A 115,343-nucleotide genomic window follows, 5' to 3' on the forward strand; every position below is an offset into this window, starting at 1 on the left:
ACGCCGCACCCACCCCTCCAGCGCGGCGCGTTCCTCATCCGACAGCGTCAACTCGGCCTTCGGCCGCCCAGTACGTGCCACAAGCCAAGCCTACATATCTAAACAGAACTCCTGACTCAGAAGACTAGGTCGTGTCCGACAAATAGCGCCGTCCGCCCGCAGGGCGGGGCGCGCGGCGTCCGGTGCGTGCAAGCGCAAGGCGGTGGGGGCACCTCCCAGGCGCAGCTCTGGGGGAGATCATCCGCGTACTGGACGTACTTGGATGACTCCGACAACGCAGCGAGTGGGCGTGCCGGGCGTCGCGCGCCAGGCGGGATGTGTCAGACACGGCCCAGGGCCGTCGCACGGTGCCCCCCGTCACCCTGCGGCGGCCCTTCGTCGTCCCAGGCCGGCGCGCTCCGCGTATAGGAGCGCCATAGCGGCCCTGGCTTGGATGAGTTCCCGTACCGCCGCCCCAGCCGGACAAGCAGGTCAGCCACGGTGACCGGCGAGGACACTATGAGGTGAACGTGAGTAGTCGGGCCTCCGGCTTCGAGAGCTTCGTCAGCACGCTGCGCCAGCGGGCCGCACAGTCGCCCGCGCGCTGCGCAGTCCGCTTCTGCACCGACCGGGCAGAGGAGGAGATGTCGTACGCCGAGCTGGACCGTGCGGCGCGTGCCGCCGCCCATCGGCTCGCCGCCCGTACCGCGCCAGGCGACCGGGTACTGCTGTCCTGCGGACCCGGCACAGGCTTCCTCCGCGCCTTTCTGGCCTGTCTGTACGCGGGTGCGGTACCGGTTCCGGTGCCGGCGCCCGGCGGCTTCGGCCGGCAGGAGTCCAGGACCACCGCGATCGCCCGTGACACCGGCGCCCGGCTGGTCCTCACCGATGAGGCAACGGACGCCGTCGTCACCGGCTGGCTGGAGCAGGAGGGCGACGCGCTGCCCGGACTGGCCGCGGTGACCGTCGAGTCCGCCGAGCGCGAGGGCGACCCGGACGCCTGGACCGAACCCGCCGCGGACCCCGGGATGCTCTGCTTCCTGCAGTACACCTCCGGGTCGACCAGCGACCCGAAGGGCGTGATGGTCCCGCACGGCGCACTCGTCCACAACCTGCGCCTGATGCGCGACTGCCACGGCTGGCACGAGGGCATGACCTGGTGCAGCTGGCTGCCCGCCTACCACGACATGGGCCTCATCGCGATGATGCTCGCACCGCTCCACCTGGGCGGGACGGCGGTGCTGATGTCGTCCACCGACTTCCTGAAGCGGCCCGTGTCCTGGCTGCGGCTGATCGAACGGCACGGCGCCGAGATCAGTTGCGCACCGAACTTCGCCTACGACCTCTGCGCGCGCCGCCTCGGCGAGGAGCAGACCGCAGGGCTGGATCTCTCACGCTGGCGCTACGCCTGCAACGGCGCGGAACCCGTGGACCCCGCCACCCTGGCCCGTTTCGCGGAGCGGTTCGCCGGCTGCGGCTTCGAACCGAAGGCGCTGCTTCCCGGCTACGGCCTCGCCGAAGCCACCCTCTTCGTCTCCGGTACCCGCGCCGACCAGCCGCCCACCGTGCTGCGCGCCGACCCCGCGGCGCTGGCCCGCGGGGAGGTCACCGAGGCAAAACAGGCAGGTCCCGTACAGGAGTTGGCGAGCAGCGGAATCGTACGCGGCCTGGACGTACGGATCGTCGATCCGCGGACGTCGGCCGCGTGCCGCGAGGGAACGGTCGGCGAGATCTGGATCCGCGGAGGCAGCGTCGCCCTCGGCTACTGGAACCGGCCCGAGGAGACCGACCGTACCTTCCGTGCCGTGACCGCGGGCGGCGACGAGGGCTTCCTGCGCACCGGCGACCTGGGTGCGCTGCGCGACGGCGAACTGTACGTCACCGGCCGCATCAAGGAAATGATCATCGTGCACGGTCGGAACCTCTACCCGCACGACATCGAGCGGACCCTGGGGGACCTCTCCCCGTCCTTCGCCGGCCTCCCCGCCGCGGTCTTCCCGGTCCGCCCGGGGGGCGGACCGGCCCATGAGGAGATCGTCGCGGTCCAGGAGCTGCGCGCCCGCGGACTGAGCGAAGGGGAACTCACCGCCCTGGCCCGCACGGCGAGGACGAAGCTGGCACAGCGGCTCGGCGTACGCGTCGGCGCCCTCGTCCTGGTCCGGGTGGGCCGGATCCGCCGCACGACCAGCGGCAAGATCCAGCGCTCACTGATGCGCTCGCTCTTCGAACAGGACCGGCTGGAGCCGCTGCACGAAGAGCTTTCGCCGGAGGTACGGACGGCATTCCGTCCGCCGATACGGCTGCCGGTGCCCGCCCGGGAGCCGGGGCCCCACCGCCCGTACGCCCTCAGCGCGGCGATCGAGGAGCGCCTCGGCGACCCGCGCGATCCCCGGCGGACGTTCTCCTTCGCGCACTCCGCGGAGCTCGACCGGGCCGAGGAGTTCCCCGCGGACATCTGCCGGGAGCTCGACGGGCTCGGAGTGCCGCGCTGGTTCGCGCCCGCCCGGCACGGCGGTGAACTCCGCAGCAGCGAGGACCTCCTGGAGATCATCCGCACTCTCGGCCGGCGTGACTTCACCGTCGCGCTCGGACACATCAAGACCTACCTCGGCGCCGTGTCCGTCTGGGTGGCGGGCACACCCGGGCAGGCGGCGGCGCTCGGCGCCCGGGTCGCGGACGGGGCCGTCGTATCGCTCGCCCTGACCGAGCAGGCGCACGGCAGCGATCTGCTGGCCGGCGACCTCAGCGCCGTACGGACCGAGCGGGGCTGGCGTCTCGACGGCGAGAAATGGCTGATCAACAACGCGACCAGGGCCGGACACGTCTGTGTCCTCGCCCGTACCCGGCCCGCCGGGGGAGCCCGCGGGTTCAGCCTCTTCCTCGTCGACAAGGACACGCTTGCGCCCGGCAGTTGGCGCCCCCTCGAGGGAGTGCCCACCCACGGCGTGCGCGGCGCGGACATCAGCGGCATCGCGTTCGACCGCGCCGAGCTGGCCGCGGACGCGCTCATCGGCACCGAGGGCGGCGGTCTCGAGATCATCCTCAAGGGATTCCAGATCACCCGGACCCTCTGCTCGGCGATGTCTCTCGGGATGACCGACCAGGCCCTGCGGATCGCCCTGGACTTCGCCCGTACGCACCGGCTCTACAACCGGACCCTCGCCGAACTGCCGGAAGCCGCACGGACCCTGGCCGAGGCCTACGCGGATCTGCTCGCCATGGAGGCGGTCAGTCTGGTCGCCACGCGCTCCGTGCACACCCTGACCGAGGAGCAGAGTGCGGTCTCCGCCGTCGTGAAGTATCTGGTGCCCACCCTTGGCGACGAGGTCATCGGCGCCCTGCGGGGACTCCTCGGCGCCCGGGCGATGCTGGTCACCGACCACGCCGAAGGCACCTTCCAGAAGATCGAACGGGACCACCGCATCGTCGGCATCTTCGACGGCAGCACCGCCGTCAATCTGAACGCGCTGATCAACCAGTTCCCGGTACTCGCCCGCGGCTACCGCAAGCACCTCGCAGACCAGGACGGTGTGGCCGGCGCGGCCCGGCTCGACGCCCCGCCGCCCGAGCTGGACCACGACCGGCTCACGCTCTACTCGCGGACCGGCTCCAGCGTCGTCCAGTCGCTGCCCGACGCGGTGGACCGGCTGCGCACCCAGGCGCCGCCCGCCACCGCCGCCCGGGCCGGCCGGCTCCTCGCCCTCGCCGACGCGCTCCACGAGGAGCTCGCCGCCCATCGGCACACCGCACGCGAGGTCCCGGAATCCGCCTTCGCGCTCGCCCGCCGCTACGCGCTGGTGTACGCGGGCGCGGCGAGCATCCACCTCTGGCTGGAGAACACCGGCACGCAAGCAGCGGCAGGGCCGCCGTGGCAGAGAACCGGCTGGCTGGACGCCGTACTGGCCCGCCTCCTGGGCCGGCTGACCGGCGAACCGGACCTGGACGACACCGAAGGACCGGCGCTCGACGCGCTGTTGCCCGCACTGCACACGCAGCACCGCGGCGGACTGCTCTTCTCGCTGCTGCACTGCCCGCTGGCCGAGGCCCAGGGCGTCGAAGACCTCGTGACGGAGGACGTGGCATGACACACCCCCTGACGACAGCCGCACCCGAGTCCGCCGCCGCGCGGACCGAGCGGCTGGAGGAACTGCTCGGCGACCCCCTGGACCCGGCCAATCCGCTGGGCAACGCCGCCGTGCTCGCCGCCGACGAACGCGGCGAGCTGCTGCCCGAGGGGGAACAGGCGCTGCGCGCGTACGGTCTCGGCGCCGAGTTCGTACCCACCGCACTCGGCGGCAGATTCGACCGCGCCGACCACCTGGCGCGGCTGATGCGGACCATCTTCCGGCGTGACTGCGCCCTCGGCGTCGGACACGGCATCACCAGCTTCATCGCGGCCCTGCCCGTCTGGGCCGACGGCAGCGCCGAACAGCGCGGCCGGGCCGCTGAGCTGCTGCTCGGCGGCGGCCGGATCGCCGCCGCGTACACCGAACTCGCCCACGGCAGCGACTTCTCCCGGATCTCGCTCGCCGCCCGGCCGTCCCCGGACGGCACCGGCGGCTACGTCCTCGACGGAGGCAAGCAGCTCGTCAACAACATCTCGCGGGCCGAGGCCGCCGTCTTCTTCGCCCGCACCGACGACCGTCCCGGCAGCCGTGGCCACTCGCATCTGCTGGTGGACCTCGAAGCCCTGCCGCCGGACCGGGCCGACCGGTCCTTCCGCCACGTGACCTCCGGCGTGCGCGGCTGTCTCCTCGGCGGCATCGAGCTCGACGCCTGCCCCGTCCCGGCCGGCAGCCTCCTCGGCGCCGAGGGCGGGGCCATGGAGACCGTTCTGAAGGTCTTCCAGGTCACCAGGAGTGTGCTCCCCGGCATGGTCGTCGGGGTCGGCGACACCCAGTTGCGCACGGTGCTCGCGTTCGCCCGCGAGCGCATGCTGTACGGGCGGCCGGTCGCCGCGCTCCCGCACGCGCGGGAAGTCCTGACCGGCGCCTTCCTCGACCTGCTGATCTGCGACGCACTGTCGACGACCGGCGCGCGGTCGCTCCATCTGCTGCCTGAGGAGGCGAGCGGACGGTCCGCGGCCGTGAAGTACCTGGTGCCGAAGCTGCTCCAGGACAGCTCCTACCGCCTCGCCGTCCTGCTCGGGGCGCGCAGCTACGTACGCGAAGGGCCCTACGCCGTCTTCCAGAAGGCGGCCCGCGATCTGCCGGTCGTCGCCCTCGCGCACGCGAGCGGCGCGGTCTGCCGGGCGAACATCGTGCCGCAGCTGCCCCGGCTGGCCGAGCGGGCCTGGCTGCCCGCACTCGACGAGGACGCGCCCGCGTCCCGCGCCGCGCCCGGCACGCTCTTCCGGCTCGACGACCCGCTGCCGGCACTGGACTTCGGCCGCCTCGAACTCACCGCCCGCGGCACCGACGCGCTCGCCGGCACCCTTCCGGCGATCGCCCGGGACCTCGCCGCCCGCGCGAGGGGCGGCGAACACCGGCTCGCCGAACTCGCCGAGCTGGCACGGCTCCTCGCCGAGCAGCTCGCCGACCTGGCCCGCCGGTCGGCCGCCCTTCCGCCGCGCGACCGCACCCCGGTCGCGGGCCGCCGCGGCTTCCTGCTGGCCGACCGCTACGCCCATCTGCTCGCCGCGGCGTCCTGCCTCGGCATCTGGCGGGCGGCCGACGCGGACTCCGGCGGCGACCCGTTCCTCGCCGACCCGCTGTGGGCCACCGGCGCTCTGCGCCGCCTCGCCGAACGCCTCGGTCTGCGGCCCGCCCCGCTGTCCGAACACCACATCCGGCGGCTCGACGAGGAGCTGACCGGCAGGCACGACAGTGCCCACACCTTCGATCTGTTCCGTGGACGGCTCGCCCGGCGGCCCGTCCCAGCCCAGGGAGCCGCATCATGAGCACCGAGACGACCCGCACCGCCCACAGCACCGAGGCGCACGAGATCCGCACCTGGCTGCTGGACCGTGTCGCCTACTACCTGGAGCGCCCCGCGGCTGAGATAGACGAGGGTGCCGACCTCGCCGAGCTGGGTCTCGACTCGGTGTACGCCCTCACCCTGTGCGGAGACGTCGAGGACCGCTTCGGTCTGGCGGTCGAGCCGACCATGGCCTGGGACCACCCCACCGTCGACGCGATCACCGCACACCTCGCCGAGGAGCTGGCCCGCCGCTGACCCCCGCTCCTCCCGGCCGGCCGGGGGTGCCCGGAGCTGTCCGGGCACCCCCGGCCCGTCCGTTTCCCCGGCCCTTTTCCGTATAGGTGGGCTATAGCGGACCCGCACAGAATTCTCTGCGTCAAGCCGTCAATCCGGCGCAGTGACACGTCGGGAAGGGGCAGCCGTGCCCGAGCAACCGTTCCCAGGCATTCTGGCGACCGTAGGGAATACGCCACTGGTGGAATTCGAGAGGCTGCTGCCAGAATTCGGATCCAGAGTCTTCGGGAAAATCGAGAGATTCAATCCCGGCGGCAGCATCAAGGACCGGTCCGCGCTCGGCATGCTGCTCCACGCCATCCGCAGCGGCGAGGTGGAGCCCGGCCGTTCGGTCATCGTCGAGTCCAGCTCCGGCAATCTCGCCGTCGGACTCGCCCAGATCTGCCGCTACTTCGGACTCCGCTTCATCTGCGTGGTCGACGGCAAGACCACCGAACAGAACCTCGCCATTCTGCGCGCGTTCCGCGCCGAGGTGGAAGTCGTCACCGAACGCGACCGGCTCACCGGCGAGTTCCTGCCCGTCCGGTTGCGCCGGGTGCGCGAGCTGGTCGCGGCGACCCCGCACGCCTACTGGCCCAACCAGTACGCCAGCCTCCTCAACCCCAAGGCGCACGAGACCACCATGCGGGAGATCGAGGAGGCACTCGACGGCAAGGTCGACTACCTCTTCTGCTCGGTCAGCACCTTCGGCACCCTGCGCGGCTGCGCCGACCACATCAGGGCCCGCGGCCTGGACACCACCGTCGTCGCGGTGGACGCACGGGGCAGCGCGATCTTCGGCCTGGAACCCACCCAGCGCCTCATCCCGGGGCACGGCGCCTCCGTCGTACCCCCGCTGATGGACCCCGCCGCGGCCGATGACGTCGTGCACATCTCCGACCTGGAGTGCGTCGTCGCCTGCCGTCGGCTCATCGGCCGCGAGGCCGTGCTCGCGGGCGGCTCCTCCGGCGCCACCGTCGCCGCGCTGTGGAAATACCGGGACCGGATTCCGGAAGGGTCGAACTGCGTTCTGATCTTCCCCGACGGCGGCGACCGCTATCTCGACACCATCTATTCCGACGCCTGGGTGAGCCGGCATTTCGGCGAAGTCACGCATCTGTGGAAGGACTGAACCGCCGATGTCCCTGTCCATCAGCCAGGAAGGGCTGTGGCTGGCACACCAACTGGACCCGGAGAGCTCCGCGTACAACGTGGTGCTCGCCGTACGGATCCGCGACCGGATCCGCGAAGGACTCCTCCAGGAGGCGCTGACCGCCCTCGTCGCCCGCCATGAACTGCTGCGCTCCCGCTTCGTCGCCGGAACCGGCGGCCCGGAGCGCGTGACCGGCCCGCCGGAGGCTGTGCGGCTCGACGTACGCGAGGTACCGGAAGCCGACGACGAGACCCTGTTCCGGCTCTCCCAGCAGGCCGGCGAGGAGCCCTTCCGCCTCGCCGCCCAAGGGGCCTTCCGGGCCGTGCTGCTGCGCCGCGCGCCCGACGACGCGGTACTCGTCACCGCCACCCACCACATCGTCAGCGACGCCACCTCGCAGTGGCTGCTCGTCCGCGACCTCCTCGACGCGTACGGGCGACTGGCCGCGGGACAGCGCCCCGGCACCGGTCCCGCACTGCCCGGCTGGGACGCGTACGTGGCCGCAGAGCAGCGCCTGCTGGCCTCGCCGCGCGGCGAACGCGCCCGCGCCCACTGGGAGTCGGTCATCGACGGTGTTCCCGCCGCCGACCTGCCTCCGGACCGGCCGCGGCCGGACACCCGCACCCTCAACGGCGCCACCCACGAACTCGTCCTGCCGCGGGGGACCGGCGAGGCACTCGTCGCCGCGGCGGCGGCTGCCGCCTCGACCCCGTTCGCCTGGCTGCTGGGCACGTTCCAGGCAGCCCTGCACCGGTCTGGCTGCGGACCGCGGTTCCTCATCGGCTGCCCCGTCACCACCCGGCTGTCGCCCGGCACCCGGGAGGCCGTCGGCTACTACGTCAACGCCCTGCCCGTCGCCGCGTCCTTCACCTCCGGCACGACCCTGCGGGACCTCACCGAGTCGGCGCAGCGGCAGCTGCGCCACGGCATGGCGCACGCCGGCTACCCGACGGAACTGCTGGAGCGCAAACAGCTCTTCCAGATCTCGATGACCCTGGTCGCCGCCGACCGGCTGCCCGTCGAGGGTCTCTTCGACGGCCCCACCACGGCCGGCGGGCTGCGCATCGAGCTGTGCGACGTACCGCAGCAGGAGGGCCAGCAGGACCTCACCGTGGAGGTGCTCCAGGGCGCCGCCGGATTCCGTTCCGTCATGCGCTTCAACACGGACCTGTACGACCGGGCGACGATCGAACGCCTCGCGGACATCCACCTGCGGATGATCGAGGCGGCCCTCGACGACCCCGGCACCGCCGTCACCCAGGTCCCCCTGGTGGACGAGGACGAACTCGCGCAGTTGCTGGCACTCGGGAGCGATGCCCCATGACCGGTCAGACCCAGTGCGTCACACTCCCCGACGGCCCCGAGGTGTGGTGCACCCATGTGCCCGCCGCCGTCGTCATGTGGCGGGAGATGCTGCCCCCCGGCGCCTACCACCGCGCCGCCGAGCGACTGCGCGACGGCGACACCGTCTTCGACATCGGCGCCAACATCGGTCTGATGTCGGTCTACTGCGCCCGGCTGTGTCCCGGCGTCCGAATCGTCGCCGCAGAGCCGGCCCCCGAACTCCACGCCTGTCTGGAACGCAATCTCGCCCGGCACGCGAGGGCCGCCCGCGCCGAGTGCACGGCCGTCGCCGACCGCCCCGGGGAACTGCGCTTCACCTACTATCCCGACGCCCCCGGCAACTCCGGAATCCACGCGGACCGGGAGGCCGACGACGAGATCACCCGGGTCTTCCTGCGCAACTCGGGGGTCGATCCCGAGGACGCCGAGGAGCTCCTCGAAGGGCTCCACGACGGCCTGGAGCTCACCGTGCCCGCCGTCACCGTCTCCGATCTGGTGCGCCGCCACGGCGTGTCCCGCATCGACCTGCTCAAGGTCGACGTCGAGCGTGCCGAACTCGACGTGCTGCGCGGTATCGAGGCCGGCCACTGGCCGATGGTCCGCTCGGTCGTCGCCGAGGCCCACGACGAGGACGGCCGGCTGGACGCGGTGACGCAGCTGCTGCGCGCCCAGGGCTTCGAGGTGTCCGTGCACCAGGATCCCCTGCTCGGCGGCACCGGCCTGTACGACATCGAGGCCCATCGCGCCGTATAGGGCGGCTATAGCGGCCACGCCCAGCATCGGAGTCGTCGTCAGAAGACCAGAGAAGACCACAGAGAGGCCCTGAAATGCTGATTCTCCGGCGCGCCGATGTGACGGACGTGCTGTCCGGCCGGGAGACGGAGATCATCGACCTCGTCGCCGACGTGTACCGCCTGCACGACGAAGGGCGGACGTCCCTCCCGCACTCGACCTTCCTTCGCTTCCCCGAGGAGCGGCACAGCCGGGACCGGATCATCGGGCTGCCGGCCTACCGGGGCGGGGAGCGGCCGGTCGCCGGGATGAAGTGGATCGCCTCCTTCCCCGGCAATGTCACGGCCGGCAGCGAGCGCGCGAGCGCGGCGATCGTCCTCAACTCGCTCGCCACCGGGCGCCCGGTGGCGTTCGTCGAAGGCGCGGTGATCTCCGCGAAGCGGACCGCCGCGAGCGCGGCTCTCGCCGCCCGCGAGCTCACCCGCGACAACCCGCCGCAGTCCGTCCTGCTGATCGGCTGCGGCGTGATCAACCTGGAGATCCTGCGCTTCCTCGCCGTGGCCCTGCCCGGACTGCGCGAGGCCGCGCTGTACGACACCGACCCGGCCCGGGCCGAGGCCTTCGCCGGGCAGTGCGCGCAGGCGGCACCCGGGGTGAAGGCCTACCCGGTCGACAGCCCCGCCGCCGCGCTCGGCACGCACCGGCTGGTCTCGCTGGCCACCACCGCGGCCACCCCGCACATGGACCTCACGGACTGCGGGCCCGACACCACCGTGCTCCACATCTCCCTGCGGGACCTGACCCCCGAAGCCGTCCTCGGCGCGGTCAACGTCGTCGACGACGCCGATCACGTGTGCCGCGAGCGGACCTCACTGGACCTGGCCCAGCAGCGCACCGGCAACCGGGACTTCGTGGCCGCGTCCATCGGCGCCCTGCTGCGTGGCACCGCCACCTTCGACCGCGCCTCCGGACGGCCCGTCGTCTACTCCCCGTTCGGCCTCGGCGTGCTCGACATGGCGCTCGCCGATTACGTCCGCGAAGAGGCCGGGCGACAGGGCCTCGGGATCCGCGTCGACGACTTCCTGCCCGCCTGAACCCCTTCCCCCGCTTGAACCCCTTCCCCCGCTTGAACCCCTTCCGCACAGCCCTACCGACCGAGGAGCCGGCATGACCGCCGAACAGAACGACGACCGTATCTACCGCGTGGTGCTCAACGACGAGGAGCAGTACTCGATCTGGGCCGCCGGGCGCGACCTCCCCGCCGGCTGGCGCGCGGAGGGCACCGAGGGCACGCGTGAGCAGTGCCTCAGCCGGATCGCCGAGGTGTGGACCGACATGCGCCCGCTGAGCCTGCGCCGGCGCATGGACGAGAACGCCGCGGCCTGAACCGCCCCTCCCCACCACCCACGCCCAGGTCTTCGACAGGAGCACACGTGAACGCCGAACTGCTGCCGGAACGCTTCGCCGAGCAGGCGTTCCGTACCCCGGACGCGGTCGCCGTCGTCGACGGCGACCGGACGGTGACGTACCAGGAGCTGGACCTGGCGGTCCGCCGTACGGCCCGCTGCCTGCGGGACCTGGGCGCCGGCCCCGACACGCTCGTCGGGGTGGGCCTGCCCCGCGGCGTGGACCTCGTCGTGGCGCTGCTCGGTGTCTGGCGGGCCGGGGCGGCCTACGTACCGCTCGACCCCGGTCAGCCGCCCGCGCGGCTGACCGGACTGGTGCGGGAGTCCGGTGCCCGGCTGGTGCTGGCGGGCCCGGGTCTCGACGACGCGGTACGCGAGGCGGGGGCGCGCCGCATCGGCCCCGAGGACGTCCCGGCCGACGCCGTGGCCGGGGACGACGCCGCGGACAGCCCCGCCGGCCCGGACAACGTCGCGTACGCCGTCTTCACCTCCGGGTCCACCGGCAGGCCCAAGGCCGTCGCCGTCACCCACGCCGGGATCGCCAACCGGGTCGGCTGGACCGTGGAACGGCACCGGCTCGGCGCGGCGGACCGGGTGCTGCAGAAGACCACCATCGGCTTCGACGCGGCGGGCTGGGAGATCTTCGCGCCGCTCGTCTCCGGCGGCACCGTCGTCCTCGCCCCGCCCGGGGCCGAGCGCGACCCCGGCGCGCTGCTGCGTTCCGTCGCCGCTCACGGTGTGACGGTCCTCCAGGCCGTGCCCTCGGTGCTGCGGCTCCTCGTCGACGAGGCGGACTGGAGCGGCTGCGACACGCTGCGGCTGCTCTTCTCCGCCGGCGAGCCGCTGCACGCCGAACTCGTTGCCCGGCTGCGGGAACGAGCCGGACACCCCGTCGAGGTCTGGAACACCTACGGTCCGACCGAGTGCTCCATCGACGTCACCGCCCAGCTCGTGGACCCCGCGCTCACCACCGGGCCGGTGCCGATCGGCCGCCCCATCCCCGGAATGCGTGTCCTGGTCCTGGACCCGGCCGGTGTCCCCGTGCCGGTCGGGGTGCCCGGCGAGCTGTACGCGGGCGGAGTCGGCGTCGCCCGCGGCTACGCCGGGCGCCCCGGCCTCACCGCGGAACGCTTCGTGCCCGACCCGTACGCCACCGAGCCGGGTGCCCGGCTCTACCGCACCGGCGACCTGGTGCGCTGGCGTGCCGACCGCACACTGGAGTACCTCGGCCGGCTCGACCACCAGGTCAAGGTCAACGGCGTCCGGATCGAGCCCGGTGAGATCGAGGCGGCGCTCGCCGCGCATCCGGCCGTGACCGGCGCCGTGGTCGCGCCCTACACGGTCGACGACGGCGGCAAGCGGCTCGCCGCGTATCTGACCGTGCGCGACCCCCTGGACACCGGCGAACTGCGCGCCTTCCTCGGCGAGCGGCTCCCCGAGAGCCACGTCCCGTCCTTCTTCCACACCCTCGACACCTTCCCGCTGACCGCCAACGGCAAGGTCGACCGGGCGGCGCTGCCCTCGCCCGACGAGATCTCCGCGGACCGGCAGCCCGACTTCACCGCGCCGCGCGACGCCGCCGAGGAACTCGTGGCCCGGGTCTGGTCCGAGCTGCTCGGGCTCGACCGGGTCGGTGTGCTCGACGACTTCTTCGCCCTCGGCGGCACCTCGCTCCAGCTGACCAGGCTCGCCGCCCGGCTGCGGGCCGCGTCCGGGGAGAAGATCTCGCTGCGCGGGCTGTTCGCGGCGACCACCGTCGAGGCCCAGGCCCGGCTGATCGGCACCCCCGCGGCGGCCCCCTCCGGCGAGGCCGCGATCCGTCCCGTGCCGCGCGACGGGGAACTCCCGCTCTCCTCCGGCCAGCACCGCCTCTGGTTCCTGGACCGCATGCACCCGGGCAGCCCCGAGTGGGTCGCCCCGCTGTTCCTGCGGCTGCCCGCGGCGCTGAGCGCCGAGACGGTCGGCCGGGCCCTGGACGCGCTCGCCGCCCGCCACGAGCCGCTGCGCACCCGGTACCTGGACATCGGCGGCGAGCCGCGTCAGATCATCGACGCCCCCGGTGCCACCCGGGTGGAGCTGCGTGTCGAGGACACCGACCGCGACGGCGTCCCCGCCCTGTTCGGCGAGCAGTTCGCACGCGGCTTCGACCTGGCCGCCGGCCCGCTGTGGCGGGCGCTGCTGGCCCGGGTCCCGGGCGAGGACCACATCGTGCTCCTGACGATGCACCACATCACCTGTGACGGCTGGTCGACCGTCGTGCTGGAGCGCGAACTGCGGGAACTGTGCGCGGCGTACGCCGCCGGCCGGGAGCCCGCGCTGCCCCCCGTCACCGTCCAGTACGCCGACTACGGCGCCTGGCAGCACGCCCGCCTCACGGACGACGTCATCGAGGGCGAACTCAACCACTGGATCCGTGTGCTGACCGGTGTCGAACCGGTCGATCTGCCCACCGACCGGCCCCGCCCCGCGGTGCGCGACCCGCACGGCGCCGTCGTCCCCTTCCGTATCGCCCCCGGCCTCGCCGCCGCGCTCACCGAGCTGGGCAGGGCCCACGGCGCGACGCCGTTCATGACGCTCCTCACCGCGTACGCCGCGCTCGTCGCCCGCTACAGCGGCCAGTGGGACGTCCCCGTCGGCACACCCGTCGCCGGCCGCACCCGCCCCGAGACCGAGGGCATGGTCGGCTTCTTCCTCAACTCGCTCGTCATCCGCTGCGGTCTGACCGCCGACATGGGGTTCGCCGAAGCGCTCGGCCGGGTCAGGGACGCGGCCCGCGCCGCGTTCGTCCACCAGGAGCTGCCCTTCGAGCGGCTGGTGGACGAGCTCCAGCCCGAGCGCGACCTGTCCCGTACGCCGCTCTACCAGGTGGCCTTCGACCTGCACAGCGAGGGCGTGACCAGTGTCGCGACACAGGACGAGGACCTGGCCGCGTTCACGGCCGCCTGGCAGGTCGCCAAGACCGATCTGTCGCTGTTCATGCGGCAGACCCCCGAGGGCGCCCTGGACGGTGTGCTGGAGTACGCCACGGCACTCTTCGACCGGTCCACCGTCGAGCGGATGACCGGCCACTTCCTGACACTGCTGGAACAGGTCGCGGCCCGCCCCGACACCCCGCTCGGCGTCGTCGAGCTGCTCTCCGCCGAGGAACGCCGGCGGCTGCTGACCGAGTGGAACGACACGGCCGACGACACCGCGGACCGCACCGGCACGGTCACCGCGCTCTTCGAGGCCCGCGCCGGCTCCGCGCCGCGGGCGACCGCCCTGACCTCCGGTGCCGAGACCGTCCCGTACGGCGAACTCGACGCCCGCGCCAACCGTCTCGCCCAGCATCTGGTGGCCCGCGGCGTCGGTCCGGAGTCCCGGGTCGTCGTCCTTCTCGACCGCGGGCCCGACCTCGTCACGGCACTGCTCGCCGTGTGGAAGGCGGGCGGCGCGTACGTGCCGGTCGATCCGTCCTGCCCGGCCGAGCGCATCGCCGCGATGCGCGAGGCGGCGCACGCCACGGTCGCGGTCACCTCGTCGGCGTACGCCGGCCGGTTCGCCGACGGCACCGAGCGGCACGACGAGGAGGCGACCCTCGTGCTCGTCGACACGGACGCCGCGGCCGTCGCGGCCCGCCCCGCGACCGCGCCCGTCCGGACCGACGATCCCGACCTGCTCGCCTACACGATCTTCACCTCCGGCTCGACCGGCACCCCGAAGGGCGTGGAGGTCACCCATCGCGGCCTCGCCAACCACGTGCGCTGGGCGGCTAGGGAACTCGCCGGGGACGACTACGGGGGCGGCGCGCTGTTCTCCTCGGTCGCCTTCGACCTGGTCGTGCCCAACCTGTGGACCCCGCTCGTCACGGGCCAGCGGCTCTTCCTGCTGCCGCAGGACACCGACATGTCCGAGCTCGGCAAGCGCCTCGCGGACGCCGAACCCTTCAGCTTCGTGAAGCTGACCCCGGGGCACCTCGACATCCTCGCCCTCCAGCTCGGCCCCGCCCAGGCCGGCGCGCTCGCCCCGGTCCTGGTCGTGGCGGGCGAGCCGTTCACGCGCGCCACCCTGGAGCGCTGGCGCGAGCTCGCCCCGGACACCCGGATCGTCAACGAGTACGGACCGACCGAGGCCACCGTCGGCACCTGCGTGTACCCGGTCCCGCAGGACGACAGCGCGGGCACCGCCGATGTGCTGCCGATCGGCCTCCCGCTGCCCAACATGACGACGTACGTCCTCGATCCGGCCCTCCGGCCGGTCCCGGTCGGAGTGACCGGCGAGCTGTACGTCGGCGGCACGGGTGTGGCGCGCGGCTACGCGGGCCGCCCCGACCTGACCGCGGAGCGCTTCGTCCCCGACCCGTACGGCCCGCCCGGCGCCCGGCTCTACCGCACCGGCGACCTGGCCCGCCGGCTGGACGACGGCAACGTGGCGTTCCTCGGCCGCGTCGACGACCAGGTCAAGATCCGCGGCTACCGCGTCGAACTCGGCGAGGTCCAGGCGGTCCTGGCCGCCCACGCCGGGGTCCGCGACGCCGTCGTCACGGTCCGTACGACAGCGGCCGGTGAGAAGCAGCTCGCCGCCTACCTCGTCGGGGAGCCCGGCACCGAAGGACCCGACGAGCCCGCGCTCGCCGCACACTGCGCCCGGCAGCTGCCCGACTACATGGTTCCGGCGAGCTACACGCTGCTCGACGCGATCCCCGTCAACGCCAACGGCAAGGTCGACCGCCGGGCCCTCCCGGACCCCGGGCGGCCCGACGACGGACACATCGCCCCCAGCGGCCCCGCAGAGGAGCGCATCGCCGAGATCTGGACCGAACTGCTCGGCGTCCAGGCCGGGGCCCACGACAACTTCTTCCACGTCGGCGGCAATTCGATCCTGGCGATCCGGCTCATCTCGCGCATCCAGCAGGAGTTCGAGATCGACTTCGCCGTCCGCACGGTCTTCGAAGGCCCGACGGTCGCCCAGCTGGCCGCCACCGTCGAGGAGCGCATCACGGCCCAGATCGCCGCGCTCTCCGACTCCGAACTCGCGCAGGACGTACTCGCGCAGGACGCCCCGACGAATGACGCACGCGCGCACGGCGCACGGCAGAACAAGGAGCACAAGGCATGAGCACCGGTGAGATGGAGAAGCCCGCGGTCCCGGCCGCTGATGCCGACGCGCTGCGCGCCGAACTGCTGCGCCGCCGCCTCGCGGGACGGCACGGCGGAGCCTCCCGCCGCACGGAGATAGCCCGCGCCGACCGCGAGGGCCGGCTGCCGCTGTCGTACGGACAGCAGCAGATGTGGTTCCTCAGCCGGCTCGAACCGGACAGCCCCGAGTATCTCGTTCCGCTCGTGCTGCGGCTGCGCGGCCCGCTGGACACAGCGGCCCTCGGCCGCGCCTGGCAGGGTCTGGTCGACCGGCACGAGATCCTGCGCACCCGGTACGTCATGGACGGCGAGGAGCCCGTACAGCTGATCGACGAGCCCGGTCCCGCCCCGCTGGAGCTGACCGAGGCCGCCGACGAGGCACAGGCCCGGTCGCTCGTCGAGGCGGATCTGGCCCGTCCGTTCGACCTCGGCAGCGACCGGCCGGTGCGGGCCCGGCTGATCCGGCTCGCCGACGACGAGCACGTCCTCGCCCTCGTGCTCCACCACATCGCCTGCGACGCCTGGTCCACCGGCGTCCTCGGCCAGGAGCTCAGCGAGCTGTACGCGGGCCGCACCCCGGCCCCCCTGCAGGTCCAGTACGCCGACTACGCCGCCTGGCAGCGCGCCGAGCTGACCGGCGAGGTCATCGGCCGGCACCTCGGCTACTGGAAGGAGCAACTGGCGGACCTCGCCCCGCTGGAGCTGCCCACCGACCGGCCGCGCCCCGCGGTCCGGGACGGCGCGGGCGACGCGGTCTCGTTCACCGTCCCGCAGGAGCTGGCCGACAGGCTGCGCGAGCTGGCGCACCGCCAGGACGTGACGCTCTTCATGCTCTTCCTGGCGGCCTACCAGCACCTGCTCGCACGCCACACGGGCCGCGACGACATCGCGGTCGGCACGGTGGTCTCCGGCCGCGGCCGCCCCGAGCTCCAGCAGCTCATCGGCTACGGAATCAACAGCCTGGTGATGCGCGGCGACACCGCGGGCGATCCCGCGTTCACCGAACTGCTCGCCCGCACCCGCGCCACCGTGCTGGACGCCTACGACCACCAGGACGTCTCCTTCGCCCAGGTCGTCGAGGAGCTGCAGCCGGAGCGTGATCTGTCGCGCACCCCGCTGTTCCAGGTCGCCTTCACCATGCACGGCGAGCGCGGCTCGGCGTTCGCGTTCCCGGGCGTCGAGGTCTCCCCGTACGAGGGCAGCGGCCGGGTGGCCAAGTTCGACCTGGACCTCCAGATCCGCGAAGGCGCGGACGGCTCGCTCGGCGGGCAACTCGAGTTCGCCACCTCCCTCTTCGACCGGACGACGGTCGAGCGGATGACCGGCCGTCTGCTGCGGCTGCTGGCGGGTGTCGCCGAGGCGCCTGCGGCCCGGCTGTCGGCGCTCGACATCCTCGGCCCCGAGGAGCGCGCCGTCCTGCTCGGCACGCCCGCCACGACCGCGCCCGTGACGCGTCGTGTCCATGAGGTGTTCGAGGAGCAGGTGGCGCGTACGCCGGAAGGCATCGCGGTCTCCTTCGAGGGCACACAGCTGTCGTACGCGGAGCTCAACGCGCGGGCGAACCGGCTCGCCCGGGTGCTGCGCGACAAGGGCGTCGGACCGGAGACGCTCGTCGGGCTGTGCCTGGAGCGGGGGATCGAGCTGATCCCGGCGCTGCTGGGGATCCTCAAGTCGGGTGCGGCGTATCTGCCGCTGGACCCGGCGAACCCGCCGGACCGGCTGGCCTACATCGTCAGGGACGCCAAGGCCCCGGTGGTGGTCACCACCTCCGACGTCGCCGGTCTGTTCGACGGTGAGCCGGTGGACCTGGTCCGTCTGGACACCGACGCGGACCTCATCGGCGCGCAGCCCGCGCACGACCTGGGCGTGCCCGGCAGCCCCGAGAACCTGATCTACACGATCTACACCTCCGGTTCGACGGGCCGGCCCAAGGGCGTCGCGCTGACGCACGCGAACGTCGTGCGGCTGCTGGAGCGCGGGCAGGAGCACTACGCCTTCGGCCCGGCCGACGTCTGGCCGCTCTTCCACAGCTACGCGTTCGACGTGTCGGTGTGGGAGATGTGGGGCGCGCTGCTCAACGGCGGTCGGCTCGTCGTCGTCCCGTACGCGGTCACCCGCTCGCCCGAGGAGTTCACCGACCTGCTCGTACGGGAACGCGTGACGGTCCTCAACCAGACCCCGTCCGCGTTCCGTTCCCTCATCGGCACGACCGCCGAACTCTCGCTGCGCGCCGTCGTCTTCGCGGGCGAGAAGCTGGAGGTCTCCGAACTCCGCCCGTGGGTGGACCGGTTCGGCCTCGACGACATCGTCCTCGTCAACATGTACGGGATCACCGAGACCACCGTCCACACCACCTACCACCGGCTCACCGACGCCGATCTGGCGCCCCAGGCCGGGAACCCGATCGGCCGCCCGCTCGCCGACCTGCGGGTGTACATCCTGGACGCGGAGGGCCGGCCGGCCCCGGTGGGCGTGCCGGGGGAGATGTACGTCGCCGGTCCCGGCGTGGCCCGCGGCTACCTCGGCCGTCCCGAGCTGACCGCCGAGCGTTTCGTGCCCGACCCGTACGGTCCCGCGGGCTCCCGGCTCTACCGGAGCGGCGACCTGGCCCGCCGGCTTGCCGACGGCAGTCTGGAGTTCCTCGGCCGGATCGACGACCAGGTCAAGATCCGTGGCTTCCGGATCGAGCTGGGTGAGATCGAGACCGCGCTCGCCGCCCACCCGGGCGTCCGCGACGCCGTCGTACTCGTTCGCGAGGACACCCCCGGCGACCGGCGCCTCGTCGCCTACGTCACCGCCTCCGCGGACCACGGCCCCGCCCCCGCCGAGCTGCGTACCCATCTCGGCGGCACCCTGCCCGAGTACATGATCCCCTCGGCGTTCGTCGCCCTGGACGCGCTGCCGCTGACCACCAACGGCAAGCTCGACAAGCGGGCCCTGCCCGCCCCCGGCCAGGACGCCGTGGGCGCCGCCGGGTACGTCGCTCCGCGCACCGTCACCGAGGAGCGGATCGCCGAGGTGTGGGCCGAGGTACTCGGACTGGACCGGGTCGGGGTGGAGGACGGCTTCTTCGAGCTCGGCGGCCACTCGATCAGGGCCGTCAACCTCGTCGGCCGGCTCCGCGCCGCCGGGTACGACCTCGCCGTCCGGGACGTCTTCGAGTACCGGACCGTCGCCCGCGTCGCCGAGTTCGTCACCGGCCGCCCGGCCCCCACGGACGCCGACCGCACCGCGGAGCCGTTCTCCATGGTCCCGGCCGAGGACGCGGCCCGTCTCCCCGAGGGGCTCGCCGACGCGTACCCGCTGTCCCAGGTGCAGCTCGGCATGGTCGTCGAGATGCTCACCGACGACGGCCGACACCCGTACCACAACGTCACGTCCTTCCGGATCCGGGACGAGCGGCCCTTCTCGCTCGACGCCCTGCGCGCGGCCGCCACGGCCGTCGTCGCCCGGCACGAGGCCCTGCGCACCTCCTTCGACCTGTCGACGTACTCCGTACCGATGCAGCTCGTGCACACGGACGCCGAGATGCCCGTGGGCGCACGCGACCTCTCGCAGCTCACCGAGAGCGAACTCCGGCGGTCCCTGCAGGAGTTCACGGCCGAGGAGCGCTCCCGGCTGTTCGACCTGGCCCGGCCGCCGCTGCTGCGGCTGTACGCCCATGTGGCGGGCGACGGCAGCTGGTGGATCACCAACACCGAGTGCCACGCCATCCTCGACGGCTGGAGCCACCACTCCCTGCTCATGGAGGTCCTGGACGAGTACGGACGCATCCGCGACGGGCAGCAGCCGGCCGAGGGACGGCAGCCCGCCACCCGGTTCGCCGACTTCGTGGCCGCCGAGCTCGACGCCCTCGCCTCCGACACGTCACGCACCTACTGGCAGACGGTCGTCGACGACTACGCGCGGCTCACCGTGCCCGCGCCGTGGCGGGGCGACCCCGACGACGACGGCGCGCCCCACCGCGTCCCGGTCCCCTTCCACGACCTGGAGGACCGGCTGCGGAAGCTGGCCGCGCGGGCCGGAGCCTCGCTGAAGAGCGTCCTGCACGCCGCCCACCTCAAGACCCTGAGCATGCTCACCGAGGAGGCCCGGTTCTTCAGCGGCCTGGTGTGCAACGCCCGTCCCGAGGTGCTCGGCGCCGACCGTGTCTACGGCATGCACCTCAACACGCTGCCCTTCGCCTACGACAGGACCGCCGGCACCTGGCGCGAGCTGGTCGCCCAGGTCTTCGCCCGCGAGATCGAGCTGTGGCCGCACCGCACCTTCCCGATGCCCGTCATCCAGCGTGAACTCGCCGACGGCGAGCGGCTGATCGACATGCGGTTCAGCTACCACGACTTCGACCAGGTCGACCGCGACCAGGTCGACTACCTCGCGAGCATCGACGACAGCCCCACCGAGTTCCCGCTGGGCGTATCGGCCCGGGTGGGCCATCTCGTCCTGACGGCGAGCCCGCGCGCGATCAGCCGCGCCGCCACGGACCGGCTCGCGGCGATGCTGCGCCAGGTCCTGGAGGCGATGGCCGCCGACCCCGAGGGCGACGCGCAGGCGTCGTTCCTGCCGGAGGGCGAGCGGGAGCGCGAACTGATCGCCTGGAACGACACGGCGTTCGCGGCGGAGACCGAGCCGGTGCCCGCGCGCTTCGAGGCGCAGGCGCGCACGACCCCGCACGCGGTGGCCGTGGTGCACCAGGCCGGGATGGTCTCGTACGAGGAGCTCGACGCCCGCGCCAACCGGCTGGCCCGGCACCTGTCCGGCCTCGGGGTCACCGCCGAGTCCCGGGTGGCGGTGCTGCTCGACCGCGGTCCCGAGCTGCTGACGGCGCTGCTCGCGGTGTGGAAGGCGGGCGGGGCGTACGTGCCCGTCGACCCGTCCTGTCCGGCGGACCGCATCGCCGCGATGCGCGAGGCGGCCGGTGCCCGGGTGGCCGTGACGTCGTCCGGGTACGCCGACCGCTTCGCGGACGGCCCGGTGCTCGTCGACACGGACGCCGCGGCGATCGCCGCCCGTCCCGCGACCGCCCCGGCCCGGGCCGACGACCTGGACCGGCTGGCCTACGTCATCTTCACCTCGGGTTCGACGGGCCGGCCGAAGGGTGTGGAGGTCACCCACCGGGGTCTGGCCAACCATGTCGCCTGGGCGGCCCGGGAGCTGGCGTCGCAGGGGTCGGGCGGTGCGCCGCTGTTCTCCTCCGTCGCCTTCGACCTTGTCGTCCCCAACCTGTGGGCCCCCCTGGTCACCGGCCAGTCCGTGCACACCGTCGGCCAGCACGTCGACATGGCGGACCTGGGCGAACACCTCGTCGCCTCCGGCCCGTACAGCTTCATCAAGCTCACCCCGGGGCACCTGGACATCCTCGCCCAGCAACTCCCCGCCGACCGGGCGACGGACCTGGCTCCCGTGCTGGTGGTCGCCGGTGAGGCGTTCACCCGGGCGACCCTGGAGCGCTGGCGCGAACTGGCCCCGGACACCCGGATCATCAACGAGTACGGCCCCACCGAGGCGTCCGTCGGCACGAGCATCCACCCCGTGCCCCGGGACACCGCCGCAGACGTCCTGCCCATCGGCCTCCCCCTGCCCAATATGGCGATGTACGTGCTCGACGCGGGGCTGGAGCCGGTGCCGGTCGGGGTGACGGGTGAGCTGTATGTGGGGGGTACGGGTGTGGCGCGCGGTTATGCGGGCCGTCCGGACCTGACGGCCGAGCGTTTCGTCCCGGACCCGTACGGTCCGGCGGGCGCGCGGCTCTACCACACCGGCGACCTCGTCCGCCGGCTCGACGACGGGAACGTGGAGTTCCTCGGCCGGATCGACGACCAGGTCAAGATCCGCGGCTACCGGATCGAACTGGGCGAGATCCAGGCCGTCCTGGCAGCCCACCCGGGCATCCGGGACGCCTTCGTCACCACCGTGGACGGCGAACTCGCCGCCTACTGGACACCGGGCGACATCACCGCAGAGTCGGTCCACGGGCATCTCGCCGAGCGTCTGCCGGACTACATGATCCCGGCCGGCCTCACCGGGCTCGACGCGCTGCCGCTCACCGCCAACGGCAAGGTCGACCGCAAGGCCCTGCCCGATGCGGGAGAACAGCAGTCCGCCGACCGCCACGTGGCCCCGCGCACGGTGACGGAGGAGCGCATCGCGGCGGTGTGGGCCGAGGTCCTCGGCCTCGAACGGGTGGGCGTCGAGGACGGGTTCTTCGACATCGGCGGCCACTCGATCCGCGCCGTCGCCCTGGTCGGCGCCCTGCGCGCGGCCGGCTTCGACGTCGGCGTACGCGATGTGTTCGAGCACCGGACCGTCGCCGAACTGGCCCAGTTCCTGACCGGACGGCCCGCGGTGACCGAAGTCGCCGCCCTGGTCGAGCCCTTCGCCCTGGTCGGCGACGAGGACCGGGCCACGCTGCCGGCCGACGCCGTGGACGCGTATCCGCTCACCGAGGTCCAGCTCGGCATGGTCCTGGAGATGCTCGCCGACCGGGAGGCGCACGCCTACCACAACGTCTCCTCCTTCCGGATCACCGATGACGAGCCGTTCAGCGCGCAGGCGCTGCGCGGGGCCGCGGACGCGGTCGCCGAGCGGCACGACATGCTGCGCACCTCCTTCCACCTCGACACCTGGTCCGTGCCGCTCCAGGTGGTGCACGCCGCGGCACGGATCCCCGTGTCGGTGCGGGACCTGAGCGGATACGGAGCGGACGAACGGCAGGCCGCGATCGCGGAGTTCATCGCCGCCGAACGCGCCGACCTCTTCGACCTCGAACAGGCCCCCCTGCTGCGCATGACCGCACACGTCGAGGGTGACGGCGTCTGGCGTCTCGGGCTCACGGTCTGCCACGCCATCACCGAAGGCTGGTCGCACCGGGCCCTGCTGATGGAGCTGCTCGACGAGTACCGGCGCATCCGGGACGAGGGCCGGGACGCACGTCGGGCGCAGCCCGATGCGCCCGGCCTGCGGTACGCGGACTTCGTCGCCGCCGAGCGCGCCTCCCTAGAATCGGCCGAGGACCGGGCCTACTGGCAGGACGTCATCGCCCGCAACTCCCGTTTCTCGCTCCCCGCCGCGTGGGCGGGCGACACCACGGCACCCCGCGAGAAGTTCCGGGTCGCCGTACCGCTGCGGGACCTGGAGCCGGGGCTGCGCGCCCTCGCCGCCCGGGCCCGGGTCTCCGTCAAGAGCGTGCTCCTCGCCGCCCATCTGAAGGTGATGAGCATGCTCACCGAGGAGGACCGTTTCTTCACCGGCCTGGTGTTCAGCGCCCGACCCGAGGCACCGGGCGCGGACCGGGTGTACGGCATGTACCTCAACACCCTGCCGTTCGCCTTCGACCGTACGGCCGGCACCTGGACCGAACTGGTCACCCAGGTGTTCCTCCACGAGGCCGGGATCTGGGAGCACCGCCGCTACCCGATGCCCGCGATCCAGCGTGCGGCCGGTGCCGACCGGCTGCTCGACGTCCGCTTCAGTTACCAGGACTTCGATCACGTCGACGAGGAGCGGGTCGACATCGCGGACAGCTCCGGTGAAGGGGCGACCGAGTTCGGCCTGGCCGTCTCCGCGGTCTCCGGCTACCTGCTGATGACCACCCACACCCATGTGCTGTCCCGGGACAACGCCGACCGGCTGACCGCCCTGTACACGGCCGTCCTGACCGCCATGGCGGCCGACCCGGACGGCGACGCCCGGGCCGCGTACCTGCCCGACGCCGAACGGCAGCGGCAGCTGGCCGAGTGGAACCGGACCGAGTACACCCCCGAGTCCCGTACCGTGCTCCAGCTCTTCGAGACGCGGGCTGCCGGGGCACCTGCCTCAGCGGCGGTCGTCCACCGGGACGCGGCCGTCACGTACGGGGAACTCGACAGCCGCGCCAACCGGCTGGCCCACCATCTGCGGGACCTGGGGGTGTCCACCGAGTCCCGGGTCGCCGTACTGCTGGACCGGGGCCCCGACCTGATCACCGCGCTGCTCGCGGTGTGGAAGGCGGGCGGGGCGTACGTGCCGGTCGACCCGTCCTATCCGGCGGAGCGGATCTCGGCGATGCGCGAGGCGTCCGGCGCACGCGTGGTGGTGACGTCGTCCGGGTACGCCGAGCGCTTCGAGGGCGTCCCGGTGCTCGTCGACACGGACGCCGCGGCGATCGCCGCCCGTCCCGCGACCGCCCTGGCCCGGGCCGACGACCTGGACCGGCTGGCGTACACCATCTTCACGTCCGGCTCGACGGGCCGGCCCAAGGGTGTGGAGATCACCCACCGGGGCCTGGCCAACCATGTGGCCTGGGCCGCGCGGGAGCTGGCTTCGCGGGGCACGGGCGGTGCGCCGCTGTTCTCGTCGGTCGCCTTCGACCTCGTGGTGCCCAACCTGTGGGCGCCGCTGGTGACCGGGCAGTCCGTGTTCACCGTCCCGCAGGAGACCGAACCGGCCGGCCTCGGCCGGGCCCTGCTGGCCGGCGCCCCGTACAGCTTCGTCAAGCTGACCCCGGGGCATCTGGAGCTGCTCAGCGGGCAGCTCACCACCGAACAGGCGGAGGAGCTCGCCGCGGTACTGGTGGTCGCCGGTGAGGCGCTGCCCGGCGCCGTGGCCGACCGGTCTCTGGACATCCTCGGGCCCGGCAGGCTGATCAACGAGTACGGACCGACCGAGGCGTCCGTCGGGACCTGTGTGTTCCCGGTGACCGCCCCGTCCGGCCGCGATGTGGTGCCGATCGGGCGTCCTCTGCCGAACATGGCGATGTATGTGCTCGACGCGGCGCTGGAGCCGGTGCCGGTCGGGGTGACGGGTGAGCTGTATGTGGGGGGTACGGGTGTGGCGCGCGGTTATGCGGGCCGTCCGGACCTGACGGCCGAGCGTTTCGTCCCGGACCCGTACGGTCCGGCGGGCGCGCGGCTCTACCGCACCGGCGACCTCGTCCGTCAACTCGACGACGGCAATGTGGAGTTCCTCGGCCGGATCGACGACCAGGTCAAGATCCGTGGCTACCGGATCGAGCTGGGCGAGATCCAGGCGGTCCTGTGCGAACACCCGGGCGTCCAGGAGGCGTTCACCGGTGTCTACGAGCCGACGCCGGGCGACAAGCGTCTGGTCGCGCACTGGGTGCCGGCCGCGGGGCACGCGCCGGAAGCCGTCGAGCTGGCCGGCCACTGCGGGGTGCGGCTGCCCGAGTACATGGTCCCTTCGGCGTTCGTCCGGCTGGACGCCCTGCCGCTCAACGCCAACGGCAAGGTCGACCGCAAGGCACTTCCGGCCCCCGACCGGGGCGCCCTGAGATCCGGGACGGAGCATGTCCCGCCCCGTACGGAGACCGAGAAGACCCTGGCCGCCATCTGGTCGGAGGTCCTCGGGGTCGAGGACATCGGCATCCACGACCGGTTCTTCGACCTGGGCGGCCACTCCCTCCTGATGATCAAGGTGCTGGCGGAGGCCCGGAAGTCCGGCCTGACGGTGTCGGTCTGGCGCATGTACCAGCACGAGACCCTGATCGACCTGGCCGCGGCGGTCGACGAGGACATGGGCCCCGAACCCGCCGATGCCGGTGGGGTGGAGGCCACGGGCCGGGACGCGGACGCAGCGGCGCACCCGGGCGAGGCACCGGCGCCGGCCGTCGATGGCGCCGCGACCGTCGAGGTGTCCGCCGAGCTGCTCGCCGCGCTGGTCGCACAGGCGGCTGGGGTGGGGGAGCGGCCGGATCGGGGGCCGCTCGCCGAGGCCGCCGCGCTGCTGGCCGCCGCCGGGACGAGTGCGCCGGAAGGCCCGGCCCCCGTCGGGGCGAGTGCGCCGGAAGGCCCGGCCGCCGCCGGGGCGAGTGTGCCGGAAGGCCCGGCCCCCGTCGGGGCGAGTGAGCCGAAGGGGCGCGCCGCCGTCGACAGTGGCTCCAGCGCCCCGGCGGCGGACCGAGCCCCAGGGACAGCGTCGGCCGCGCCGGACCTCGTACCCGGGCTCGCCGAGGTCATGGCGCAGCACCAGGTGCCCGGCGCCGCCGTCGCCGTACTGCGGGACGGTGAACTGGCCGGGGTCCACGGGTACGGCGTGCTCGGCGCGGACGGGGACGCGCCCGTGACCGCACGGACGTTGTTCCAGGCCGGTTCGCTGAGCAAGCATGTGACCGCACTGGCCGTGCTGCGGCTGGTCGCCGACGGCAGGATCGACCTCGACGAGAACATCGACCGCCGTCTGACCAGCTGGCGCCTGGAGGACGACCCCGCCGCACCGGGGACGGTCACCGTCCGGCACCTGCTCGGCCACCGCGCCGGACTCGCCCGCCACCGCAGTGTCGGGTTCCGGCCCGGTGAGGAACTGCCCTCGCTCCTGGACCTGCTGGAGGGCAGGCCGCCCGTCCGCACCCCGCGAGTCCGCAGGGAACTGGTGCCCGGCTCCACGTTCCGCAAGAGCAGCACCCACTACTGGGTGCTCCAGCAGCTGCTGGAGGACATGACGGGTGAGCCCTTCGAGGCGCTGATGCGACGCCTGGTGCTGGATCCGCTCGGGCTCCGGGACAGCAGCTTCGACCAGGAGTTCCCGACCGCATCCGGGCTGCCGGTCGCGCTCGGCCACGACGGTCACGGCACGCCCCTCAAGGGCGGCTGGCGGCGCCGGGCGCACCTCGCGGCGGCCGGTCTGTGGACCACCGCGGGGGATGTCGCCGCCCTGACGCGCGCCGTCCGCCGGACACTTCTCGGTACGGACCAGGAGCTGTTGCCGCAGGCGGTCGCCCGGGAGCTGCTCGCCGGAGAGACCGGCAGCTTCTACGGACTCGGCACGATCGTCGACGACACCGGTGACGACCTGGAGTTCGGCCACGGCGGCGAGCCGGCCGGCTACTGGAGCATGGCGATCAGCCGTCTGCACGGCGGAACGGGCTTCGTCGCGCTGACCAACGCCGACTCCGGAAAGGCCGTCGTCAAGCACCTCACCGCCGAACTCGGCCGCCAGGACACCACGTTCGGAACCGGCACGCTCGCCGCCGAATGGGGCACGGCCGCCGGCCGCCCGGCAGGCTCCCTGCCCTCCGTCCTCGCCCCCGTCGTCACCGACGAGGACCGCGCATGAGCACCACGGCACCGGCCGCACCCGGCACCGCACCCGCACCCACACCCGTCCCCGCCCTGGAGGGCCGCATGACCGACCGGCGGATCCGGCATCTGATCTCGATCGACGACCTCCGCGACGAGGAGCTGTCCGCGCTCGTCACCCGTGGCGCGGCGTTCTCGGCCGGCACGGCCGGGCACCCCCGCCCGCTCGAAGGGGCCGTCGCCGGGATCTACTTCAGCAAGACGTCCACCCGTACCCGTACCGCCTTCTCCAGCGGGGCGCTGCGGCTCGGTGCGCAGATCATCGCGTACGGCCCCGGCGATCTGCAGCTCAACACCGGGGAGACCAGCGAGGACACCGGCCGGGTCATGTCCCGGATGCTCGACGTCCTCGTCGCCCGCACCGCGGGCGACCCGGCCGAGATGCGGGCCTGGGCCACCCAGGACCGGATGTCCGTCATCAACGCGATGAGTGCCGACGAACACCCCACCCAGGCACTGACCGACCTCACCACGCTGTACCGCCACTTCGGCCGGATCGAAGGGCTGCGCATCCTGTACGTGGGTGAGGGCAACAACACCGCGGCGGCCCTGGCCCTCGCCCTGGCCCGGTTCCCCGGCGTCGAGTTCGAGCTGCGCACCCCGCCCGGCTACGGCCTCACCGCGTCCGTACGCGAACGGGCGGCGGCCCACGCCGAGCGGCACGGCTCCGTCCTGCGCGAACAGCACCACATGACGGACCTCCCGGCCGACCTGGACGCGATCTACACCACCCGCTGGCAGACCACCGGCACCAGCAAGCCCGACCCCGACTGGCGGCGCGTCTTCGCGCCGTTCCAGGTGACGGCCGGGCTGTGGGACACCAGCCCCAAGGCGGTCTTCCTGCACGACCTGCCCGCGCACCGGGGCGACGAGGTGACCGCCGAGGTCCTGGACGGGCCCGCGAGCATCGCCTTCGACCAGGCGGAGAACAAGATGCACAGCGCCATGGCGGTCCTCGAGTGGTGCCGCGGCGGCGGCCCGGCCGGTGCGGAGCCGCACCGGTGAGTGTCGTCGCCGGGGCACCGGCCACCGCCGGTGCGGGCGGCCCGCCGCCGCTGCGCGCGAACCGTGACTTCCGGCTGCTGTGGACGGGCGCCGCCCTGTCCTTCCTCAGCAGCCGGGTCACCGCCGTCGCCTATCCGCTGCTGGTGCTCTGGCACACGGAATCACCGCTCGCCACCTCGGTCGTGTCCTTCGCGGCGCTGCTGCCGCTGCTGCTCGTGCAGCTGCCGGCCGGCGCGCTGGTGGACCGCTGGGACCGGCGGCGGCTGATGATCGGCTGCGAGGCGGGCCGGTTCCTGGCGCTGGCGACGGTGGCGGCGGCCGTCGCCACCGGCACCGTCTCGGTGCCGCACCTCGCGGTCGTCGCGTTCGTGGAGGCGGCCCTGACCGTCTTCTACCGGCTCGCGGAGCGCGGCGCCGTACGCAACGTGGTGCCGCAGGAGCAACTGCCCGCGGCGCTGGCCGCGAACGAGGCGAGGAGCCGGGCCGCCGGTCTGGTCGGACAGCCGGGCGGCACCCTGCTGCACGCGCTGACCCGCTGGGCGCCGTTCCTGTTCGCGGCCGTGGGCAGCCTCATCTCGCTCGGCACCCTGCTGCTGATCAGGAAGAAGTTCCAGCAGGAGCGGCCCGCCGGCCCCATGCGGCTGCACCGTGAAGTGGCCGACGGCATGCGCTGGTTGTGGCGGCAGAGGTTTCTGCGGGCCGCGCTCGGGTTCGTCGCGGGCAGCAATGTGCTCTTCCAGGTGCTCGGGCTCGCCCTGATTCTGATGTTCAAGGAGGAGGGGCGTTCCTCCGCCACCCTCTCCATCGTCTTCGCCCTCAGCGGCGTGGGAGGTCTGCTCGGGGCGCTGAGCGGCGGCTGGTGGTCGCGCCGGTTCAGCCAGCGGACCGTCCTCATCGGCGGCGCCATCGCCTGGGCGGTGCTGATGACCAGCATGGCGCTGGTGCGCGACCCGTTCGCGCTGGGCGCCCTGTTCGCCGGGACCAGCTTCGTCGGCGCCGCGTTCAACGTGACGGCCGGTGTGTACCAGGTGCGCACCACCCCGGACGAGATGCAGGGCCGGGTCGCGAGCACCGCGGGCCTGCTCGGCTCCGGAACCAACGCGCTGGGCGCGCTCGGTGGCGGACTCCTCCTCACGGCCTGGGGGACGACCCGTTCCGTGCTGCTCGTCGGCGCCGTCATGGCCCTCCTCGCGGCCGTCGCGGCGATCAGCCCGGCGCTGCGCACCGAGGAGCCGGCGGGCCGCTCGGAGTCGCCGCCCCGATGAGCGACACCGATACGCCGACACGCCGACACGCCGCAACGCAGCGACCGAGGAGACCCATTGCCCAGATCCGTGATTCCGCCGGTGGACGCCGGCCCGTGGTTCCGCCGCTACAGCAGGACCGCACGGCCACGGCTGCGGCTCGTGTGCTTCCCGCACGCGGGCGGCAACGCCCAGCTGTTCCACGGCTGGGCGGGCTTGCTGCCCGCCGACGTCGAGCTGCTCGCCGTCCGTTACCCCGGCCGGCACGACCGGCTGGCCGAGCCGTGCGCCGCGACGATGGACGAACTCGCCGGCCCGATCACCGAAGCCCTTGCCCCCCACCTCGGCCTGCCGCTGGTCCTCTTCGGCCACAGTATGGGGTCGTCGGTGGCGTACGAGGTGGCCGCACGGCTCGAAGCACAGCACGCGGTCAGCCCCGCCCGGCTGCTGGTGTCCGGCCGCGCGGCCCCGCACCACGCCAAGCGGACCGGGCTGCACGAGGCGGACGACGACACTCTCGTCGCGGGCATCCGCATCCTCGGCGACCTGGGATCCGAAGCCTTCGACATTCCCGAGCTGCGGGAACTGCTGTTGCCGCCGCTGCGCGCCGACTACCGGCTGATCGAGTCCTACCGTCCCTCCCGTCCCGTCCCGGTCAGCTCACCCATCACCGCGTACGTCGGGACCGAGGACCACGGCTGTGTACGCGAACACGTGCTGGCCTGGGCCGAGCTGACGACCTCGGGGGACTTCTCGCTCCGCGCCTTCGAGGGCGACCACTTCTATCTGGTGCCCCGCGAGGCGGAGCTGGTCGCGGATGTGGCCCGGCGCATCGCCCCCGTGGCGCGGGATGGAGAAATCATAGTGTCTCTATAGAAATCACTATAAGCATCCAATAAATGAGAGGAACTCAGCGATGACGGACATCCGGACCTGGACACCACTGGAGATCGAGGCGGAAGGGGTCGGCGGGCCCCAGGAGCTCACCGAGCGGCTCGGCGAACTCGGCGCCACCGGCCTCGGGGAGCTGCTAGTTCAGGAGAAGGGCCTGGTCTTCCGGGGATTCGACGTCACCCGCGACGAACTCGACCCGGTCCTCGACCTGTTGCTCCCCAATCGCCTCGCCTACGTGCACGGCAACTCGCCGCGCACCAAGGTCGGCAGCAACGTCTACACCTCGACCGAGTACCCGCAGGAATTCACCATCTCGATGCACAACGAGATGAGCTATGCCCATGCCTGGCCCGCCAGGCTGGCGTTCTACTGCGAGATCCAGCCCGGCACCGGCGGCGCCACCCCCGTCGTCGACGCCGCCGTCTGGCTGGAGTCCCTCGACGCCGAGGTCCGTGAGGCCTTCGCCGGCGGCGTCCGCTACGTGCAGAACCTGCACGACGGCTACGGCCTCGGCAAGAGCTGGCAGGACACCTTCGAGACCAGTGACCGCAAGGCCGTCGAGGAGTTCCTCGCCGGCACCGGAGCGAGCTGGGAGTGGAAGGCCGACGGCGGGCTGCGGGTCAGCTCCGTACGACCGTCCACCACCCGGCACCCGGTCACCGGTACCGAGGTCTGGTTCAACCAGGCCGACCAGTGGCACCCCGCCGGCCTCGGCGACGACACCGCGGCCGCACTCGCCCAGATCCTCCCGGAGGACGAGCTGCCGCAGACGGTCACCTTCGCGGACGGCAGCCCCATTCCGCAGGAGTACGTGTTCCAGATCCGCGACCGGGGCCTGGACGCCGCCGTGAACGTCGACTGGCGCCGGGGCGACCTGCTGCTCATCGACAACGTGCTGCTGGCCCACGGCCGCCGCCCGTTCACCGGCGACCGCCGGGTGCTCGTCGCCATGTCCGACTGACCGCAGGTCACGGTCCTAGGACCGGAAAGGAGGTCCGCCGATGGGCGCCGAATACCGGAGCCTCACGGAGAACGACGCCGTCCACATCTGGCAGGGCAGGGTTCCCGAGCTGCCCGACCCGGCGGACGCGGCGCTGCTCTCCGAGGAGGAACTCCTCGTCGTACGGCGCAGAACACCGGAGACGGGCGTCCGCTACGCGGGCGCCCACGCCGCGCTGCGACGCATCCTCGCCTGCTACCTCGGCACCCCACCGAGGAGCATCGGATTCGGGCGGCGCCGCTGCCCGCGCTGCGACGACCCCGAGCACGGACGGCCCTCCGTCACCCGGCCGGCCACCGGACTCGACTTCAACCTGTCGCGGTCCGGGCCGTACTGGATTGTCGCCGTGGTGGCCGGACGGCAGATCGGCGTCGACCTGGAGGACGCCAGGACGCTGGACTTCAACGGCTCCGCGGAGTTCGTGATGTCCACGTCCGAACTCGCGCATCTGCGGGCGCAGAGCACCGAGGCCGCGCGGATGAACGCCTTCTTCCGAAGCTGGACCAGGAAGGAGGCCGTCGTCAAGGCGAGCGGCGTCGGCATCGTGGCCGATCTGCGCGCCGTCGACGTACGTCCGGACGTGGCCGGCCCCGTGCTCGTACGGCACCGGGAACCGGCCGGGCCGGACAGCTGGCTCGTCCAGGACCTGCCCGCGGGCCCCCATCTCTTCGCCGCGCTCGCCCGCGAGGCCGGCAGCACCGGCCCCGTGATCCTGCGCGGCCACCACGACGGCTCGGCGGTGCCGCTTCCCGCTCCGCCGCTGACGGAAGGAGCAGTCACCCCATGACCACCACCGAGACCACCCCGGACACGGGGTCGCTCGCCGCCGTCGTCACCGGCGACGGCGGCCCGGTCCAGGAACACATCTCCCGGCACCGGGCCGAACTGCGGGAGTTGCTGACCGAGCGTGGGGCCCTGCTGCTGCGCGGCTTCGGTGTCGGCGGCGCCGAGGGACTGGACCGCACCGTGCGGGCCTTCTCCGGCACACCGCCGCTCACCTACGCCGAGCGTTCCTCACCGCGCTCCACCATCAAGGGCCAGGTGTACACCTCGACCGACTACCCGGCGGAGGAGGAGATCTTCCTGCACAACGAGAACTCCTACCAGGCGGTCTGGCCGCTGAAGCTGTTCTTCTACTGCATCGAGCCCCCGCACAGCCTCGGCGCCACACCGCTCGCCGACATCCGGCGCGTCTACCGCGAACTGGACCCCGACGTGCGTGAGGAGTTCGAGCGGCGCGGCTGGCGGGTGGTCCGCAACTTCCACGCCGACTTCGGGGTGCCGTGGCAGGAGACCTTCGGCACCGAGGACCGCGACCAGGTCGCCGCGTACTGCCGGGACAAGGGACTCGACGCCCATTGGCGCCCGGACGGCGGCCTGCGCACCACCGCGGTCCGCCGGGCCGTGCACACCCACCCGCTGACCGGGGAGCGTGTCTGGTTCAACCACGCGACGTTCTTCCACGTCACGTCGCTGGCCCCCGAGGTCCAGGAGGGTCTGCGGGAGATCTTCCCGGACGAGGACCTGCCGACCAACACGTACTACGGCGACGGCGGGACGATCCCCGACGCCGTCATGGACCATCTGCGCGCCGCCTACCGGGCCGCGTCCACCCGCTTCGACTGGCAGCGCGACGACGTCCTGATCGTCGACAACATGCGGGCCGCGCACGCACGGGAGCCGTTCACGGGCCCGCGCAAGATCGCTGTTGCGATGGCCGAGCCGGCCGGCTCGGAAGCGACGGCCTGACGAAGGAGCTGACCCATGGGAGCCGGATCATTCGGGCCGCACACGACCGACGAACTCCGCGCCGAACTCCTCAGACGCCGGCTCTCGGGCGGGCGACGACGGGACCGGCCCGATCCGGCTCCCCGGGCCGACCGCTCCGGACCGCTGCCGCTCTCCGCAGGGCAGCGGCAGATGTGGTTCCACAACCGGCTGCATCCCGAGAGCGACGAGTACCTCGTCACGCTCGCGCTGCGGCTGACCGGTGAGCTCGACGTACCGACGCTCCGCCACGCCTGGGACGGCGTGCTGGCCCGGCACGAGATCCTGCGCACCCGCTACCTCCTGCGGGACGGCTCGCCCGTGCAGCTGATCGACCCCGCCGAAGCGGGCACGCTCACCCTCGACGACCTCACCGCACTGCCGGCCGGGCACCGGGAGTCCGCCGTGCTGGAGCGGATCGAGCACGAGGGCGCCCAGTCCATGAACCTGGAGCGGGAGTGGCCCCTGCGCGGCACGCTGCTCCGGTGCGCGGCGGACGAGCACGTACTGATCCTGATCGTGCACCACATCGCCTGCGACGCCTGGTCCACCGGGCTCTTCGCACAGGAACTGGGCGACCTGTACCGGCAGGGCGCCTCCGGCGGCGACCCCCTGCCGCTTCCGACCCAGTACGCCGACTACGCGGTGTGGGAGAACGAACGCACCTCCGGGGACGCACTCGCGGACGACCTCGCCCACTGGCGGCGCGAACTCGACGGACTCACCCCGCTCGAACTGCCGGCGGACCGCCGGCGCCCCGCGGTCCGGGGGAGCGATGCCGGCGCGGTCACCCACCGCATCCCGGACGCGGTGGGCTCAGCCGTACGGGAGGTGGCGGCCCGGGCCGGGGCCACACCGTTCGCCGTGCTGCTCACCGCATTCCAGGTGCTGCTCTCCCGCTACACCGGCCGCACCGACATCGCCGTCGGCACGGTCTCCTCGCTGCGGGTCCGCCCCCAGTGGCAGCGGATGATGGGGTACGGCATCAACAGCCTCGTCATCAGGACGCGCTGGGACCACGACCCGACGTTCACGGGGCTGCTGACGAACGTCCGGCAGACCGTTCTGGACGCGTTCGACCACCAGGACGTGCCCTTCCCGCTGCTCGTCGCGGAGCTGGAACCCGAGCGTGACCTGTCCCGCACCCCCCTGTTCCAGACCCTGTTCACGCTGCGCGAGGAGACCGTCACCGACTACCGGCTGCCGGGTGTGACGACGACACCCGTGCAGCCGCCCAGGGCCAGAGCCCGCTGCGATCTCTCGATGGTGATCGACGAGGCCCCCGACGGGGCGTTCACCGCGCGGCTGGAGTACGCCACGGAGCTGTTCGACCGGGCAACCGCCGAGCGCATGCTCGGGCAGTACGTCCGGCTGCTCGGCGCGGCCGTGGACCGTCCGGACGCCCCGCTGTCCGCCCTCGATCTGCTCGACGAGGCAGAGCGGGCCCGGCTCACCGCCCCGCCCGCGCGCCGGGAGGTGGACCCGCGGCCCATCCCCCGGGTGTTCGAGGGGCAGGCGGCACGCACCCCGGACGCGATCGCCCTGACGTACGAGGGCGAGCGGCTGACCTACGCCGAACTCAATGCCCGCGCCAACCGGATCGCGCATCTGCTGCGCGCGGAGGGCGCGGGACCCGAGACCCTGGTCGGAGTCCTCCTGGACCGGGGCATCGCGCTGCTGCCCGCGCTGCTGGGCATCCTCAAGTCGGGCGCGGCCTACGTCCCGCTCGACCCTGCCACGCCCGACGCCCGGCTGGAGCTGATCCTCGAGGACACCCGCGCGCCCCTGGTGCTGACGGACAGCGCGCACGAAGAGCGGCTCTCTGCGCGGTACGCGGGGAAGTCCGTGGCGCTGGACCGGCAGGGGCCGGGGCTTGCGGCGATGCCCGCGACCGACCCGGAGCCGGCGGGCCACATCGACGACCTCGCCTACGTCATCTACACCTCCGGCTCGACCGGCCGGCCCAAGGGCGTACCGGTCACCCACCGCAATGTGCGCCGGCTCATGGACACGACCCGCGAGCATCTCGCCTTCGACGAGCGCGACGTGTGGACGCTGTTCCACTCCCACGCCTTCGACTACTCGGTCTTCGAGATGTGGGGCCCGCTGCTGCACGGCGGCCGGCTGGTCGTCGTACCGCCCGACACCACCCGCTCCCCCGGCGAACTCCTCGACCTGCTGGCCGAGGAGCGGGTCACGGTGCTCTGCCAGACACCGTCGGCCTTCCGCAGCCTGGTCTCGGCGGCGGCCGACGGCGGCCCGCAGGCCGCGAGGCTCGCCCTGCGGGCCGTCGTGTGCGGCGGTGAGCAGCTGCAGATCCCCGAAATCGGCCCCTGGTGCGACCGGGTGGGTCTCGACCGCACGGCCGTGCTCAACATGTACGGGATCACCGAGATCACCGTCCACGCCACCTGCCACCGGGTCACCCGCGCCGATGTCGACACCACGGCCGGCAACCCCATCGGCCGCCCGCTCGCCGACCTCGCCGTCCGGCTGCTCGACCCGTACGGGAATCCCGTACCGGTCGGCGTCCCCGGAGAGATCCACGTGAGCGGGCCGGGAGTGGCACGCGGCTACCTGCACCGGCCCCGGCTGACGGCGGAGCGCTTCGTCCCCGATCCCTTCGGGCCACCCGGCTCCCGGATGTACCGCAGCGGTGATCTGGCGCGCCAACGGGCCGACGGCGGCCTGGAGTTCCTCGGCCGGATCGACGACCAGGTGAAGATCCGCGGCTATCGCATCGAGCCGGGCGAGATCGAGACCGTGCTCGCCGGGCATCCCTCCGTCCGGGAGGCCGCCGTCGTGGTACGCGAGGACGAGCCCGGTGACAAGCGGCTCGTGGGGTACGTCGTGCCCGCGGGCGACACCACCGCCGAGGCGGCCGAACTCCGCCGCCATCTGCGCTCGTCACTCCCCGAGTACATGGTGCCCGCGGCCCTGGTCCCGGTGAGCACGCTGCCGCTCACCCACAACGGCAAGCTCGACAGACGCGCCCTGCCCGCGCCGAGCACCGGGGCTCCGGAGCTCGGCCCTGGCCGGACGCGGATCTTGCCGCGCACCGCCGCCGAGCGGGAGTTCGCCCAGGTGTGGTGCCAGGTGCTGGGTCTGGAGGGGCTCGGCGTCGAGGACAGTTTCTTCGACCTGGGCGGCGACTCGATCCGTGCGGTGGCTCTGGTGGGCGCGCTCCGCGCGGCCGGGTACGACGTGACGATCCGCGATGTGTTCGACCAGCGCACGGTCGCCGGGATGTGCGCGGTGGCCGCGGACCGTGCCCCCGCGCGAACCCGCGCGGCGGTCCGGCCGTTCGAGCTGATGAGCGCCGCGGACCGGGAGCGGCTGCCGGCCGGCCCGGTGGACGCGTACCCGATGACCCAGACGCAGATCGGCATGGTCATCGACATGCTCGGCCACGACCGGCACAACACCTACCAGAACGTCGCCACCACCCGGATCCGCGACTCCGTGCCCTTCTCGCTGCCCGCGCTGCGCGAGGCCGCGGCGACCGTGGCGGCCCGGCACGAGGTGCTGCGCACCTCCTTCGACCTGCACTCCTGTTCCGTGCCCGTGCAGCTGGTGCACCCCTCGGCCGAGGTGCCGGTCGCGGTACGGGATCTGCGCGGGCTGGACGCGGACGCCGTCCTGGAGAGCCTCCACCGGTTCCACGACGAGGACCGGGCGCGGGTCTTCGACCTCACCGAACCGCCGATGCTGAGGCTCACCGTCCACCGCACGGACGACGGGTGGTGGCTGTCGGCCTCCGAGTTCCACGGAATCCTGGAGGGCTGGAGCTACCACTCGCTGCTGCGGGAGCTGCTGGACTGCTACCGGAGCATCCGCGAGTCCGGCGCCCCCGGGCCCTATCGGCATCCAGGGGTGCGCTTCGCCGACTCCGTCGCCGGCGAACTACGGGCACTGGCCTCGGCCGAGGACCGCGACTACTGGGCGAGGACCGTCGACGAACAGCCGGCTTTCTCCCTCCCGGCGGGCTGGGGCGACCCGGACCGGACCCGCGAGGACTTCTGGGTGTGGGTGCCGTTCGACGACCTGGAGGAAAAGCTGCGCGCCCTGGCGGCCGGGGCCGGTGCCTCGCTCAAGAGCGTCCTGGTGGCCGCGTACGGCACAGTGCTGAGCCGGCTCAGCGGTGAGTCCCGTTTCACCAGTGGGGTCGTGGTGCACACCCGGCCGGAGACGGCGGGCGCCGACCGGATGTTCGGAGTGCATCTCAACACGGTCCCCTTCGTGTTCCGGCGCGCTGCAGGCACCTGGCGCGAACTGGTCCGCACGGCCTTCGACCAGGAGGCGGAGCTGTGGCCGCACCGCTGGTTCCCGATGCCGGAGATGCAGCGGGACGCCGGGGGACGACGACTGGTTCACGTCGTCCTCAACCATGTCGACTTCGCGCGGCTGGAGAGCGACGCGGTCGACATGGGCACGGTCATGGCGCCGGGCAAGACGGAGTTCGACCTCGCCTTCACGACGGTGTCGCGGCGGATCAGCCTGAAGACCAACACCACCGTGCTGACCCGCGCCAACGCGGAACGGGTGGCTGCGCTGTACCGGCGGGTGCTGGAGGCGATGGCCGCCGATCCGGCGGGGAGCGCGGAAGAGGTGTTCCTGGAGCCGCAGGAGGCGCGACTGCTGGGCCGGGTCAACGACACGGCGTGCGTGGTCGGGCCGGAGTCGGTGCTGCGGTTGTTCGAGGAGCAGGCGGCGCGGAATCCGGACGCGGTCGCGGTGGTACCGGGCGACGAGCCGGTGTCGTACGCGGAGCTGGACGGCCGGGCCGACCGGCTGGCGCATGTGCTGCGTGAGCGGGGTGTGGGCGCGGAGTCGCGGGTGGCGGTGCTGCTGGACCGCGGGCCGGACCTGATCGCCGCGCTGCTGGCGGTGTGGAAGGCCGGTGGTGCCTATGTGCCGGTCGATCCGTCGTACCCGGCGCGGCGGGTGGCGTCGATCACGGAGAGCGCCGGTGCGTCAGTGGCGGTGACCTCGTCGGCGTACACGGACCGGTTCGACGGCGTGGAGCTGGTGCTCACCGACCGCCTGGCCGGCCGCTCGGCCGGCACCGGCCCGGTGCCGGCTCCGGAACGTGCCGACGACCTCGACACCCTGGCGTATGTGATCTTCACGTCCGGTTCGACGGGCCGTCCGAAGGGCGTGGAGGTGTCCCACCGGGCTCTGGTCAACCATGTCGTCTGGGCGGCACGGGAGCTGGCGTCCGGGCGCCGTGGTGGCGCGCCGCTGTTCTCCTCCGTCGCCTTCGACCTGGTGGTGCCCAATCTGTGGGCGCCGCTGGTGACCGGTCAGGCCGTGCACACCGTCCCGCAGAACACCGGCCCCGGCGACCTGGGGGACCGGCTGACCGCCATGGCCCCGTACAGCTTCGTCAAGCTCACCCCGGGCCATCTGGACCTGCTGGCCGAGCAGCTCACCCCCGGGCAGGCCAAGGAACTGGCCGGCGTCCTGGTCGTGGCAGGAGAGCCGCTGCAGTGGACAACGGTCCGGCGCTGGCGCGCACTCGCGCCGGACGTACGCCTGATCAACGAGTACGGCCCGACCGAGGCCTGCGTCGGTACGACCACCCACGAGCTGGGGGCAGTTGACGGCGCCAATGGCATCGCCCCGATCGGAACGCCCCTGCCGAACATGACCGTGCACGTTCTCGACGAGTCCATGCGGCAGGTGCTGCCCGGTGTCGCCGGTGAGCTGTACGTCGGTGGCACCGGTGTGGCCCGCGGGTACGCCGGCCGTCCAGATCTCACCGCTGACCGGTTCGTGCCGGCCCCCTGCGGCCCACCGGGCTCGCGTCTCTACCGCACCGGCGATCTCGTACGGCAACTCCCCGACGGGAGCGTGGAGTTCCAGGGGCGGGTGGACGACCAGGTCAAGATAGGCGGGTACCGGATCGAGCCGGGTGAGGTGCAGGCGGTGCTGGCCGGGCATCCGCGCGTGCGTGACGCCTTCGTCACCGTGCACGAGGGGGAGCTGGCCGCCTATGTGACTCCGGCGGTGCCCGAGGACATGGCCGGGTACCTGGCGCAGCGGCTGCCGAAGTACCTGGTCCCGGCGACCTTCACCGCGCTGGACGCCCTGGCGCTGAACGCCAACGGCAAGGTCGACCGCACGGCCCTGCCCGCCCCCGGCCTCCCCGGCGCGGACGGCGCGGGCGACGACGACGGTTACGTCGCTCCGCGCACGGTCACCGAAGAGCGCATCGCCCGCATCTGGGCCGACGTCCTCGGCGTCGCACGCGTCGGCGCCCAGGACGGCTTCGCCGGACTCGGCGGTCACTCGCTGAAGGTCATCAGTGTGCTCGCCGAAGCCCGGCGCATCGGCCTGCCGCTGACCCTGCGCATGCTCTACGAGTACGACACGCTGGCCGGGCTCGCGGCGGCGGTGGACGCCCTGCCTCCCGGGCAGCCGGAGCCCGAAGCGCGCCGCACCGGGCCGGCGCCCCGGCCCCGGCACCCGTCCGTGCTCGGCACGGACGCGCTGCTCGCAGCCATGGACCGGCACCATGTGCCGGGCGCGGCCGTGGTGCTCCTGCAGGGTGGCGAGGTGCTCTCGGCCGAGGGGTACGGCGTCACCGCCGCCGACGGCTCCGAACCCGTGACGCCCCGTACGCCGTTCCGGGTGGGCTCGATCAGCAAGCACGTGACGGCGCTCGGAGTCCTGCGACTGGCCGCCGAGGGCGTACTCAACCTGGACGCCGACGTCAACCGGTACCTGACGTCCTGGCAGGTTCCGGGGGAGTCGCCCATCACCGTCCGGGAACTGATGAGCCATCAGTCCGGGCTCGGTCCGGTGCCCGCCGCTCACTACCGGCCCACCGACCCGATGCCCACGGTGCTCCAGATCCTGCGCGGTCTGCCCCCTGCCACCAATGCGCCGGTCGGTGTGGAGCTCCCCGCCGGGCAGGTGTTCCGCAAGAGCGGTGTCAACTTCTCGGTCCTGGAACTCCTGCTCCAGGACGTGACGGGGGAGAGCTTCCCCGGTCTCATGGAGCGTCTGGTATTCGGCCCGCTGGGCATGATCGACAGCAGCTTCGACCAGTGGTACCCGGAGCGGTCCGCCAGGCCCGCCGCCGCGGGCCACGACATGGACGGGTCCCCGCTCCAGGGCCGCTGGCGCATCCGTGCGGAGGCGGCGTCGGGCGGGTTGTGGTCCAGCGCCGTGGATCTGGCCAAGGTGGCCGTGGAGATCCGCCGGGCACGGCTGGGCGAGCCCGGCGCACTGCTCCTCACCAGGCCGCTCGCCCAGCAGATGCTCACCGTCTGGCATCCGGGCAGCTTCTACGGACTGGGCACGGTCGTGGACGGGACGGGCGGCGGGACGGAGTACGGGCACGGCGGCCGTACGGTGGGCTTCCGGGCCGGCACGTTCACCCGGCTCGACAGCGGTGAGGGCTTCGTCGTCCTCACCAACGCCGAATCCGGCCAGGGCATCGGTTCGTTCGTGGCGGACGTGCTCAGGCGGTCCGGCGGACCGGAATCGACCGCGCGCTGGACCGGCGGCGGGGACGACACTCCCGTGGACGACGACGTCTAGGGCCTGTCGTCCGGATCTTGCCGGGCTCGCGTGCCCTGGCATGCACTCCCCCAGAGCTTCGCCTGGGGGGACCCCCAGCGGCGTTGTCGTCAGTCGCCAATGTCCCCCGTAGCCCTTCGGGCACGGGAGGTGCCCCCACCGCAGTGGCTCCCTCCTCCGCCTTGCATCTGCACGCGCCAGACCCCGCTCGCCCCGCGGCGGTAGCCGCAGATGTCGCTGCCGGCCTGATCCGAACGACAGGCCCTGGACCCACGGGACCGCCACCGCGTCACGGCGGACACACGACGGCCGGGCCGCCCCCTGATGAAGGGGGCGGCCCGGCCGTCGCCGTGGTGAGGGCCTGTCTCCTGGATCAGGCCCTGGGGTCCGTCACTCCCGTACGCCCGCGAGCTCCACCGGCCGGACACGCAGCGAGAGTCCCGCCGGGATCACCGCGCAGACCACCGCGATCACCCCGCAGGCCGCCACCGTGGCGCCCAGCGTGCTCCACGGCACCACGATCGGCGACCACACCTGGAGCACTCCCAGAGCGCCCCACATGCCCACCAGGTTCAGTCCGGCGACCGCCGCGCCCAGCACTCCGCCGACGGCCACCACCATCGCGGCCTCCGCCGCGACGAGCCGCAGCACCTGCCCGCCCGTCGCACCCGCCAGCCGCAGCACGGCCAGGTCACGCACCCGGTCCGACGTCGCCATCACCAGGGTGTTCGCGAGCGCGATGCCCGTGTACAGCAGCGCGATTCCGAGCACCACCAGATAGCCGACCCGGGTCTGCCGGTTCGTCTCGGGGTACGCCGCCGCCACCCACTCGTCCCGCGACAGCACCTTGGCGCCGACGGGAGCCGTCGCCTCGCGCAGACCCGCGGCCACGGCCGCGCGGTCGGCGCCGTCCGTCAGCTTCACGTCGACCCGGTCGACGCTCGCCCCGGCGGCGTTGGCCGGGCTGACGTACACGCCGTTGTTGCCGGTGCCGGCGTGCATCACGGCGGCGATCTTCAGCGAGGCCTTCGAGCCGTCGCCCAGCCACACGTCGACCGTGCTGCCCACCGTGTGGTTCGCCCACTCGTCGTTGACGATGATGGAGCGGTCGTCGAGATCGGTCGCCTTCCCGGCCACCAGCGGCAGACCGAACGTGGCGGCGAGTCCCTTCGGGTCCGCTGCGCGGGCGTCGGACCTGATCAGCGCGACACCCTCCTCCAGGACGAACACCGCGGACTCCGCGGACGCCGAGACCTGAGCACCGGGCACCTTGCGCATCCGCTCCACGGTGGCCTCGTCGAAGCCGCCCGGACCCGCGCCGCTGATCACGAAGTCCGCCGCCGTCTGCTCCCGTACCTCTGTCGCCTTGGCCTCGTTGAGGGTCGCCGTGGCGCCCAGCAGCGAGCCCGCGAGGGCGACCGTGACCAGCACCGGCGCCGCGATGGCCGCGGTGCGCCGCACCCCCGCCGCCGCGTTCTCCCGCACCAGCATGCCGCCCGGGCCCGGCAGTTGGGCCGGCAGCCAGGCCAGCAGCCGGGTCAGGGGACGCACCAGCACCGGCGCGAGCAGCGCGAACGCCGTGATCAGCAGCATCGGACGGCTCGTGTACGTCTTGCGGTGCAGCAGGTCACCCGGCTCCGAGAGCAGCGCGAACACGAGCGTGCCGATACCCGTGAGCAGCAGCGCCCCGCCGAACAGCCAGCGGCCCCACGTCATCGTCCTGCTGTCGACCGAGGCATCCCGCAGCGCCTCCGTGGGGCCGACCCGGCCGGCCCGCCACGACGCGGCGACGACACCCGCGAGTGCCACCAGCAGACCGGTCCAGAAGGCCAGGTGGTACGGCCAGGTGTAGTCCCCGATCGTGAACCACGACGGGGCGACCTCGTTGTCCACCATGTACTGCGCCAGCCGGGGCGCACCGTAGGCGCCGAGCACACAGCCCGCCGCCGACGCGAGCACGCCGATGAGCATCGCCTCGGCGACCACCATGCGGCGTACCTGCCCCGGAGTGGCACCCGCGGTGCGCAGCAGGCCGAACTCACGGCGGCGCTGCGCCACCGCGAACGCGAAGGTCGACGCCACCACGAACACCGAGACGAAACCGGTCATCCCCGCCGCCGTACCCAGCATCGCGTTCACCGTGACGAGCGCCTGGCTGTCCCGGTCGGGGTCGGCGTCGGCGAGGCGGCGGTCGTTGCCGGTCAGCACCCGCAGCCCCGCCGCGCTCTCCCGTACGGCGTCGGCGTCGGCGTCGACCACCAGCTGATCGATGCGCGGCGAGATCTCGGCGGCCTGCCGGTCGGTGTAGAAGACGGCGTTCTCGAAGCCGAGCCCGGAGACCGTCCCGACGACCGTCACCGTGCCCCCGCCGGTACGCACCCGCTGACCCGGACCGGCCCAGTCGCCGGACACGACGACCTCGCCCGAGGCCTTCGGGGCCCGCCCCGCGGAGAGTTCGTAGGGGGCGAAAGCGGCCGTCGACCACGGGTGCCCGACCAGATCGCCGGGGCCGCCCTCGGCCCGTACCGGGAACGAACGGTCCTCGACGGTACGTCCGGCGGCGGCCGCCTGCCGGGCCTGCTCCGCCGTGACGGCCTTCGGGTTCGCCAGCGGCTTGACCCGGTCGCCGATCGACGTGGGCACCCGCAGGGTGTCCGCAGGCCGCAGCACGACCGGTGCCTGGGCGAACCGCTCCGGTCCGCGCTCCGGGGCGTCCAGGCTCGACGCCAGGGCAAGCCCCATCGTCGCGATCAGCCCGACGCCGAGCGCGAGCGCGACGAAACTTCCGACGAAGGTGATCCAGCGCGTACGCAGGGTACGCAGGGCGACGCTCAGCACGGCGCGCCCTCCAGCTTGGTCATGCGCGCGGCGACGGACTCGGCGGTCGGCGACACCAGTTCGCCGTTGACCCGGCCGTCGACGAGGAACACCACCCGGTCCGCGTAGGACGCCGCCACCGGGTCATGGGTGACCATGATGATGGTCTGTCCCTCGCGGTCGACCATGGACCGCAGCATCGTCAGCACCTCCCGACTCGTCTGCGAATCCAGCGCGCCCGTCGGCTCGTCACCGAACAGCACCTCGGGGCGGGTGATCAGCGCACGTGCCAGGGCGACGCGCTGCTGCTGTCCGCCGGACATCTCCGTCGGCCGGTGCCGGGCCCGGTCACCGAGACCCACCTGACCCAGCACCTCGCGCACCCGGGCCCGGGACGGCTTGCGCCCGGCCAGCCGCAGCGGCAGCGCCACGTTCTGCTCCGCCGTCAGCGACGGCAGCAGGTTGAACGCCTGGAAGACGAAGCCGATACGGTCGCGCCGGAGCAGCGTCAGTTTGGTCTGGCTCAGTTTCGTCAGTTCGGTGTCCCCGACCGTGACCGATCCCGAAGTGGGCCGGTCCAGGCCTGCGGCGCACTGGAGGAGGGTCGACTTGCCGGAGCCGGAAGGGCCCATCACCGCCGTGAAAGTGCCCCGGGGGAAGCCGAGGGAGACGTGGTCGAGGGCGGTGACGGCGCTGTCCCCCGATCCGTAGGTCCGGCTCACGGAGCGCAACTGAATCGCGTCGTTGTTCATGCCTCACACTCAATCGTTGTCGGTCCTCCCGCACAGCCCGGCGGGACGGAGTCTTGGGGGTAGAGCCCGCCCTACCCGGGCGGTCGGTTCAGCTCGCCCTCTCCAGCTCCTCGCCGCACCCGGCCGGCAGCGTCTCCAGCGTCAGCCGCACCAGCGCATGGCAGCGGTAGCGCGGCAGGCCGGCGGTGTCGATGCCGGCCAGGTTCAGCAGCGAGGCGTCCACGAGCTCCTCCAGGAACTCCTCGGCGACCGGGCCCGGGAGCCCGAGCACCGTGGCGCCCGCGGCGAGCGGGAACGCCCGGTCCCCGAGCACCGCCAGCCGCCGCATCAGCCGGTCCGTGCCCGGCCGTGCCCCGAGCAGGGCGCCGAGCACGGACCGGTGGACGTCCAGCTCCCCGAAGCGCAGCTCCTGGAGGCGGGTCGCGGGGTCGGCGAGCAGCCGGGCCGTCCGGGCGGCCGACCGGTGCTTCCGTCCCGCGAGCCGGGCGCCCGCCGCACGAACCGCCAGCGGCAGCCCCGCGCAGTACCGGGCGATCTGCCGGAACGCCGCCGGCTCCGCGGCCGCCCGCTCCGCCCCGGCGACGGCCGTCAGCAGCGCGGCCGCCTCGTCGTCGCCGAGCGGCGCGAGCGCCGTGGTGTGCGAGCCGGGCACGGCCGTCAGATGCGCACGGCTGGTGACCAGCACCGCCGAACGGGCACTGCTCGGGAGCAGTGAGTCCAGCTGGAGCTCGCTCACGGCGTCGTCCAGGACGATCAGCAGCCGCTTGTCCGCGGTCCGGTTGCGGTAGAGCTGTACGAGTTCGTCGAGCCGGCCCGGGTCCGCGGCCGCGTCACCGGTCTCGGGCACCCGCGGCGGGGTCTCACCGAGCGCGCGCAGCAACTGCACCAGCACCTGCGCCGGATCCTTCGGGGTGCCGTCGTCCCGGCACAGCCGGGCGTAGAGCTGCCCGTCGGGGAAGCAGTCCGCGACCGCATGCGCCACGTGCACGGCCAGGGCCGTCTTGCCCACCCCGACCATGCCGCTGATCAGCAGCCGGGTCGGCCGGAACGAGGGCCCCGCGCCCTCCGCGGAAGGCGTGAGCAACCCACGGAGCTCGGCGAGTTCGGCCTCGCGGCCCGTGAAGTCGTCGACGGTGGGCGGCAGCATCCGCGGGGGGTCCCCGGCCGCCGGCCGCTGCGGGGAAGGCCTGCCGAGCTGCGCCGGCGCATCGCCCTGCTCGGGGAGCCGGCCCAACTCGCCGGTGAGAGCGGCCTGGTAGACGGCGTTGAGCCCGGCGCCCGGGTCCACGCCCAGTTCCTCGGCCAGCACACCACGGCCCTCGTGGTAGACGTGCAGGGCGTCGGCCTGCCGTCCGGACCGGTACAGCGCCGTCATCAGCTGGCCGCGCAGCCGTTCCCGGACCGGGAACTCCCGGACGACGCCCGTCAGTTCCGGCACCAGCTGAGCGTGCCGGGCGAGCGCGAGGTCGGCCTCGATGCGGTGCTCCAGCGCGGTGATCCGCGCCTCGTCCATCCGGGGCAGCTCGGCCTCCGCCAGGAACGGTGTGACATTGGCCAGCGCGGGTCCCTGCCACAGATCGAGGGCCGAACGCAGCAGCTCGGCCGCCGACCCGTACCGCCGCTCCTGCAGCGCCGCCTGGCCCCGTCGGCCCAGCTGCTCGAACTCCTCGGCGTCTATCCGCAGACCCTCACCGACCAGCTGATAGCCGGGCGACCGGCGCACCAGCTCCACGGACGGCCCCAGCAGCTTCCGCAGCCGGGAGACGTAGGTGTAGATCTGGGCGTTTCTGGTGGCCGGCGGCTCCCACCCCCACAGCAGCGAGCTCAGCCGTTCGTCGCTGACCACGCGGCCGCGTGCCAGCAGCAGTGTGGCGAGCACCGTGTGGACCTTCGTACCCGACAGCGCCACCCGCCGGGTCCCCTCTCTTGCCTCGACGGGTCCGAGTAGCTGGAATTCCATCTGTCCCCCACAGACTTGCGGCGAGCGCCGCGCCATTGGAATGCCGGCGCATGTCCGGCCGCTTCATTCTTGGCCGACAGTGGGGGACAAGACGGGTGGCGAGGGTGTCAACAGGCTGCGATGGCAGCGAGTTGCAGGGGGCGGACACGACGGCTCAGAAGGGCCAGAGAGACCCCATCGGTCCTGCCACGTAGCCGATCAGCACGAAGACGGGTGCCCAGACGGCGCTGCTCAGCACCGTCCACAGCACATAACCGGACACCGCCATCCCGGACATGCCGCACAGCGTCGGGACCAGGGTCCGCAGCACCGCGGTGAACCTCCCGACGACCACCGCCCGGCCACCGCGCTTCTCGATGAGCGCCAGGGCCCGCTCGGTATGCCGCGGCCGCAGCAGTCGCGCCAGCAGCCGGCCGGCGGGACGGTTCCGGCAGCGCCGTCCGATCCCGTACCCGGCGAGATTCCCGAGGACGGCCCCGGCCAGCGCGCACAACAGCGTCGCGGACACCGGCACATGTCCGTGGTAGGCCAGCATCCCGCCCATGACCACAGCGGTCTGACCCGGCATCAGCGCACCGATCACCGGCAGGGCGGCCTCCAGGGCGGGCAGCAGCAGAACCACGGCCAGCACGCCCCCACTGCCGAAGAGCAGGGCGTGGTCGCTCAGCCAAGCCATCATGGTTCGGGTGCCCTTTCGCCGGTCTCCTCAGGCGTGCGTCCGGGTATCAACGAAACCCCGCGACAAGGGCTCCGCGCACGACGCCTGGGGCGACTTCCCGGGTAGGGCAGGCCATACCCCGCACCGTCGGTCTGGACGGATGGCCCCGGTGCCCGACCGCCTTCTACGGTGAGCCCATGCGCTCTCGTAATGTGTGGCAGGCACTCGCCGAGCCGGCGTACCTCCGCTCGGCCTGGCCCTGGCGGTCCGCGGCGTATCTCCTCACCGGCGCCCTGGCCGGAGCGGCCGCGCTCGTGTCGCTCGTGGTGCTGACCACCGTTGTCGGAGCGCTGGCCATCGTGCTGGTGGGGCTTCCGCTGCTGCTCCTGCTCGGACTGTTCGGGCTGCCCGTGGCCCGGGTGGAACGCCGACGGCTGGGACTCGTCGACGAGTTCCCGGCCCGCGACCCGCACCACGAACCCGCCGAGACCGGGCTGTGGCCCTGGATCAGGACCCGCTACCGGGAACAGGCCACCTGGCGCGAACTGGGGTACGCGGTGCTTCTCGCCGGTCTTCTGTGGCCGCTGGACACCCTCGTGGTCGGCCTCGGCCTCTCCGTACCGCTGGGCCTGGTCGCCGCACCCGTCCTGATGGCCACCGTGGGGGAAGGCCGGGAAGCCTCCGTACTCAAGGAATGGACGATCACCTCCTGGCCGACGGCCTTCGGGATCGCCGTGCTCGGACTGCTCCTGCTGGCGGCCGCGCTCTATCTGATCGGGCTGTTCGCCGGAGCGCGTGCCGAGCTGACCCGGCTGCTGATCGCGCCCAAGGACGAGGACCTGGGCGCCCGGGTCACCGAACTCAGCCGCTCCCGTGTCCGGTTGGTCGACGCCTTCGAGGCCGAGCGCCGCCGTATCGAACGCGATCTCCACGACGGAGCCCAGCAACGCCTGGTCGCCCTCACCATGACGCTGGGCCTGGCCCGGCTCGACGCCCCGCCGGGGTCACTGGCCGACCAGCTGACCAAGGCCCATGAGGAGGCCGGGAAGGCGCTCGCCGAACTGCGTGAGCTGATCCACGGCATCCACCCCAAGGTCCTCGCGGACTACGGCCTTCCGGCGGCCGTCGCCGACGCAGCCGACCGGTCGGCGGTCCCGGTGGACGTCGACCTGGACCTCGCGGGCAGGCTGCCGCAGGCCGTGGAGGCCGCCGCCTACTTCGTGGTCTGCGAGGCGCTCGCCAATGTCGCCAAGCACAGCGGGGCGAGCCGCGCCGAGGTGACGGGCGGTCACAGCAAGGGCAGGCTCTCGCTGGAGATCCGGGACAACGGCCGCGGCGGCGCGGACACGGCGAACGGAGGCACCGGGCTGACCGGTCTCGCGGACCGGGTGTCCGTACTGGATGGCAGACTTGCCCTGTCCAGCCCGCCCGGCGGACCGACCCTGTTGCGTGTGGAGATTCCTTGCGAGTGGACCGAACCCTCCGCGTAGTGCTGGCCGAGGACAGCGTGCTGCTCCGCGAGGGCCTGACCGGCCTGCTCATCCGCTGCGGCCACGAGGTGGTCGCGGCCGTGGGTGATGCGGAGGCCCTTCTGGCGGCGGTGGCCGAACACGACCCGGACATCGTCGTGACGGACGTCCGGATGCCCCCCGGCTTCCAGGACGAAGGCCTCCACGCGGCGGTGCGGCTCCGCGAACAGCGCCCCGGGCTCCCGGTCCTCGTCCTGAGCCAGTACGTGCAGCGTACGTACGCCTCCGACCTCCTCGACTCCGGGGACGGCTCGGGTGTCGGCTACCTCCTCAAGGACCGCGTGGGCCAGATCGAGGAGTTCATCGACGCCCTCCAGGAGGTCGCCGCGGGCGGGACGGTCGTCGACCCCGAAGTGGTCCGCCAGTTGCTGCGCCGCCGCCGGGACCCCCTCGAGCGCCTCACGGCGCGCGAGCGCGAGGTGCTGGCCCTGGTCGCCCAGGGCAGGTCGAACAGCGCGATCGCCAAGGAGTTGGTGGTCTCGGAGGCGGCGGTCGGCAAGCACATCGGCAACATCCTGTCGAAGCTGGACCTCCCTCCGGCGGACGAGACACACCGCAGGGTGCTGGCGGTCCTGGCGTTCCTGCGCGCGTGACGTACCGCAGGGTGCTGCCGGTGCCGGCGTTCCTGCGGGCGTAACGCGGGCCGGTCGGCCCGCAGGTGCAGTCCGGGGACGGGGCCGCCGCGCCCGCCGCCCGCCGACGAGCGGTAGGTCCTTGGCTCCTGGAGGCCTCCGTTCCGGGTCGTGGGTGGTCGGCGGGCCGTGCGCTGTACGACGTCGTGTCCGGTGGTGTCGCGCGTGTGCGCGCTTGCGCGTCCGCCGATGAGCCCCAGGTCCTCAGCTCCTGGACGCCTTCCTGCCGGGCCGTGTGCACCCGACGGGTCGCGCGCTGCACGACGATCCGTCCGGCGGTGCCGCGCCTGCGCGCCCGCCGACTGCCGGAGCTGACCGCCAACTGCCTTCCTGCTGGACGTATAGCCCCCGTATGCACCCGCGATAGCCCGGCGCCCGACGCTGCGGCAGCCCCTGCGAACACCCGCCGGGGCAGCCAGCGTCCCCTTACGGAGGAGATCCCGTATGCGCCGCCGTCTCGCCGCCCCCCTGGCCACCGCCGCCTTCGCCCTGACCGCCGCCCTGCTTCCGGCGGGCACCGCGTCCGCCGCGCCCGCCGACAAGCCCCAGGTCCTCAGCTCCTGGACCCAGACGAGCGCGAGCAGCTACAACGCCTGGTGGTCCGCCCGCCAGAACCAGGGTGCCTGGAGCGCGTACGGCTTCGACTGGTCCACGGACTACTGCACCACCTCCCCCGACAACCCCTTCGGCTTCCCCTTCCAGAACGCCTGCGCCCGCCACGACTTCGGCTACCGCAACTACAAGACCGCCGGTGCGTTCGACGCGAACAAGGCCCGCCTGGACTCCGCCTTCTACTCGGACCTGAAGCGCGTGTGCGCCCAGTACTCCGGCTTCACGAAGGCCTCCTGCGACGCCACGGCCTGGACGTACTACCAGGCCGTGGACAAGTTCGGCTACACGGCCGCGGTGGACGTGGGCGCCGCGTAGCGGAGTTCTGCGCGCGGGAGCAAGCCGCGACCGCGGACCGCGTCGAGAAGACCGCGACCGCGGACCGCGCCGACGAAACCGCGACCGCGGACCGCGCCGACAGAACCGCGACAGCAGGACGGCCCGGCCGGGCGGGATGGCGCCCGGCCGGGCCGCGGCCGGTTGCAGCACGGCGGTCCGGTCGGCACCTGGAGTTCACCTCCGGTGCGTCCAGAACTTGTCCGGTGCTCGGATTCGGGTTGCCCGGCTCGGCGGTAATGGCCGACAGCCCGAACGGTGACACAACCCCCGGGTTCCAGCGTTCCAGCGTTTCCGTGCACCCGCGCGCCGCGCAAGACACCCCGGAGGACGTGTGCCCCCTTCTGCCGAGGCCGAGCCCGCCCAGGGCGAGCGCGTGAGGACCACGGGCGAGGGACCCGGGACGGCGGACGAGGCCGCGGGGGAGCAGTCCGGTGGCTCAGGTGCCCCCGGCGGCTCCGGCGGCGTGCGGCGCCTGATGCCGATGCTCCGGCGCAGCGCGCGGCTGCGGGCGGCGGTCGGTGCCGCCGTGCTGACCGGCGTCGTCTTCTGCCTCGGCGGACTGATGGCCGGCAGCTACCCGTTCGGGCCCACGACCCGCAACATCGTCGACCTCGGCCAGCAGTACCTGCCGTACCACGCGTACTGGCGGAAGCTGCTGCTCGGCGAGGCCGACGGCGACATGTTCCTGAACTGGACCTCGGGTTTCGGTTCAAACTTCCTCGCTGACTTCGGCACCTATCTGAGCAGCCCGTTCGATGTGATGGTCGTGCTCTTCCCGGCGGACCGGACCGAACTGGCCCTCTATGTCATCACCGTCGTCAAGATCGCCGCGGCCGGTGCCGCGATGTCGGTCCTGCTGCTGAAGCTGCGCCGCGGCCCGTGGCCGGTGGCCGCCGTGCTGGGGGCCGCGTACGCGCTGTCCGGCTGGACCTTCAACTACGGCGCCTACGTCCCGATGTGGCTGGACGGCCTGCTGGCCTTCCCGCTGCTGTGCCTGGTCGGTGAGTGGGCACGTGCCGGGCGTCGCCCGGTGCTGGGCCCGCTGGTCGTCGCACTGGCCTGGGTCGCGAACTTCTACACCGCCTACATGGCGACCATCGGAGCGGCCGTCGTGCTGGTGGTCCGGCTGCTCACGGCCGACGACACCGGACACAGGCGCCTGACCGGCCTGCTGCGGGCCGCTCGGGGCGTGGCCGTGGGCATCGGCCTGGCCGCACCGCTCGTCGTGGTCATCTACTCGGCCACCCGCGTCGCGGATCCGACTCCCGAGGTGACCTTCTCGGCCGTCGCCTGGACGGAGGTGTTCGCACGGCTGCTGCCGGCCACCTCGAGCGTGGCGACGCCCGCCCTCTACATCGGCACCCCGGCCCTTGCGCTGGCGCTGACCCTGCCCTTCAACCGTGCTCTGCCGCCCCGCGTCCGGGTCGCCTGGACGGCCACGATCTGCCTGGTGGCACTGTCCATGCAGTGGGAGCCCACCCATCTGCTCTGGCACGCCGGAGCCTCTCCCAACGGCATCCCCTACCGTCAGACCTTCGTGCTCTGCGGACTGCTCCTGATCGCGGCCTGGCTGTCCACGGCCCAGGGGCTGCCGCGGCTGCCCGCGCTGCTGGGCGCCGGCGGGCTGCTGGCCGTGCTGACGTTCGTGGCCCGCGGGAGCGCGGACATCGACCGGTGGACGTATCCCGCCTTCGTCGCCGCCGCGGCGCTCGCCGTGCTCGCCGCCGCGGCCGTCCTGCTCGTCAGGCGGTACGGCGTCGGCGCCCGGGTGCTGCCGGTCCTGGCCGTCGCCCTCCTCGTCGCCGCCCAGGCGGGTGAGACCGCCATCACGGGGACTCGTATCGAGCAGCAGCAGTTGCAGAAGGTCTCCTGGGCGCCGCGACTGGGCCCCTGGCACGAGGACATGGAACGGGCGACCGCGCAGAAGGACGCCTGGCCGCAGCACCGCACGGATCCCGGGGAGGTTCCGGGCGGCAACGACGTCCTGGTGGTCGGCGGACAGGGCGCCGACTACTACAGCAGCCTCACCGCGGACGTCTACTCCAGCACACTGTCCTCGCTGGGCTTCGGCTACTACGCCAAGGGGCGGCACCCGGTCAGCCTGGACAACCCGGTGACCGACGCGATCTTCTCCATCGGCACCCGTATGCACTCGTCGCCCTCGGCGCCGGCAGAGCTGGACGAGCGACCCGAGGCCACGATTACCTCCACCGACACGGCCGTGCCTCCTGTGGTCACCGTCCGCCCGGACGTCCGGCTCCCCGACGAGCGGGTCCGCTTCGGCGACTCCGCCTTCGCCAACCAGGAGTTGCTGCTCGGCGCCAGGGTCTACGACGTGCCGGGCGACCTCATCCGGACGAGCGAGACCAAGGGCATGGGCACGGGCACGAGCGAGACCAAGGGCAAGGGCAAGGGCAAGGGCAAGGGCACGGCCAAGGGCGCGGGCACGGACACGCTCACGGGCACCTGTACCGCGGGCTCGCGGGTGTACTTCTGGGCACCCGAATACAAGGGCACTGCCGCCCTGGACGGACAGAAGCCCGTCAGCTTCGACGGCAAGCTGCCGGCCGTGCGGGGCGCCATGCAGTCGCTCGGCACCGTCCCGGCGTCCGGCTCGGTGCGGATCGACCTGCACGCAGACCCGCACTCCGGCCCGCGCTCCTCGACCGGGCCGGTCCTGCCGCGGCAGCCCGTCGGGTGTCTGGTGCAGGACCGGCTCGACTCGGCCGTGCGGCAGCTGACGGAGACCGGCGCCACCGGCGTCCACGTCTCCGGCCACACCATCTCCGCCGAGCTGCCGGCCGGCAGCACCGGAACCGCTGTCGTCGCCGTACCGCGGATCTCCGGATGGACCTGTGCCGCGGGCGACGCGGCTCCCGCACCCGCCGAGCGGTATCTGGGTCTGCTGGCCGTCCCGCTCGACGGCGAGGCGAGCGACGGCAAGGCAACCTCGATCAGCTGTACGTTCCGGCCGCCGGGGCTGCGGCTGGGCGGCGCGGTCGGCGCCGCCGCTCTGGTCTCCCTGGTGGCCATCGGATTCCGGCACCGTCGCCCGCGCTTGCTTTCGAGGGCGACCGGGGGCTGAGGGCCGGGGAACCAGGAACGCGGCCCGGGAACGAGGGCTCAGGCGCCGGACTGGCGAAGCCGTCACGGGTTTCTTCGCAGGACGACAAGAATTCACCCGCAGTGCAAATCCGGCTCGTCCGGCGGGGTATCAGGCCGGATATTCTGCGGGAAAGACTGGTGTTCGAGCGTTTGGATTCCGTGTGCCGAAATTGTCCGTCATAGTGCCACTTCACAATGTCGGCATCTATGCTCCCGACACCATGCGCAGCCTCGCGAACAACGCGGACCCGGACTTCGAGTTCCTGCTGATCGACGACTGCTCGACGGACGCCACACCGGAAGTTCTCGACCACTGGCAGAGCCGGATTCCGGGCGCCAGGGTGATCCGCCACGAGACGAACCGGGGTGTGGCCAAGGCGCGTAACACCGGTCTGGACGCGGCGACCGGGGACTACGTCACCTTCCTGGACGGCGACGACTGGTACGCGCCCGGGCATCTGCGCGCCATGGTGGCGGGCATCGAGAGGCTGGGCTGCGACTTCGCCCGCACCGACCATGTGCAGGCGACCGGCAGGTCACGCCACATCCGCTACGCGCCGGCCAAGCTGCGCGACACGGTGATGAACCCCCGGGACGGAATCGCACCCTCGAGCATGGTGACGATGGTGGACTACCCGTTCGTCCCGTTCGGCATCTACAGCCGCCGCCTCTTCGAAAACGGCGAGTCGCGGTTCGAGACGAAACTGCGCACCGCGGAAGACCGGTTGTGGATCTGGCGCCTGCATCTGAAGGCAACGTCGTACGCGGCTCTCGGACTGCACGGGGTCTTCTACCGGCGCGGTGTCACCACGTCCCTCACGCAGATCACGGACAACCGTCAGCTGGACTTCATCCCGTCCTACGACATATTGCTCGAAGAAGTGGCCCAGGACGCCGAGGCCGAACGCTTTCTCCCGAAGGCGGTACGGACCTATTGCGCCATGATCGCTTTCCATATGAACAAGGCGGACCAGTACGAGCCGGCCGTTGCCAAGCGGCTCAAGCGCAATGTGACCGATGCGCTGCACCGTATGCCCCAGCAGGTGCTGGACCAGACCCTGGCGACGATGGACACCGCACGCAGCACGATGCTCCAGCGTCTGCGCGACACGAGAAGGGCCGCCTGAGCCATGGACATGCACCAGCGCACTCAGATCTTCCAGGTGTCGACGCTCTACGGGGCGGCCACGCTGGCGGCGGCACTCGATGCCGGGCAGTTCGGCGCGCGCGAGGACGTCCGGCGGATCCTGCTGGTTTCCAACAACGCCGAAATCCCGGAAACGGCTCTCCGGCTCGCCGAGATGACCGGCTACGACCGGATCGCCGCCCGGTTCGACGACGTGATCGACTGGAACGAGGCCATCCGTCCCAATCACCCGGGCTCCTGGGGTCCGCGTCCGGAGGAGACCCCGCTGTGGCAGCGGGCGTTCCGGACGGCATGGGGACTGGGCAGCGGACCGGTCGAGTTGATCGTCGAGTCCATCCAGGTCAACCCCGCCAAGGCGCTCGCGGGCATCTTCGCGCAGAGCCCCGTCCAGGTGTACGCCGACGGCCTCATGAGCTACGGGCCGACCCGCGGCGAGCTGCCGCAGCTGATCGCGTGCCGCATTCAGCGGCTCCTCCACCTCGACCTGGTCCCGGGGCTGCGTCCGCTGCTGCTGTCCGAGTTCGACGTTCAACCCGAGCTCGTACCGGACGGCGCCTTCCGTAAGGTGCTGGCGGAGATCGCCGAGTCGGCCGCCGGGGACCGGCAGGTGACGCAAGCGGTCGAGGCCGCCCCCACCGCTTTGCTGCTGGGCCAGTACCTCGCCGCGCTCGGCATCCTCTCGGCCGACGAGGAAGAGGACCTTCACGTCCGTATGCTGCGCGGTGCCGCGGCGGCCGGGCACCGGTCGGTCATCTTCAAGCCGCACCCGACCGCGCCCGCCCGCTACTCGCTCGCCCTGAACGAGGAGGCTGAGAAGGCCGGGGTGGAGCTGACCGTCCTGGACGGTCCGCTGCTCGCCGAGACCTTCTACGAGCGCTGCCGTCCGCAGCTCGTCGTCGGCTGCTTCTCCACCGCGATGTTCACCGCCTCCGTGTACTACGACATCCCGATCGCGCGGGTGGGCACCGGGATGGTCCTGGAGCGCCTCGCGCCGTACGAGAACAGCAACCGGATGCCGCTGACCATCGTGGACCACCTGGTACCGGACCTGGAGCTGGGCGCTGCCCCCGCCGTACCCGGCGCCGCACCGGACACCCTGGGTCCGCTGGTCCGGGCGGTGGGCTACTGCATGCAGCCGAAGCTCCACCGCGGCCTGCGCGACGAGACGGCCCGACTGCTGGCCGACCGTCGCGGCGATGACGGCGCCGGCTGCTTCCGGTACTTCCAGCCGGACCGCCTCACCGAACTCACCCTCCCCGGCGGAACCGCCCCACGCCCCACATCCCGGCTGCGCCGGAGCCTGATCCCGGCGGGGCGCGGCTGACCCTCTCCACCGAGGCGGGGTGAAGTTCGACCCGGTCTGATTCGATCGATCCCTATGTTGACAGATGTCGATTCAGGGGTGAGCCTTGTATTTATGGACATCGAATCAGGAGGGTGTCGTCATGAGTGAGCCTCCCGCCGTGATGGGTGAGTCTCCCGAAGACCTGCGTGAGGCCGTACGTGCCGGCTACGCCGCGGCTGCGCTCGAAGTCGGCAGGGGTGGAGTGGCTTGTTGCGGCCCCGGCGCTGTCGAGGTCGGTGAGGACTTCGGTTCCGGGCTGTACGGAGCCGATGAGCGGGACTCGCTTCCCGCGGATGCGGTCGCGGCCTCCCTCGGCTGCGGCAATCCGGTCGCCGTCGCCGAACTGCGCGAAGGAGAGCGGGTCTTGGACCTGGGCTCGGGCGGTGGGATCGACGTGCTGCTGTCCGCCCGGCGGGTCGGGCCGACGGGCAGGGCGTACGGACTGGACATGACCGAGGAGATGCTCGCCCTCGCCCGGGCCAACGCGAGGAAGGCCGGGGCGGTCAACGTCGAGTTCCTCAAGGGGACGATCGAGTCCGTACCGCTGCCCGCGGGCACCGTCGACGTGGTGATCTCCAACTGCGTGATCAACCTGTCCGTCGACAAGCCCGCCGTTTTCGCCGAGATGTTCCGGGTCCTGGTGCCCGGCGGGCGTATCGGCATCTCGGACGTCGTGGCCGAGGGCCGGCTCACGCCCGCTGAGCGAGCCGAGCGAGGCAGTTACGTGGGGTGCGTCGCCGGTGCGCTGTCGATGGCCGACTACCGGCAGGGGCTGGAGGCCGCCGGGTTCACGGGCGTCGAGGTCACGCCGACGCGTCAGGTCGCCGACGGCATGCACTCCGCCATCGTCCGTGCGGTGAAGCCGGCCGTGGATGCGGACGTGGGCACGGGCGCGGGAAACGGGCGCGGCTGCGCCCGAGCCGCTTGCGGCGGGCGGGACGGCGTCTTGCTTGCCGCAGAAGTGAACCATGGGTGAATCCGGCGCGCCGCACACCGCACCGCAGCCCGCCCCTGGCGCGAGCCCCTGGCCGCCCGGGCGGCCGCCGAACTGGTCGGCACCGCTGCCCTCGTCGCGGTCGTGGTCGGCTCCGGCATCCAGGCCACCGAGCTGACCCGGGACGTCGGCCTCCAGCTCCTCGCCAACTCGATCGCCACGGTCTTCGGTCTCGGTGTCCTGATCGCCCTGCTAGGCCCCGTCTCCGGCCGGCGCTCCCCGATGGCGCTCCCCGGTGGCAGCCGTCGATTACCGTCGCGGGGCTGTGTTCGACAGGATGGGTGCCATGCCCGAGATCCGCACGCCCCGCCTCATCCTCCGCCGCTGGACCGATGACGACCTTGTCCCCATGGCCGAGATCAACGCGGATCCCGCGGTCATGCGCTGGGTCGACGACGGCTCGGTCCGTGACCTGGAGCAGACGGCCGAGGACATCGAGCGGTGGGAGGAGGAGTGGGACGAGGAGGGCTTCGGCCTCTTCGCCGTCGAGCTCATCGCCTCCGGTGAGCTGATCGGCTTCGCGGGCCTGTCCGTGCCGGAGTACCTGCCGGAGGTGCTGCCCGCCGTGGAGATCGGCTGGCGCCTCGGCAGGCCGTTCTGGGGCCAGGGTTATGCCTCCGAAGCGGCTCACGCCGCCCTGGAGTTCGCACTTCAGGACCGTGGCCTGGACAGGGTCATCAGCATCGCCCGGATCGGCAACGACGCCTCGGAGAACGTCATGCGCAAGCTCGGCATGGCGCCGGAGCGCGAGACGACGCATCCGGTCCACGGCGTCCCGCTGCGCGTCCACGCCATCGACCTCACCGAATTCCAGGGCTGACCCGATTCCAGGATGACCCGCTGACCACCCGGGACCTGGGGCACCCTGCCGTGGTCGTCGTCGTCCGGAGAACGGCCGGCATCCGCTTGGGGCGCCGGCCGTCGCGTACCGGTTCACGGCCCCTTCGAGCGGGTCGTCGTATGCCGGCTTCGAGTTGCGAGCTCCCGTGCCTGGCCGGCCTCCTGAGGCGATCAGCAGAGCACGGCTGGAGCTTGGTGCAGTTGGAAAGGCAACCGTGTCTCAGTCGGACGAACTGAAAGCCGCAGCAGAGCGCGAGCTGAACGTCGCATTAAGAGCGCTCTTCACGCACAGGACCCACCTCACGCCCGTTGCGGACACGAAATTGCAGAGGCTCGCAGCAGGAATGACCGACGCATTCGAAGCCCTTTGGTACAAGCAGGAGCAAATCCTCATGGAGGGGGTGCCGGCATCGGAAGAAGACCTCTGCTCGGCACAGTCCCGGGAGGCGAGAAGCTTGAGGAGGCCATGGCCGGCTTCGTTGCCGAAGCCGGCGCTGCGCTGGCCTCCCTCTGGCAGTTCTACGGCTGAGGTCGCCGTGGCGGCTTTGGGGGAGCTGTCGTGGGGCGAGAGTCATGGCCCTTGCGATCGGGCTGGCTCCTGCCTGCCGTCAACGTGGCCACAGCCCGTGCCCGGAGCGGCGGGCACCCGCGTACCGGTGCCGCTCGCCGTGACTCAGGTCAGCCTCGGGGTGGCGCCCATCGAGGCCGGCGACGCAGCCCTGCCGACCTGGGCAGAGGAGTTGGCGGGCTCGAAACCTCACCGCGTATTCTCCGCAGCCGCCCGTAGAAACACGGTGACAGCCGGACAGTGCCGGACCGCATCCAGCCCACCCTGGAAGTGGTCCCGCGCTTACGCGTCCGCTACGCCTTCCCCGCTAGATTGCCTCTGACCAGCAAAAAGGCCCTCCCAGGAGGAGGGCCGATCGGTCGCGCGCTGTGTGCGCCCCCGGCAGGACTCGAACCTGCGGCCAAGCGCTTAGAAGGCGCCTGCTCTATCCACTGAGCTACGGGGGCCGGATGTGGCCTCGGTGGCCTGGAGCCCCTGGTGGGTCGTCCGTGACCTTGCCGGGACAAGGATAGGGCTCCGATCGCCTTGACCCGGTTGCTTCACCTGCGTGGCACGATGTGGAGGTTCGGTGAAGCGAACCGATAATCGCAGGCAGGTGCGATTCTCGCAGCGCTTTTTTCGTCTCACGGCTCGGGTGTTGTGCACTCGTTATGCCTGCGCCCCACTCGTCCCGTCTGTTCCGTGTGAATGATCGGCACGCAGGGGCGTCTATACGCTTCAAAAAGGCGCCAAAATTGGGCATTCTTCGCATGTGGTGACCATGGAAGTACGGCCTCAGCTGATCGACGCACTCTCCGCCCTGCGCGACCGGGTCGCTGCCGTGCGCCTTCCACTCCCCCTTCCAGGCGCTCCGAGGGCGCGGCAGACGAGAGCCGAGCTGCTCGCGCAGCTCGACGACTATCTGGTGCCCCGGTTGAAGGACCCCGAAGCACCGCTGCTCGTGGTGGTCGGCGGGTCCACCGGGGCCGGGAAGTCCACGCTGGTCAACTCCCTTGTGGGACGGCGGGTGACGGAGGCCGGGGTGCTGCGGCCCACGACGCGTACGCCCGTGCTCGTATGCCACCCGGACGATCACCACTGGTTCGCGGACCTGCGCGTGCTGCCGCATTTCACCCGCGTCTCGTTGCCGCAGCAGGAGGAGACCGCGAGGCCGGGCCTCGCCGGGCGAGGGCCGGCCAAGGACAGTGCGCTGCGGATCGAGAAGGCCGCCTCCCTGCCGCCCGGACTCGCCCTGCTCGACGCGCCCGACATCGACTCGCTCGTCGTCGAGAACCGGATCATGGCCGCCGAGCTGATCTGCGCCGCGGACGTGTGGGTCCTGGTGACCACCGGCTCCCGGTACGCGGACGCCGTCCCCTGGCACCTGCTGCGTACGGCGAAGGAGTACGACGCCATGCTCGTCACCGTGCTCGACCGGGTGCCGCACCAGGTGATCGCGGAGGTGTCCCGGCAGTACGCGGCACTGCTGACCAAGGCCGGGCTCGGGGACGTGCCGCGGTTCACGATCCCGGAGCTGCCCGAGTCCGCCGGCGCCGGCCGTGGCCTGCTGCCGGACAGCGCCGTCGCGGCGCTCCGCGACTGGCTGGCCCACCGGGCGCTGGACCCCGCCGCGCGGCAACAGACCGTCGTCCGTACCGCCGCCGGTGTCATCGACTCGCTGAACGCCCGTATGCCGGAGCTGGCGGGCGCCGTCGCCGCGCAGCACGCCGCCGCCGTACGCCTCGCCGGCGCCGTCGAGGCGGTGTACGCGCAGGAGGCGCAGCGGGTGCGGGGGCAGTTGAAGCGCGGCGCGGTGCTCACCGGGGACGCGCGCACCCGCTGGCGCGGCTATCCGCGCGACAGCTCGGCCGTCGAGCTCCTCGACGCGCTCGCCGACAGCCTCATCTCACTGCTGCAGTGCGCCGTGGCCGCCGCCGACGAGCGGCTCCTGGAGGCATGGCGGCGCGAACCGGCCGCGAAGGGCGTCGAAGCGCAGTACGCGCGGCTCGACCGGGAGGCGTCCGAGCACATCGGGATGGCTGTACGGCGCTGGCGGCGCGTCCTGGAGGAACTCGCCGAGGAAGAGGTGCGCGGACTGGAACAACGTTCCTCCGCATCCGACCCCGAGACCGTCGCCGCACTGCTCGCCACCGCCCTGCTCGGCGGGCGGCGGGCCCGGATCGCGGGGGAGCGGCTCGCCGAGCGGATCGGGGCACAGGGCGCACTGCGGTTGTGCGACAAGGGCGGTGAGCTGGTGACGTCGTACGTCGAACGCGTACTGAACGAGGAGCGCGACCGGCGGCTCGCACCGCTCGACGCTCTTGAACTGTGCCCGGAACCGCAGGCCGAGCTGATCGCCGCGCTGTCCGTACTGCAGAAGGAGAGGTGACCGGGTGACTGCTGTCACTGGGGAGACCGAGGGCCGGCCGGAGACCGGTCCGGGGGAGGCACGCGAGGAGCGGGGTGAGGGGGCTCTCGGGGAGGGCGGGGGGAACGCCCGGGGGACCGGCGAGGCGGCCGCGGGGACGGAGAGCGGAGCCGCCGACGGACGGGCGTCCGCTGAGGCTCGTACCTCCGGCGAGGAGTCCGCGGCCGGGTCCTCAGCTGGGTCCGCGGCTCAGTCCGCCGTCGAGGCCGGGGGCGAGTCCGCGGCACAGCGTTCGGTCGCGTCCGTAGCGGCCTCCGCCTCCGCGCCCTTGGCCGCGTCCAGGGGCGAGGACCGGGGCCGCGAAGGAGGCGGCGAGGGCGCCGGTGCGACCGCCGACGGCCACTGGGACGACGGCCTCATCGCCCGCCGCGCCTTGGACCCCTCGGCCCTCGACGCGGACGACGCCTCGCTCGTCGACGCCCATCCGCACGTCCCCATCGGAGGCCCCTACGCCGCCCCGCTGCGCACCCGCCTCGACGCGCTGCGCGAGCTCATCGGCCTGTCCCGTACCCGCCTCGACGGGAGGACGCTCGCCGAGGCGGGCCGGGTGCTCGACGAGGCGGCGGCACGTCAGCAGCTGTCGCACCGGCACACCGTCGTCGCCATCGCGGGCGCCACCGGCAGTGGCAAGTCGACGCTGTTCAACGCCCTGGCCGGCGTACCGATTTCGGAGACCGGGCTGCGCCGTCCCACCACCTCCGCGCCGATCTCCCTCAGCTGGTCCGAGGGGGCCGCCGGGCTGCTCGACCGACTGGCCATCCCGCCGCGGCTGCGCCGCAGGCCCCTCGCGGGCGGCAGCGGTGACGAAGCGCTGCAGGGCCTCGTCCTGGTGGATCTGCCCGACCACGACTCGGCGATGACCGTGCACCGGGACCAGGTGGACCGGGTCCTGGCGCTCGTCGATGCGGTCGTCTGGGTCGTCGATCCCGAGAAGTACGCGGACGCCGCCCTCCACGAGCGCTATCTGCGCCCGCTCGCCGGGCACTCCGAAGTCACCTTCGTCGTCCTCAACCAGATCGACCGGCTGCCCGGCGAAGCCGCCGACCAGGTGCTCGTCGATCTGCGCCGGCTCCTCGACGAGGACGGCATGGCTCTCGGCGAGCACGGCGAGCCCGGCGCAACCGTCCTCGCGCTGTCGGCGCTGACCGGGGAGGGCGTGGGCGAGCTGCGCGAACTGCTCGGGCGGTTCGTTCAGGACAAGACGGCCGCCGCCCGGCGCATCTCCGCCGACGTCGACGCGGCCGCCACACGTCTGCGCTCCGTGTACGTCGCCGACGGCAGGTCCGGGCTCGGCGAGCGGGCCCGCGAGGACTTCTCGGCCCGGCTGGCGGGCGCGGTCGGGGCGACCGCGGTCGGCGAGGAGGCCGAACGCCAGTGGCGCAGGAACGCGGGCCGCGCCTGCGGAACGCCGTGGCTGCGGCTGTGGCGCTGGTACGAGCGCGTCCGGTTGCCCGGTGTCGGGGTGCTCCAGCCTCCGGAGCCGGTGGAGGAGGAGCTCACGGCACGGCAGCGGGTCGAGCAGGCGGTACGTGCGGTCGCGGACGACGCGGCTCACGGGCTGCCCACACCCTGGGCGCAGGCTGTGCGCGAGGCGGCGGTGCGGGGGGCGGAGGGGCTGTCCGAGGCGCTCGACGAACTCGCCGTCAAACTGGGTACGCCGAGCAGCCGTCCACCGCGGCCCGCGTGGTGGCCGGTGGCCGTGCTGGCGCAGGCCGCCATGACGCTGCTGCAGATCTACGGGGGGCTGTGGCTGGTCGGCCAGATCATCGGGGTGCTGGAGCCCGGGCTGGTACCGCCGGCGCTGATGATGCTCGGCGGGATCATCGGTGGCCCGCTGGTGGAGTGGGGGTGCGCGACCGCCGCGAAGGGGCCCGCCAGGCGGTACGGGCAGGACGCGGAACGGCGCCTGCGGGAGGCGGCCGCGGGCTGCGGGCGGGCGATGGTGCTCGATCCGATGGCGGCGGAGCTGCTGCGCTACCGCGAAGTGCGGGAACAGTACGCGACGGTGTCCCTCAGACGCTGACGCCGAGACGTCCGGACACGGGCCATGCATCCCTCCTGGACGCCTCCGGGAGCGCCCCGTCACCCGCGAGGGTGGCGGGGTTTTCCACATGCGCACGCGCTTCCACAGGCGGCGACGGAAATCGGCCCGCAGGCTCAGCATGAGATCAGTCAGAGCAACGGCCGGAGTGGGGAAAGCGGGAAGCGGGAGGGGATCCGTCATGAACGAGACCTTGGTGACGCTGGTGGGCAATGTCGCGACCGCCGTGGAGTACCGGGAATCGGCGACCGGGGGATGGGCGCGGTTCCGGTTCGCCGTGACCTCCCGCCGCTGGGACCGGCAGCGGGAGTTGTGGGCGGACGGGCCCACCAGCTTCTACACGGTGTGGGCGTGGCGGACGCTGGGCTTGAATCTCGCGGCGTCGGTCGCCGTCGGTGAACCACTCGTGGTACACGGCCGCTTGAGGGTGCGGCAGGAGGAGCGGGAAGGACAGCGCAGGACGTCCGTCGACATCGACGCGATGGCCGTCGGGCACGACATGACCCGTGGCACGTCCGCGTTCCGGCGAGTGACGAGGGGAGAGGTACACCTGACGGACCGTGCGCCGGATGGGCCCGGCGTGCCCGGCGTGCCGGGCGTGGCTGACGCGGCCCAAGCGTCCGGGCGAGCTGCGCCGAGCGACCCGGCGACCGGCTCGCCCGACCCGCCGGGCCCGGACGACCGCGCCCCCGCAGCCCCCGCGGACGTGGTCCCCGCTGCCGTCCCCTGACCTGCGGTTGTGGAGATTTGTCGATACTGAACGGGGGACGCGTGAGCCGCGATAACAATTCTGATTCGGAATGGTTATCTGACGGCATGACGGGGGATCGGCTCGCACCGCGTCTCTAGGATTCCCCAGTACTCACGGGGCACTTGAGTTTGCAGGCGAGGCACTCCCCCCACGCATCCCACGCGAAACCGCCTCGCCCGGAGGGGAATTCTGTGTTTTCTGCGTTCTCTGTACGTGGGCGTGGAGCCGCCCGGCTTGCCGTGGCGGCTCTGGCGTCGGGCTTGTTCGCGTCGGGCGCCATAGCCACCGCGGGGCCGGCAGTCGCCGACGAGACCCCCCAGCACCAGGGCGGCGCGTCCGCCACCCTCGACGGCCTGACCACCTTCGACCGCGCCGTGCTGCGTGACGGTGGCCAGGAGCACGAACTGCCTGCCGGTCTCTTCGAGATGACCGTCGACGGCGGCGGCAAGCTCAAGACGTACTGCATCGACATCCACAACCCCACCCAGGAGCAGGCCAAGTACCTGGAGACCCCCTGGGACCAGACCTCGCTCGGCGCCAACAAGGACGCAGGCAGGATCCGCTGGATTCTGCAGCACTCCTACCCCCAGGTCGACGACCTCATGGGGCTCGCCGAGCGGGCCGGGACCGGGCCGCTCAGCGAGCGGACCGCCGCGGCCGGCACCCAGGTGGCGATCTGGCGCTACTCGGACGGCGCCGAGGTCGAGGCGCTCGACCCGGCGGCCGAGAAGCTCGCCGACTGGCTGGAGAAGAAGGCACAGAACGTCGAGGAACCCCGTGCCTCGCTGAGCCTGGAACCGAACGCCGTCTCCGGGAAGGCCGGTGGCCGGCTGGGGCCGGTCACGGTCCGTACCGACGCCGACCGTGTGACGGTGACCCCGCCCGCCGACTCCGCCGCCAGCGGGGTCAAGGTGACGGACCAGGCGGGCAAGCCCGTCACGACCGCGGTCAACGGCAGCCGGCTGTACTTCGACGTACCCTCCGGTACTCCCGACGGTTCGGCCGTGCTCGGCGTGCAGGCGACCACCTCCGTGCCGGTCGGCCGGGCGTTCGCCGGGGTGACCAAGAGCCAGACCCAGATCCTCGCCGGGTCCAGCCAGTCCACGGTCTCCGCGACCGCGTCCGCCACCTGGGCCAAGACCGGCCCGATCCCGGCACTCTCCGCGGAGAAGAACTGCGCCGAGGGCGGCATCGACATCACCGCCACCAACGAGGGCGACGAGACGTTCACCTTCGAACTGATGGGCTTCAAGCACTCCATAGCCGCTGGTGAGTCCCGGACCGTCACCGTCCCGGTCCCCGAGGACCAGGCGTACGACTTCACGATCACCGGGCCCGGCGGGTTCTCGAAGAACTTCAAGGGTGTGCTGGACTGCAAGACCACCGGCAGCGCGGGACCGGTCATCGAGCAGCCGTCCTCGCAGCCCAGCCCGGCCTCGGCCGGCGGCACCTCGGCAGGCATCGATGAGAACCTCGCCGCGACCGGTGCCTCCAACGCCACCCCGGTGATCGCGGGCATCGCGATCGCTCTCGTCCTGGTCGGCGGCGCCGCCGTCCTCTTCGTACGCAAGAAGAAGGCACCCTCCACCGAAGAGTGAGCGACGAACGGTGAGCGCTGGTGACAGTGCGCAGCCGACGGCCCCGGGACCACCCTGTCGGTAGCGGGGCCGTCGGCGTCGCCGCGATCCGGCTCTGGGCGCAACCGCCGATGCAGCCCTGGCAGCAGCAGCCGCAGATGCAGCTCGGCCAGCCGTACCCCGCGCACCCCGCGCCCTTCGGGCAGCAGCCGAGGCGCGGTCACCCCGTCGGCGCCTTCTTCCTCGGGTTCCTCGCCTCGGTCGTCGTCTCGGTGATCTACAGCGGCATCACGGTGGCCACCTACAAGGAACAGTCGGCCGATACGGCGCAGACCCTCTACGTGCTCCACGGGCTCCTCAACGGAGCGGCGGTGGGCGCGTTGATCGGCATGGTGGGCCGCCGCAGCACCGGCGCCCAGATCGGCGGGGCCATCATCGCCCCGCTCGGTGTCTTCTTCGGCTACACCAACGCCATTCCGCTCGTCATCGCCGACAGTCAAGGGGTCCCCGCCATCGGGGACATGATGGAGGCCGACCCCTTCATTCCGGCCAAGGCCGGGTGGGGCAGCCAGAGCGACACCGAGTGGCTCTCCCTGCTCGGTCTCGCAGTCGCCGCCGTAGCGGCCTGGGGCCTCGCCTACGTCATCGGGAAGCGTCGCTGAGGAGTTGGGCGCTCGCTGCCGCAACGCTCCCGCGTTTCGGCGGTGGTGGTCGGTTGCTATAGCGTGCTCACGTCAATAGACGCCACATCGCACGCGCTCACGGGGGACTCACATGACCTTTCCGCCGCAGCAAGGCCCTGGCTCGTACGGTCAGCCTGGCCCGTACGCACAGCAGCCGCCGCAGGGATACCCGCCCCAGCCGGGGTACGGGTACCCGCAGCAGCAGCCGTACCCGCCCCAGCAGCAGCCGTACCCGCCCCAGCAGCACATGCAGATGCAGCCGCCGCCTCAACAGCAGCAGTGGACCGCACCGCCTCAGCCGGCGCCGCCGTCCCGGAGCGGGGGCATAGGCATCATGAAGATCCTTAAGGGCATCGGCGTCGTGGTCGCCCTCATCGTCATCGTGGTGGGCTACTTCCTGAGCCAGGACGATGCCGACCACGCGGAGGCCGGAGACTGCCTCAAGAACAGCGGGTCCACGGTGTCTCCTGACCTGGAGGTGGTGGACTGTGGTGGCGCCGAGGCCACGTACAAGGTGGTCGAGGTGATCCCCGACACGCTGGACACCACCAAGTGCGAGGGCAAGTCGGACGTCGGCTACCTCGAGCAGACCCGCGGTGGGCGGCGCAGTTCGGGCAAGCAGTTCGTGCTCTGCCTCGACGAGCTCAAGAAGAAGTAGCCGAGACGCGAACGCCCCGGGCCAGAGCTGCCCGGGGCTTCTCTGTTCGGTCGGGCCCTAGGGTGTGCGTTCGTCGTCCCCGTCCGGCCGCTGCCGCACTCGCGCGCTCAGAGGTGACCGGCGGCGACCGACAGTGACGGGTCGGCTACCAGGGCGATCCGGGAAGTCGCAGGTCAGCGGGGCCCCGAGATACTGGTTTCCGCCTGGGGGTGGCGGTCAGGCAAGATGGGGTGTATCTGCCCACTCACTGATTGCCGGACGGTTTCTCTTGGCTGAGTACATCTACACCATGCGCAAGACGCGCAAGGCGCACGGCGACAAGGTGATCCTTGACGACGTCACGCTGAGCTTCCTGCCTGGTGCGAAGATCGGTGTGGTCGGCCCGAACGGTGCCGGTAAGTCCACTGTGCTGAAGATCATGGCTGGTCTGGAGCAGCCCTCCAACGGCGATGCCTTCCTCTCGCCCGGCTACACCGTCGGCATGCTCCTCCAGGAGCCGCCGCTCGACGAGTCCAAGACCGTCCTGCAGAACGTCCAGGACGGCGCGGCCGAGATCATGGGCAAGCTCCACCGCTTCAACGAGGTCGCCGAGCTGATGGCGACCGACTACTCCGACGCGCTGATGGAGGAGATGGGCAAGCTCCAGGAGGACCTCGACCACGCCAATGCGTGGGACCTGGACACGCAGCTCGAGCAGGCCATGGACGCGCTGGGCTGCCCGCCCGGTGACTGGCCGGTCACCAACCTCTCCGGTGGTGAGCGGCGCCGCGTAGCGCTCTGCAAACTGCTGCTGGAGGCGCCCGACCTGCTCCTCCTCGACGAGCCCACCAACCACCTGGACGCCGAGTCGGTGCAGTGGCTGGAGCAGCACCTCGCCAAGTACCCCGGCACCGTCGTCGCCGTCACCCACGACCGGTACTTCCTCGACAACGTGGCCCAGTGGATCCTGGAGCTCGACCGGGGCCGCGCCCACCCGTACGAGGGCAACTACTCCACGTACCTGGAGAACAAGGCCTCGCGTCTGAAGGTCGAGGGCCAGAAGGACGCCAAGCGCCAGAAGCGGCTCAAGGAAGAGCTGGAGTGGGTCCGCTCCAACGCCAAGGGGCGCCAGGCCAAGTCCAAGGCCCGTCTGGCCCGCTACGAGGAGATGGCGGCCGAGGCCGACAAGATGCGGAAGCTGGACTTCGAGGAGATCCAGATCCCGCCGGGCCCGCGTCTGGGCAGCGTCGTCGTCGAGGTCGAGAACCTCAACAAGGCCTTCGGCGAGAAGGTCCTCATCGACGATCTCTCCTTCACGCTGCCGCGCAACGGCATCGTCGGAATCATCGGCCCGAACGGCGCCGGCAAGACCACGCTGTTCAAGATGCTCCAGGGCATCGAGGAGCCCGACTCCGGCAAGATCAAGGTCGGCGAGACCGTCAGGATCTCGTACGTCGACCAGAGCCGCGAGAACATCGACCCGAAGAAGACGCTGTGGGCCGTCGTCTCCGACGAGCTGGACTACATCAACGTCGGCCAGGTCGAGATGCCGTCGCGCGCCTATGTGTCGGCGTTCGGCTTCAAGGGGCCGGACCAGCAGAAGCCCGCCGGGGTCCTCTCCGGCGGTGAGCGCAACCGCCTCAACCTGGCGCTCACCCTCAAGCAGGGCGGCAACCTGCTGCTCCTCGACGAGCCGACGAACGACCTCGACGTCGAGACGCTGTCTTCCCTGGAGAACGCGCTGCTCGAGTTCCCCGGCTGCGCCGTGGTCGTCTCCCACGACCGCTGGTTCCTGGACCGGGTCGCCACGCACATCCTGGCGTACGAGGGCAACTCCAAGTGGTTCTGGTTCGAGGGCAACTTCGAGTCGTACGAGAAGAACAAGGTGGAGCGGCTCGGCCCGGACGCGGCCCGTCCGCACCGTGCCACCTACAAGAAGCTCACCCGGGGCTGATCTTGGCACGCCACATCTACCGCTGCCCGCTGCGCTGGTCGGACATGGATGCCTTCGGGCATGTCAACAATGTGGTCTTCCTCCGCTATCTGGAAGAGGCCCGCATCGACTTCATGTTCCGGCTGGCGCCGGGGGACGGTTCTCCGTCGTTCTCCGGAGGGTCCGTCGTGGCCCGCCACGAGATCGACTACGTACGTCCGCTGGTGCACCGGCACGAGCCGGTGATCGTCGAGTCATGGGTGACGAAGATCGGCGCGGCGTCGCTGACGATCGCGTACGAGGTGAAGGACGCCGAGGGCCCGGCCCAGGTGTATGTCCGGGCCTCGACCGTCGTCGTGCCCTATGACCTGGCGGAGGCGCGTCCGCGCCGCATCAGCGCGGAGGAGAAGTCCTTCCTCAGGGAGTACCTGGACGAGGGTGTGAAGGACGCGCTCGCGGCATGACAGCGCCTGTGCAGACCCTGCGGTTCGCCGACGCGAGGGAGGCGGCGGATCTCGCCGCCTTCCTCGGCCGGCTGATCCACTACGACCGGGCCGCCGCGGTCCGGTTGCAGGCGGGCGGCGGCGCGCTCGCCGTGTTCGGCCGGCCGCCGTCGTTCGAGGTCCTCGCGATCCGTACGGCCAGGCTCGCGGAGCCCGCCGAGCTGGATGCCACCGTCTCCGCGGGAGAGCTGCTGGAATCCGTCGAGGGCTCGGCACTGGCCGTGCCCGCTGCCGTCACCGGACCGCCGTGGGCGGGCATGCTGCCCCCTCGCGGCGGCTGGCGGGAGCTGCCGGGACTGCCCGGCGTCGGGCAGATGCGGGGTGCGGTGGCCGCCGCGGTCGCCGAATTCCGTTCCCGGGACGAGGCGTTGCCCGAGGAGCGGCGCACGCGCGCCGAGCGCGACCGGATCGGCCGCGAGATCTGGTCCCGTACGCTGGGCGACACGGACCTGCCGCTGCGGGCCGTGCACGCCGCCCAGTCCCTGGGCTTCTTGCGCCCGATGCCACAGGACGCCCCCGGCGCGGCACTGTTCGCCGCGGGCGGCTGGCTCCGGCTGCGTACGCCCTTCGGTTCGATCGCCGTACGCAAGGCCGGGCTCGGCGGGCTGACCGTCACGCCCGCGCACCCCGTTACCCACGCCTGAGCGGTCAGCCCGCAGTGTTCACCATCGAGGCGGCCGCGTAAGTGAGGTAGTTCCAGAGCTGCCGCTCGTGCTCCTGCGAGAGCCCGAGCTCGTCGACCGCGGCCCTCATGTGCTTCAGCCACGCATCGTGCGCGGCCTTGTCGACGGTGAACGGCGCATGCCGCATCCGCAGCCGGGGATGGCCGCGATGGTCGCTGTACGTGCGGGGACCGCCCCAGTACTGCATCAGGAAGAGCGCGAGCCGCTCCTCGGCCGGGCCCAGATCCTCCTCGGGGTACATCGGACGCAGCAGCGGGTCCTCGGCGACGCCCTCGTAGAAACGCCGCACCAGACGGCGGAAGGTGTCCTCGCCGCCGACCTGCTCGTAGAAGGTCTGCTCCTGAAGTGTGCCCCGTGGAATCTCGTTCACCGGTACATGGTCTCAGACGGACCGGCCGAGGACCTGTCCGGTGGATCTTGCTGGGCTCCAGCCTGATCCACCGGACAGGCCCAGGACTCTTCCCGGAAGTGCTCGCCTCCCGCGCGGGCACGCAGGAAAGTGGGTATATGGGTGCACACCGAGACGCGCAAGCGGCTCATGAGCCGCCTGACGCGCACGATCCGCATGCCGCTGCCGCCGCCGAGGTGCGGCGGGCGCTGGTGCGGCGGATCGCCGCGACCGGCGCGCTCGACGACCCGGCCTGGCGGGCGGCCTTCGAGGAAGTGCCCCGGCATCTGTTCGTGCCGTACTACTACGTGTCCACCTTCGCCGGGTATGAGCGGCTGTGGTCCGGCGACTCCGCCCCCGACCGGCGCGAGCGCTGGCTGCGAGGCGCGTACGCCGACGGGCCGCTCGCCACGCGGGTGCGCGACGGCGAACTCGTCACGTCCAGCAGCCAGCCGTCCCTCATGGCCCGGATGCTGGACGTGCTGGAGATACAGGACGGGCACAGCGTTCTGGAGATCGGTGCCGGCACCGGCTACAACGCGGCCCTGCTGTGCCACCGGCTCGGGGACTCGCTCGTGACGACCGTCGATCTCGACCCGGAGATCACCGAGTCCGCGCGGAGCCATCTCGCGGCGGCCGGGTATCACCCCACTGTGATCACCGGCGACGGGGCGCGCGGCTGCCCGGGGCAGGCGCCCTTCGACCGGATCATCGCGACCTGCACCTTGTCGTCCGTACCGCCGGCCTGGCCGGCGCAGTGCCGCCCGGGTGCCCTGATCCTCGCCCCGCTCGCGACCGGGCTGATCCTGCTGCGGGTGCGTGACGCGGACCACGCGGAGGGGCATTTCCTGCACACCGCCGCGTACTTCGTCCCGCTGCGCGGCGGAGCGCCCGTACGCGCACACATCCCGCATCTCGGCGGGCTGCCGCGCCGGGTGGTCGAGAGCGAACTGTTCCGGTTCCTGCTCACCCTGACCGAGGGCAGCCTCGATCCGCACGAAGCGCTCTCGCTCTGGCAGCGCGAGCAGCGGCCGGAGCGGGAGCGCTTCGGTGTCACGGTCAGCGGGGGCCGTCAGTGGGCATGGCTGGACGACGCCGAAGGGCCGTACGCCTGGCCCCTGGACGCTCCCCGCCCCGCCGACTGGTGAGGGGAGCCCTGCCGGGCCACCCTCACCGGATCAGCTTCGGATCGGCTCCGGATCGGCTCCGGAATCAGCTCCGGACCGGTCCCGCCGCATCAGCCCCGGCGGATGGTGATCGTCGTCCAGGCCCCCACGTGGACCCGGTCGCCGTCCTGCAGCGGGACGGGAACATAGGGCTGGATCGGGTCCTCGGCGCCGTTGACCGTCGTGCCGTTCGTGGAGTTCTGGTCGACCACGGCCCAGGTGCCGTCGGGCTGCTGGACCAGGACCGCGTGCTGGTGCGAGACGCCCGGATCCTCCGGCGGGACCGACAGATCGATGTCGGGGGACTCGCCGGTGGAGTGCCGGCGGCGGCCGATGGTGATCTGATTGCCGGAGAGCGGAAGCTGCTGCTCCGGGGAGTACGCGGGCAGATTCAGTCCGGTCGCCTCGGGACCGCTGCGCTGCATCATCGCCATGAAGTACTCACGGTCGGGCGCGATGAGCGCCGTCCATCCCGCAGGAGTCTGCTGCTGCGGCATGTGCTGCTGCGGCGCCGGTGGCTGTGGTGCCTGTTGCTGCGAAGGCGGCGGCAGCATCCAGTCGTCCCCGCCGCCCTGCGACTGCGGGGGCTGAGGCTGCTGCGGCGGAGCCGGGACGGCCTGCGGGAATCCGGGCTGGACCGGCGGCGCGGGCGGACCGGGCTGCTGGAACGCCTGCGGCGGCGCGGGCGGACCGGGCTGGGTGAACTCGGGCTGTCCCGGCTGGTACGCGAGGTCCGGCGGCGCGGGCGGACCCGGCTGCGGGAACCCGGGAGGAGCCGGAGGCCCCGGCTGCGGGGGCCGCGGGCCCGACGGTTCGCCGGTCAGGGGCTCGGCGGGCCGGTTCATCTGTGAGGGCCGCGAGCCCTGGTACTCGTACGGGTCCGGGGGGCGCGGCGGCTGCTGCTGGGCCTGGAAGCCGGGCGGCAGATTCAGACCGGGCACCTGACCGCCAGGACCACCGGGACCACCGGGACCGCCGGGACCACCCGGACCCGGCCGGCCGGGCGGGGCCACGGGCGTGTACGACGTCGCCGTGTTCGTGAGGAAGTTCCAGCGGCACTCCTCGCAGAACGGCGCCATCGCCTCGCGCGGCGTACGGCACTGCGGGCACAGCTCCGCCTGGGCCGTGGCGTCGGGGCCACCGGGGCCCGGGTATCCGTACCCCGGCATGGGCGGTGAGGGAGCCGGCGGTGGGGGAGGAGGAGGCGGGATCGCGCCCGCCGGAGCCCCCGCCCCAGCCATGCGATGGCCGCAGACCTCGCACCAGTCGTCGGAACCCGACTGGTGTCCGTTCGGGCAGGTCGGCATGTCGGCGCTTCCCCCTCTCCTTCGTCCGGCCGATGAGCCGGACACGTATTACTTGTTGGTGCTTCTCGTCACTTATTGACTTACTTCTTGACGCGAACTGTCTTGGTGGAGCGCGTTTCGAGGGTCATCTCGTCCGCCTCCGCGACCTTCGCCTTCAGTCGCACAGTACCCGTCGCCGCGTCGACGACGTCCACCACCTTCGCAAGCAGTTTCGCAGTGTCATCGTTCCCCGAAGCCGCCGCCAGCTGCACCGCGCGGCCGAGTTTCGCGGTCGCCCCGTCGAAGTCTCCCGACTTGCGCGCATCCAGCCCCTGTTGGATGACTTGCGCCAGTTCGGCCTGTCCTGTGTAGTGCGCGACCTGCGGGTTGATCGACGTGGAGGCCACCATGTCGTCCGTCCACACCGCCCGGACCAGACCCTGCGACAGGGTCTGCGGGGCACCGCCCGCCGGGTCGGGAAGGATCAGCGAGACCCGGGCCGCCAGCATCTCCCGCCCGATGCCCGCGTGCGGCACCTGTACGCAGACGTGATAGTCGCGGGATTCGTCGCCCCACGAGCCGGTCGGGTAGTCCCCGGCGCGTGGGCCCGCCTCCGTGCGCCGGCCGGTCAGCTCCTCGACCGTCGGCGCCACCTGCTTCACGAACTTGATCTCCGCGCCGACGGGCGTCCACAGCCGCAGTGCCACATCCGCGACCTCCTTGCCCATCGCGTTCTCCATCATCTGCGTGAAGTCCGCGGCGAGGGCGGCCGGATCGGCGACGATGTCGGCGGTGCCCAGCAGCGCCGAGGCGATGCCGGTGACCTCCTTGACCTCCCAGTCGGTGCCCACACCGCGGGCGTCACAGGTGAACCGGCCCGCGCACGCGTCCAGGGCGGCCCGTAGGTCCTCCGGCGACTCGTGCTCGTTGCGGCCGTCGGTGAGCAGAATGCCGTGCCGAATGGCGACATCGGCCGAGTTCAGCAGCCGGTCCGCCAGTCGCAGCCAGGTGCCGATCGCGGTGCCGCCGCCCGCGCTCAGTCTGCGCAGTGACTCCTTGGCCTGCGCCCGGGTCGACGCATCGGCGGTGGCGAGCCGGCCGCCGCCCGGGTAGACCTCCGCCGCCACATGCGTACCCGCGACCACCGCGAAGGCCGTGCCGTCGCGCAGAGTGTCGATGGCCGCGGCGGTGGCATCGCGCGCGTTGCGCATCTTCGTCGGCGGATAGTCCATCGAGCCCGAACAGTCGACCATGATCACCACGGCGGCGTCCGTCCGCTGCCCCGGTACTGACGAAGGGGAGGCGGAGGTCACGGACAGCGGGACGCCACGGCTCGTGCCGCCGCCGGTGGAGGTGACCGTGACGATCGCGTTCACTTCGCGCCCGCCCTCGGGCAGGAACTCGTTCTGATACACCTCGACGGAGAACTGCGGCACGGTCGACTTCGAGAAGTTCGCCATCTGATCTGGCTCCTTGAGGCTCCACGTAACAGACAGAAATGACAAAGGGGGCGTTCGACGGGCGAAGAGGGCTCAAGCCTTGTTCAGGCCGATCCTGCCCCTTGCCGCGGTACGGCGAACGGGAGCACGGCCACCGTTACGTTGTCGTGGCCACCGCCGTCCAGCGCGTGTCCGACCAGCACCTGCGCCCCGTGCAGCGGGCGGGCCGCCGCATCGGGCGGCAGGACCTGTGCCATCTCCTGCGCGGCCTCCGCGTAGTTCCACAGGCCGTCCGTGCAGACCACGACCACACCGGGGCGGTCCGGCTTGAACGACGCGGTGTGCGGCTCCAGCTCGTACGCGTCGGCGCCGAGCCAGCCGGTGATGGCGTGGGCGCGCTCGTCCGCGTAGGCCTCGGCCTCGCTCATCAGACCCGCCGCCACCATCTGCGCCGCCCATGAGTCGTCCTCGGTGAGCCGGGCGGGCGGGCCGCTGCGGTCGTCGGGCACCCAGTACGCCCGGCTGTCCCCGACCCAGCCCACCACCAGCAGACCCGCGGCCACGACCGCGCCCACGAGCGTGCACGCCGGCGAATTCTGATGGCGGTGCGGATCGTGCTCCATGGCCTGACCCGGCTCGGCCGCCAGCGAGTTGACCGCGGAGGCGGCCGCGAGGATCGCCTCGTGCATCGCCTGCTGCGGATGCGTGCCGCGCGGCAGCGACTCCAGCAGCGACTCGTTGGCCGAACTCGCGGCGGCGGCGGAGGCGTCGTCGGGGCGGGTCGCCGACGACACCCCGTCGCAGACGATCGCGATGACGGCCGGGGAACCGTCGGGCAGTGCCGTCGACGACACCGCGAACGAGTCCTCGTTGCGGTGATGGCGCAGACCCCGGTCGCTCACCGCGGCGACCGCGCCCAGCTCCTGCTCCATGTGGTCGCGCTCGCGAGGCTGCGCATGGCCGCAGTTCTCGCAGTAGCCGTCGGTGTCGACATGGCCCGCGCGGCAGGCCACACAGAGCTTGGTGCCGGCCGGGGGCGTGGACGTGTGCTCCGCGGCGGGGACGGCGGGTGCGGCGGCGCGAGGGTCGGGCGCGGCCAGCTCGAAGTCGCCGGAGCCGGCGGTGGTCGCGCCTGCGGCTCCCGGCGCGGCGGCCGGGCCGTCCGCAGCACGGGCGTCGATGCGGACCGCGGGCTCGGGCAGTTGGCGGCCGCCCTGGTCCGTGCCCGGCAGCTCACCGGGCCGGTGCACCGGCCCGGGCACGCCGGAGCCGGACTCGGAGCCGGAGCCGGCGTCGGCCGTCCCGGCGGCACGGGAACGGCCGGCGGGAGAGCCGATCGCGATCGTGGGGTGGTCCTGCGGCGGCTCGGGTACGACCGAGAGGTCGTACCCGCACGCGCCGCAGAACAGGTCACCGGACTCCAGCGGCTCCTCGCAGCCGGGACACGTCGACCAAGCAGCCTGCTGGGGCATCTGTGGCGTCACTTTCTTTCACCTCGCCTTGACGTGCTGGGCGCGCCTCGGTCCTTCGTCCGGGGGGCCGGGGGTCGGCCCCCGGGACAGCACAGCATCACACCCACGTCCGGGGGCGGAATCGGTTGGCCCGCTCCACCAGTTCGATGCGCTCCTCGCCGTGCCGGGCGAGCCGGGCGAGCACCCGGAACGAACGCTCAAGACCGAAGCGCAGGCCGCGCTCGTCCAGTTCACTGCCGAGCAGGCCCGTGCTCGCCGGTCGTGCTCCGGGACTGCCGGAGAGCACCCAGTCCAGTGCCGTACCCAGGACTTCCGTGGACAGCCGCTCGCGGCGCACGGCGTCCAGGCCGAGCCCGTCCAACGCGGTGACCTGGTCGGCGGCGGCCGTCAGATCGTCGATCAGCGGTTCGTTCGCCGCGCGGTGGCGCAGCCGGGCACGGACCGCCGCGACGCGTGCGGCCGTGTAGTGGATCGAGGCCTCGGGCACGGATTCCAGCGTACGGACGGCTCCGACGCGGTCGCCGGCGGCGAGTTGTACCCGGGCCAGGCCGAACGCGGCGCTCACATAGCTGGGATCCGTCGCCCACACCAGGCGGTAGTACTCCGCGGCGTTGTCCAACTGGCCCAGCACCTCGGCGCAGACGCCGAGCGCGAGCTTGGGCGCGGCCTCGCCGGGGAAGGCGTCGTAGATCGCGTCGAAGGACAGTGCGGCCGTCTCGTCGTCGCCGGTCGCGAGCGCGGCGATGCCGCGGTACCAGACGACCCGCCAGTCGTCGGCGTGCCGGGACTCCAGATCGGCCAGCGAGGTCGTCGCGGACATGAGTTCGCCCATTTCCAGCCGCGCGCGCAGTTCGCGCAGGCGCAGCTCCACGGAGCTCGCGGGGGCGCTGTGCAGCGCGGCGATCAGCTCCGCGGGCGCGGCGGCCAGCAGGCCCGCGAGGAAGCCCGCGTTCGGATCGTTCGGGTCGACCCGGGGTACGGGCAGCGCGAGCGCGGTCGCCCGCGCGTCGAGCCCGGCGAGACGCGGCTCCCCGCCGACCGGCCGCTGCGCCGCCGGCACCTCGGTGCGGGGCGCGGGGAGTACGGCCTGCGTCTGCGCGTACGCGAACCCGTGGCTTCCGGCGCCCGGGGTGCCCGACGCACCGGCCCCGCCGTGGGGATACGCGCCTGGTCCGGCGGTGAGTTGCCCACCACCGGGCGTACCGGGCGTGCCGGGTGCCGGGGCCGCCGCGGCGCCGCGGCGGCGGAAGCCCCGCGCCGGGGCCGTCCGCGCCCCCAGTGCCGAGACCTCACCCTGCAGTTCCGCGAACAGCTCCGTGTCCGTGACCCGCAGCTCCGTCCCGAACAGCGTGGACAGAGACGGGCGGGGGCGGCCCGTCTGAAGAGCCACGACCTCCCGGAGCACGCCGGTGAGCTGGTCTGCCATTTCCTGTGCCGAGGCGAAGCGGCGCGCCGGGTCCGGATCGGTCGCGCGGACCAGGAGCCGGTAGAACGACTCGTACGTCCGGAACACCTCGATGTGGTCCGGGTCCGGCAGGGAGTCCACGAACACGTTCGTGTACCCCTGGAAGTCGAACGTGAGCACCGCCAGCGTGCGCGCCACCGTGTAGAGGTCCGAGGCGACCGACGGGCCCACCTCCGCGACCTCCGGAGCCTGGTAGCCGACGGTGCCGTAGATCGCCGACTCGTCGTCGTCCATCCTGCGCACCGCGCCCATGTCGATGAGCTTGAGCTGGTCCTCGGTCTGGATCGCGTTGTCGACCTTGAAGTCGCAGTACAGCAGGTTGCGGCTGTGCAGATGCCCGAGCGCCTCCAGCGCCTCGATCCCGTACGCGCAGGCCTGCTCGACCGGCAGCGGGTCCCGCTTCCCGTCGGAGGCGCGCCGCCCGTTGGCGATCTCCTTGAGGGACTTGCCGCCGACGTACTCCATGACGATGTAGCCGTCCATGGAGCCGGTCCGCTGATCGAGGTGCTCGACGAAGTTGTAGATGCGGACGATGTTGGAGTGCTCGATCTCCGCGAGGAAGCGGCGCTCCGAGATCGCCGCGGCCATGGCGTCCTGGTCGCCGGTGTCCAGGAGGCCCTTGAGGACCACCCATCGGTCGGACACGGCCCGGTCGATCGCGAGATAGATCCAGCCGAGGCCGCCGTGAGCCAGACAGCCGATCACTTCGTACTGCCCGTGCACGATGTCGCCCGCACGCAGCTTCGGCACGAACGAGTACGGGTGGCCGCACTTCGTGCAGAAACCCTCCGTGCGGCCCGGGCGGCCGCCGCGTGCACGCCCGACCGGAGCCCCGCAGTCGCTGCGGCTGCAGAAACGCTTCCGCTCCGGGACCTCCGGGTTCTCCATGACTGCCGAACGCGGATCGGGACGCGGCACGTCCGGCACCGCGACCAGGCCCGCGCCGAGCCGGTTGCGCCCGGACCCGGACGCTGCCGAGCCCGAGCTGCGCACCGACACCGAGCGGCCCGAGCTGCGGCCCGACAGCGAACGGGACAGCCGGCCCGAGACGGACCGCCGCGACGTCGAGGAGCGCGAAGAGCGCGAGGAACGGGACGACGACCGGGACGAAGACCGCGAACCGCCGCGGCCCGAACCGCTGTTGCCGCTCTTCCCACCACCCGCGATCCCGGTCGGCGGCGACGACAGCGAACCGTTCACCGACACGACCGGGGCCAGACCGCAGGTGTCGCAGTACAGCTCGCCGCCGCCCATGTCCTCGTACGAGCCCTCACAGCCGGGACGCTGACAGGCGGCCACGACCCCGCCCGCGCCACCGGTGGCAGGTGAGGACGGTGCGCTGCCGTGCTCGGCCTCGGGCGCGAGACCGCAGGTGTCGCAGTACAGCTCGCCGCCGCCCATGTCCTCGTACGAGCCCTCACAGCCGGGATGCCGGCACTTGGTCATCGCACTCACCGTTCCCCCTCATAGCTTCTCCGGTCCATGGGCCCCGACTGCCGGGGGACCAGGACGTCCGCCGCGGCCCGCTGGTAGCGCAGCACCGCCTGCTCCGCGGCGCGCAGATCACAGGGCGCGCTCCACAGCATCCGGCGGGCCGCGTCGTACCGCTCGATCAGCAGCGGGTCCTCCGCCATTCCGTGGCGGGCGACCTTCGCCTTGTACGCGTCGAGGCGGCCACGCAGCTCCGCGCGGACCGCGAGCGGCGCCGTCACCGCCGTCAACGACTCACGCGCGCGCAGCAGTTCGTCCTCGGCCTCCCGCTCCAGGGACTCCAGCAGCGGGGAGAGCCGGTGCCACTGGGCGTGCCTGCGGTACTCGGCGGCCGTGGCGAGCCGTTCCTGCAGGACCGTCGGCGGGCCGCTGACCGCCGGAACCTCGGAGGCGGCGATCTTCGCCAGCACCTCGCCGCGGGCGGCGCGCGCCTCGGTGAGGGTGCGGTCCGCGCGCGAGAGCACGTCCCGCAGCCGTATCAGCCGCTCCTCCGAGTCCTGCCGCACCGCGAGGACCGCCTCGATCTCGCGGCGTACGTCCTCGAGGGCGCGGGCCGCCCGGTCGTAGCGGTCGGTGTCGGGACGGCCCCCGCCGGGGGCCGAACTGGCCGGCGCGGGCGCCCAGAACGCCAGCGGGTCCGACACGACCTGTACGCGCAGCGTGGACAGCTCGTGGGTGATCGACTCCAGGTCGTCGCCCGCCGGATGCTCACCCGGCCGCACGCCCACCGAATGGGCCAGCGAGCGGGTGCGCTGCAGCTCGGCGGAGAGCAGATCGATCCGGGCCGGCAGCGCGGACCAGACGGTGTCGGCGGCCACGACCATGTCCAGTGAACGCGCATACAGCGTGTTCATCCTGCTGACCAGGCCCTCCAGCGTAAAACGCTCGGAGAGCTTGGCCGGGCCCGTGACGGACGGGGTGGAGTGCGAGGCGGATCCGGCGACGGTGATGCTGGGGCCGCGCAGCCGGTCGGTCAGCTCCACCAGGTCGTCGCGGTTCGGCCAGCGGCGCCGGGCCCTCAGCTCACGCGCCCCGTGCAGCGCCGCGGTGTACGCGTCGAAGTAGCCCCACAGCAGCGTGATCGCCTGCTCGGCGGAGGCCCAGCGGTCCTTGGTGACGCCCGTCAGCTCCGCGCCCTCCAGGAGCCTGCGGCCCGCGTGGTCCTGCAGGGCGAGGAGCGAGGTCTCGATCGCCTCGTGCTCCTCCCCGAGCCGCGCCAGCGCACGGTCCACCTCGTCCCGGTCCATTACCGGCCCGGGGGGTCCCGCGACGCCCATCGATCACCTCTCCGCTCGTGCTCTGCCATCCATTGCCGGACATCCCGGGTGAGATTCCGACGGAGGTTCCGACGGACATCCCAGTACACATCCCAACAGGATCAATTGTCCCGGTACTTCGGCGCCGGCGGGCCGGATATGCCGGGCAGGTCCTCCACCAGCCACTTCGTGTACGCCTGCATCCACGGGCCCCTGCGGTACTCGTCCAGCACCTTGTTGACGCGGCGGACGAGGTCGTCCTTGCCCAGTCTGGCGGCCACGCCGTAGTACTCGGTGGTGAAAGGCTTGCCGCCTTTCAGTTCGACGGCCGGGTCCTGTGCCGCCTGGCCGGCCGCGAGGGCGGCGTCCGTCACCACCGCGTCGACCTCGCCTAGCTGGAGCCGGACCAGACAGTCCAGCTGGTTGGAGACGGTCAACTGGTCCTTGTCGCCCGGGCCGCCGTCGTCCGCGTCCTTGAAGACCGCTCCGTAGGACTCCTTCTGCAGCGCCTCGAAGGCCGTGGAGCCCTCGGCCGAGCAGACCTTCTTGCCCGCCAGCGTCGCGTTGTAGCCGGTGATCGCGGACTCCTTGGGGGCGAGCACCTGCTGCCCGGTCTGGAAGTAGGCGGTGGAGAAGGCGACCTGCTTGATGCGGCTGCAGTTGATGGTCATCGTGCGCACGACGATGTCGACCGTGCCGTTGTTGAGTGCCGCGATCCGCTGGTTGGTGGGGATCGCCCGGAAGATGATCTTGTCGGGGTCCCCGAGGATGTCCTTCGCGATCGCCCGGGCCAGATCGATGTCGAAACCCTCCAGCATGCCGTCCGCCCTGCGGTAACCCCACCGGTAGCTGTTCTGGTCGACGCCGACGATCAGCTTGCCGCGCTGCTTGATCTCGGCGACCGCCGCGCCGTCGGCGGAGGAGGGCCGCAGCGAGGACTCCGGGCTGACGCAGTCGGCGGCCTTCTCGGGCAGCACGGCGGCCGAACTCGCGCCCGCCACCGAACCGGAGGGCGGGCCGCCGTGCGACAGCGGCAGCAGGGTGAGCGTGGCGGTGAGCGCACAGGCCGTCGCCATTCCGGCGACGCCGCCCCAGCCGCGGAGCCTGCGGGCGAGCCGGCGCGGCCGGCCCCCCAGCGGTGTCGTGCCTGCGGCAAGGTGCTCCGGTGCCGTCGCGTCCGCGGCCGTGTGCCCCTGCGGTGTCGCGCCCGGGGTCATGTCCCCGTGCGGTGCCGTGTCCGGAGTCCTGTGCGGCATCCCGTCGCTCATTTCTCCCCCTCTCACCGGTACTCCGAAAGCCTGCGGCCGATACCCAGGACCGCACCCAGCGCGCCGAGCACGGCCAGCACCGCCGCGCCGACCGGCAGACCGGTGAGCGCACCCCGCCCGTCCTCCGCCGACTTCGTGAACTCGGCCTGCTCATGCGCCAGAGCCTTCTCCAGCGCGGCATCCACCCGGTCGAAGGACTGCCCCGTGGAGTCCTTGCTGCCGATCACCTTCGCCAGCGCTCCTTCGTAGTCACCGGCCTTGTCGGTGTCACTGGCGGACTTGTGCCGGGTCTTCCACTCGGACACCGCCGAGACGGCGTCCTCGACGGGGGTGCGGCCCTCGCCGTCGTCGGCGAGCCCCTCCGCGCGGCCGAGCGAGGTACGGAGCCTGCTCATGCCCGCCGTGTAGTCCGTCTCGTACTTGTCGCTCTTGCCGTCCGGGGTGAGCACGGCGCCCCGCGCGACAAGCGTCAGGTTCTCATTGGCCCGGGCCTTCAGGCTGTTGATCCGGGCGTCGTTGAGGACCTTCAGGGACTCCTGGCCGTGCGCCCGGGCGTTGTTCAGCTCGGCCCTGGCGACCGTGTGCCCGACGCCGAGCCACAGCAGGACGACCGTGGACGCGGCCGTGGCCGCGAGGAGGCCGTGGTTGAACACCCGGTTCGTACGGTGGTAGTTGCGGCGCTGCGCCCAGAACAGCCCGCCGAGCGCCACCACGCCTATGGCCAGCGACAGGACCGGCCACAGCCGGGCGGCACCGTCGTCGTCCTCGAGACGGGCCGTCTCCGCGTCGTACAGCTTCTGGGCGGCCGGGAGCAGCTCGGTGGTCATCTGCTGGTTGGCGTACCGCAGATAGGCGCCGCCGAGGGGGAGACCCTGGCGGTTGTTGGCACGGGCGCGCTCGACCAGGCCCGTGTAGCGGGGGAGCTGCTCGTTGAGCGTGGCTATCCAGCGGCCCGATTCGCTCGAACTGTCCGTGTTCGCGGCGGCCTTCACCAGGAGCTGTGAAGCGCTCGCGATGTCCTTGCGATAGCGCTCCCGGACCGCGGCGGGCTCCTGCGCACCGGTGAGGAAGCCGCTCGCCGCGGCCGTGTCGGCATCGGCCAGCGAGCGATAGATGCTCGCCGCGTCGGCGCTCAGCGGCTGGCTGTGGCTCACCACGTCGTCCGCGGCGGCCGCCCGGTCGGCGATCTCGAAGGCGGTCACGGCGCCGAACGCCACGACGAGCACGGCCAGTACGGCACCGATGATGCGCAGTCGGCCCGGCTCCGTCGTCGCCGCGGCGCGCAACCGCGCCGTCGTCTCCGCCCAGGCGCTGCGCCGCGCGAGAGTCCCCGGAGGCGACGCCGACTGATCTCCCGACGGCCGCGACCCCGGGCCCGGCAGCGGTCCCGAGTGCCCCGGCTGCGCCGGGACCTGCGGCACCGAAGGCGCGGGCGGGCCTGCCGCGCTCGGCGTGTGTGTCACGTGGACCTCCCCCTCGGTCACTGACGACGTCCCGCCTCCCGGCGGGGCGGGGGACGGCTTCCGGCCAGCAGTATGGCCGCAGGGGCGGACATCCACACCCAGGATTGACTGGATCTTGTGCTATCTCGCCTGTTGCGTCAATGCCGCCCCCTGTTTCCCGCGCCCCCACCATGAATACGCCGCTCGGCCCGGATCGGTTCCCATTCGCTCGGGTCACGTCGGGTTACCTCGAGTTGCCTCGGGTCATGCCGCCAGACCGGCCCCGCTCTACTGCTCGTAGTGCGCCCGCAGCCTCGTGTGCGCGTGTTTCGGGGCGCCGAGGCGGTCCAGGCCGAGCAGTGCCGCGCCCAGGACGGGCGGAGAGGTCACCACGGACGCGGTCGCCTTCGGGGCGCGTGCGGCCAGCAGTTCCGTGATCCCGTTGTCGAGCTGCGGGTGGCGGGCGGCGAGGACGCTGCCGCCGAGCACCACCGGCGCCTCCTCGTCCAGCAGTCCGAGCCGGCCCAGCGCGACCGTCGACAGAGTGACCACCTCGTCCGCGAGCCGGTCGACGATCGCACGGGCCACCCCGTCTCCGTCCGCGCTCGTCGCGAAGAGGACCGGGGTCAGTTCATGCTTGCGGGATCCCGGGATCTGCCCCAGATGCAGCGCCTCGATGAGGGCGTACATCGTCGGCAGCCCGAAGTGCCCCGGCAGCGTGCGCGCCAGCTCCGTCGGTTCGCCGCGCCCGTCCTCCGCGCGCGCCGCGAACCACAGTGCCTCCTCCGCGAGCCCCGCGCCCCCGCCCCAGTCCCCGGAGATCTTCCCGATCGCGGGGAAGCGGGCGGTGCGGCCGTCCGGCAGCATGCCGACACAGTTGATGCCCGCGCCGCACACGACGGCCACGCCCCGGGGCTCGTCGACCCCGGCGCGCAGGATCGCGAAGGTGTCGTTGCGTACCTCCGTGGTGTCGCCCCAGCCGCGGGCTCGCAGCGCCGTCGCCAACTCCTGCTCCTCGACCGGGAGATCGGCGTTGGCGAGACAGGCCGAGACATGGGCGGTGGCTCCCACGCCGGCTTCCGCGAGCGCGTGCCGCACAGGGCCGGCCAGTGCGCCGACGGCTGTCTCGACGCCGACGGCAGGCGGCTGGAAGCCGCCCCCGCGGCCCGTTCCCAGCACCGATCCGTCGGCTCCGACCACCGCCACATCGGTCTTGCTGTTGCCCGCGTCGATCGCGAGAACGTGGGGCCTCGATTCGTGTTCCCGGTCCGCCGGGCCCCATGCGTTCACGCCCACGAAAGGTGCTCCCGGTTGTGTGCGATCAGCTGGTCGGTGAGTGCCTCGGCGTACTCGTACTGGCCGGTCAGTGGGTGGGACAGCAGCGCCTTGAAGACCCGGTCGCGGCCGCCGCGCAGCGCGGCCTCCAGCGCCAGGTCCTCGTACGCCGTGACATTGGCGATCAGCCCCGCGTACAGCGGGTCGACGGCCGGAACGGGGAGCGGCGTGGCCCCCTTGGTGCCGACGGCGGCCTGCACCTCGATGACGGCGTCGTCGGGGAGGAACGGCAGCGTGCCGTTGTTGTAGGTGTTCACCACCTGGAACGGGCTGCCTCCCCCGCCGAGCAGCGACGCGGCCAGATCGACGGCTGCCTCCGAGTAGAAGGCGCCGCCGCGCTTGGCGAGCAGCTCCGGCTTCTCGTCGAGCGCCGGGTCGCCGTACATCTCCAGCAGTCGCTTCTCCATCGCGGCGACCTCGGCCGCCCGTGACGGCTTGGTCCGCAGCTCCCGTACGACCGCGTCGTGCGCGTAGAAGTAGCGCAGGTAGTACGAGGGGACGACGCCGAGCCGGTCGACGATCTCGCGCGGCAGCCTCAGGTCGCCGGCGATGGCGTCACCGTGCTCGGCGAGGAGCCGCGGCAGGACGTTCTCGCCCTCGGGGCCGCCGAGCCGCACACCCGTCTCCCAGGTGAGGTGGTTGAGACCTACATGTTCCAGATGGACATCGCCCGGTGTCACACCCAGCAGCCCCGCGAACTTCCGCTGGAGGCCGATGGCCACATTGCACAGCCCGACGGCCTTGTGACCCGCCTGGAGCAGGGCCCGCGTCACGATGCCCACCGGGTTGGTGAAATCGATGATCCAGGCGTCCGGCGCGGCGCGCCGCACCCGTTCGGCGATGTCGAGGACGACCGGCACCGTGCGCAGCGCCTTGGCGAGACCGCCGGCGCCCGTCGTCTCCTGCCCCACGCAGCCGCACTCCAGCGGCCAGGTCTCGTCCTGCTCCCGGGCGGCCTGCCCGCCGACGCGCAGCTGCAGCAGTACGGCGTCGGCGCCGGCCACGCCCGCGTCGAGGTCGTCGGTGGTCGTGATGGTCCCCGGGTGGCCCTGCTTGGCGAAGATCCGCCGGGCCAGGCCGCCGACCAGCTCCAGCCGGCCCGCCGCCGGGTCGACGAGGACCAGTTCACTGATCGGGAGGGTGTCCCTCAACCGGGCGAAGCCGTCGATCAGTTCAGGTGTGTAGGTGGATCCGCCACCCACCACTGCAATCTTTGTCCGCCGGGGGTTCGGGGGTTGCCCTCTGATGGGATGCAGCGTCTGCCGGGGGTTCGGGGGCTGCCCTCCGATGGGATGCAGCGTCTGCCGGGGGTTCGGGGGCTGCCCCCCGATGGAATGCAGCATGGTGTGTTGTCAGCCCTTCACTCCGGTCAGTGTGACGCCTTCGACGAACGCCTTCTGGGCGAAGAAGAAGACGACGATCACAGGGGCCATGACCAGCACGGTCGCGGCCATCGTCAGATTCCAGTCCGTGTGGTGTGCGCCCTTGAAGGACTCCAGGCCGTAACTCAGCGTCCACGCCGCCGGGTTCTCCGATGCGTAGATCTGCGGCCCGAAGTAGTCGTTCCAGCAGTAGAAGAAGTGGAACAGCGCGGCCGCCGCGATCGCGGGCCTGGCCATCGGCAGGACGACCTTGACCATCGTGCGGAACTCGCCGCAGCCGTCGATCTTCGCTGCCTCGGTGTACTCGCGGGGGATCGTCAGCAGGAACTGGCGCATCAGGAAGATCGTGAACGCGTTGCCGAACGCGAACGGGATGATCAGCGGCCACAGCGTGCCCGCCAGGTCCAGCTGCTTGGCCCAGAAGAGATACATGGGAACGATGATCACCTGCGGCGGCAGCATCATCGCCGCGATCACCAGCATCATCATCAGATTACGTCCGCGGAAGCGGAACTTCGCGAGCGCGTACGCCACCGGGAGACTGCTCGCCACGGCCAGTACCGTACCGAGCCCCGCGTACAGCAGCGTGTTGCGCCACCAGGTCAGGAACCCCGGCGTGTTCCACACCTCGGCGAAGTTGCCCCACTCCCAGGTGTGCGGCCACAGATCGCGGGTCAGCGCCTGGTCGTCGCTCATCACCGAGGTGAGGAACACGAACACGAAGGGCAGCAGGAAGAACAGGGCCGCGGCGACGGCGAGCGAATGGACCGCGATCCACTCCAGGGCCGCCCTGCGCCGCGCCGCCTGCCGTGCCGCCGTGCTGCTCGCCGCCGTGGACGCCGGCACATCGGCCGCACGCGCGGGAGAGAGTGTCGTCCGGGTCATCGTCGATCAGTCCTCCGCCGCCATGAAGCCGCTGCGCCTGCGCATCAGGAACACGGTGAACACCATGGCCAGGACGAACAGGACCAGCGCCACCACACTCGCCGCCCCGGTGTCGAAACGCTGGAAGCCCAGGTTGTAGACGACCTGCGGAACGGTCAGCGTGGACTTGTCGGGATAGCCGGGCTCGAAGTGCTGCCCGGAACCGCCGATCACACCGCTCGCGACCTTCGCGGCGACCAGAGGCTCGGTGTAGTACTGCATTGTGGCGATCACCCCGGTGATCACCGCGAACAGCACGATCGGTGAGATGTTGGGCAGCGTCACGTAGCGGAAGCGCTGAAGGGCGTTCGCGCCGTCCAGCTCGGCCGCCTCGTACTGCTCCTTCGGCACGTCGAGCAGCGACGCCATGAAGATGACCATGAGGTCGCCGACGCACCACAGGGCCAGCAGGGTGAGCGACGGCTTCGACCAGACGGGGCTGTTGAACCATTCGGGCTCACCGAGGCCGAGCTTGCCCAGGATCGTGTTCGTCGGTCCCGTGCCCGGGTTGAGCAGGAAGACGAACGACATCGTCGCTGCCACCGGCGGTGCCAGATAGGGCAGATAGAACAGGGTGCGGAAGAGCCCGGCCGCGGTCTTGATCTTGGTGATCAGCAGCCCGATCCCGAGCCCGAAGACGACGCGCAGCGTCACCATCACCAGCACGAGCCAGAGCGTGTTGCGCAGGGACGGCCAGAAGAAGGGGTTGTCCTGGAAGACGTACGCCCAGTTCTTCAGGCCCACCCAGGTGGGCGCGGTGAACCCGTCGTACTCCATGAAGGAGAAGTAGACGGTCGAGATCAGCGGGTACGCGAAGAAGACGCTGAACCCGACCAGCCAGGGGGAGAGGAAGCCGAGGGTCCGAAGTCTCTGTCGAGCGCGCTTCGCACGCGGGGCACCGCGCGTGCGCTTCGCCCTCAGGCCCGGTGACACAGGAGCGGTGGTCATGTCAGCCGGCCTGCTCGTTGTCCTTGTCGACCTGCGCGTCGTTCTTCTTCAGCAGCGCGTCCAGGTCCTTCTGAGCGCCCTTCTCGTACGCGAGGCCGTTGTCCTGGAGCGTCAGCAGGAAGGCGCCGCCGTTGACGGACGAGGGGGCATGCGAGCTCTTGGGGTGCTGGGCGATGCCGACGAACGTGCGGTACAGCGGTTCGTTGTTCAGCTTCGGCGAGTTCAGCGCCGCGACGGTCGAGGGCACATTGTGGATGGCGTTGGCGAAGGAGACGACCGCGTCGGTGTCGGTGGAGAGGTACTTCACCAGTTCCCAGGCGGCGTTCTTCTTCGGGCTGTTGCTCGCGATGCCGAGGATCGTGCCGGACAGATAGCCCTTGCCGTAGTCGGCGACCTGGTCATCGGGCACCGGGAACGGCGCCGCGCCGATCTCGAACGGAAGCTTGGCGTCCGACGCCATCTTGCCGCGCCACTCGCCGTCCAGCTGCATCGCCACCTGGCCGGTGTGGAAGGGGTGCTTCGGACCCCACTCGTCGCCGAGCCCGGTGCGGAACTTGTTGAGTTTCTCGAACCCGCCGAGCTCGTCCACCAGCTTCTTCTGCCACGTGAACAGGGACTTGACCGCCGGGTCCTGGGCCGTGCCGGACTTGCCGTTCCCGTCGGTGTACCTGACGCCGAACTGGCTGCCGTAGTGCTCGACGGTGGTCTCGTAACCCTGGTAGAGAGGCATGAAGCCGAGCCGCTCGAAGCCGTCGCCCTTGGTCTTGGTGAGCTTCTTCGCGACCGCGTCGAACTCGGACAGCGTCTTCGGCGGGGCCTTGATCCCGGCCTCCTCGAAGGCCTTCTTGTTGTAGTAGAGGCCGTACGCGTCCCCGAGGAGCGGCACCGCGCAACGGGTGCCGTCGTGCTCGGTGTACTTGGCCATCTGCGGCAGGAAGGTCTTCTCCGGGTCGATCTTCGACTTCTCCAGGAACGGCTTCAGGTCGGTGAGCGCCTTGGAGGAGCAGAACCGCCCCACGTTGTCCGTGGTGAAGGACGACACCACATCCGGTGCGTTCGAACCGCCCGTGCGTAGCGCCTGGTTGAGCTTGTCGTCCGTGATGCCCTTGACGACCTTCACCTTGATGTTGGGGTGCTTGTCCTCGAACGCCTCGATGTTCTCCTCGATCGCCTTGACCTCGCTGGGGGCGCTCCAGCCGTGCCAGAAGGTGAGCGTGGTCCGCGCGTTCGGGTCGTCGTTCGCACCGGTTTCGTTCGACCCCGTACAGGCGGTGGCGAGCAGGGCTGTCGAAGCGGTCGCGGCCAGTGCGACAGCCGTTTTCCGACGAATTCCGGGCATGACGGGATCTCCCTGTGACGGTCTGACGGTCGGATGGAGTAACGGGCGGGACAGGCCTGGGGGGCCGAGGGGGTCAGCGTGCGGAGGTGTCGAACACTTCGTCGCGGGTCGCTGCCAGGGCGCTCTCCAGCGCCCCGCGCAGCACGGGGTGTTCCTGTACGTCGCCGATGACCAGGCGGGGCCGGGAGGCGGCCAGTTCGGCGAGCTCCGCCTGGACCCGGTCGCGCAGCGGCTCCCCGCCGGCGAGGACCAGCCGGCCGGAGAGCACCACGAGTTCCGGGTCGAGTACGGCGACCATGGAGGCGAGACCGGTGGCCAGCCCGGTCCCGAAGGTGTCGAGCAGGGTGCGGTACGGTCCTCGGCCCCCGGCCGTCACCGCTGTCGCCGCCTGCCGCAGCAGCTCCGACGCCACGTCGGCGTGCGGGCCGTGCCCGACGCCTTCGATCCCGAGTTCCCGGGCCAGCCGGGGGACCATCTGCGCACCGGCCAGCTCCTGGAAGCCGCCGCTGCCGGCTTTGGAGACCTGCCGCACCAGGGGCGTTCCGGGCACCGGCAGGAATCCGACCTCACCGGCGCCGCCGGTGAAGCCGCGGTGCAGCCGGCCGCCGATGACGAGCGCGGCGCCGAGGCCCTCCTCGTTCCACAGCAGCACGAAGTCCTCGTGACCACGGGCCGCACCGAGCCGCTGCTCGGCCACGGCGACCAGGTTCACGTCGTTCTCGTACTCGACCGGCATGGGCAGTGCGGCCGCCAGCTCGTCGAGCAGCGCGGGCGAGTGCCAGCCGGGGAGGTGGGACGCGTACCGCAGCCGCCCCGTCGACGGGTCGAACGCGCCCGGCGTCCCGATGACCAGCCGGTGCACCTCGTCCCGGGTGATCCCGGCCGCCTTCACGGCCCCGTCGAGAGCCTCGGTCACCTGCCGTACGACGCTGTCGGCGCGCCGCCCCGGTGTCCTGAGGACGAACTCCCCGACGGTGGCCCCGGTGATGTCGGCGACCGCGGCACGGATGCGCTTCGGCGTCACGTCGAGCCCGGCGGCGTACCCGGCGCGTGCGTTGACCGCGTACAGCTGTGCGCTGGGGCCCGGGCGGCCCTCGGTCGTGCCGGTCGCGACCACCAGTCCGGCGGCCTCCAGCCGAGCCAGCAGCTGGGAGGCGGTGGGCTTGGACAGCCCGGTCAGCTTCCCGATGCGGGTCCGTGAGAGCGGCCCGTGCTCCAGCAGCAGATCGAGCGCGGCCCGGTCGTTCATGGCGCGGAGTACGCGCGGCGTCCCCGGGGTAGTACCCGCCACGACGGATGCACCTCACCTTCGAGCAACAGTGCACTGTTAGGAAAGTTTCCTAATTGATGTCGAGAACGTAAGTGCCCCGTCATCGGGTCGTCAATACCTCTCGACGCGCGCCGCGCACGCGGCAACCAAAGCGTTACCGCCCTGGCTGCCTCCGGGGGACGCTCATGCGAAAGGGCGCCCCCGCCGTCACGGCGGAGGCGCCCCTTCTTTTCTACTTCGACAGACCCGGCGGCGGTGTGATCGGGGAGGCCGCCATCGACTGGGGCGACGTCGACGAGGAGTACGCCGACGGGGCCGCCACGCCCGCCGTCGGGTCCTTGACCGGCTGCTCGCCGTCGGCCTGCAGCGGCAGACCGCCCACGATCCGGATGCCCGCCTGGTCGAAGGCGCGCTTGATCCGCCAGCGCAGCTCGCGCTCCACACCGAGGGACTTGCCCGGCATCGTCTTCGCGGAGACCGAGACCGTCATCGAGTCCAGCAGCACCTCGGTCAGGCCCAGCACCTCGATCGGACCCCACAGCCGCTCGTTCCACGGCTCGTCCTTGGTCATCGACGAGGCGGCCTCCTCGATGACCTCGCGCACCCGGTCCATGTCCTCGGTCGGGCGGACCGTCACGTTCACCGAGGCGGTCGCCCAGCCCTGGCTGAGGTTGCCGATGCGCTTGACCTCGCCGTTGCGGACGTACCAGATCTCACCGTTGTCGCCGCGCAGCTTCGTCACGCGCAGGCCGACCTCGATCACCTCGCCGGATGCGACGCCCGCGTCGATGCTGTCCCCGACCCCGTACTGGTCCTCCAGGATCATGAAGACGCCGGAGAGGAAGTCGGTGACCAGGTTCCGGGCGCCGAAGCCGAGCGCCACGCCCGCGACGCCCGCCGAGGCGAGCAGCGGAGCCAGATTGATGTTGAGCGCGCCGAGGATCATCAGCGCCGCCGTGCCCAGGATCACGAACGACGCGACCGAGCGCAGAACCGAGCCGATCGCCTCGGAGCGCTGCCGACGGCGCTCCGCGTTCACCAGCAGACCGGCGAGGGCGGTCCCCTCCACCGCCTGGGCGCTGCGGTTCATCCGTTCGATCAGCCTGGTGAGCGCGCGGCGGATGGCGATCCGCAGCAGCACCGCGATCACCACGATCAGCAGGATCCGGAGGCCGACGCTCAGCCAGGTGGACCAGTTCTGCTCCACCCAGCCTGCGGCGTTGGTGGCCTTCACCGCGGCCTCGTCGAGGGTGACGGGCGGGGCTGACGGATCGGCGGCCAGGGACACGGCGGATACCTCCAGGGCTTACATCGGCGGTCCAACCACACTAACGGGGCACACGCCGTGCCCTTGAAGTTCTGTTCGAGGGAGAGACAAGGCTCACCCGGGGAACTGCCTGGTGTGGTCGAGCGCACACAAAATCCTTCCGGCCCGTTACGAGGACGTAGTGGCGCTTCGACCAGGCATGAGGAGAGACTGAGAGCAGATCGTCCCGGCGCGAGCCACGCGCCGCCGGCGTACAAGGAGGCATCCGTGCCGCATGTCCTGGTCCTCAACGCGTCGTACGAGCCCCTCGGCGTCGTACCGCTCCGCCGCGCGCTCGTCCTCGTCCTCGAGAACAAAGCCATCTGTCTCGAGGAGTCCGGCGCCTTGATGCACAGTGCGACCCGGGTTCTGCCCGCGCCCAGCGTGGTCAGACTCAAACGCTTCGTCCGGGTCCCCTACCGGGGGCCCGTTCCTCTTACCCGCCGCGCGCTGTTCGCCCGCGACGGGGGCCGCTGCATGTACTGCGGTGGCGTCGCAACCAGCGTCGACCACGTCATTCCGCGCAGTCGCGGTGGTCAGCACGTATGGGACAACGTGGTGGCCGCGTGCCGCCGCTGCAACCACGTCAAGGCCGACCGGCACCTGCGGGAGCTGGGCTGGCGGCTGAGGCACCAACCCGCCCCGCCGAGCGGCCTGGCCTGGCGCATCATCGGCACCGGGCATAGGGACCCGCGCTGGCTGCCATACCTGCAGCCGTACGGCGCGGACGACGCGATGGCCCGGATCGACGGCATTTCTGCCTGAGGATCCGGGCCTCTGTTGTGTGCGGGGGCCCTCCGGGGGTGGGGGGCGGTGTGGTGCGGCTCCGGCGGGGGGTGCGGTGGCGGTGTGCCCTCTGCCGTGGGCGCGGCCGGTGTGTCCGTCCTCAAGCTCCCCCTACGCCCTGCGGCGTGGGGGGACCCCCAGACGGGCTTGGTGGGGCTGCTGCCGGTGGGTGGGGTGCGGTGCGGCTCCGGCGGGGGTGACGGTGTGCCCGGCGCGGTCCGGGCGGCCTGTGTTGCCCGGTGCCGTGGCGGCGTCCGGGTGTGTCCGTCCTCAATCTCCCCCTACGCCCTGCGGCGTGGGGGGACCCCCGGACGGGCTCGGGGTGCGCCGGTGGGTGGCGGTGCGGGGCCCCTCCGGGCTCGACTCCTCGGGACCGGCGTGTTGCCCGGTACCGCGGGATCACCCGGTACTTCCGCCGGTCCCTGCGGGGCCGACCCTGCACGGCCCCGCCCCGGGCCGTCTCCCGGCCGCCGGGCCGTGGGAGGTTGGGGCCGCGTTGGCTTGGATCCGGCTCGGATGCCGGCTGCGGGCCGTGGGTGGTGGATCCGCTTTGGTCCGTGTCCTGCCCGGATGCCCGGTGCTGGGTCGGGTGTTTGTGCGGCACGGGGCGTCAGCCCCCGTGAACCCTTTCACGGAGGGGGCTGGGCCCACCTAGTCCGCTACCGCGTACGCCTCCACCGACCACAGCGAGTAGCCGAAGCGCGTCGCACGCGCGTCGCCCTGGACGCGCAGGAAGCGCGTGTCCGGCGCGTCCATGCGGACCGTTTCGCGGGCGCCGCGGCCGTCGCGGACCGTCGCCGCGGTGCGCCAGGTGCGGCCGTCGGCGGAGACCTGGATGCGGTACTTCGTGGCGTGGGCGTCCTGCCAGTGCAGGACGACCTGCCCCACCCGGGTCGGACCGGAGAGCTCGGCCTGCCACCAGGCGCCGTTCTCCGCGGGGGAGGACCAGCGGGTGGCCGGGTCCCCGTCGACCGCCGCGAAGGCCGGGAAGTCGGGTGTCTCGTCGCCCGAGGAGGAGGCCTTGGCGGTGCGGAGCAGATCGGGCCCGCCGGTCTTCGGGTAGGCCCGCACCGTCAGCGTGCGCTCCTCCTCGCCGAAGGTGAACGGCACCTGGTACTCGCCGGCCGGCGTCGTCGCGGGGACCGTGACCTCGACGGGCACCGCCGTACGGGCGCCGCGCGGCACGCGTGTCTGCGGCGGCACCGTCACCCGGATGCCCTTCGGCGTCCTCGCGGCGAGCGCACCGCGCACCTCGTCGGGGCGCTGCGCCGAGACGAACGCGTCGAAGCGCTGCGGCCCGCCGCCGATCTCGGTGTCCAGCTCGCCCCGGGCGAGATCCAGCCGCGCCTGCGGCTCGTCGGCGAACCACGGCACGAGCGCGTGCACGCCCGACGCGCCGGTGATCCGCACGGCGTCCGCCCGCAGCCCCTCCGTCGGGCTCTGGGTCCAGCCGGACGAAGTGAGTGCGCCGAGCCGGCGCCACCCCTCGCCCGGCACATGTGCCTCCAGCGCGCCGGTGGCGCCGTCCTGGCCCGGCTCGGTCATCGCCGTCACCGCCGCGACGGAGCGGGCGCGGCCCAGCCGTACCGTGTACGCGTCGGCGGTACGGGTCACGGACCCGGCCGCGCGGTCCGCGCCCGTCCACGCCGCGGACTCCTTCGCCGCCCGGCTCAGGAACGGGCCGAGGACCCCCTTGCCGACGGTCACCTGCTGCCGGCCGATCGCCGTACGCACCGGATTCAGCGCGAGGGAGGCCCGCCACGCCGCCGCGCCGTCGCCGCGGGCCTGCGCCTGCAGCATGTCGACGGCGAGCTCGCCGGCGCGGCCGTACCGCGCCAGCTGGTCCACCCACGGCCGCACTTCGGCGTCCAGCGCGGCCAGGCTCGCGTGCCCGGACCCCGCTCCCTGATCCCGGACCGGACCCAGCCGCTGCGGTGCCTCCCGCATCACGGTGAACGCGTTCCGCAGCCGCCGCGCGGCCTCGTCCCTGGCGGCCGCGTCGGTGGTCGTACGGGACCGCCAGAACTCGGCCAGCAGCGGCTGCAGATACGCGGATTCGCTGGGGTTGAGGAGGGACGACGCATGGTTCCCGGCGAGTACGCCGAGCGCCTCCCGGGTCTTCGGGTCGCCGCCGGCGAGGTCGTCCATCGCCGCCCGCCAGGACTCCTGCGGCTGGTAACCCTTCGGGTTCCACGCGTAGTCGGCGGCGGTGAACAGCGGGATGCGGGACGCGGTCGCCTGCTCGCTCGCGTTGGCGAGCAGCGCGGCGGACCCGGTCGCGACGGCCGGTTCCCGGCCGGTGTACGGGCCGAGGAAGATACGGTCCTGCGCGTAGTCGTTGACCGGGTAGTTGTCCATGGTGACCAGCGGGTGCCGGAACACCTCGCGCGCCCCGGCCAGTTCCCGCCCGGTGATGGTGCGCGGGACGACGCCGACTCCGGTCCACGCGACCTGGACGCGGCTGTCCAGCTGCGAGGCGAGCGCCGTGCGGTACTCGGTGGCGCCGTCCTGGTAGAACTCCGTCGGCATGATCGTGAGCGGGGCGGCCGCGGGATGGCGGTCGGCGAGATGGCGGGCCACCTCACCGGCCAGCCGTGCCTGGGCCTTCGCCGCCGCCTCGGGCCCCGAGCCGAACGTGTCGGCGTCCCGGCCGCAGTGCCACTCGCTGTAGCTGACGTCCTGGAACTGCAGCTGGAAGGCGCGTACACCGAGCGCCCACATCGCGTCGATCTTGCGCTTGAGCGCCTTGACGTCGTCGTCCGATGCCAGACACATGGACTGGGCGGGGGCGACGGCCCAGGCGAGCGTCACATGGTTGGCGCGGGCCCGCTCGGCCAGCTCGCGGAACTCGGCACGCTGGTCCGCGGGATACGGCTCGCGCCAGCGGGTCTGCCGGAACAGGTCGTCGCCCGGCGCGTACAGGTACCGGTTCTGCTTGGTGCGTCCCATGAAGTCGAGCTGTGCGAGGCGCTGTTCACGGCTCCACGGCCGGCCGTAGAAACCTTCCGTCATCCCGCGCACGGCCGTACCGGGCCAGTCGCGTACGACGACCCCGGCGACCGAACCGTCCCTGACCAACTGCCGGAGTGTCTGCGCCCCGTGGAACAGCCCGTCGCCTCCGACGCCGTCCAGGGCGACGGTGTCCCGGCCGGCGACGCGGCCCGCCGCGATGCGGTAGCCGCCGGCGGGCAGATCGGTGCGCTCGGGTACGCGCAGGGCGCGCAGCGCGTCCAGTGCGCCACTGCCGCCGAGACGGACCACGGGCCCCTGGCCGGGCAGCGCCGTGTGGATGGTGCGCACACCGGCGGCACGCAGGGTGTCCCGGACCGTCTCCACCGCGTACGGATCGGCGTCGGGGGCCACCAGGAGGGTCGCCTCCTCGCCGAGCGGTACGGCACGGCCGCCGGCCTTGAGCGTCTGCGGGCGCGGCCAGACGGCGGGCAGCCCCGTGCCGTCCGCGCGGTCGGGCACGGTGGCGGTGGCCGAACCGGGCACGTCGGGTGCGGCGACGGCTCCGGGAGCGGTGCTGAACAGGCCGCCGATCACGGCGACGGCGACGGCGGTCGCCGTCTGCTTTCTGCGCCCGAACCGCACGTCCGGCTCCCCTCCAGGCTCCCGTGTCCAACGAAGCGGATTCGAGCCCACCACCGGTGTGGTGAACGTGTCAATGCGGGTGCCGCTTGTGTCGTATTTGCCCATCGGCGCGCAGGACCGTGCAACGGGCCGCTCAACTCCCGTGCGTGGAGCAGAATGTGACACGGAACACGTTGACGAGAGGCGTACGTCTGCGGCCGTGCCCACTGGGTAGGGCTGCAATGTCCTGTTGCCCACCTTTGGGAGGCCCCCCGTGGCCGCATCCGCACAGCTGCTGTTCTCCGCCCTGTCCAAACAGGTGCCCGGTCCCCTCACGAGTGAGCCGCCGCTCGCCGACGCCGCACCTCTGACCAGCGAGCCGCCGCTCGCCGTGGCCGCCCCCCTCACCAGCGAACCGACCGCCCCCGGCACCGCCGGCGGCACGGAGTCCCCAGGAGTCTGAATGGGCCTGGCCCGGCTGGCTGCGTTGCACGGTGTCGCCACCTCGTACTCGCCCTCGGCGGGCGTCACCGTCCCCGTCCCCGACTCCACGGTCGTCGCGGTGCTCGCCGCGCTCGGCGTGGACGCCGCCACCCCGGACGCGGTCCTGGCCGCCCTCTCCGCGGCGGACGCCGCAGCCGCGGAGCGCCTGCTCCCGCCGACCGTCGTGGCCTGGCTCCCGGCCGCCGAGCCGCCCGTGGCCCTCCCGGAGCGCACCCGCGTGCGGGTGCGGCTGGAGGAGGGCGGCACGCTGGAGTGGCGTGAGCGTGCGGTCACCGCCGCAGCCGAGGCCGTTCGGGAGACCGCGCGGCACGAGTGGGCCCAACTGCCGCCCGGGGTGCACCGGTTGGACGTGCGCACGCCCGGCGGGCGGAAGGCGCGCGCCACGCTGGTCGTCGCGCCGGAGGCGGTGCCGCAGCCCGAGGGCCGGGTGCACGGATTCCTGGTGCAGCTCTACTCGCTGCTGTCCGGCCGCTCCTGGGGCATGGGAGACCTCGGGGACCTCGGGGAGCTGGCCGCGTGGGCGGGCCGGGATCTCCGGGCCGGGTTCGTCCAGGTCAACCCGTTGCACGCGGCGGTGCCCGGAGCGCCGACCGATCCCTCCCCGTACCGCCCGTCGTCGCGCCGCTTCCCCGATCCGGTGCATCTGCGGATCGAGGACATCCCCGAGTACGCGTACGTCACCGGCCAGGACCGGAGCCGACTGGACGTGCTCGTGGAGAAGGCGGCCGGACTGCGCGTTTCCGTCCTGGAGAAGGGTGCGCTGATCGACCGCGACGCCGTCTGGGAGCTCAAGCTCCAGGCCCTGGAGCTGGTGCAGCGGGTCCCGCTCGGACCCGGCCGCAGGGCCGAGTACTGCGCGTTCCTCGCCGCGCAGGGCCAGGCGCTGGACGATCACGCCACCTGGTGCGCCCTCGCCGAGGTCCACGGCTCGGACTGGCACTCCTGGCCCGCCGGACTCCGCGATCCGCGCTCCGCGGAGACCTCCGGGGCCCGCGGCGAGCTGATGGACCGGGTCGACTTCCACTGCCGGCTCGCCTGGCTGACCGACGAGCAACTGGCCGCGGCGTCCGCGGCCGCGCGCGACGCCGGAATGGCCGTCGGCATCGTCCATGACCTCGCCGTCGGGGTGCACCCGGGCGGCGCGGACGCCTGGGCGCAGCAGGACGCGTTCGCCGCCGGGATGTCGGTGGGCGCACCGCCGGACGCGTTCAACGCGCGCGGCCAGGACTGGGGGCTGCCGCCGTGGCGCCCGGACGTCCTCGCCGCCTCCGGCTACGCCCCGTACCGCGGGCTGCTGCGCGGCCTGCTGCGGCACGCGGGCGCGCTGCGCCTCGACCACGTCATGGGCCTGTTCCGGCTCTGGTGGGTGCCGAGCGGCGCCGAGGCCACCGAGGGCACGTACGTCCGGTACGACGCCGAGGCGATGCTCGCCGTCCTCGTGCTGGAGGCGCACCGCGCGGGCGCCGTCGTCATAGGGGAGGATCTCGGCACGGTCGAGCCGGGCGTGCGCGAGGCCCTCTCGCGTCGCGGGGTGCTGGGCACGTCCGTGCTCTGGTTCGAGCGCGACTGGGACGGTACGGGCCGCCCGCTGGCCCCCGGCAGCTGGCGCGAGAGCTGTGTGGCCACGGCGACCACCCACGACCTGCCGTCCACCGCGGCCCGCCTCACCGGCGAGCACGTGGCGCTGCGCCACCGGCTGGGCCTGCTCACCCGGCCGCTGGAGCAGGAGCGTACGGAGGACTCCACGGAGGTCGCCGAGTGGCTCGCGTATCTGACCCGGCTCGGACTGCTGCCCGAGGGCACCCGTGACGAGGAGGGCGAGATCCGCGCCGTCTACCGCTTCCTGCTGCGCACCCCCGCCCGGATGGTGGGCGTCTGGCTGCCGGACGCCGTGGGGGACCGGCGCCCGCAGAACCTGCCGGGCACCTGGGACCAGTACCCGAACTGGCGGCTGCCCGTCGGGGACGCGGAGGGCCGCCCGCTGACGCTGGAGGAGCTGGCCGCGTCGCCCCGGTTGCACGCCCTGATGGAGGTCTTCCGTCCGGCGTCCGCAGCTCGTACGGGCACCCCGGGCGCGCGCCCCTCCTAGCCGTTCGCTACGTTTGCACCGTGGACAAGAAGAACGCCCTGCGCGCCGGTACCGTCGCGGCCGGTACGACGCTGATGATGCTGCTCATGTCGTCCCCCGCGCTCGCGCTGATGCCCGACGACGGCGACGACCCGGGTCCCGGCCTGAGTGTGGCCGAGACGCTCGGCCTGTACGTCGGGCTGCCGATCGTCCTGTTCCTGGTGATCGTGGGCCTGGTGATGGTCCTCGACAAGTCCGACAGGCCCAAGAAGCAGGCCTGAGCGCGCACTCCTTCCCGAGTACGCACTCTTCACACTCTCCGTGAGGGCGCCGCACGGTCCAGGTACCGTGCGGCGCCCTCACGCGTTCTCCGGCGGGGAGCGGCTCAGGCCCCCATCGAGCTCAGCAGCTTCCGCAGCAGCGCGGAGAGCTGCTCCGCCTCGTCCTCGTCGAGCGCCGATCCCAGGGCGTCCCGCTGCGCCGCGAGCCCTGCCTCCACGGCCCCGTCCACCAGCTCGCGGCCCCGCTCGCTGAGCGTCACCCGCAGTCCGCGCCGGTCGTGCGGATCGGGGCTGCGGCTGAGCAGCCCGGCCTTCTCCAGCCGGTCCAGCCGACCGGTCATCCCGCCCGTCGTCAGCATCAGGGTCTGGGACAGCTGGCGGGGCGAGAGCGTGTAGGGCTCCCCGGAACGCCGCAGCGTCCCCAGGACGTCGAACTCCCCGCGCGAGAGGCCGTACGGCTTGTACGCCTTGTCATGGAGCAGGGCCATCGCGTTCGCCAGGCGGTAGATCCGCCCGAAGACCGCCATCGGGACGGTTTCGAGCTCGGGTCGTACGGCGGCCCATTGCGCGATGATCGCGTCCACGGGATCCGAGGTGGGGGCGGGAGTGGAGGTCATGGGAACAGTTTCGGCCAGGACACGGTTGCTGACAAGCAAGTGACTTGCGTCTAAGTAGCTTAGAGCTAAGCTACTTATCGGCAAGCCACCTCGCGTCTGTTGCTTGTTGTTCGTTGTTCACGTCCGCCGCCCATGAAGGGGCTGCCATGTCCGCCCGCAACGCCGCCGTCGCCGTCACGGCCGTCACCGCCCTCGCCCCGGTCTCCTGGGGCACCACCTACGTCGTCGCCACCGAGTTGCTGCCGCCCGACCGCCCCCTGTTCACCGGACTGATGCGCGCCCTGCCCGCCGGTCTCGCCCTGCTCGCGCTCACCCGCACGCTGCCGCGCGGCGTCTGGTGGGGGAAGGCGGCGGTCCTCGGCGCGCTCAACATCGGGGCGTTCTTCCCGCTGCTCTTCCTCGCCGCGTACCGGCTGCCCGGCGGGGTCGCCGCCGTCGTCGGCTCGGTCGGGCCGCTGTTCGTCATCGGCCTCGCGACCCTGCTGCTGGGCGACCGGCCGACCGCACGCGGGCTGCTCGCCGCCATCGCCGCGGCCTTCGGTGTCAGTCTGGTCGTCCTCAAGGCGGGCGCCGCGCTCGATCCGGTCGGTGTGCTCGCCGGGCTCGCGTCCGCCGCGTCGATGTCCGCCGGGATCGTGCTCACCAAGCGCTGGAGCCGGCCCGAGGGGGTCGGCCCGCTCGTCATGGCCGGCTGGCAGCTCACCGCCGGCGGACTGCTGATCGCGCCGGTCGCCTTCCTCGTCGAGGGCGCCCCGCCCGCGCTCGACGGCCGCGGTGTCGCCGGCTACCTCTATCTCGCGCTCGCCAACACCGCCGTCAGCTACTGGCTCTGGTTCCGCGGCATCGAGCGGCTCACCGCCACCTCCGTCACACTGCTCGGCCCGCTCTCGCCGATCACCGCGGCCGTCATCGGCTGGGCGGCGCTCGGCCAGGACCTGACACCGGCGCAGCTGTTCGGCATGGTGATCGCGTTCACCGCCACGATCGTCGGCCAGATCGCTCCCCGCTCCCGCGCACCATTCAGTTTCCCTGAAAGGAATGCTCGAAAAGATTCGATGGACCTGGGTGTTCGGGCGGTGCGACGGTAGGTCCCGCAACCCAGATCCCCATCCGGGGAGAGAGGCGAGGGATACACCGTGGCAGTCCTGGACCGCGTCCGCAGCAGTGAGGCGACGACCACCGCGAGGAGGGTGAAGCAGGCCTCCGGCCTCGGCATCCTCCTCGCGGTCGTCGCGACGGTGGTCTGGTCGGGCAGCTTCGTCACCTCCCGAGCCCTGCACGACTCCGTCCCGCCCGTCCAGCACGCCTTCTGGCGCTGGATCATCGCGATCGCCGCCGTCGCCCCGTTCGCGGCCCGCGAGACCTGGCGGCAGCGGCATCTGATCCGCCGTCATCTGGGCTTCGTGTCCCTCGCCTCGCTGCTCGGCGTCACCGTCTACAACACCCTCGTCAACCAGGCGGGAGTCTCCACCACCGCCGGCAACATGGGCATGATCATGGCTGCCTCACCGGTCCTGATGGCCGTGCACGAACGCCTCGGCGGCGTCCGCCTCGGCGCCCGGCGCGTGGCCGGAACGGTGATCGCCTGCGCCGGAGTACTGCTGCTCGTCGGCAAGGGCTCCCTGGACTTCGCCGCGGGCGACCTGTGGGTCATGGCCGGCGCGGTCTGCTTCGGCTCGTACAGTGCCCTGCTCAGGCGCCGCCCCGCCGGACTCGGCGGACGCACCTTCCTCCTCAGCACGTTCGTGCTCGGTGCGCTGATGCTGCTGCCCGTCTACGCGATCAGCCTCGCCGTGCAGGGCGGCTTCGAACCCACGGCGGGAACCGTCGGTCCGCTCGTGTACGTCGGCGTCTTCTCCTCCGCCGTCGCCTTCTTCGCCTGGAACAAGGCGATCGCCCTGATCGGCGCGGCCCGCGCGGGCGTCGTCTACTACCTCCAGCCGGTGTGCGTGGCTCTGCTCTCCTTCGTCATCCTCGACGAGCCGTTCGGGCGGGTGCAGGGACTGTGCCTGGCGCTGATCCTGGGCGGGGTGGCGCTGGGCGCTGCGCGGGGGCGGTGAGCGCGGCGCGGTGTGTGAGCGCGGCGCGGGTCGGTGACCGGCCGGTCCCGGCCCCGGGCACCGCTGCCCGCCGGGCGGACGGGTGAGGACCCGTCCGCCCGGCGGGCAGCAGGGGCGGCTGATGCGGGTGGGTTGGCGCGGTCACAGACCACCGGTGAACAGGAGCCGGTTGGGCGAGTCCCTGGAGATCTTCTTGACCATGTCCTTGGTGGACTGCTTGATGATCCAGTCGGAGACGGTCCTGGCGTCCGCTGTCGGGTGGGCCGCCTTGTACAGCGCCGCGACTCCCGCCACGTGCGGGGCGGCCATCGAGGTGCCGTTCATGCTGGTGCTGCCACCGCCCAGCAGCGCGGATTCGACCTCGCTGCCGGGGGCGTAGAGCGCCAGGCACTTGCCGTAGTTGCTGTAGTCGGTCTCCTGGTCCGCACGGTCGGTCGCGCCGACCGCGATGACGTTCTTCGCGCCCGCGGGCGAGACGCCGCAGGCGTCCTCGGCGGAGTTGCCGGCCGCGATGACCGGCAGGACCCCGCTGGCGAACACCGCGTCAGCGGCCGCGTTCGCGGAGACGGAGCTGGTGCCGCCGAGCGAGGCGTTCAGGACGGCGGGCTGCCGGGCATTCCTGGCGACCCAGTCGAGTCCTGCGATGATCCCGGACCAGGCCCCGTTCCCCTCGCAGTTGAGCACCCGGACGCTGACCAGCGTGGCCTCGGGCGCGACCCCGTACGTCGCCCCGCCGGCCGTGCCCGCCACATGGGTGCCGTGGCCCTCGCAGTCCCGCCCTTTGCGGCCGTCGCCGATCGCGTCGAACCCGAACACGGCGCGCCCGCCGAACTCGCTGTGCGCGTAGTCGATCCCGGTGTCGACGACGTAGATCGTGGCGCCCTTGCCGGTGCTCTTGGCCGCGAACTGGCCGTCCAGCGGCAGACCCCGCTGGTCCGACCGGTCCAGCCCCCAGCTCGCGGCCCTGACCACGCCCTGGGACCCGTGCGCGTCCTGGGTGCGGTTCCTGTCCGTTGTGCTGTGCGCGTAGACCCTCGCGTCCTCCTCCACGGCCGCGACCCCCGGCAGGAGCCGTACCGCCTCCAACTGGCTCGGATTCAGCATCGCGGAGAACCCGCGCATGGCCCGGTCGTACGTGTACCGGGGCTTCACCCCGCTCTGCCGGGCGATGTCGGCAGGGTCGGCACCGGCCTTCAGCGAGACGATGTAGCTGCCCTTCACCGCCTCGGCCGAACGGTGCAGTGGTGCGGGGACCGGGCCGTCCGTGTGGTCCTCGGCCGCGGCGGTCCCGGGCACGGCGGCGGACAGGGCGAGCAGGGCCGCGACCGCGCAGCGCGCGAACAGTCGCATGGATACTCCCATCGGATTGGTGATGATCCTGTCACCGTCTTTTCGGCCTGGCCGCGGCGCTGCTTGAGCCTTTGTCAGCCGATCGCCGCAGCGCGCCGCCCGCGCCACCGGCAGATCTCGCCCCGGCTCGGGCATTCACCCGTGCCGTCCCCGTCACCCGGCCGCCCTCCCGCGTACGGCCTCGGCGCCGGGCGCCGGGCGGTGGTGAGGTTGCACCGTCCGAGCGCGATGAGCGGCGCGGCGGAGGCGACGTCGATCCCGAACGAGGGGAGTGCGGCGCCCGCCGTGGCGAGGGCATCGCGGCTCGTCGCGTACGAACGGCGCCTCAGCGATGTCGTCGCCCTGACGGCGTCGGTTTCGCGATCAACTACAACTTTGCCTTTTCTTGGTGTGGTTGGACCGAATGTTAGGACAATCTCGCGTGCTAAGGCGGTGAGTGCCGCTCGGCCTTGACGTACAAGTCCCGTACCAGGCCGCCCGGTTCACCGACTCCCCACACAGTCTGAAAGGCACCAGAATGGCGATCAATCGCGCCCTGCACCACGGCGCCCGGCTGCTGACCGCGACGCTGGCAGCAGCCGGAATCGTGGCGGCGACCACCTCCGTCGCGGCTGCCGATGAGCAGCCGACGCGGCAACTGCTGACGGCGGACTGCGAATCGGGCCTGGGCAAGTGCACCTTCAACACCCCCACGCTCGGCGAGGCGTACCTCGGTCAGTTCCGTCAGGTCTCCGACTCGCTCTACAACTGCAGCACCTCCGACGCCACCCAGTCGATGACCTGGAGCGACACCGTGGGCTCGACGGACTCGCTCGGCGTCTCGGTCACCGCGGGCGGCAATATCGCGGGCATAGTGGACCTGAGCGTGACGGCCAGCTACAGCCACAGCTGGTCCAGCACCCACTCGGAGAGCAGTTCTCTGAACATGACGGTGAAGCCGGGCGAGGTGGGCTGGATCTCCCGGGCCCAGGTGATGCAGCAGGTCTCCGGCACCTGGCAGACCCACTACGACAGCCCCAAGTGGGACCACTACTACTGGTTCTTCGACGACACCATCACCGGCCCGGCCAAGAACGGCACCGACGGCAAGAGCAACGCCGTGGTCGTCAAGAGCCGCAAGATGACCGCCGCGGAGAAGAAGTCCTGCTCCGCCGAAGCTCATGAGGGCCGGGCGTTCGTCCAGCAGCGCTGATCCACCGCTCGCCACACAGGCGAAGACCTTCTGCCCCGTCCCGGTGACGGGGCAGAAGGTGCAGGTCTCGTCGGGGCACTTCGCCGACGCAAAGGCGTCGGACGCGCAGGTCGGCCCGATCGGCGTGGCGGCCGTCATCGCCCCCCGCGTTCACCCGCGCGCCAGCACCTCCCGCAGTGCCTCCGCGAACTCCTTCGGCCGGCCGAGGAAGCCGCCGTGATCGCCGGGGAACTCGACCGGCGCCGTGCCGAGGCGCTCGGCGAGCGCAGTGGACGTGCGGTACGTGAGCAGGCCGCCGGAGTCGACGCCGATGCCGACGACGACATGGGCCGGGGCGGCTGCGAGGGCGGAGATGTCGGGCATGTAGTGGGCGGTGCCACGGAGTTCGTGGTCGAAGAAGCGGGCGCTGTTGGCGAGATCCTGCTCCGAGGGCTCACCGGGCGGCGGGGTGGGGGCGTCGCCGTCGCCGCCACCTGCATCGAATCCAGCGTTGGCCATGAACTTCATCCACGCCGCCCCCACCCCGTCCCGATGGTAGGTCTCGACGATGTCCTCGGTCGCGGCGCGCTGCGCCGCGACGTCGGGAAGCAGTTCCAGCAAGGGAGGCTCGTGGGCGATGAGCGTCCGCACCCGCGCGGGGTGCCGCGCGACCAGCGCGAGGCCCGTCACCGCGCCGCCGCTGCTGCCGAAGACGTCGGCGGACTCGGCGCCGAGGGCGTCGAGGAGCGCGGCGACGTCGTCCGCCCGCAGTTCGGGGGTGGAGTCCTGCCCGGGATCGTCGAGGACGCTGCGCGCGATCCCACGCGGGTCGTGGGTGACGACGGTGTGATCGCCGGCGAGCGCGTCGGCCAGCGGCACGAAGTGCGCGGCGTCCATCGGCGCCCCCATGACGAGCAGCAGCGGCCCCGTGCCGCGGACCTCGTAGTACAGGCGTCCGCCGGGGACGTCGAGGGTGTGGGTGGTGGTCATGGCCGGTTGTCCTTCCAGGCATGGTCGTCCGCGGTCGCTGTGACAGAGGTGGAGACTCCGGCCGATCGGGAAACTCATCGCCCCTGGAGGACACGATGGGCACCCGTCCGGCGGCCGGTAGGTTGCGGTCATGGCCGAGTGGGACAAGTGGGACGTCAAGAAGCTCCAGATCCTCCGGACGCTGCGGGACCGTGGCACCGTCACCGCGACCGCGGAGGCGCTGCTGATGACGCCGTCGGCCGTGTCGCAGCAGTTGACCAATCTCGCGAAGCAGCTCGGCGTCACGCTGCTGGAGGCACACGGACGCCGTGTCCGGCTCACGGACGCCGCCCACCTCGTACTGCGTCATGCCGAGGCGGTGTTCGCGCAGTTGGAGCGGGCCGACGCGGAGCTGGCCGGGTATCTGCAGGGGGAGGCCGGGGAGGTGCGGGTCGGGGCGTTCTCGACCGCCGTGCCCGCGCTCGTCGTGCCCGCCGTGCAGCGGCTGCGGACCGGGTACCCCGCGCTGGAGGTACGGGTCCGGGAGGCGGAGGCGGCCGAGGCGTACGAGCTGCTGTCCGCCGGGGACGTGGACCTCGCGCTGTCGCTGGCTGCGCACGCGCCGACGGCCCGGGATCCGAAGTTCACCCGCGTACCGCTGCTCGCCGATCCGCTGGACGTGGCGCTGCCGGCCGGGCATCCGAGGGCTGCCGAGCCGGGGCTGCGGCTGGCCGATCTGTCGGAGGAGCCGTGGATCTTCGGAGGCAGCGGACCCTGGTCCGAGATCACGCTGGCCGCGTGCGAGGCGGCCGGGTTCGTTCCGGAGCAGGCGCATTCCGCGTCCGGGTGGACCGCGATTCTCGCCATGGTGGAGGCGGGCATGGGGGTCGCGCTCGTACCGCGCATGGCGGCCGCGGAGCGGCGCAGCGGGGTCGTCATGCGGGTGCTCAGCGCCGACCAGCCGCGCAGGCATGTCGTGGCCGCGGTGCGGCGGGGCGCGGAGGAGGGGGCGGGGGTGGCTCATGTGCTGGAGGCGCTGCGAGGGGCCGCCGGGGCCCGCTCCGAGACCGTTCAGATCTCCTGAAGTGAATGTGCGGAAACATTCGATGGACTCCGTCGACGCCACGCACGGTTGACGGGCTGAAACCCCGCTGACACCCGGCCGACGGCGGCGGCCGGGCGTCAGACCTGCCCGAGAAGGGGTACGGCGCCGGGAGCGCGGGGCGCCGACGGCAAGCCGACCGACACCGAAGATTCCTTGTCTCTACGCGGCCCGTTGCGCGGGCACGCGGCTCTGGCGCGTCGCGGTCTCATCGGGAAGGAGGTTCCACCACCAGGAGACGGCGGGGATGTCCAGCGGCTCGCGGCTGTCGTCGGTGGGGGTCGCGCGGAACACCGAGGGGATGTTCGCGGGGTCCTCCGGTGTGGTGTAGCGAACGGAGCTGACGCCCCAGTCCTGGGCGCCGCGGATGAAGGAGGCGAGGCTGGCGAGGTACTGCCGCAGCTGCGGGCTCCCCTCCTCCGACAGATACGCGCTCACCCGCATGAAGAGGCACATCACCCGGTCCCGCTGGGCGATCGCCGTCGTCAGGGCGAGCTCCGGTGTGAGGCCCTCCTGCTCCAGCACCCGCAGGACGTTGAGGTAGTAGCCCGTCCCGCTCCGCTCCTTGTGGTGCGAAAAGATGTCGTTGTCCCAGGTGATCACGAAGGACGCCATCTCGGCGGCGGCGCGCACCGCCGTACGGTCCCGCTCGTGCGGCTGGAGTTCGTAGCCGTAGCCCATCTCCAGCATCGGCAGCACCACCGAGGTCGCACCGTCGTACAGGCGCATCAGGGTGTAGTCGTTGAGATCGGGGACGGTGCCCGTGCGGCGGTGGGAGGCTTCCCAGACCACTGAGAAGAAGTACTCGCGCAGGGCGTCGACCCAGCGGGCGGTCTGCCCGGCCGTGCCGTAACGGGTGACTCTCAGGCGCAGGTCGCGCAGTCCCGCGGCCAGCGGGTCGTCGAGCATCATCGGGGCCTCGGGATTCTGCGCGACGCGTAGCAGACCGTGCAGCATGCCCGCCAAGTCGCCTGGCCGGTGGCCGAGTTCTCCCTCCTCGCAGTGCCCGTCGTCCACGCCGAACAGCCACAGCACGAAGTCCGCGAGGAGGGAGACGACCTCCTGGCGGCCATCCGGGAGGATCCGGGCGGCGAACGTGCCGATGTCCTGTGTCACGAGCTTGCCGCGTAGTTCCTCGGAACCGATACGAAACGTTTCGGCCCAGGCTGCGGTCTGGACGTCTATCTCCGCATGGCGTGGATGTATCGCCGGTGGGATGGGAGAGAAGATCGGCGGAACTATGAGCTCGGGCCCCACATCGGCCTCCCTCTCGTCAGGGTGCGACGTGTCACGGCCGTAACACGCGTAACTCGCACCTCACAGTGATCAACTATGGCGCATAGTAGCCACCCGAATCAGCCGTTCCAATAGGACGATCTCCCTGCAATACAGCAGCAATACGGCCATCGTGGAGATGTTCAGTTCCGCGAGCGAAAGAACCGCCTCCACCAAGGCCTGCGCCCCTGGACACCGATGGCACGCCCACCGGGGCTAGGCCGTGTTTGAGAACTAGCGCCGTCCGCCCGTAGGGCGGGGCTCGCGGCGTCTGGTGCGTGCAATCGCAAGGCGGTGGGGGCACCTCCCAGCGGTAGCTGGGGGAGATCATCCTCGTACTGGACGTACTTGGATGACTCCGACAACGCAGCGTGGGGGCACCTCCCGTGCCCGAAGGGCTACGGGGGAGTGCGTGCCAGGCGTCGCGTGCCAGGCGGGAGTTCTAAAACACGGCCTAGAGGAGCGCGAACTGGCCCTCGGGCCCCTCCTCCTGATGGTCCAGTACGGATGCGGGGCGCCGGGCCGCGCCGTCCACCGGCAGCACCCCCGCGGCACGCAGTTCCTCGTCCGGCAACGGCTCCTGCGCCGCCCACTCGTGCGCCGCCCAGTCCTTGCGTTCCGCGGCCAGTTCGCCCAGCAGCGCGAGCACCGTGATCAGCTCCAGCAGCTCCGAGGTCCACTCCTGCGGCCACCCGGCGGGCCGGATCGCCTCCAGCGTGCCGGGCTCCGGCTCGGCCGTCCGCCGCTCGAACCAGTGCTCCAGCACCCGCACACCGCCCACCTGGAATTCCCAGGCCTCCGCCGGCACCGGCGCGATCCGCCCCTCGTCGAGGAGCAGAGCCTCCCCCTCGCGGTCGTACGACAGAGTCCCCGGCCGCGCCGGAACCGCGGCCCGCACATAGGGTCGCCGCCCGCCGGGCAGTCTGGGCCGCTCGCCGCCGCGGGCGCCGCGCAGCTGAATCCCGACGGTCCGCCGCCCCAGCTCCACTCCGCGTGCCCACACGAGCGGATCGGCGGTCAGGGGCACCTCGCAGCCCCGCGGCGTCGCCCGTCCGGCGGCCGCGGCCCAGGCCAGCACGTCCTCGGCGGTCACCGGGTGCCCGTACCACGCCTGGAGCAGCGGCAGCAGTCCCGGCGCCAGATTCGGTTCACGCCCGCCGGGTCTGCGGTACAGCGGGCGTATGCGACCCGGGCGGCCGGCGGGGGAGCGCCCCTCCGGCAGGACGGCCGACACCAGCAGCGCGGGACCTTCCGCCGCCGGCACGTACCCCTGCTCCACGGCGAACAGCTGATGCCCGTCGGCGACGCGCCACAGCTCGGGCCGTGCGACATCGATCAGCCGGTGGTCGGGGATCAGCCACTGCTCGTCGAAGGGTCCGTGCGCGATCCGCACCGGTTCCGGGCAGGGCCCGTCCTCCCGCGCGAACCGCGAAGTGCCGGTGGTCCGCCCCGGCAGGGCGGCGACCGAACTGCCCAGGCTCCGCGCCCGTGTCTCACGGAACAGGGCCGCCTGCTCCGCGCCCCCGGCCGCGACCACCGCATCCCACCGGGCCCGCAGGGTCCGCACGCCGGGCGCGACCACCCAGCTCCGCCCCAGCCGCATCGGCCCGGTGGACCAGGGCATCAGGTCGTCCAGCAGCATGGCGGCGATCACTCCGCCTCGACGGTCACCGAGAACGAGAAACGGTCCCCCCGGTACCGGATCCGCGCCACGTCGACCACCCGCCCCTCCTCGTCGTACGTCACTCCGGTGTAGTGGAGGATCGGCGACAGCAGGGGCACCTGAAGCAGCTCCGCCGTCTCCGGGTCGGCGAGCCGGGCCTCCACCGTGTCCGTGATGCGGCTGATCCGTACCCCCACCACATCGCGCAACACCTTCGTCATCGGCCAGCGTTCCAGGTCCGCGACCTCGAGGCCCGTCGCGATGTCCGGCCGTACCGCGTTCTCCGCCCAGTTGGTCGGCTCGCCGGTCTCGCCGTCGCACCGCAGCCGCCGGTACGTGACGACCTCGTCGGCGCCGGGGAAGAACTCGGCGAGATCACCCGGAACGGCCCCCGGCCCATGCCCCAGGATCGTCGTGCGCTCGCCCGACTGCTGGGCCACGATCGCGTCGATCGAGCCCAGCAGCCGCCTCGGTGCGCTCCGCCGCGCCCCCGGCTCGATGAAGGTGCCGCGCCGCCGGTGCCGGCTGATCAGGCCTTCCGTCTCCAGCTCCTTGAGCGCCTGCCGCATGGTCAGCACGCTCACGCCGTAGTGCTCGGCAAGCTGCTCCTCCGTGGGCAGCCGCAGCGGATCGTGCGGCCGGCGGCCGAGTATGGAGGCGCGGAGCGACTGCGAGACCTGATACCAGAGCGGCAGCTTGCGGTTCAGGACGAGCGAGTCGGGGGCGAAGGCGGTCACGGCAACTCCGTATCAGATCCGGCATCAGGACCGGAAGTGGCGCTCCAGACCCTGCCACACGCTGTCGTACCCCTTCTGCAGGTGGTCCGCGTTCGCGGCCTGGGCGGTCGCGGTCACAGGCCAGCGGGTCTCGAACATGAAGGCAAGCCCGTCGTCGATCTTCTGCGGCTTCAGCTCCGCGGCGCTCGCCCGGTCGAAGGTCTCCCGGTCGGGTCCGTGCGCCGACATCATGTTGTGCAGCGATCCGCCGCCCGGGACGAAGCCGCCCTTTCCGGCCGTCTTGGCGTCGTACGCGCCCTCGATGAGGCCCATGTACTCGCTCATCACATTGCGGTGGAAGTACGGCGGCCGGAAGGTGTCCTCGCCGACCAGCCAGCGCGGGGCGAAGACCACGAAGTCCACGCCCGCCAGTCCCGGGGTGTCGCTCGGCGACGTCAGCACGGTGAAGATCGACGGATCCGGGTGGTCGTAGGAGATGCTCCCGATGACATTGAAGGTCCGCAGGTCGTAGACGTACGGCAGATGGTTGCCGTGCCAGGCGACGACGTCCAGCGGTGAGTGGTCGTACGTGGCGGCCCAGAGGTTGCCGCAGAACTTGTTGACGACGTCGACCGGGCCCTCGACGTCCTCGTACGCGGCGGCGGGCGCCCGGAAGTCCCGCGCGTTGGCGAGCCCGTTCGCGCCGATCGGACCCAGGTCGGGCAGGACGAAGGGCTGCCCGTAGTTCTCGCACACATAGCCGCGGGCGGTCCCGTCCAGCAGCTCGACGCGGAACCTCACCCCGCGCGGGATCAGCGCCACCTCGCCCGGCCGGGCGGCGAGCAGGCCCAGCTCGGTGCGGAGCAGCAGCCCGCCCCGCTCGGGCACGATCAGCAGCTCGCCGTCCGCGTCGCTGAACACACGCCGCTCCATGGAGGCGTTGGCGTGGTAGAGGTGCACGGCCATGCCGGCGCGCTGGGCGGCGTCCCCGTTGCCGCCGAGGGTCCACAGACCGGCCAGCCAGTCCGTGCCGGGCGCGGGCTCCGGCAGCGGGTTCCAGCGGAGCCGGTTGGGGTCGGGCACCGTCTCGGTGAAGGGCGCGCTGCGCAGCCCGCCGTTGTCGACGCGGACGAACGGGGGATGAGCGGCCGACGGCCGGATCCGGTACAGCCAGGTGCGCCTGTTCCGGGCGCGCGGCTCGGTGAACGCGGAGCCGCTCAGCTGTTCCGCGTAGAGCCCGAGCGGGGCTCGCTGCGGCGAGTTCCGCCCGTGCGGCAGTGCGCCCGGGACGGCCTCCGAGCTGTGTTCGTTGCCGAAGCCCGACAGGTACTCCAGCCCTTCGGCCGTCTTCCTCGCCTGCTCGCTGCCGTTCATCCGCACTCCCGATGCGTCCGGTCTCTTGTGGCTCGGTTCGCCTCCGGGGCGCTTCGGCATCCGTCGACGGTCGACCGTGCTCGGCCACTCGTACCTCGCGGCCTTCGCGCGCTCTCCCTTTCGACGGCCGCGCGCTCCTGCGGCTCCCCAAGGAATCCTATGCTTGACAGTAGGATTGCGCGGCGCTCCCCGTCAACGGCACACGTCGGCCACACAACGACGCCCTCCGGCCACACCGGGGCGGCATGATGGAGCGATGCCCTCAGCGAACTCCCTCCGCCGTACGCCCGTGCAGCAGCGCAGCGCCGAGCGGCTGACCCGGATCCTCGACGCCTGCGCCGAACTCCTCGACGAGACCGGCTACGAGGAGCTGTCCACGCGCGCCGTCGCGGCCCGCGCCGAGGTGCCGATCGGCTCCGTCTACCGCTTCTTCGGCAACAAGCGGGCCATGGCCGACGCCCTCGCCGCACGCAATCTCGACCACTACGCCGAGCGGATCGCGGCGCGGACCGCCGAGCTGCCGGCCGGCGACTGGCGCGGCGCGGTCGACGCCGTACTGGACGAGTACCTCGCCATGAAGCGGACCGTCCCCGGCTTCGCGCTGATCGACTTCGGCTACCGGATCCCCCTCGCCGCGCCCGCCGAGAGCGTGAACCACGCGGTCGCCGACCGTCTCACCGAGCTGCTCGCCGGCCATCTGGGCCGCCGCGCCGACGACTCGCTGCGGCGCACCATCCTGATCGCGGTCGAGGCCGCCGACGCGCTGCTGCAACTCGCCTTCCGGGTCGAGCCCTCCGGTGACGCGGAGATCATCGCCGAGACCAGAGAGCTGCTGTACGCGTATCTCGCGCGGGTGCTGGACTGACCGCTTTCCGGGTTTCCGGGCTCGATCCTCCTCCGGGCGGTTCGGCGCGCGCCGACGGTCGATCGTGCCCGGTTTCGAAGGCACTCCAGCGTCCCTCCGGCTCATTCGCCGTGGTTCACCGCAGCCCCTCCCCGTCATGCGTACCGGTCGGTATGCTCGGCGGTGCCTTGCGCGTCACGCGCTGCCGCCGCCCCCCGGGAGGGCCCCCATGCCAGGAACCGACGCAGGAAACAGCGCCACCCGCACCGCCCTCCGTATCTGTCCCCTCTGCGAAGCCACCTGCGGGCTGACCCTCACCATCGAGGGGGACCGGGTCACCGGAGCCCGCGGGGACCGCGACGACGTCTTCAGCCAGGGCTTCATCTGTCCCAAGGGCGCCTCGTTCGGCGAGCTGGACGCCGACCCCGACCGCCTGCGGACCCCTCTCGTCCGCAAGGACGGCGAGCTGCGCGAGGCGAGCTGGCAGGAGGCCTTCGACGCGATCGCGGCCCGGATCCGCCCGCTGATCGAGGAGCACGGAGCGAACGCCGTAGGGGTCGTCCTCGGCAATCCGAATGTGCACACCATGGCCGGCGGGCTCTATCCGCCGGTCCTCCTCTCCACGCTGCGCACCCGTAACATCTTCACCGCCAGCACCCTCGACCAGATGCCCAAGCACGTCGCCGGCGGACTGCTCTTCGGCAGCGCCGTCGCCATCGCGGTCCCCGACCTGGACCGCACGGACCATCTGCTGCTCCTCGGCGCCAACCCGCTGGACTCCAACGGCAGCCTGTGCACCGCACCCGACTTCCCCGGCAAGCTCAAGGCGCTGCGACGCCGCGGCGGCACCCTCACCGTCGTCGATCCGCGCCGCACCCGCACCGCTGCACTCGCCGACCGGCATGTCGCCATCCGCCCCGGCACCGATGCGCTGCTGCTCGCCGCGGTGGCCCAGGTCCTCTTCGACGAGGGCCTCACGGACCTCGGGGACCTGGCCCCGCACGTGGAGGGCGTGGACGAAGTCCGGGAAGCCGTACGGGAGTTCACCCCCGAAGCCGTCGCCGCCGCCTGTGAGATGGACGCCGGTGAGATCCGCGCGATCGCGCGCGAGCTCGCGGCCGCCCCCACCGCCGCCGTCTACGGGCGCATCGGAAGCTGCACCGTCGAACACGGCACCCTCGCCAGCTGGCTCGTCGACGTCCTCAACGTCCTCACCGGAAACCTCGACCGCCCCGGCGGCGCCCTCTTCCCGCTCGCCGCCACGGACCGCGCGCCCCGCCCGGCCGCCCCCGGCAAGGGTTTCACCCTCGGCCGCTGGGCGAGCAGGGTCAGCGGTCACCCCGAGGCCAAGGGCGAACTCCCGATCGCCGCGCTCGCCGAGGAGATCGAGACTCCCGGCGAAGGAAAGATCCGGGCGCTGATCACGATCGCCGGCAACCCGGTGCTCTCCGCGCCCGACGGCGACCGTCTCGACCGGGCCCTCACCGGACTCGACTTCATGGTCTGCGTCGACCCGTATCTGAACGAGACCGCTCGCCACGCCGATGTCGTGCTGCCCCCGCCGCCACCGTCCCGCAGCGGCCACTTCGACTTCTCCTTCAACGCCCTCGCCGTACGCAACCAGGTCCGCTACACGCCCGCCGCCGTGCCGCTCGACGCGGGCGCCATGGACGAGTGCGAGATCCACGCCCGGCTGATCCTCGCCGTGGGCGGGATGCACGGAGCCGAGCCGTCCGCGGTCGACGACATGGTCATCGAGGGCGCGCTCGCCAAGGCCGTCGCCGACCCGCACACGCCGGTCCACGGCCAGGACCCCAAGGAACTCGCCGCCGCACTCACCGGCCGCAGCGGCCCGGAGCGGCGCCTCGACATGATGCTGCGCCTCGGCCCCTACGACCTCACCCTCGACGATCTCCTCGCGCACCCGCACGGCATCGACCTGGGCCCGCTCCAGCCCCGGATCCCGCAGATCCTGAAGACCCGCAGCGGACGCGTCGAGCTTCTCCCCGCGCCCGTCGCCGCCGATCTGCCGCGGCTGCGGAGCGCCCTCGGCGACGCGGCCCACCGGCCCGGCCGGCTGGTCCTCGTCGGCCGCCGCCATCTGCGCTCCAACAACAGCTGGATGCACAATGTCGCCGCGCTCAACGGAGGCTCCAACCGCTGCACCCTCCAGATCCACCCCGAGGACGCGGCCCGGCTCGGACTCGACGACGGAGCCACGGCCCGGATCACGGCGGACGGGGGAGAGCTGGAGGTCCCGGTGGAGATCACCGACGCCGTACGGACCGGGGTGGTGAGCCTCCCGCACGGCTGGGGACACGACCGCCCCGGCACCCGGATGTCGGTCGCCGCGGCCCGTCCCGGAGTCAACGTCAACCAGCTGCTGGACGGCTCGCTGCTCGACCCGCTGTCCGGCACCGCTGTGCTCAACGGCTTCCCCGTGGAGGTGTCACCAGCCCAATGACCCACCGCCCCACCGTCCCCGCCGTCCCCGCCGTACCCCTCCTGAGCTGGGCTTTTGCTCGTATTGCTCACGCGTCGACATCTTGCTGACGCCGATGAGCGGCACCTAACGTCATCCGGACCGCCCGCCCTCCGCGGGAGTTCAAAGATGAACGTTAGGTGTCCCCATGCTGACAATCCTCGGCTTCGCCATGATCGCGACCTTCCTGGTCCTGATCATGATGAAGAAGATGTCGCCCATCGCGGCGCTGGTCCTCATCCCCGCACTCTTCTGTGTCTTCGTCGGACAGGGCGCGAAGCTCGGGGACTACGTGCTCGAAGGCGTCGGCAACCTCGCGCCGACCGCGGCGATGCTGATGTTCGCCATCGTCTACTTCGGCGTGATGATCGACGTCGGCCTCTTCGACCCGGTCGTCCGGGGCATCCTGCGCTTCTGCAAGGCAGACCCGATGCGCGTCGTGGTGGGTACGGCCCTGCTCGCCGCGATCGTCTCGCTGGACGGCGACGGCTCCACCACCTTCATGATCACCGTCTCGGCGATGTACCCGCTCTACAAGCGCCTCAAGATGAGCCTGGTCGTGATGACCGGTGTCGCGGCCACCGCGAACGGCGTGATGAACACCCTGCCGTGGGGCGGCCCGACCGCCCGCGCCGCCACCGCGCTCAAGCTCGACGCCGGTGACATCTTCGTGCCGATGATCCCCGCGCTCGGAGTCGGACTGCTCTTCGTCTTCGTCCTCGCGTACGTTCTCGGCCGGCGGGAGCGCAGGCGCATCGGCTATCTGACGCTGGACGAGGCGCTGGAGCCGGAGACCGAGACGGTCCTCGTGGCGGCGGGCGGTGGCACGGACCGTGCGGCCGCGGTCGCGGCCACCGGCGACGGCGGCACGGGCGGCACGACCGACGACGAGGGCTTCCAGGGCCTGGACCCGAAGCGCGAGACCCTGCGACCCAGGCTCTACTGGTTCAACGCCGGCCTCACCGTCGCCCTGCTCGCCGCGATGATCATGGAGCTGCTGCCGATCCCCGTGCTCTTCCTGATCGGCGCGGCCCTCGCCCTCACCGTCAACTACCCGAAGATGGCCGACCAGAAGGCCCGTATCGCCGCCCACGCGGACAACGTCCTCAACGTCGCAGGCATGGTCTTCGCCGCGGCCGTCTTCACCGGCGTCCTCACCGGCACCGGAATGGTCAAGCACATGGCCGACTGGCTCGTCGGCGCCATCCCCGAGGGCATGGGTCCGCACATGGCGCTCGTCACCGGCCTGCTGAGCCTCCCGCTCACCTACTTCATGTCGAACGACGGCTTCTACTTCGGCGTCCTCCCCGTCCTCGCCGAAGCCGGTGCCGCCCACGGAGTCGCCCCGCTGGAGATCGCCCGCGCCTCCCTCGTCGGACAGGCGCTGCACATGTCCAGCCCGCTCGTCCCCGCCGTCTACGTCCTGGTCGGCATGGCCAAGGTCGAATTCGGCGACCACACCAGATTCACCGTCAAGTGGGCCGCGCTCACCTCGCTCGTCGTGCTCGGCGCCGGAATCCTCTTCGGCATCATCTGACGTGACCGGACCGGCCACCGGGTCCAGGAGCCGGCTGCTACGCCTCGTCATCGCCTTCGGCTTCGCGCAGGGGGCGGTGTCGATGGCGCGTCCGGCCGTCTCGTACCGCGCCCTCGCCCTCGGCCAGGTCGCGGCACCCGCGTCGGCCGGTCTCGTCGCGGGCGTCGCGGGCACGGCGGCGCCGTTCGTGATGCTCGGGGTGCTCCTCGTGGCGGCGGCGGGTCCTGGCCTGCGGGGCGGCCGCCTTGAACACGACGTGCAAGTGCTGCGTACTACAGACCACTTGGAGAAGCGTCTCTGCGTCAATGACAGGAGCGGCAATGACTGATGGTGACGGGCCGATCATGCGCGGACTGCCGGACGGCGGGGCGGAACTGTCCGTCGTGCTGCAACTGCGCTGGGACGATGTGGCAGCGCTCGGCCGGGAAGCGAGCCGGCTGGCGGAACAGCGAGGAGCGCCGGTGAGCCTGGACGAGGCGGCGAGCCATCGGCTCCGTACGTGGTCGTCGGTGGCGAAGACCCCTGATGACAGGGGCCAGGTGCAGGCTCCGCCCGCGGCGCCCGCGCCCACGACGGCGGCGATCACCGGGAACCCCGCGGCCAGGGTCACCTCCATCTCGCCGCCCACGGTCCGCCCGGCCCAGCCGTCGGCACTCGGCCAGGCGCCGGCCTGAGCGGACCCTCCTCGGTAGCCGGACGGGCTCCGACGGGAGCCGGTCCGGCGACCAAGGACCGGGTACGGGGTACGGCGCGGAGCCTCCGCGCGGCGCAGCCGCACATCGATGCTGCGGGAAGGGGCGGCGTAGGGGGAGAATCACAGGGCCTCAGCGCTCCGGCCGGCCTGGCGCCAAA

Annotated in this window: 76 protein-coding genes and 1 tRNA gene; 48 read left to right on the top strand and 29 right to left on the bottom strand. The window is 72.0% G+C overall.

The genetic code is table 11. The features are described from left to right. Nucleotides 1–503: 503 nt before the first annotated feature. The 17 genes from ACZ6ZQ_RS07665 to ACZ6ZQ_RS07745 all read left to right on the top strand — a co-directional run bounded on the left by ACZ6ZQ_RS07665 (nt 504) and on the right by ACZ6ZQ_RS07745 (nt 40,453). Nucleotides 504–4,064 carry an AMP-binding protein gene (locus ACZ6ZQ_RS07665; RefSeq protein WP_469767663.1) on the top strand — a complete coding sequence of 1,187 codons (3,561 nt, stop codon included), beginning with the start codon at nt 504–506 and terminating at the stop codon, nt 4,062–4,064. Continuing rightward, nucleotides 4,061–5,878, top strand: coding sequence for an acyl-CoA dehydrogenase (locus tag ACZ6ZQ_RS07670; RefSeq protein WP_469767664.1), 1,818 nt, complete (start codon nt 4,061–4,063; stop codon nt 5,876–5,878). The genes ACZ6ZQ_RS07665 and ACZ6ZQ_RS07670 overlap by 4 nt, the downstream gene beginning before the upstream one ends. Further along, nucleotides 5,875–6,153, top strand: a complete 279-nt coding sequence (locus tag ACZ6ZQ_RS07675) for an acyl carrier protein (protein ID WP_469767665.1) — start codon at nt 5,875–5,877, stop codon at nt 6,151–6,153. Before ACZ6ZQ_RS07670 ends, ACZ6ZQ_RS07675 begins: the two co-directional genes overlap by 4 nt. Before the next feature lie 166 nt (nt 6,154–6,319). Continuing rightward, nucleotides 6,320–7,303, top strand: coding sequence for a 2,3-diaminopropionate biosynthesis protein SbnA (sbnA, locus tag ACZ6ZQ_RS07680; RefSeq protein ID WP_453665749.1), 984 nt, complete (start codon nt 6,320–6,322; stop codon nt 7,301–7,303). Nucleotides 7,304–7,310: 7 nt separating this feature from the next. Continuing rightward, on the top strand, nt 7,311–8,648 hold the full coding sequence (locus ACZ6ZQ_RS07685; protein WP_469767666.1) for a condensation domain-containing protein: 1,338 nt from the start codon (nt 7,311–7,313) through the stop codon (nt 8,646–8,648). After that, a complete protein-coding gene (locus tag ACZ6ZQ_RS07690) occupies nt 8,645–9,421 on the top strand; it encodes an FkbM family methyltransferase (protein ID WP_469767667.1) in 777 nt (258 codons plus the stop codon). Before ACZ6ZQ_RS07685 ends, ACZ6ZQ_RS07690 begins: the two co-directional genes overlap by 4 nt. A gap of 74 nt (nt 9,422–9,495) precedes the next feature. Further along, nucleotides 9,496–10,494, top strand: a complete 999-nt coding sequence (sbnB, locus tag ACZ6ZQ_RS07695; protein WP_469767668.1) for a 2,3-diaminopropionate biosynthesis protein SbnB — start codon at nt 9,496–9,498, stop codon at nt 10,492–10,494. Between the two features lie 73 nt (nt 10,495–10,567). Beyond that, complete coding sequence (locus ACZ6ZQ_RS07700; RefSeq protein ID WP_453665743.1) at nt 10,568–10,786, top strand: MbtH family protein; 219 nt, start codon at nt 10,568–10,570, stop codon at nt 10,784–10,786. Between the two features lie 47 nt (nt 10,787–10,833). Then, on the top strand, nt 10,834–15,903 hold the full coding sequence (locus ACZ6ZQ_RS07705) for an amino acid adenylation domain-containing protein (RefSeq protein ID WP_469767669.1): 5,070 nt from the start codon (nt 10,834–10,836) through the stop codon (nt 15,901–15,903). Further along, complete coding sequence (locus ACZ6ZQ_RS07710; protein ID WP_469767670.1) at nt 15,900–26,972, top strand: amino acid adenylation domain-containing protein; 11,073 nt, start codon at nt 15,900–15,902, stop codon at nt 26,970–26,972. Before ACZ6ZQ_RS07705 ends, ACZ6ZQ_RS07710 begins: the two co-directional genes overlap by 4 nt. Nucleotides 26,973–27,040: 68 nt before the next feature. Further along, entirely contained in the window at nt 27,041–28,000 is a 960-nt protein-coding gene (locus tag ACZ6ZQ_RS07715; protein ID WP_469767954.1) for an ornithine carbamoyltransferase, read from the top strand. Then, nucleotides 27,997–29,265, top strand: a complete 1,269-nt coding sequence (locus ACZ6ZQ_RS07720; protein ID WP_469767671.1) for an MFS transporter — start codon at nt 27,997–27,999, stop codon at nt 29,263–29,265. The genes ACZ6ZQ_RS07715 and ACZ6ZQ_RS07720 overlap by 4 nt, the downstream gene beginning before the upstream one ends. A 57-nt stretch (nt 29,266–29,322) precedes the next feature. Continuing rightward, complete coding sequence (locus ACZ6ZQ_RS07725) at nt 29,323–30,120, top strand: thioesterase II family protein (RefSeq protein WP_469767672.1); 798 nt, start codon at nt 29,323–29,325, stop codon at nt 30,118–30,120. Nucleotides 30,121–30,160: 40 nt separating this feature from the next. Next, nucleotides 30,161–31,099, top strand: coding sequence for a TauD/TfdA family dioxygenase (locus ACZ6ZQ_RS07730; protein ID WP_469767673.1), 939 nt, complete (start codon nt 30,161–30,163; stop codon nt 31,097–31,099). Between the two features lie 40 nt (nt 31,100–31,139). Further along, complete coding sequence (locus ACZ6ZQ_RS07735) at nt 31,140–31,925, top strand: 4'-phosphopantetheinyl transferase family protein (protein ID WP_469767674.1); 786 nt, start codon at nt 31,140–31,142, stop codon at nt 31,923–31,925. After that, nucleotides 31,922–32,887, top strand: a complete 966-nt coding sequence (locus tag ACZ6ZQ_RS07740) for a TauD/TfdA family dioxygenase (RefSeq protein WP_469767675.1) — start codon at nt 31,922–31,924, stop codon at nt 32,885–32,887. Before ACZ6ZQ_RS07735 ends, ACZ6ZQ_RS07740 begins: the two co-directional genes overlap by 4 nt. Nucleotides 32,888–32,902: 15 nt before the next feature. Continuing rightward, nucleotides 32,903–40,453 (top strand): amino acid adenylation domain-containing protein, encoded by a 7,551-nt coding sequence (locus ACZ6ZQ_RS07745; protein WP_469767676.1) that lies wholly within the window; start codon nt 32,903–32,905, stop codon nt 40,451–40,453. 369 nt (nt 40,454–40,822) lie between these two features. Here the strand turns inward: ACZ6ZQ_RS07745 and ACZ6ZQ_RS07750 are convergent, their stop codons facing one another. From ACZ6ZQ_RS07750 to ACZ6ZQ_RS07765, 4 genes are all read right to left on the bottom strand, one after another. Continuing rightward, nucleotides 40,823–43,270, bottom strand: coding sequence for an FtsX-like permease family protein (locus ACZ6ZQ_RS07750; RefSeq protein WP_469767677.1), 2,448 nt, complete (start codon nt 43,268–43,270; stop codon nt 40,823–40,825). Next, on the bottom strand, nt 43,264–44,001 hold the full coding sequence (locus ACZ6ZQ_RS07755) for an ABC transporter ATP-binding protein (RefSeq protein WP_453666609.1): 738 nt from the start codon (nt 43,999–44,001) through the stop codon (nt 43,264–43,266). Before ACZ6ZQ_RS07755 ends, ACZ6ZQ_RS07750 begins: the two co-directional genes overlap by 7 nt. A gap of 88 nt (nt 44,002–44,089) precedes the next feature. Next, nucleotides 44,090–45,961, bottom strand: a complete 1,872-nt coding sequence (locus tag ACZ6ZQ_RS07760; RefSeq protein ID WP_469767678.1) for an AfsR/SARP family transcriptional regulator — start codon at nt 45,959–45,961, stop codon at nt 44,090–44,092. Nucleotides 45,962–46,115: 154 nt separating this feature from the next. Next, nucleotides 46,116–46,640 carry a DedA family protein gene (locus ACZ6ZQ_RS07765; protein ID WP_469767679.1) on the bottom strand — a complete coding sequence of 175 codons (525 nt, stop codon included), beginning with the start codon at nt 46,638–46,640 and terminating at the stop codon, nt 46,116–46,118. Nucleotides 46,641–46,816: 176 nt separating this feature from the next. On the opposite strand from ACZ6ZQ_RS07765, the gene ACZ6ZQ_RS07770 reads away from it, so the two are divergent. The 8 genes from ACZ6ZQ_RS07770 (at nt 46,817) to ACZ6ZQ_RS07805 (ending at nt 57,139) form a co-directional block, all read left to right on the top strand. Further along, nucleotides 46,817–48,109, top strand: a complete 1,293-nt coding sequence (locus ACZ6ZQ_RS07770) for a sensor histidine kinase (protein WP_469767680.1) — start codon at nt 46,817–46,819, stop codon at nt 48,107–48,109. Beyond that, a complete protein-coding gene (locus ACZ6ZQ_RS07775; RefSeq protein ID WP_469767681.1) occupies nt 48,082–48,741 on the top strand; it encodes a response regulator in 660 nt (219 codons plus the stop codon). The genes ACZ6ZQ_RS07770 and ACZ6ZQ_RS07775 overlap by 28 nt, the downstream gene beginning before the upstream one ends. A 483-nt stretch (nt 48,742–49,224) precedes the next feature. Next, entirely contained in the window at nt 49,225–49,707 is a 483-nt protein-coding gene (locus ACZ6ZQ_RS07780) for a phospholipase (RefSeq protein ID WP_469767682.1), read from the top strand. Between the two features lie 352 nt (nt 49,708–50,059). Next, nucleotides 50,060–52,813, top strand: a complete 2,754-nt coding sequence (locus tag ACZ6ZQ_RS07785) for a YfhO family protein (RefSeq protein ID WP_469767683.1) — start codon at nt 50,060–50,062, stop codon at nt 52,811–52,813. A gap of 181 nt (nt 52,814–52,994) precedes the next feature. Beyond that, nucleotides 52,995–53,960: a glycosyltransferase family 2 protein gene (locus tag ACZ6ZQ_RS07790; RefSeq protein ID WP_469767684.1), complete on the top strand. Its 966-nt coding sequence runs from the start codon at nt 52,995–52,997 to the stop codon at nt 53,958–53,960. A 9-nt stretch (nt 53,961–53,969) separates the two neighbouring features. Next, on the top strand, nt 53,970–55,304 hold the full coding sequence (locus tag ACZ6ZQ_RS07795) for a polysialyltransferase family glycosyltransferase (protein WP_469767955.1): 1,335 nt from the start codon (nt 53,970–53,972) through the stop codon (nt 55,302–55,304). 142 nt (nt 55,305–55,446) lie between these two features. Further along, on the top strand, nt 55,447–56,301 hold the full coding sequence (arsM, locus tag ACZ6ZQ_RS07800) for an arsenite methyltransferase (protein WP_469767956.1): 855 nt from the start codon (nt 55,447–55,449) through the stop codon (nt 56,299–56,301). A gap of 304 nt (nt 56,302–56,605) precedes the next feature. Continuing rightward, nucleotides 56,606–57,139, top strand: a complete 534-nt coding sequence (locus ACZ6ZQ_RS07805; protein ID WP_469767685.1) for a GNAT family N-acetyltransferase — start codon at nt 56,606–56,608, stop codon at nt 57,137–57,139. A 961-nt stretch (nt 57,140–58,100) separates the two neighbouring features. Here ACZ6ZQ_RS07805 and ACZ6ZQ_RS07810 read toward each other — a convergent pair. Beyond that, a tRNA-Arg gene (locus ACZ6ZQ_RS07810) sits at nt 58,101–58,173 on the bottom strand. Nucleotides 58,174–58,487: 314 nt separating this feature from the next. On the opposite strand from ACZ6ZQ_RS07810, the gene ACZ6ZQ_RS07815 reads away from it, so the two are divergent. The 5 genes from ACZ6ZQ_RS07815 (at nt 58,488) to ACZ6ZQ_RS07835 (ending at nt 65,165) form a co-directional block, all read left to right on the top strand. Then, on the top strand, nt 58,488–60,095 hold the full coding sequence (locus ACZ6ZQ_RS07815; protein ID WP_469767957.1) for a dynamin family protein: 1,608 nt from the start codon (nt 58,488–58,490) through the stop codon (nt 60,093–60,095). Between the two features lie 4 nt (nt 60,096–60,099). Then, a complete protein-coding gene (locus ACZ6ZQ_RS07820; RefSeq protein ID WP_469767686.1) occupies nt 60,100–62,157 on the top strand; it encodes a YfjP family GTPase in 2,058 nt (685 codons plus the stop codon). A 199-nt stretch (nt 62,158–62,356) separates the two neighbouring features. Continuing rightward, entirely contained in the window at nt 62,357–62,905 is a 549-nt protein-coding gene (locus tag ACZ6ZQ_RS07825; RefSeq protein ID WP_469767687.1) for a single-stranded DNA-binding protein, read from the top strand. A gap of 212 nt (nt 62,906–63,117) precedes the next feature. Continuing rightward, a complete protein-coding gene (locus tag ACZ6ZQ_RS07830; protein ID WP_469767688.1) occupies nt 63,118–64,524 on the top strand; it encodes a Cys-Gln thioester bond-forming surface protein in 1,407 nt (468 codons plus the stop codon). A gap of 20 nt (nt 64,525–64,544) precedes the next feature. Further along, nucleotides 64,545–65,165 carry a hypothetical protein gene (locus tag ACZ6ZQ_RS07835; RefSeq protein ID WP_469767689.1) on the top strand — a complete coding sequence of 207 codons (621 nt, stop codon included), beginning with the start codon at nt 64,545–64,547 and terminating at the stop codon, nt 65,163–65,165. A 97-nt stretch (nt 65,166–65,262) separates the two neighbouring features. Here the strand turns inward: ACZ6ZQ_RS07835 and ACZ6ZQ_RS07840 are convergent, their stop codons facing one another. Continuing rightward, nucleotides 65,263–65,457 (bottom strand): hypothetical protein, encoded by a 195-nt coding sequence (locus ACZ6ZQ_RS07840; protein ID WP_469767690.1) that lies wholly within the window; start codon nt 65,455–65,457, stop codon nt 65,263–65,265. 63 nt (nt 65,458–65,520) lie between these two features. Here ACZ6ZQ_RS07840 and ACZ6ZQ_RS07845 point away from each other — a divergent pair, with 63 nt between their 5' ends. The 4 genes from ACZ6ZQ_RS07845 (at nt 65,521) to ACZ6ZQ_RS07860 (ending at nt 68,903) form a co-directional block, all read left to right on the top strand. Continuing rightward, entirely contained in the window at nt 65,521–65,844 is a 324-nt protein-coding gene (locus ACZ6ZQ_RS07845; protein ID WP_469767691.1) for an LppU/SCO3897 family protein, read from the top strand. A 268-nt stretch (nt 65,845–66,112) separates the two neighbouring features. Beyond that, nucleotides 66,113–67,777, top strand: coding sequence for an energy-dependent translational throttle protein EttA (ettA, locus tag ACZ6ZQ_RS07850; protein ID WP_469767692.1), 1,665 nt, complete (start codon nt 66,113–66,115; stop codon nt 67,775–67,777). Nucleotides 67,778–67,779: 2 nt separating this feature from the next. Continuing rightward, the gene (locus tag ACZ6ZQ_RS07855; RefSeq protein ID WP_469767693.1) at nt 67,780–68,220 is read left to right on the top strand and encodes an acyl-CoA thioesterase; all 441 of its coding nucleotides are present in this window, start codon (nt 67,780–67,782) and stop codon (nt 68,218–68,220) included. Beyond that, nucleotides 68,217–68,903 (top strand): DUF8010 domain-containing protein, encoded by a 687-nt coding sequence (locus tag ACZ6ZQ_RS07860; RefSeq protein WP_469767694.1) that lies wholly within the window; start codon nt 68,217–68,219, stop codon nt 68,901–68,903. Before ACZ6ZQ_RS07855 ends, ACZ6ZQ_RS07860 begins: the two co-directional genes overlap by 4 nt. Before the next feature lie 4 nt (nt 68,904–68,907). Here ACZ6ZQ_RS07860 and ACZ6ZQ_RS07865 read toward each other — a convergent pair whose 3' ends face one another. Beyond that, nucleotides 68,908–69,312 carry a globin gene (locus ACZ6ZQ_RS07865; RefSeq protein ID WP_469767695.1) on the bottom strand — a complete coding sequence of 135 codons (405 nt, stop codon included), beginning with the start codon at nt 69,310–69,312 and terminating at the stop codon, nt 68,908–68,910. Between the two features lie 137 nt (nt 69,313–69,449). Here ACZ6ZQ_RS07865 and ACZ6ZQ_RS07870 point away from each other — a divergent pair, with 137 nt between their 5' ends. Continuing rightward, entirely contained in the window at nt 69,450–70,478 is a 1,029-nt protein-coding gene (locus tag ACZ6ZQ_RS07870) for a methyltransferase domain-containing protein (protein WP_469767696.1), read from the top strand. An 89-nt stretch (nt 70,479–70,567) separates the two neighbouring features. On the opposite strand, the gene ACZ6ZQ_RS07875 is transcribed toward ACZ6ZQ_RS07870, so the two are convergent. The 14 genes from ACZ6ZQ_RS07875 to ACZ6ZQ_RS07940 all read right to left on the bottom strand — a co-directional run bounded on the left by ACZ6ZQ_RS07875 (nt 70,568) and on the right by ACZ6ZQ_RS07940 (nt 90,101). After that, a complete protein-coding gene (locus tag ACZ6ZQ_RS07875; protein WP_469767697.1) occupies nt 70,568–71,803 on the bottom strand; it encodes an FHA domain-containing protein in 1,236 nt (411 codons plus the stop codon). 80 nt (nt 71,804–71,883) lie between these two features. Next, on the bottom strand, nt 71,884–73,242 hold the full coding sequence (locus ACZ6ZQ_RS07880) for a vWA domain-containing protein (protein WP_469767698.1): 1,359 nt from the start codon (nt 73,240–73,242) through the stop codon (nt 71,884–71,886). A gap of 83 nt (nt 73,243–73,325) precedes the next feature. After that, nucleotides 73,326–74,693: a protein phosphatase 2C domain-containing protein gene (locus ACZ6ZQ_RS07885; protein WP_469767958.1), complete on the bottom strand. Its 1,368-nt coding sequence runs from the start codon at nt 74,691–74,693 to the stop codon at nt 73,326–73,328. A gap of 97 nt (nt 74,694–74,790) precedes the next feature. After that, nucleotides 74,791–77,412, bottom strand: a complete 2,622-nt coding sequence (locus ACZ6ZQ_RS07890) for a serine/threonine-protein kinase (protein WP_469767959.1) — start codon at nt 77,410–77,412, stop codon at nt 74,791–74,793. Nucleotides 77,413–77,609: 197 nt separating this feature from the next. Next, the gene (locus tag ACZ6ZQ_RS07895; protein WP_469767699.1) at nt 77,610–78,896 is read right to left on the bottom strand and encodes a hypothetical protein; all 1,287 of its coding nucleotides are present in this window, start codon (nt 78,894–78,896) and stop codon (nt 77,610–77,612) included. Between the two features lie 131 nt (nt 78,897–79,027). Beyond that, on the bottom strand, nt 79,028–80,173 hold the full coding sequence (locus ACZ6ZQ_RS07900; protein ID WP_469767700.1) for a glutamate ABC transporter substrate-binding protein: 1,146 nt from the start codon (nt 80,171–80,173) through the stop codon (nt 79,028–79,030). Between the two features lie 11 nt (nt 80,174–80,184). Then, nucleotides 80,185–81,636 (bottom strand): hypothetical protein, encoded by a 1,452-nt coding sequence (locus ACZ6ZQ_RS07905; RefSeq protein ID WP_469767701.1) that lies wholly within the window; start codon nt 81,634–81,636, stop codon nt 80,185–80,187. 267 nt (nt 81,637–81,903) lie between these two features. Further along, nucleotides 81,904–82,911 (bottom strand): N-acetylglucosamine kinase, encoded by a 1,008-nt coding sequence (locus ACZ6ZQ_RS07910; protein WP_469767702.1) that lies wholly within the window; start codon nt 82,909–82,911, stop codon nt 81,904–81,906. After that, nucleotides 82,902–84,197: a 6-phospho-beta-glucosidase gene (locus ACZ6ZQ_RS07915; RefSeq protein ID WP_469767960.1), complete on the bottom strand. Its 1,296-nt coding sequence runs from the start codon at nt 84,195–84,197 to the stop codon at nt 82,902–82,904. Before ACZ6ZQ_RS07915 ends, ACZ6ZQ_RS07910 begins: the two co-directional genes overlap by 10 nt. Nucleotides 84,198–84,302: 105 nt before the next feature. Next, complete coding sequence (locus ACZ6ZQ_RS07920) at nt 84,303–85,217, bottom strand: carbohydrate ABC transporter permease (RefSeq protein ID WP_469767703.1); 915 nt, start codon at nt 85,215–85,217, stop codon at nt 84,303–84,305. Nucleotides 85,218–85,223: 6 nt separating this feature from the next. Continuing rightward, the gene (locus ACZ6ZQ_RS07925; RefSeq protein ID WP_469767704.1) at nt 85,224–86,204 is read right to left on the bottom strand and encodes a carbohydrate ABC transporter permease; all 981 of its coding nucleotides are present in this window, start codon (nt 86,202–86,204) and stop codon (nt 85,224–85,226) included. 1 nt (nt 86,205) lies between these two features. After that, a complete protein-coding gene (locus ACZ6ZQ_RS07930; RefSeq protein ID WP_469767705.1) occupies nt 86,206–87,543 on the bottom strand; it encodes an ABC transporter substrate-binding protein in 1,338 nt (445 codons plus the stop codon). Nucleotides 87,544–87,616: 73 nt separating this feature from the next. Then, nucleotides 87,617–88,834, bottom strand: a complete 1,218-nt coding sequence (locus ACZ6ZQ_RS07935; protein WP_469767706.1) for an ROK family transcriptional regulator — start codon at nt 88,832–88,834, stop codon at nt 87,617–87,619. A 211-nt stretch (nt 88,835–89,045) separates the two neighbouring features. Continuing rightward, nucleotides 89,046–90,101: a mechanosensitive ion channel family protein gene (locus ACZ6ZQ_RS07940; RefSeq protein WP_469767707.1), complete on the bottom strand. Its 1,056-nt coding sequence runs from the start codon at nt 90,099–90,101 to the stop codon at nt 89,046–89,048. A gap of 246 nt (nt 90,102–90,347) precedes the next feature. Here ACZ6ZQ_RS07940 and ACZ6ZQ_RS07945 point away from each other — a divergent pair, with 246 nt between their 5' ends. Beyond that, a complete protein-coding gene (locus ACZ6ZQ_RS07945) occupies nt 90,348–90,884 on the top strand; it encodes an HNH endonuclease (protein WP_453663718.1) in 537 nt (178 codons plus the stop codon). 672 nt (nt 90,885–91,556) lie between these two features. Here ACZ6ZQ_RS07945 and ACZ6ZQ_RS07950 read toward each other — a convergent pair. Continuing rightward, nucleotides 91,557–94,499, bottom strand: a complete 2,943-nt coding sequence (locus tag ACZ6ZQ_RS07950) for a beta-N-acetylglucosaminidase domain-containing protein (protein WP_469767708.1) — start codon at nt 94,497–94,499, stop codon at nt 91,557–91,559. A gap of 253 nt (nt 94,500–94,752) precedes the next feature. Between ACZ6ZQ_RS07950 and ACZ6ZQ_RS07955 the strand changes: the two genes are divergently transcribed. From ACZ6ZQ_RS07955 to ACZ6ZQ_RS07965, 3 genes are read left to right on the top strand one after another with little or no spacing between them, the layout of a single operon-like run. Further along, nucleotides 94,753–94,941 carry a hypothetical protein gene (locus ACZ6ZQ_RS07955; protein ID WP_469767709.1) on the top strand — a complete coding sequence of 63 codons (189 nt, stop codon included), beginning with the start codon at nt 94,753–94,755 and terminating at the stop codon, nt 94,939–94,941. Next, nucleotides 94,942–97,071, top strand: a complete 2,130-nt coding sequence (gene malQ, locus ACZ6ZQ_RS07960) for a 4-alpha-glucanotransferase (RefSeq protein ID WP_469767710.1) — start codon at nt 94,942–94,944, stop codon at nt 97,069–97,071. A 20-nt stretch (nt 97,072–97,091) separates the two neighbouring features. Then, a complete protein-coding gene (locus ACZ6ZQ_RS07965; protein ID WP_469767711.1) occupies nt 97,092–97,331 on the top strand; it encodes a hypothetical protein in 240 nt (79 codons plus the stop codon). A 104-nt stretch (nt 97,332–97,435) separates the two neighbouring features. Here the strand turns inward: ACZ6ZQ_RS07965 and ACZ6ZQ_RS07970 are convergent, their stop codons facing one another. Then, complete coding sequence (locus ACZ6ZQ_RS07970; RefSeq protein WP_469767712.1) at nt 97,436–97,948, bottom strand: MarR family winged helix-turn-helix transcriptional regulator; 513 nt, start codon at nt 97,946–97,948, stop codon at nt 97,436–97,438. Between the two features lie 146 nt (nt 97,949–98,094). Between ACZ6ZQ_RS07970 and ACZ6ZQ_RS07975 the strand changes: the two genes are divergently transcribed. Both ACZ6ZQ_RS07975 and ACZ6ZQ_RS07980 read left to right on the top strand, forming a co-directional pair. After that, complete coding sequence (locus ACZ6ZQ_RS07975) at nt 98,095–99,036, top strand: EamA family transporter (protein WP_469767713.1); 942 nt, start codon at nt 98,095–98,097, stop codon at nt 99,034–99,036. 48 nt (nt 99,037–99,084) lie between these two features. After that, nucleotides 99,085–100,008, top strand: coding sequence for a DMT family transporter (locus ACZ6ZQ_RS07980; RefSeq protein ID WP_469767714.1), 924 nt, complete (start codon nt 99,085–99,087; stop codon nt 100,006–100,008). A gap of 141 nt (nt 100,009–100,149) precedes the next feature. On the opposite strand, the gene ACZ6ZQ_RS07985 is transcribed toward ACZ6ZQ_RS07980, so the two are convergent. Next, complete coding sequence (locus ACZ6ZQ_RS07985; protein WP_469767715.1) at nt 100,150–101,358, bottom strand: S8 family peptidase; 1,209 nt, start codon at nt 101,356–101,358, stop codon at nt 100,150–100,152. Nucleotides 101,359–101,875: 517 nt separating this feature from the next. Here ACZ6ZQ_RS07985 and ACZ6ZQ_RS07990 point away from each other — a divergent pair. Then, nucleotides 101,876–102,550: a hypothetical protein gene (locus ACZ6ZQ_RS07990; RefSeq protein ID WP_469767716.1), complete on the top strand. Its 675-nt coding sequence runs from the start codon at nt 101,876–101,878 to the stop codon at nt 102,548–102,550. Nucleotides 102,551–102,700: 150 nt separating this feature from the next. Here the strand turns inward: ACZ6ZQ_RS07990 and ACZ6ZQ_RS07995 are convergent, their stop codons facing one another. Next, nucleotides 102,701–103,519 (bottom strand): alpha/beta fold hydrolase, encoded by an 819-nt coding sequence (locus ACZ6ZQ_RS07995; RefSeq protein WP_469767717.1) that lies wholly within the window; start codon nt 103,517–103,519, stop codon nt 102,701–102,703. A gap of 130 nt (nt 103,520–103,649) precedes the next feature. Here ACZ6ZQ_RS07995 and ACZ6ZQ_RS08000 point away from each other — a divergent pair, with 130 nt between their 5' ends. Continuing rightward, nucleotides 103,650–104,582: a LysR family transcriptional regulator gene (locus tag ACZ6ZQ_RS08000; RefSeq protein ID WP_469767718.1), complete on the top strand. Its 933-nt coding sequence runs from the start codon at nt 103,650–103,652 to the stop codon at nt 104,580–104,582. A gap of 180 nt (nt 104,583–104,762) precedes the next feature. Here the strand turns inward: ACZ6ZQ_RS08000 and ACZ6ZQ_RS08005 are convergent, their stop codons facing one another. From ACZ6ZQ_RS08005 to hmgA, 4 genes are all read right to left on the bottom strand, one after another. Next, entirely contained in the window at nt 104,763–105,857 is a 1,095-nt protein-coding gene (locus tag ACZ6ZQ_RS08005; RefSeq protein WP_469767719.1) for a selina-4(15),7(11)-diene synthase, read from the bottom strand. Between the two features lie 472 nt (nt 105,858–106,329). Further along, nucleotides 106,330–107,517, bottom strand: a complete 1,188-nt coding sequence (locus ACZ6ZQ_RS08010; protein WP_469767961.1) for a type ISP restriction/modification enzyme — start codon at nt 107,515–107,517, stop codon at nt 106,330–106,332. Nucleotides 107,518–107,525: 8 nt separating this feature from the next. Beyond that, the gene (locus tag ACZ6ZQ_RS08015) at nt 107,526–108,275 is read right to left on the bottom strand and encodes a GntR family transcriptional regulator (protein WP_469767720.1); all 750 of its coding nucleotides are present in this window, start codon (nt 108,273–108,275) and stop codon (nt 107,526–107,528) included. Between the two features lie 24 nt (nt 108,276–108,299). Next, a complete protein-coding gene (hmgA, locus tag ACZ6ZQ_RS08020) occupies nt 108,300–109,628 on the bottom strand; it encodes a homogentisate 1,2-dioxygenase (RefSeq protein ID WP_469767721.1) in 1,329 nt (442 codons plus the stop codon). Nucleotides 109,629–109,884: 256 nt separating this feature from the next. Here hmgA and ACZ6ZQ_RS08025 point away from each other — a divergent pair, with 256 nt between their 5' ends. From ACZ6ZQ_RS08025 to ACZ6ZQ_RS08045, 5 genes are all read left to right on the top strand, one after another. Continuing rightward, nucleotides 109,885–110,493: a TetR/AcrR family transcriptional regulator gene (locus ACZ6ZQ_RS08025; protein ID WP_469767722.1), complete on the top strand. Its 609-nt coding sequence runs from the start codon at nt 109,885–109,887 to the stop codon at nt 110,491–110,493. 208 nt (nt 110,494–110,701) lie between these two features. Further along, nucleotides 110,702–112,936 carry a molybdopterin oxidoreductase family protein gene (locus tag ACZ6ZQ_RS08030; protein ID WP_469767723.1) on the top strand — a complete coding sequence of 745 codons (2,235 nt, stop codon included), beginning with the start codon at nt 110,702–110,704 and terminating at the stop codon, nt 112,934–112,936. A 166-nt stretch (nt 112,937–113,102) separates the two neighbouring features. After that, nucleotides 113,103–114,491, top strand: coding sequence for a CitMHS family transporter (locus ACZ6ZQ_RS08035; RefSeq protein ID WP_469767724.1), 1,389 nt, complete (start codon nt 113,103–113,105; stop codon nt 114,489–114,491). A 1-nt stretch (nt 114,492) separates the two neighbouring features. Then, a complete protein-coding gene (locus ACZ6ZQ_RS08040) occupies nt 114,493–114,819 on the top strand; it encodes a hypothetical protein (protein WP_469767725.1) in 327 nt (108 codons plus the stop codon). After that, nucleotides 114,812–115,165, top strand: coding sequence for a hypothetical protein (locus tag ACZ6ZQ_RS08045; RefSeq protein ID WP_469767726.1), 354 nt, complete (start codon nt 114,812–114,814; stop codon nt 115,163–115,165). Before ACZ6ZQ_RS08040 ends, ACZ6ZQ_RS08045 begins: the two co-directional genes overlap by 8 nt. Nucleotides 115,166–115,343 lie beyond the last annotated feature (178 nt).

The sequence above is a fragment of the Streptomyces sp. NPDC053673 genome (assembly GCF_055585225.1).

Excerpts from the sequence above, each read along its gene's own strand:
- ACZ6ZQ_RS07670 (WP_469767664.1), top strand. The coding sequence starts at position 4,061 with ATGACACACCCCCTGACGACAGCCGCACCCGAGTCCGCCGCCGCGCGG.
- ACZ6ZQ_RS07675 (WP_469767665.1), top strand. The coding sequence starts at position 5,875 with ATGAGCACCGAGACGACCCGCACCGCCCACAGCACCGAGGCGCACGAG.
- ACZ6ZQ_RS07685 (WP_469767666.1), top strand. The coding sequence starts at position 7,311 with ATGTCCCTGTCCATCAGCCAGGAAGGGCTGTGGCTGGCACACCAACTG.
- ACZ6ZQ_RS07690 (WP_469767667.1), top strand. The coding sequence starts at position 8,645 with ATGACCGGTCAGACCCAGTGCGTCACACTCCCCGACGGCCCCGAGGTG.
- sbnB (WP_469767668.1), top strand. The coding sequence starts at position 9,496 with ATGCTGATTCTCCGGCGCGCCGATGTGACGGACGTGCTGTCCGGCCGG.
- ACZ6ZQ_RS07700 (WP_453665743.1), top strand. The coding sequence starts at position 10,568 with ATGACCGCCGAACAGAACGACGACCGTATCTACCGCGTGGTGCTCAAC.
- ACZ6ZQ_RS07710 (WP_469767670.1), top strand. The coding sequence starts at position 15,900 with ATGAGCACCGGTGAGATGGAGAAGCCCGCGGTCCCGGCCGCTGATGCC.
- ACZ6ZQ_RS07715 (WP_469767954.1), top strand. The coding sequence starts at position 27,041 with ATGACCGACCGGCGGATCCGGCATCTGATCTCGATCGACGACCTCCGC.
- ACZ6ZQ_RS07730 (WP_469767673.1), top strand. The coding sequence starts at position 30,161 with ATGACGGACATCCGGACCTGGACACCACTGGAGATCGAGGCGGAAGGG.
- ACZ6ZQ_RS07735 (WP_469767674.1), top strand. The coding sequence starts at position 31,140 with ATGGGCGCCGAATACCGGAGCCTCACGGAGAACGACGCCGTCCACATC.
- ACZ6ZQ_RS07740 (WP_469767675.1), top strand. The coding sequence starts at position 31,922 with ATGACCACCACCGAGACCACCCCGGACACGGGGTCGCTCGCCGCCGTC.
- ACZ6ZQ_RS07745 (WP_469767676.1), top strand. The coding sequence starts at position 32,903 with ATGGGAGCCGGATCATTCGGGCCGCACACGACCGACGAACTCCGCGCC.
- ACZ6ZQ_RS07755 (WP_453666609.1), bottom strand. The coding sequence starts at position 44,001 with ATGAACAACGACGCGATTCAGTTGCGCTCCGTGAGCCGGACCTACGGA.
- ACZ6ZQ_RS07760 (WP_469767678.1), bottom strand. The coding sequence starts at position 45,961 with ATGGAATTCCAGCTACTCGGACCCGTCGAGGCAAGAGAGGGGACCCGG.
- ACZ6ZQ_RS07765 (WP_469767679.1), bottom strand. The coding sequence starts at position 46,640 with ATGATGGCTTGGCTGAGCGACCACGCCCTGCTCTTCGGCAGTGGGGGC.
- ACZ6ZQ_RS07770 (WP_469767680.1), top strand. The coding sequence starts at position 46,817 with ATGCGCTCTCGTAATGTGTGGCAGGCACTCGCCGAGCCGGCGTACCTC.
- ACZ6ZQ_RS07780 (WP_469767682.1), top strand. The coding sequence starts at position 49,225 with ATGCGCCGCCGTCTCGCCGCCCCCCTGGCCACCGCCGCCTTCGCCCTG.
- ACZ6ZQ_RS07795 (WP_469767955.1), top strand. The coding sequence starts at position 53,970 with ATGCACCAGCGCACTCAGATCTTCCAGGTGTCGACGCTCTACGGGGCG.
- arsM (WP_469767956.1), top strand. The coding sequence starts at position 55,447 with ATGGGTGAGTCTCCCGAAGACCTGCGTGAGGCCGTACGTGCCGGCTAC.
- ACZ6ZQ_RS07805 (WP_469767685.1), top strand. The coding sequence starts at position 56,606 with ATGCCCGAGATCCGCACGCCCCGCCTCATCCTCCGCCGCTGGACCGAT.
- ACZ6ZQ_RS07815 (WP_469767957.1), top strand. The coding sequence starts at position 58,488 with ATGGAAGTACGGCCTCAGCTGATCGACGCACTCTCCGCCCTGCGCGAC.
- ACZ6ZQ_RS07825 (WP_469767687.1), top strand. The coding sequence starts at position 62,357 with ATGAACGAGACCTTGGTGACGCTGGTGGGCAATGTCGCGACCGCCGTG.
- ACZ6ZQ_RS07845 (WP_469767691.1), top strand. The coding sequence starts at position 65,521 with ATGAAGATCCTTAAGGGCATCGGCGTCGTGGTCGCCCTCATCGTCATC.
- ACZ6ZQ_RS07860 (WP_469767694.1), top strand. The coding sequence starts at position 68,217 with ATGACAGCGCCTGTGCAGACCCTGCGGTTCGCCGACGCGAGGGAGGCG.
- ACZ6ZQ_RS07870 (WP_469767696.1), top strand. The coding sequence starts at position 69,450 with ATGGGTGCACACCGAGACGCGCAAGCGGCTCATGAGCCGCCTGACGCG.
- ACZ6ZQ_RS07875 (WP_469767697.1), bottom strand. The coding sequence starts at position 71,803 with ATGCCGACCTGCCCGAACGGACACCAGTCGGGTTCCGACGACTGGTGC.
- ACZ6ZQ_RS07880 (WP_469767698.1), bottom strand. The coding sequence starts at position 73,242 with ATGGCGAACTTCTCGAAGTCGACCGTGCCGCAGTTCTCCGTCGAGGTG.
- ACZ6ZQ_RS07885 (WP_469767958.1), bottom strand. The coding sequence starts at position 74,693 with ATGCCCCAGCAGGCTGCTTGGTCGACGTGTCCCGGCTGCGAGGAGCCG.
- ACZ6ZQ_RS07890 (WP_469767959.1), bottom strand. The coding sequence starts at position 77,412 with ATGGGCGGCGGCGAGCTGTACTGCGACACCTGCGGTCTGGCCCCGGTC.
- ACZ6ZQ_RS07895 (WP_469767699.1), bottom strand. The coding sequence starts at position 78,896 with ATGGACCGGGACGAGGTGGACCGTGCGCTGGCGCGGCTCGGGGAGGAG.
- ACZ6ZQ_RS07900 (WP_469767700.1), bottom strand. The coding sequence starts at position 80,173 with ATGAGCGACGGGATGCCGCACAGGACTCCGGACACGGCACCGCACGGG.
- ACZ6ZQ_RS07920 (WP_469767703.1), bottom strand. The coding sequence starts at position 85,217 with ATGACCCGGACGACACTCTCTCCCGCGCGTGCGGCCGATGTGCCGGCG.
- ACZ6ZQ_RS07925 (WP_469767704.1), bottom strand. The coding sequence starts at position 86,204 with ATGACCACCGCTCCTGTGTCACCGGGCCTGAGGGCGAAGCGCACGCGC.
- ACZ6ZQ_RS07930 (WP_469767705.1), bottom strand. The coding sequence starts at position 87,543 with ATGCCCGGAATTCGTCGGAAAACGGCTGTCGCACTGGCCGCGACCGCT.
- malQ (WP_469767710.1), top strand. The coding sequence starts at position 94,942 with ATGGGCCTGGCCCGGCTGGCTGCGTTGCACGGTGTCGCCACCTCGTAC.
- ACZ6ZQ_RS07970 (WP_469767712.1), bottom strand. The coding sequence starts at position 97,948 with ATGACCTCCACTCCCGCCCCCACCTCGGATCCCGTGGACGCGATCATC.
- ACZ6ZQ_RS07975 (WP_469767713.1), top strand. The coding sequence starts at position 98,095 with ATGTCCGCCCGCAACGCCGCCGTCGCCGTCACGGCCGTCACCGCCCTC.
- ACZ6ZQ_RS07985 (WP_469767715.1), bottom strand. The coding sequence starts at position 101,358 with ATGCGACTGTTCGCGCGCTGCGCGGTCGCGGCCCTGCTCGCCCTGTCC.
- ACZ6ZQ_RS07990 (WP_469767716.1), top strand. The coding sequence starts at position 101,876 with ATGGCGATCAATCGCGCCCTGCACCACGGCGCCCGGCTGCTGACCGCG.
- ACZ6ZQ_RS07995 (WP_469767717.1), bottom strand. The coding sequence starts at position 103,519 with ATGACCACCACCCACACCCTCGACGTCCCCGGCGGACGCCTGTACTAC.
- ACZ6ZQ_RS08000 (WP_469767718.1), top strand. The coding sequence starts at position 103,650 with ATGGCCGAGTGGGACAAGTGGGACGTCAAGAAGCTCCAGATCCTCCGG.
- ACZ6ZQ_RS08010 (WP_469767961.1), bottom strand. The coding sequence starts at position 107,517 with ATGCTGCTGGACGACCTGATGCCCTGGTCCACCGGGCCGATGCGGCTG.
- hmgA (WP_469767721.1), bottom strand. The coding sequence starts at position 109,628 with ATGAACGGCAGCGAGCAGGCGAGGAAGACGGCCGAAGGGCTGGAGTAC.
- ACZ6ZQ_RS08025 (WP_469767722.1), top strand. The coding sequence starts at position 109,885 with ATGCCCTCAGCGAACTCCCTCCGCCGTACGCCCGTGCAGCAGCGCAGC.
- ACZ6ZQ_RS08030 (WP_469767723.1), top strand. The coding sequence starts at position 110,702 with ATGCCAGGAACCGACGCAGGAAACAGCGCCACCCGCACCGCCCTCCGT.
- ACZ6ZQ_RS08035 (WP_469767724.1), top strand. The coding sequence starts at position 113,103 with ATGCTGACAATCCTCGGCTTCGCCATGATCGCGACCTTCCTGGTCCTG.
- ACZ6ZQ_RS08045 (WP_469767726.1), top strand. The coding sequence starts at position 114,812 with ATGACTGATGGTGACGGGCCGATCATGCGCGGACTGCCGGACGGCGGG.